Annotated in this window: 104 protein-coding genes and 2 tRNA genes (1 of these 106 running past the window's edge); 47 read left to right on the forward strand and 59 right to left on the reverse strand. The window is 71.4% G+C overall.

All coding sequences use genetic code 11. From position 1 onward, the window contains the following. Positions 1-550, reverse strand: the 5' portion of a protein-coding gene (locus HHX35_RS02645; RefSeq protein ID WP_182897398.1) for a sensor histidine kinase. 632 nt of this gene lie to the left of the window's left edge; only the first 550 of its 1,182 coding nucleotides appear in the window; its start codon is at positions 548-550; its stop codon lies beyond the left edge, outside the window. A 194-nt stretch (positions 551-744) separates the two neighbouring features. Here HHX35_RS02645 and HHX35_RS02650 point away from each other — a divergent pair, with 194 nt between their 5' ends. Together HHX35_RS02650 and HHX35_RS42460 are read left to right on the forward strand one after the other, a co-directional pair. Further along, the gene (locus HHX35_RS02650) at positions 745-2,373 is read left to right on the forward strand and encodes a zinc ribbon domain-containing protein (RefSeq protein WP_182897399.1); all 1,629 of its coding nucleotides are present in this window, start codon (positions 745-747) and stop codon (positions 2,371-2,373) included. Positions 2,374-2,401: 28 nt separating this feature from the next. Beyond that, entirely contained in the window at positions 2,402-4,246 is a 1,845-nt protein-coding gene (locus tag HHX35_RS42460) for a serine/threonine-protein kinase (RefSeq protein WP_220504902.1), read from the forward strand. Here HHX35_RS42460 and HHX35_RS02660 read toward each other — a convergent pair. From HHX35_RS02660 to HHX35_RS02680, 5 genes are all read right to left on the reverse strand, one after another. After that, positions 4,236-5,057 (reverse strand): adenosylcobinamide amidohydrolase, encoded by an 822-nt coding sequence (locus HHX35_RS02660; RefSeq protein ID WP_182897400.1) that lies wholly within the window; start codon positions 5,055-5,057, stop codon positions 4,236-4,238. The two genes, HHX35_RS42460 and HHX35_RS02660, sit on opposite strands and share 11 nt — an antisense overlap. Next, entirely contained in the window at positions 5,054-5,869 is an 816-nt protein-coding gene (locus tag HHX35_RS02665; protein ID WP_182897401.1) for an ABC transporter ATP-binding protein, read from the reverse strand. Before HHX35_RS02665 ends, HHX35_RS02660 begins: the two co-directional genes overlap by 4 nt. Further along, positions 5,866-6,894, reverse strand: a complete 1,029-nt coding sequence (locus HHX35_RS02670) for an iron ABC transporter permease (protein ID WP_139578104.1) — start codon at positions 6,892-6,894, stop codon at positions 5,866-5,868. The genes HHX35_RS02665 and HHX35_RS02670 overlap by 4 nt, the downstream gene beginning before the upstream one ends. Positions 6,895-6,962: 68 nt before the next feature. Then, positions 6,963-7,913, reverse strand: coding sequence for an ABC transporter substrate-binding protein (locus tag HHX35_RS02675; RefSeq protein WP_182897402.1), 951 nt, complete (start codon positions 7,911-7,913; stop codon positions 6,963-6,965). A gap of 245 nt (positions 7,914-8,158) precedes the next feature. Further along, the gene (locus tag HHX35_RS02680; protein WP_182897403.1) at positions 8,159-8,494 is read right to left on the reverse strand and encodes a helix-turn-helix domain-containing protein; all 336 of its coding nucleotides are present in this window, start codon (positions 8,492-8,494) and stop codon (positions 8,159-8,161) included. A 69-nt stretch (positions 8,495-8,563) separates the two neighbouring features. Between HHX35_RS02680 and HHX35_RS02685 the strand changes: the two genes are divergently transcribed. Together HHX35_RS02685 and HHX35_RS02690 are read left to right on the forward strand one after the other, a co-directional pair. After that, entirely contained in the window at positions 8,564-9,172 is a 609-nt protein-coding gene (locus HHX35_RS02685) for an NAD(P)-dependent oxidoreductase (RefSeq protein ID WP_182897404.1), read from the forward strand. Positions 9,173-9,480: 308 nt separating this feature from the next. Beyond that, on the forward strand, positions 9,481-10,755 hold the full coding sequence (locus HHX35_RS02690; RefSeq protein ID WP_310738859.1) for an acyltransferase: 1,275 nt from the start codon (positions 9,481-9,483) through the stop codon (positions 10,753-10,755). On the opposite strand, the gene HHX35_RS02695 is transcribed toward HHX35_RS02690, so the two are convergent. Next, positions 10,718-11,590, reverse strand: a complete 873-nt coding sequence (locus HHX35_RS02695) for a Gfo/Idh/MocA family protein (RefSeq protein WP_182897405.1) — start codon at positions 11,588-11,590, stop codon at positions 10,718-10,720. The two genes, HHX35_RS02690 and HHX35_RS02695, sit on opposite strands and share 38 nt — an antisense overlap. Before the next feature lie 99 nt (positions 11,591-11,689). On the opposite strand from HHX35_RS02695, the gene HHX35_RS02700 reads away from it, so the two are divergent. Beyond that, on the forward strand, positions 11,690-12,268 hold the full coding sequence (locus tag HHX35_RS02700) for a histidine phosphatase family protein (RefSeq protein WP_182897406.1): 579 nt from the start codon (positions 11,690-11,692) through the stop codon (positions 12,266-12,268). Between the two features lie 78 nt (positions 12,269-12,346). On the opposite strand, the gene HHX35_RS02705 is transcribed toward HHX35_RS02700, so the two are convergent. From HHX35_RS02705 to HHX35_RS02715, 3 genes are all read right to left on the reverse strand, one after another. Next, a complete protein-coding gene (locus HHX35_RS02705; RefSeq protein WP_182897407.1) occupies positions 12,347-12,622 on the reverse strand; it encodes a hypothetical protein in 276 nt (91 codons plus the stop codon). Positions 12,623-12,738: 116 nt separating this feature from the next. Then, positions 12,739-12,972 carry a DUF397 domain-containing protein gene (locus HHX35_RS02710; protein ID WP_079314287.1) on the reverse strand — a complete coding sequence of 78 codons (234 nt, stop codon included), beginning with the start codon at positions 12,970-12,972 and terminating at the stop codon, positions 12,739-12,741. After that, positions 12,973-13,794, reverse strand: a complete 822-nt coding sequence (locus tag HHX35_RS02715) for a helix-turn-helix transcriptional regulator (RefSeq protein ID WP_182897769.1) — start codon at positions 13,792-13,794, stop codon at positions 12,973-12,975. A gap of 199 nt (positions 13,795-13,993) precedes the next feature. On the opposite strand from HHX35_RS02715, the gene HHX35_RS02720 reads away from it, so the two are divergent. Together HHX35_RS02720 and HHX35_RS02725 are read left to right on the forward strand one after the other, a co-directional pair. After that, positions 13,994-14,503 carry an ATP-binding protein gene (locus HHX35_RS02720; RefSeq protein ID WP_310738860.1) on the forward strand — a complete coding sequence of 170 codons (510 nt, stop codon included), beginning with the start codon at positions 13,994-13,996 and terminating at the stop codon, positions 14,501-14,503. A gap of 421 nt (positions 14,504-14,924) precedes the next feature. Beyond that, positions 14,925-17,312 (forward strand): helicase-associated domain-containing protein, encoded by a 2,388-nt coding sequence (locus HHX35_RS02725; RefSeq protein WP_182897409.1) that lies wholly within the window; start codon positions 14,925-14,927, stop codon positions 17,310-17,312. A gap of 17 nt (positions 17,313-17,329) precedes the next feature. On the opposite strand, the gene HHX35_RS02730 is transcribed toward HHX35_RS02725, so the two are convergent. Next, positions 17,330-18,580, reverse strand: a complete 1,251-nt coding sequence (locus HHX35_RS02730) for an ArgE/DapE family deacylase (RefSeq protein WP_182897410.1) — start codon at positions 18,578-18,580, stop codon at positions 17,330-17,332. A gap of 95 nt (positions 18,581-18,675) precedes the next feature. Between HHX35_RS02730 and HHX35_RS02735 the strand changes: the two genes are divergently transcribed. Beyond that, on the forward strand, positions 18,676-19,731 hold the full coding sequence (locus HHX35_RS02735; protein ID WP_182897411.1) for an endonuclease/exonuclease/phosphatase family protein: 1,056 nt from the start codon (positions 18,676-18,678) through the stop codon (positions 19,729-19,731). 25 nt (positions 19,732-19,756) lie between these two features. Here HHX35_RS02735 and HHX35_RS02740 read toward each other — a convergent pair whose 3' ends face one another. Continuing rightward, positions 19,757-20,119, reverse strand: coding sequence for a hypothetical protein (locus tag HHX35_RS02740; RefSeq protein WP_182897412.1), 363 nt, complete (start codon positions 20,117-20,119; stop codon positions 19,757-19,759). Between the two features lie 109 nt (positions 20,120-20,228). Here HHX35_RS02740 and sigJ point away from each other — a divergent pair, with 109 nt between their 5' ends. Beyond that, complete coding sequence (gene sigJ / locus HHX35_RS02745; RefSeq protein WP_259404688.1) at positions 20,229-21,143, forward strand: RNA polymerase sigma factor SigJ; 915 nt, start codon at positions 20,229-20,231, stop codon at positions 21,141-21,143. Positions 21,144-21,160: 17 nt separating this feature from the next. Here the strand turns inward: sigJ and HHX35_RS02750 are convergent, their stop codons facing one another. After that, entirely contained in the window at positions 21,161-21,799 is a 639-nt protein-coding gene (locus tag HHX35_RS02750; protein WP_182897414.1) for an NADPH-dependent F420 reductase, read from the reverse strand. Between the two features lie 99 nt (positions 21,800-21,898). On the opposite strand from HHX35_RS02750, the gene HHX35_RS02755 reads away from it, so the two are divergent. Further along, the gene (locus HHX35_RS02755) at positions 21,899-22,294 is read left to right on the forward strand and encodes a helix-turn-helix domain-containing protein (protein ID WP_182897415.1); all 396 of its coding nucleotides are present in this window, start codon (positions 21,899-21,901) and stop codon (positions 22,292-22,294) included. A gap of 3 nt (positions 22,295-22,297) precedes the next feature. Here HHX35_RS02755 and HHX35_RS02760 read toward each other — a convergent pair whose 3' ends face one another. Further along, on the reverse strand, positions 22,298-22,846 hold the full coding sequence (locus HHX35_RS02760; RefSeq protein WP_182897416.1) for a DUF1349 domain-containing protein: 549 nt from the start codon (positions 22,844-22,846) through the stop codon (positions 22,298-22,300). Between the two features lie 356 nt (positions 22,847-23,202). On the opposite strand from HHX35_RS02760, the gene HHX35_RS02765 reads away from it, so the two are divergent. From HHX35_RS02765 to HHX35_RS02775, 3 genes are all read left to right on the forward strand, one after another. Beyond that, positions 23,203-23,802, forward strand: a complete 600-nt coding sequence (locus tag HHX35_RS02765) for a hypothetical protein (RefSeq protein WP_182897417.1) — start codon at positions 23,203-23,205, stop codon at positions 23,800-23,802. A 62-nt stretch (positions 23,803-23,864) separates the two neighbouring features. Next, the gene (locus HHX35_RS02770) at positions 23,865-24,185 is read left to right on the forward strand and encodes a co-chaperone GroES (protein WP_139578087.1); all 321 of its coding nucleotides are present in this window, start codon (positions 23,865-23,867) and stop codon (positions 24,183-24,185) included. Positions 24,186-24,212: 27 nt separating this feature from the next. Next, a complete protein-coding gene (locus HHX35_RS02775) occupies positions 24,213-25,385 on the forward strand; it encodes a M20 family metallopeptidase (protein ID WP_182897418.1) in 1,173 nt (390 codons plus the stop codon). Between the two features lie 3 nt (positions 25,386-25,388). Here the strand turns inward: HHX35_RS02775 and HHX35_RS02780 are convergent, their stop codons facing one another. The 6 genes from HHX35_RS02780 to HHX35_RS02805 form a co-directional block, all read right to left on the reverse strand. Beyond that, complete coding sequence (locus HHX35_RS02780; protein WP_310738861.1) at positions 25,389-25,811, reverse strand: TIGR02611 family protein; 423 nt, start codon at positions 25,809-25,811, stop codon at positions 25,389-25,391. Positions 25,812-25,874: 63 nt separating this feature from the next. Next, positions 25,875-27,053, reverse strand: a complete 1,179-nt coding sequence (locus HHX35_RS02785; RefSeq protein ID WP_182897420.1) for an acetate/propionate family kinase — start codon at positions 27,051-27,053, stop codon at positions 25,875-25,877. Between the two features lie 81 nt (positions 27,054-27,134). After that, positions 27,135-29,192 carry a phosphate acetyltransferase gene (pta, locus tag HHX35_RS02790; RefSeq protein ID WP_182897421.1) on the reverse strand — a complete coding sequence of 686 codons (2,058 nt, stop codon included), beginning with the start codon at positions 29,190-29,192 and terminating at the stop codon, positions 27,135-27,137. A gap of 107 nt (positions 29,193-29,299) precedes the next feature. Next, entirely contained in the window at positions 29,300-29,866 is a 567-nt protein-coding gene (locus HHX35_RS02795; RefSeq protein ID WP_220505013.1) for a phosphotransferase, read from the reverse strand. Between the two features lie 110 nt (positions 29,867-29,976). Next, complete coding sequence (locus tag HHX35_RS02800; RefSeq protein ID WP_259404689.1) at positions 29,977-30,639, reverse strand: hypothetical protein; 663 nt, start codon at positions 30,637-30,639, stop codon at positions 29,977-29,979. Positions 30,640-30,771: 132 nt separating this feature from the next. Continuing rightward, on the reverse strand, positions 30,772-33,528 hold the full coding sequence (locus HHX35_RS02805; RefSeq protein WP_182897423.1) for a cellulose-binding domain-containing protein: 2,757 nt from the start codon (positions 33,526-33,528) through the stop codon (positions 30,772-30,774). 201 nt (positions 33,529-33,729) lie between these two features. Here HHX35_RS02805 and HHX35_RS02810 point away from each other — a divergent pair, with 201 nt between their 5' ends. Continuing rightward, positions 33,730-34,557: a patatin-like phospholipase family protein gene (locus HHX35_RS02810; protein WP_182897424.1), complete on the forward strand. Its 828-nt coding sequence runs from the start codon at positions 33,730-33,732 to the stop codon at positions 34,555-34,557. A 66-nt stretch (positions 34,558-34,623) separates the two neighbouring features. On the opposite strand, the gene HHX35_RS02815 is transcribed toward HHX35_RS02810, so the two are convergent. The 4 genes from HHX35_RS02815 to HHX35_RS02830 form a co-directional block, all read right to left on the reverse strand. Continuing rightward, positions 34,624-35,214 (reverse strand): TetR/AcrR family transcriptional regulator, encoded by a 591-nt coding sequence (locus HHX35_RS02815; RefSeq protein ID WP_182897425.1) that lies wholly within the window; start codon positions 35,212-35,214, stop codon positions 34,624-34,626. Positions 35,215-35,263: 49 nt separating this feature from the next. After that, positions 35,264-37,711 carry a PEP/pyruvate-binding domain-containing protein gene (locus HHX35_RS02820; protein ID WP_182897426.1) on the reverse strand — a complete coding sequence of 816 codons (2,448 nt, stop codon included), beginning with the start codon at positions 37,709-37,711 and terminating at the stop codon, positions 35,264-35,266. Between the two features lie 284 nt (positions 37,712-37,995). Continuing rightward, positions 37,996-38,193, reverse strand: coding sequence for a DUF2795 domain-containing protein (locus tag HHX35_RS02825; protein WP_139578077.1), 198 nt, complete (start codon positions 38,191-38,193; stop codon positions 37,996-37,998). Positions 38,194-38,332: 139 nt separating this feature from the next. Then, on the reverse strand, positions 38,333-39,475 hold the full coding sequence (locus tag HHX35_RS02830; protein WP_182897427.1) for a serine hydrolase: 1,143 nt from the start codon (positions 39,473-39,475) through the stop codon (positions 38,333-38,335). Between the two features lie 396 nt (positions 39,476-39,871). On the opposite strand from HHX35_RS02830, the gene HHX35_RS02835 reads away from it, so the two are divergent. After that, complete coding sequence (locus HHX35_RS02835; RefSeq protein ID WP_182897428.1) at positions 39,872-40,558, forward strand: response regulator transcription factor; 687 nt, start codon at positions 39,872-39,874, stop codon at positions 40,556-40,558. A 19-nt stretch (positions 40,559-40,577) separates the two neighbouring features. Beyond that, positions 40,578-42,014: a HAMP domain-containing sensor histidine kinase gene (locus HHX35_RS02840; RefSeq protein ID WP_182897429.1), complete on the forward strand. Its 1,437-nt coding sequence runs from the start codon at positions 40,578-40,580 to the stop codon at positions 42,012-42,014. A gap of 133 nt (positions 42,015-42,147) precedes the next feature. Here the strand turns inward: HHX35_RS02840 and HHX35_RS02845 are convergent, their stop codons facing one another. Next, positions 42,148-42,927 carry a L,D-transpeptidase gene (locus HHX35_RS02845; RefSeq protein ID WP_310738863.1) on the reverse strand — a complete coding sequence of 260 codons (780 nt, stop codon included), beginning with the start codon at positions 42,925-42,927 and terminating at the stop codon, positions 42,148-42,150. Positions 42,928-43,093: 166 nt separating this feature from the next. On the opposite strand from HHX35_RS02845, the gene HHX35_RS02850 reads away from it, so the two are divergent. The 3 genes from HHX35_RS02850 (at position 43,094) to HHX35_RS02860 (ending at position 45,967) form a co-directional block, all read left to right on the forward strand. Continuing rightward, entirely contained in the window at positions 43,094-43,885 is a 792-nt protein-coding gene (locus tag HHX35_RS02850; protein WP_182897431.1) for a hypothetical protein, read from the forward strand. Between the two features lie 159 nt (positions 43,886-44,044). Then, a complete protein-coding gene (locus HHX35_RS02855; RefSeq protein ID WP_310738864.1) occupies positions 44,045-45,718 on the forward strand; it encodes a sodium:solute symporter family protein in 1,674 nt (557 codons plus the stop codon). Between the two features lie 9 nt (positions 45,719-45,727). Further along, positions 45,728-45,967, forward strand: coding sequence for a hypothetical protein (locus HHX35_RS02860; protein ID WP_139578072.1), 240 nt, complete (start codon positions 45,728-45,730; stop codon positions 45,965-45,967). Positions 45,968-46,101: 134 nt separating this feature from the next. Here the strand turns inward: HHX35_RS02860 and HHX35_RS02865 are convergent, their stop codons facing one another. Continuing rightward, positions 46,102-47,079, reverse strand: a complete 978-nt coding sequence (locus HHX35_RS02865) for a substrate-binding domain-containing protein (protein WP_182897432.1) — start codon at positions 47,077-47,079, stop codon at positions 46,102-46,104. A gap of 279 nt (positions 47,080-47,358) precedes the next feature. Between HHX35_RS02865 and HHX35_RS02870 the strand changes: the two genes are divergently transcribed. Beyond that, a tRNA-Ile gene (locus HHX35_RS02870) sits at positions 47,359-47,435 on the forward strand. 585 nt (positions 47,436-48,020) lie between these two features. Here HHX35_RS02870 and HHX35_RS02875 read toward each other — a convergent pair. The 6 genes from HHX35_RS02875 to HHX35_RS02900 all read right to left on the reverse strand — a co-directional run bounded on the left by HHX35_RS02875 (position 48,021) and on the right by HHX35_RS02900 (position 52,954). Continuing rightward, positions 48,021-48,398, reverse strand: coding sequence for a hypothetical protein (locus HHX35_RS02875; RefSeq protein WP_139578070.1), 378 nt, complete (start codon positions 48,396-48,398; stop codon positions 48,021-48,023). After that, entirely contained in the window at positions 48,395-48,637 is a 243-nt protein-coding gene (locus HHX35_RS02880) for a hypothetical protein (protein ID WP_182897433.1), read from the reverse strand. The genes HHX35_RS02875 and HHX35_RS02880 overlap by 4 nt, the downstream gene beginning before the upstream one ends. 90 nt (positions 48,638-48,727) lie before the next feature. Then, positions 48,728-49,939, reverse strand: coding sequence for a hypothetical protein (locus HHX35_RS02885; protein ID WP_182897434.1), 1,212 nt, complete (start codon positions 49,937-49,939; stop codon positions 48,728-48,730). A gap of 603 nt (positions 49,940-50,542) precedes the next feature. Continuing rightward, complete coding sequence (locus tag HHX35_RS02890) at positions 50,543-51,508, reverse strand: DUF4232 domain-containing protein (RefSeq protein WP_220504904.1); 966 nt, start codon at positions 51,506-51,508, stop codon at positions 50,543-50,545. A 110-nt stretch (positions 51,509-51,618) separates the two neighbouring features. Further along, the gene (locus HHX35_RS02895; protein WP_182897435.1) at positions 51,619-52,077 is read right to left on the reverse strand and encodes a GNAT family N-acetyltransferase; all 459 of its coding nucleotides are present in this window, start codon (positions 52,075-52,077) and stop codon (positions 51,619-51,621) included. Between the two features lie 160 nt (positions 52,078-52,237). Beyond that, positions 52,238-52,954, reverse strand: coding sequence for a TetR/AcrR family transcriptional regulator (locus tag HHX35_RS02900; RefSeq protein ID WP_182897436.1), 717 nt, complete (start codon positions 52,952-52,954; stop codon positions 52,238-52,240). 210 nt (positions 52,955-53,164) lie between these two features. On the opposite strand from HHX35_RS02900, the gene HHX35_RS02905 reads away from it, so the two are divergent. Further along, positions 53,165-54,559: an MFS transporter gene (locus HHX35_RS02905; protein WP_310738866.1), complete on the forward strand. Its 1,395-nt coding sequence runs from the start codon at positions 53,165-53,167 to the stop codon at positions 54,557-54,559. 266 nt (positions 54,560-54,825) lie between these two features. Here HHX35_RS02905 and HHX35_RS02910 read toward each other — a convergent pair whose 3' ends face one another. Together HHX35_RS02910 and HHX35_RS02915 are read right to left on the reverse strand one after the other, a co-directional pair. Next, positions 54,826-55,677, reverse strand: a complete 852-nt coding sequence (locus HHX35_RS02910) for a hypothetical protein (RefSeq protein WP_182897437.1) — start codon at positions 55,675-55,677, stop codon at positions 54,826-54,828. 137 nt (positions 55,678-55,814) lie between these two features. Continuing rightward, positions 55,815-56,588, reverse strand: a complete 774-nt coding sequence (locus HHX35_RS02915; RefSeq protein ID WP_259404690.1) for a bifunctional 2-polyprenyl-6-hydroxyphenol methylase/3-demethylubiquinol 3-O-methyltransferase UbiG — start codon at positions 56,586-56,588, stop codon at positions 55,815-55,817. An 89-nt stretch (positions 56,589-56,677) separates the two neighbouring features. Between HHX35_RS02915 and HHX35_RS02920 the strand changes: the two genes are divergently transcribed. The 3 genes from HHX35_RS02920 to HHX35_RS02930 are packed head-to-tail and all read left to right on the forward strand — an operon-like array spanning position 56,678 to position 58,094. Then, positions 56,678-57,028: a helix-turn-helix transcriptional regulator gene (locus HHX35_RS02920; protein ID WP_182897438.1), complete on the forward strand. Its 351-nt coding sequence runs from the start codon at positions 56,678-56,680 to the stop codon at positions 57,026-57,028. Further along, on the forward strand, positions 57,025-57,501 hold the full coding sequence (locus HHX35_RS02925) for an SRPBCC domain-containing protein (RefSeq protein WP_182897439.1): 477 nt from the start codon (positions 57,025-57,027) through the stop codon (positions 57,499-57,501). The genes HHX35_RS02920 and HHX35_RS02925 overlap by 4 nt, the downstream gene beginning before the upstream one ends. Further along, positions 57,498-58,094 carry a TIGR03086 family metal-binding protein gene (locus HHX35_RS02930; protein WP_182897440.1) on the forward strand — a complete coding sequence of 199 codons (597 nt, stop codon included), beginning with the start codon at positions 57,498-57,500 and terminating at the stop codon, positions 58,092-58,094. Before HHX35_RS02925 ends, HHX35_RS02930 begins: the two co-directional genes overlap by 4 nt. Positions 58,095-58,131: 37 nt before the next feature. On the opposite strand, the gene HHX35_RS02935 is transcribed toward HHX35_RS02930, so the two are convergent. Next, positions 58,132-59,367 (reverse strand): MFS transporter, encoded by a 1,236-nt coding sequence (locus HHX35_RS02935; RefSeq protein ID WP_220504905.1) that lies wholly within the window; start codon positions 59,365-59,367, stop codon positions 58,132-58,134. Between the two features lie 372 nt (positions 59,368-59,739). On the opposite strand from HHX35_RS02935, the gene HHX35_RS02940 reads away from it, so the two are divergent. Both HHX35_RS02940 and HHX35_RS02945 read left to right on the forward strand, forming a co-directional pair. Further along, positions 59,740-60,987, forward strand: coding sequence for a discoidin domain-containing protein (locus tag HHX35_RS02940; RefSeq protein WP_182897442.1), 1,248 nt, complete (start codon positions 59,740-59,742; stop codon positions 60,985-60,987). Between the two features lie 311 nt (positions 60,988-61,298). Further along, positions 61,299-63,254, forward strand: a complete 1,956-nt coding sequence (locus HHX35_RS02945) for a Xaa-Pro dipeptidyl-peptidase (protein ID WP_182897443.1) — start codon at positions 61,299-61,301, stop codon at positions 63,252-63,254. 65 nt (positions 63,255-63,319) lie between these two features. On the opposite strand, the gene HHX35_RS02950 is transcribed toward HHX35_RS02945, so the two are convergent. Beyond that, the gene (locus HHX35_RS02950; RefSeq protein ID WP_182897444.1) at positions 63,320-64,396 is read right to left on the reverse strand and encodes a transcriptional regulator; all 1,077 of its coding nucleotides are present in this window, start codon (positions 64,394-64,396) and stop codon (positions 63,320-63,322) included. Between the two features lie 44 nt (positions 64,397-64,440). After that, positions 64,441-66,036, reverse strand: coding sequence for an FAD-dependent monooxygenase (locus HHX35_RS02955; RefSeq protein ID WP_259404691.1), 1,596 nt, complete (start codon positions 66,034-66,036; stop codon positions 64,441-64,443). 89 nt (positions 66,037-66,125) lie between these two features. Between HHX35_RS02955 and HHX35_RS02960 the strand changes: the two genes are divergently transcribed. The 10 genes from HHX35_RS02960 to HHX35_RS03005 all read left to right on the forward strand — a co-directional run bounded on the left by HHX35_RS02960 (position 66,126) and on the right by HHX35_RS03005 (position 73,861). Continuing rightward, positions 66,126-66,596, forward strand: coding sequence for a MarR family winged helix-turn-helix transcriptional regulator (locus HHX35_RS02960; RefSeq protein WP_182897445.1), 471 nt, complete (start codon positions 66,126-66,128; stop codon positions 66,594-66,596). 302 nt (positions 66,597-66,898) lie between these two features. Beyond that, positions 66,899-67,660, forward strand: a complete 762-nt coding sequence (locus tag HHX35_RS02965; protein ID WP_139579556.1) for a DeoR/GlpR family DNA-binding transcription regulator — start codon at positions 66,899-66,901, stop codon at positions 67,658-67,660. Then, positions 67,657-68,622: a 1-phosphofructokinase gene (pfkB, locus tag HHX35_RS02970; protein WP_182897446.1), complete on the forward strand. Its 966-nt coding sequence runs from the start codon at positions 67,657-67,659 to the stop codon at positions 68,620-68,622. The genes HHX35_RS02965 and pfkB overlap by 4 nt, the downstream gene beginning before the upstream one ends. A gap of 114 nt (positions 68,623-68,736) precedes the next feature. Continuing rightward, positions 68,737-69,918, forward strand: a complete 1,182-nt coding sequence (gene mtlA / locus HHX35_RS02975; RefSeq protein WP_182897447.1) for a PTS mannitol transporter subunit IICB — start codon at positions 68,737-68,739, stop codon at positions 69,916-69,918. Positions 69,919-69,922: 4 nt separating this feature from the next. After that, positions 69,923-70,231: a PTS lactose transporter subunit IIB gene (locus HHX35_RS02980; RefSeq protein WP_076431715.1), complete on the forward strand. Its 309-nt coding sequence runs from the start codon at positions 69,923-69,925 to the stop codon at positions 70,229-70,231. Beyond that, on the forward strand, positions 70,224-70,691 hold the full coding sequence (locus HHX35_RS02985; RefSeq protein WP_182897448.1) for a PTS sugar transporter subunit IIA: 468 nt from the start codon (positions 70,224-70,226) through the stop codon (positions 70,689-70,691). The genes HHX35_RS02980 and HHX35_RS02985 overlap by 8 nt, the downstream gene beginning before the upstream one ends. Continuing rightward, positions 70,688-71,728: a zinc-dependent dehydrogenase gene (locus tag HHX35_RS02990; protein ID WP_182897449.1), complete on the forward strand. Its 1,041-nt coding sequence runs from the start codon at positions 70,688-70,690 to the stop codon at positions 71,726-71,728. Before HHX35_RS02985 ends, HHX35_RS02990 begins: the two co-directional genes overlap by 4 nt. Before the next feature lie 10 nt (positions 71,729-71,738). Further along, complete coding sequence (locus HHX35_RS02995; protein ID WP_182897450.1) at positions 71,739-72,050, forward strand: HPr family phosphocarrier protein; 312 nt, start codon at positions 71,739-71,741, stop codon at positions 72,048-72,050. Between the two features lie 360 nt (positions 72,051-72,410). Beyond that, a complete protein-coding gene (locus HHX35_RS03000; RefSeq protein WP_259404773.1) occupies positions 72,411-73,448 on the forward strand; it encodes an AraC family transcriptional regulator in 1,038 nt (345 codons plus the stop codon). Next, on the forward strand, positions 73,445-73,861 hold the full coding sequence (locus HHX35_RS03005) for a VOC family protein (protein WP_182897451.1): 417 nt from the start codon (positions 73,445-73,447) through the stop codon (positions 73,859-73,861). Before HHX35_RS03000 ends, HHX35_RS03005 begins: the two co-directional genes overlap by 4 nt. Before the next feature lie 160 nt (positions 73,862-74,021). Here HHX35_RS03005 and HHX35_RS03010 read toward each other — a convergent pair whose 3' ends face one another. The 4 genes from HHX35_RS03010 to HHX35_RS03025 form a co-directional block, all read right to left on the reverse strand. Next, complete coding sequence (locus HHX35_RS03010; RefSeq protein ID WP_182897452.1) at positions 74,022-75,302, reverse strand: MFS transporter; 1,281 nt, start codon at positions 75,300-75,302, stop codon at positions 74,022-74,024. 489 nt (positions 75,303-75,791) lie between these two features. Further along, the gene (locus HHX35_RS03015) at positions 75,792-76,505 is read right to left on the reverse strand and encodes a hypothetical protein (protein WP_182897453.1); all 714 of its coding nucleotides are present in this window, start codon (positions 76,503-76,505) and stop codon (positions 75,792-75,794) included. Next, entirely contained in the window at positions 76,498-76,836 is a 339-nt protein-coding gene (locus HHX35_RS03020) for a hypothetical protein (protein WP_182897454.1), read from the reverse strand. Before HHX35_RS03020 ends, HHX35_RS03015 begins: the two co-directional genes overlap by 8 nt. A 212-nt stretch (positions 76,837-77,048) precedes the next feature. Continuing rightward, complete coding sequence (locus HHX35_RS03025; protein WP_182897455.1) at positions 77,049-77,699, reverse strand: TetR/AcrR family transcriptional regulator; 651 nt, start codon at positions 77,697-77,699, stop codon at positions 77,049-77,051. A 190-nt stretch (positions 77,700-77,889) separates the two neighbouring features. On the opposite strand from HHX35_RS03025, the gene HHX35_RS03030 reads away from it, so the two are divergent. From HHX35_RS03030 to galK, 3 genes are all read left to right on the forward strand, one after another. Further along, on the forward strand, positions 77,890-79,146 hold the full coding sequence (locus tag HHX35_RS03030; RefSeq protein WP_220504908.1) for a hypothetical protein: 1,257 nt from the start codon (positions 77,890-77,892) through the stop codon (positions 79,144-79,146). A gap of 96 nt (positions 79,147-79,242) precedes the next feature. Beyond that, complete coding sequence (locus tag HHX35_RS03035; RefSeq protein ID WP_182897457.1) at positions 79,243-80,904, forward strand: catalase; 1,662 nt, start codon at positions 79,243-79,245, stop codon at positions 80,902-80,904. Positions 80,905-81,019: 115 nt separating this feature from the next. Next, a complete protein-coding gene (gene galK, locus HHX35_RS03040; protein WP_182897458.1) occupies positions 81,020-82,141 on the forward strand; it encodes a galactokinase in 1,122 nt (373 codons plus the stop codon). Between the two features lie 3 nt (positions 82,142-82,144). On the opposite strand, the gene HHX35_RS03045 is transcribed toward galK, so the two are convergent. From HHX35_RS03045 to HHX35_RS03065, 5 genes are all read right to left on the reverse strand, one after another. Beyond that, positions 82,145-82,915 carry an enoyl-CoA hydratase-related protein gene (locus tag HHX35_RS03045; protein WP_182897459.1) on the reverse strand — a complete coding sequence of 257 codons (771 nt, stop codon included), beginning with the start codon at positions 82,913-82,915 and terminating at the stop codon, positions 82,145-82,147. Between the two features lie 28 nt (positions 82,916-82,943). Continuing rightward, the gene (locus tag HHX35_RS03050; protein ID WP_310738867.1) at positions 82,944-84,098 is read right to left on the reverse strand and encodes a nitric oxide synthase oxygenase; all 1,155 of its coding nucleotides are present in this window, start codon (positions 84,096-84,098) and stop codon (positions 82,944-82,946) included. 166 nt (positions 84,099-84,264) lie between these two features. Further along, positions 84,265-84,480, reverse strand: coding sequence for a hypothetical protein (locus HHX35_RS03055; protein WP_182897460.1), 216 nt, complete (start codon positions 84,478-84,480; stop codon positions 84,265-84,267). Continuing rightward, positions 84,477-84,725 carry a helix-turn-helix transcriptional regulator gene (locus HHX35_RS03060; protein ID WP_182897461.1) on the reverse strand — a complete coding sequence of 83 codons (249 nt, stop codon included), beginning with the start codon at positions 84,723-84,725 and terminating at the stop codon, positions 84,477-84,479. The genes HHX35_RS03055 and HHX35_RS03060 overlap by 4 nt, the downstream gene beginning before the upstream one ends. 589 nt (positions 84,726-85,314) lie before the next feature. Next, positions 85,315-85,387 (reverse strand) — tRNA-Asn (locus HHX35_RS03065). 260 nt (positions 85,388-85,647) lie between these two features. Here HHX35_RS03065 and HHX35_RS43105 point away from each other — a divergent pair. Next, positions 85,648-85,950, forward strand: a complete 303-nt coding sequence (locus HHX35_RS43105) for a YtxH domain-containing protein (RefSeq protein ID WP_139579537.1) — start codon at positions 85,648-85,650, stop codon at positions 85,948-85,950. A gap of 118 nt (positions 85,951-86,068) precedes the next feature. Here HHX35_RS43105 and HHX35_RS03075 read toward each other — a convergent pair whose 3' ends face one another. The 4 genes from HHX35_RS03075 to dnaG all read right to left on the reverse strand — a co-directional run bounded on the left by HHX35_RS03075 (position 86,069) and on the right by dnaG (position 90,829). Further along, positions 86,069-86,572: a hypothetical protein gene (locus HHX35_RS03075; protein WP_259404692.1), complete on the reverse strand. Its 504-nt coding sequence runs from the start codon at positions 86,570-86,572 to the stop codon at positions 86,069-86,071. A gap of 97 nt (positions 86,573-86,669) precedes the next feature. Beyond that, a complete protein-coding gene (locus HHX35_RS03080; protein ID WP_182897462.1) occupies positions 86,670-87,398 on the reverse strand; it encodes a glyoxalase in 729 nt (242 codons plus the stop codon). Between the two features lie 225 nt (positions 87,399-87,623). Then, positions 87,624-88,763 carry an RNA polymerase sigma factor RpoD gene (gene rpoD / locus HHX35_RS03085; protein ID WP_310738896.1) on the reverse strand — a complete coding sequence of 380 codons (1,140 nt, stop codon included), beginning with the start codon at positions 88,761-88,763 and terminating at the stop codon, positions 87,624-87,626. A 146-nt stretch (positions 88,764-88,909) separates the two neighbouring features. Further along, a complete protein-coding gene (gene dnaG, locus HHX35_RS03090) occupies positions 88,910-90,829 on the reverse strand; it encodes a DNA primase (RefSeq protein WP_310738868.1) in 1,920 nt (639 codons plus the stop codon). 147 nt (positions 90,830-90,976) lie between these two features. Here dnaG and HHX35_RS03095 point away from each other — a divergent pair, with 147 nt between their 5' ends. Then, on the forward strand, positions 90,977-91,825 hold the full coding sequence (locus HHX35_RS03095) for a M23 family metallopeptidase (protein ID WP_182897465.1): 849 nt from the start codon (positions 90,977-90,979) through the stop codon (positions 91,823-91,825). Positions 91,826-91,867: 42 nt separating this feature from the next. Here the strand turns inward: HHX35_RS03095 and HHX35_RS03100 are convergent, their stop codons facing one another. Beyond that, complete coding sequence (locus HHX35_RS03100; RefSeq protein ID WP_182897466.1) at positions 91,868-92,629, reverse strand: SDR family oxidoreductase; 762 nt, start codon at positions 92,627-92,629, stop codon at positions 91,868-91,870. Between the two features lie 70 nt (positions 92,630-92,699). Here HHX35_RS03100 and HHX35_RS03105 point away from each other — a divergent pair, with 70 nt between their 5' ends. Beyond that, positions 92,700-93,641, forward strand: a complete 942-nt coding sequence (locus HHX35_RS03105) for a LysR family transcriptional regulator (RefSeq protein WP_182897467.1) — start codon at positions 92,700-92,702, stop codon at positions 93,639-93,641. Here the strand turns inward: HHX35_RS03105 and HHX35_RS03110 are convergent. After that, on the reverse strand, positions 93,628-94,932 hold the full coding sequence (locus HHX35_RS03110) for a deoxyguanosinetriphosphate triphosphohydrolase (RefSeq protein ID WP_182897468.1): 1,305 nt from the start codon (positions 94,930-94,932) through the stop codon (positions 93,628-93,630). The two genes, HHX35_RS03105 and HHX35_RS03110, sit on opposite strands and share 14 nt — an antisense overlap. Positions 94,933-95,105: 173 nt before the next feature. Here HHX35_RS03110 and HHX35_RS03115 point away from each other — a divergent pair, with 173 nt between their 5' ends. After that, on the forward strand, positions 95,106-95,897 hold the full coding sequence (locus HHX35_RS03115; protein ID WP_310738869.1) for a hypothetical protein: 792 nt from the start codon (positions 95,106-95,108) through the stop codon (positions 95,895-95,897). Here HHX35_RS03115 and HHX35_RS03120 read toward each other — a convergent pair. Continuing rightward, the gene (locus HHX35_RS03120; RefSeq protein ID WP_182897469.1) at positions 95,894-96,841 is read right to left on the reverse strand and encodes a LysR family transcriptional regulator; all 948 of its coding nucleotides are present in this window, start codon (positions 96,839-96,841) and stop codon (positions 95,894-95,896) included. The two genes, HHX35_RS03115 and HHX35_RS03120, sit on opposite strands and share 4 nt — an antisense overlap. A 70-nt stretch (positions 96,842-96,911) precedes the next feature. Here HHX35_RS03120 and HHX35_RS03125 point away from each other — a divergent pair, with 70 nt between their 5' ends. After that, positions 96,912-97,928: a YeiH family protein gene (locus HHX35_RS03125; RefSeq protein ID WP_182897470.1), complete on the forward strand. Its 1,017-nt coding sequence runs from the start codon at positions 96,912-96,914 to the stop codon at positions 97,926-97,928. 11 nt (positions 97,929-97,939) lie between these two features. Here the strand turns inward: HHX35_RS03125 and HHX35_RS03130 are convergent, their stop codons facing one another. Both HHX35_RS03130 and ppdK read right to left on the reverse strand, forming a co-directional pair. Further along, positions 97,940-99,877, reverse strand: a complete 1,938-nt coding sequence (locus tag HHX35_RS03130; RefSeq protein ID WP_310738870.1) for a M14 family zinc carboxypeptidase — start codon at positions 99,875-99,877, stop codon at positions 97,940-97,942. Between the two features lie 160 nt (positions 99,878-100,037). Further along, a complete protein-coding gene (gene ppdK, locus HHX35_RS03135) occupies positions 100,038-102,674 on the reverse strand; it encodes a pyruvate, phosphate dikinase (RefSeq protein ID WP_182897471.1) in 2,637 nt (878 codons plus the stop codon). 401 nt (positions 102,675-103,075) lie between these two features. Here ppdK and HHX35_RS03140 point away from each other — a divergent pair, with 401 nt between their 5' ends. Next, complete coding sequence (locus HHX35_RS03140; protein ID WP_310738871.1) at positions 103,076-104,605, forward strand: alpha/beta hydrolase; 1,530 nt, start codon at positions 103,076-103,078, stop codon at positions 104,603-104,605. Positions 104,606-104,792: 187 nt separating this feature from the next. On the opposite strand, the gene HHX35_RS03145 is transcribed toward HHX35_RS03140, so the two are convergent. Next, positions 104,793-105,395, reverse strand: coding sequence for an ATP-dependent Clp protease proteolytic subunit (locus tag HHX35_RS03145; protein ID WP_182897472.1), 603 nt, complete (start codon positions 105,393-105,395; stop codon positions 104,793-104,795). Positions 105,396-105,610: 215 nt separating this feature from the next. Next, positions 105,611-108,415, reverse strand: a complete 2,805-nt coding sequence (locus HHX35_RS03150; protein WP_182897473.1) for a BTAD domain-containing putative transcriptional regulator — start codon at positions 108,413-108,415, stop codon at positions 105,611-105,613. Between the two features lie 714 nt (positions 108,416-109,129). Here HHX35_RS03150 and HHX35_RS03155 point away from each other — a divergent pair. Together HHX35_RS03155 and HHX35_RS03160 are read left to right on the forward strand one after the other, a co-directional pair. Next, positions 109,130-110,233: a hypothetical protein gene (locus HHX35_RS03155; RefSeq protein WP_182897474.1), complete on the forward strand. Its 1,104-nt coding sequence runs from the start codon at positions 109,130-109,132 to the stop codon at positions 110,231-110,233. A 98-nt stretch (positions 110,234-110,331) separates the two neighbouring features. Then, on the forward strand, positions 110,332-110,829 hold the full coding sequence (locus tag HHX35_RS03160; protein ID WP_182897475.1) for a hypothetical protein: 498 nt from the start codon (positions 110,332-110,334) through the stop codon (positions 110,827-110,829). 443 nt (positions 110,830-111,272) lie between these two features. Here the strand turns inward: HHX35_RS03160 and HHX35_RS03165 are convergent, their stop codons facing one another. Together HHX35_RS03165 and HHX35_RS03170 are read right to left on the reverse strand one after the other, a co-directional pair. Continuing rightward, entirely contained in the window at positions 111,273-112,658 is a 1,386-nt protein-coding gene (locus HHX35_RS03165; protein WP_139579523.1) for a glycine--tRNA ligase, read from the reverse strand. Between the two features lie 161 nt (positions 112,659-112,819). Next, a complete protein-coding gene (locus tag HHX35_RS03170; RefSeq protein ID WP_139579522.1) occupies positions 112,820-113,137 on the reverse strand; it encodes an antibiotic biosynthesis monooxygenase in 318 nt (105 codons plus the stop codon). Positions 113,138-113,140: the final 3 nt, after the last annotated feature.

A 113,140-nucleotide genomic window follows, 5' to 3' on the forward strand; every position in this document is an offset into this window, starting at 1 on the left:
GCTCCGCGGCGACGGCCTCGGCGGCCCGGCGTTCCCGCTCCACCTCCAGCCGCGCCGCCCGCTCGCTCATCCGGTGCGCGCGCAGGAGGTAGCCGCGCAGGGCCAGCCCCGTGGCGTACGCCGAGCCGAACATGACGGTGAGGTAGATGACCTCGTCGAACGGCAGGAACCGGTGGTCGACGGCACCCGAATCGAAGATCAGGATGCCCGCGAGCGCCCAGGCTCCGCCGTGCCTGACCGGCAGATGGGCGCCGATCGTGTGGAAGACGATGAGCAGCGCGGCGAGCTGCCAGACGGGGCAGCCCGGGTGGCCCTGCCGGTGCCAGACGTACTGGGCGAGGATCATGAGGATGAACACCGCCACGGGAGCCCTGCGGCGATACCAGACCAGGACGCCGGTGACCAGCGCCTGCCCGACCCACCACAGCTCGGGCCGCGGCTCGCCGTACGCCGGAGCCACGGTGAACGCCTCAAGGGTGCCCAGCGCGATGATCGCGAGGCCGATCAGGAGGTCGACGCGGGGGACGGAGCGGAGGGGGGACAAGCGCATGCGCGCAGAGTAATCCCTGCCCGGCATAGCGCGCATCAGGCAACAGACGTCCCGCAATCGGCCTGCAAGTCAACGTCAAGCGACGGCACGATCATCGCCCTGTATCAAGTGGGTGTCGGTCACGATACCCACCTTGTCGAGCACTGTCCGCGCTGAGACGCTTGAAGCGTTCCGAACAGGCCTAGGAGAAGCAGATGCCCCGCCTGCACTCCCTTATCGCGGGGCTGGGCGCGCTCTCGGCGCTCGCGGCGCCCATGCTCCACCCGCACCCCAGCGGTTCCACCGACCGGGTCACCCCCGGCGCCGTACGCGTGGAGTCCTCCTCGCACGTCCGCATCACGCTGCTCGACGACCGCGGCGTGATCAAGCAGCTGGCCCGGGACTACGACGTCGACCTGGCGAAGGGCAGCGGCTTCACGGTCACGCCCGACGGCGTGGTCGTCACGGCGACCCAGGTCGTGCAGACCGCGGACGACCCCCGGGTGTACGCCGCCAACCGGGTGTTCGCCGAATACTTCAAGGTGAAGATCCCGGCCGACTTCAAGCGGCACTCGCTGGACGACGCCGACCTCGACCGGCGACTCCAGGCGTGCTACCCGCCGCAGCAGACCGACTCGACCTGCATCGCCGACGTCACGACGAACGTCAGCGTGTACCCCAACCTCGACCCGCCGCCGCCCGGGGGCCTGCCCGCGCAGATCCTGACCAGCGGGACGTCCCCCGCGGCCCCGGCCGTGCTGAAGGTCACCAAGGGCGGCGAGAAGCAGTCGCTGCCCACGGTCCCGCTGGGCACGGTGATCGGCGGCGCGGTCGAGTCGCTCGACGTGATGACCCTCACCGGCAGGCCGTCGGCGAAGCTGCCGCCCAAGCTCGACACCGCGCACCTCGACCCGCCGGGCAGCCGGACCTTCAAGGAGCGCGACAAGGTCGCCAAGCTGCTGGACGACGGCGCGCCCGGCGCGGCCCTCATCGACGACGGCAAGAGCGAGGTGGTCGGGTTCGTCTCCGGGGGCGGCGGCGAGCCGGTGACCATCACCCCCGCCGACGACATCCGCAGCGCGCTGGTCGCCGCCGGGGTCACCCCCCGCCGCGGCCCGGTCGACGTCGTGTACGAGAACGCGCTCGCCTCCTACCACAACAAGCTCTACAGCGGGGCGATACCGGCGCTGCAGCAGGTGCTCAACCTGCGGCCCGACCACGCGGTCGCGGCCGACCATCTGCGGGTCGCCCAGTCCAAGGCGGGCACGGCGGAGGACGCCGGCGCCAAACCGGCGGCGCGCCCGGCCGCTCCCAAGCAGCCGAAGTCGTCGGTGCCGCCGTACGTGTGGGCGGCCGGCGGCGTCGTGGTCCTCGCCCTGCTGGCCGTGGGGGTCGTGCTGCTGCGCCGCAGGAGCGCCGCCCGACCCGACACCGGCGGCCAGCCGGACCCGGGGATCGACGGGCACGGTTTCGCCGCACAGGGGGACTTCGCGGGCGACGCCGGGTCCTACCCGCCCGGGGAGAACTCCTGGCCGCCGTACGCCGTGACGAGGGTGTTCGGGGCCGAGGCCGCCCGGTCGCCCGAGGTCATGGGGCCGGCTCCGGTGACTCCTGTGCCCGCGGATCCGTCCCCGCCCGGCGGGCAGGCGCACCCCGCGGACCTGTCGCCGCCGCACGGGCACGCGCTTCCGGCCGACCCCTCGCCGCCGCGTGGGCATTCGTACCCGCCGAACCCGTCGCCGCCGCGTGGACAGGCACAGCTGAAGTTCTGCACGCAGTGCGGCATGCGGCTGGGCCAGGGACACCGCTTCTGCGGCTTCTGCGGGAACCCGGCCGATTCGTGATCAACAGAACGTTCAAGGGGGAGACCGCATGACCGAGGGGCCCGTGATGCCGCCGCTTGTCGGGCGGCGGCTCGGCGACTACACGGTCGAGGCGGTCGTCGGGCGGGGCGGCATGGCGACGGTCTACCGGGCCCGCGACCAGCGGCTCGGGCGGGCCGTCGCGCTGAAGGTGCTCGCGCCCCAGCTCGCGCACGACGACCGCTTCCGCGACCGGTTCGTGCGCGAGTCCCGCATGGTGGCGAGCATCGACCACCCCAACATCATCCCGGTGTACGAGGCCGGCGAGCGCGACGACCTGCTGTTCATCGCCATGCGCTACGTCGAGGGCAACGACATGCGCAAGCTCGTGCAGTCGGAGGGCGCGCTGCCGGTCGGGCGGGCCAACCCGCTGTTCGCGCAGATCGCCTCCGCGCTGGACGCCGCGCACGCCCACGGCCTGGTGCACCGCGACGTGAAACCGGCCAACATCCTGGTCACGCGGTCCGACCACGTCTACCTGACCGACTTCGGGCTGACCAAGAGCTCCGCGGCCGAGGCCGGGCTGACCAGCCACGGTCACTTCATGGGCACCCCGCGCTACGTCGCCCCCGAGCAGATCCGGGGCCTGCCGGTCGACGGCCGGAGCGACCTGTACGCGTTCGCCTGCGTCGTGTACGAGGCGCTCTCCGGGCAGCCGCCGTTCCAGCGGGACACCGAACTCGCGCTGCTCTACGCCCACGTGTCCCACGACCCGCCGCCGCTCACTCCGTACCGGCCGGATCTGCCGCACGCGGTGAACGCCGTGATCACGCGGGCGCTGGCGAAGTCGCCGGGCGAGCGGTTCGAGACATGCCAGGCGTTCGTGTCCGCGCTGCGCGACGCGATCAGCGGCGGCGCGGGCGACCCGGCGCCGGTCTCCCCGTCCTATCCCCCGGTCTCCCCGTCCTATCCCCCGGTCTCTCCCTCGTATCCCCCGGATCCCCCGGTCTCCGCGGGATCCCCGGGATCCGCCGGGTCCCGTCCGCAGGGGTCCTACCCGCCGGTCACGCCCTCCTCGTTCCCTCCCGGCACCAGGCCGCCCGTCTCTCATCCCTCCGGCTCGGTGCCCGCGGCGTCCCGCCCGCCCGTGAGCCACCCGTCCTCGGGCCCGGTGCAGGGCCGAGTGCAGGGTGCGGTGCAGGGTGCGGTGCAGGGGCACGGGTCGTACCCTCCCGCGTCGCCGCACTCGCAGGCGACGGTCGCGTCGGCGGCCTCGCGGGACCACCGGCGGAGGCTGCCGCTCGGGCCGCTGATCGGCGGCCTGGCGGTCCTGGTGTCCATCGCCGTCGCCGCCGCGCTCCTGCTCACCAAGGGAGGGGACACCGCCGCGACGTGGAACACCTACCCGGGCAGTACGGCGGCGCCGTTCACCATGTCCTACCCCTCGGCCTGGGGCGAGGCCAAGACCAACGCCGACCAGTGGATGATCGCCTCCCCGGCCGTGGACGAGTTCAACGCGCTGTTCGCGGTGCCGGGCAACACCGACTGGTCGAAGGTGAACCCCATCATCACGGGCCATCCGGACCGGGCCACGGGCGTGTTCGCCCAGGTCAGCAACACCCTGAGCACGTCCGACTCGCCCATGGAGCTACAGGAGAGCCTGGGCCCCGCGCTCCCGGGCGCGACCACCTACTACGGCGTGCCGACACCGACGACGGTCGGAGCCAGGCCGGCGTTCCGGATCGAGGGCGTGCTCAGCGACCCCCAGCAGGCCGGACGGCTCGACTTCTTCGCCTACGTCGTCCGTCAGGGCGACGCCGGCACGACCGTCCTGGTCACGTTCTTCTGCCCGGCCGGCCGGTGTGACCGGTCGATGATCGACCACATGGTGAACACGATCACGTTCACGTCCTAGCCCGCCAGGTCCGCCAGTCCCGCGCGCCGTCGAGGACGGCCCGGTGGACCGCGCGGGCGATCCGCGCGCCCCAGACGGAGCGCGGGCCGCCGAACGCCTCCGCCGGGCCGTCCTCCCGTACGGCGACGCAGACGGCGTCCGACGCGGTCCCGGTGCAGGGGAATCCCGCCTCCAGCAGCGCCTGCGTCTTCGCCTCGGTGACCGTCATGACGGCGTTGACCAGCGCCGGATCGGAGAACGCGACCGGCACGGCCACCAGGATGTTGATCGTCCCCGGGCGCGGCGCGCGCTCGCCGGCGTCGCACACCGCGGCATCGCGCACACCGGCATCGCGCACACGGGCATCGCACACCCTGACGTCGCCCGCGCCGGCGGCCTCCCGCGCCGTCCCGGAAGCGGCCGGGCCGGCGGCCTCCCGCCCGGGCTCCTTCCCGGTCTCCGGGGCGGCCGGCAGGCCGGGGTCGGGCACGCCGTCGGGCGCGGCCGCCCAGGTCGGCACGCCCAGGCCGACCGTGGCGACGGCCTCCGCTCCCCCGTCGGCCGCCGCGGCGTACCGCTCCACCAGTGCCGCCGTCATCATGCCGACCCCGGCACCGCCGGGACCGAGCGCGTCCATGTGCTCGACCGGGTCCATGCGCGAGTAACCGGCGGCCACCTGCACGTTCAGCACCCACTCCCGGTGGCCGATGCCGCCGCCGAGCATCGCCGAGGAGATCATCCGCCAGCCGGGCCCGAACCGCCACAGCAGCGCGCCCAGCCGCAGGCCGTCCTCCACCCGGTGCGTCAGGGACGGCCGCGGGACGCCCGTCATGCCTCCTCCACCATCGAGGCGATCGACGGGCGGACCAGGTGGACGACCGGGCGCCCCTCGGGTCCTGGCTCCACCCGCACGCGGGCGCCGAAGTGCTCGGTCAGCAGCGGCTCGGCCAGCACCCGGGCGGGCGGCCCGGCCGCGACCGCGCGCCCGGCGGCCAGCAGCACGAGCGCGTCGGCGTACTGCGCGGCGAGGCTGAGGTCGTGCAGCGTCGTCACGACGGTGAGGTCGTCGGCCAGGCGCAGCCGGTCGACGAGTTCGAGCACCTGCTGCTGGTGGCCCAGGTCGAGCGCCGTGGTCGGCTCGTCCAGCAGCAGCACCGGCGCCTGCTGCACCAGCGCCCTGGCGAGCACGACCCGCTGCCGCTCGCCGCCGGACAGGTGCCCGAGCGGCCGGGACGCGAAGCCGTCCAGGTCGAGCCGTTCCAGCACCGACCGCGTCACCTCGCGGTCTCGCGCGCTCTCGCCGCCGAGATAGGGGATGTACGGCGTACGGCCCAGCAACGCGTAGTCGTAGACCGTCATGTCGGGCGGCAGCGCCGGGCTCTGCGGGGCGTAGGCGATCAGCCGGGCCCGCCGGCGCGGGCGCAGGTCGTCCACGGCCGTCCCCTCGACGATCACCTCGCCCTCCCTCGGCACCAGCCCGGCGACGGCCCGCAGCAGCGTGGACTTGCCCGCGCCGTTCGGCCCGATGACCGCCAGCCACTGGCCGGGCGCGGCCGACAGCGTGACGTCCGTGAGCACCCGCCGCCCGCCCAGCGTGACGCCCACGCCGCGCGCCTCGACGGCCGGTACGGCGCGCCCGCTCACGTCTCCACCCGCCGGGTCACGCGCAGGACGGTGACGAAGAACGGCGCCCCGACGAACGCCGTGACCACCCCGATCGGCAGTTCGGCCGGCGCGAGCACCGTACGCGCGATCGTGTCGGCCAGCACGAGGAACGCCGCGCCGCCGAGGAACGACAGCGGCAGCACGATCCGGTAGGACCAGCCGGCGAGCCGCCGGACCACGTGCGGCACCACGATCCCGACGAACGCGATCAGCCCGCTCACCGCCACCGCCGACGCGGTGGCCAGCGAGGCGGCCAGCAGCACGACGAAGCGCACGCGCGCCGCGCGCAGACCGAGGCTGACCGCCTCCTCGTCGCCCACCGACAGCACGTCGAGCAGCCGCCCGTGCAGCAGCATGACGACGGTCGAGACCACGGCGTACGGCGCGATCATGCGGAGCTGGTCCCAGCCGCCGCCCACGTCGCCGAGGATCCAGGAGTAGATCCGCTGCAGTTCGTCCACCTTGAGCTGCTGCACGAAGGTCTGGATGGCGGTGAGGAACGAGGTGACCGCGACCCCGGCGAGCACGAGCGTCGCGGTGCCGCCGCCCCGGCCCGCCGTGTGGCCCAGCGCGTACGCGAGGAACACCCCGCCGACGGCCCCGGCGAAGGCGGCGATCGGCACCGCGGTCACCCCGGCGTCTCCGCCCAGGAAGACCACGACGAGCGTCACCGTGAGGCCGGCCCCGGCCGCCGCCCCGAGCAGGTAAGGATCGGCCAGCGGGTTGCGGAACACGCCCTGGTAGCCGGCCCCGGCCGTGGCGAGCAGCCCGCCCACGACGGCGGCGAGCAGCACCCGCGGCACCCGGAGCTGGAACAGCAGCCCCTCCTCGACCGGTGCGAGGCCCGAGTGCACGGACACCAGCGGCAGCCGGTCGAGCAGTGCCAGCGCGATGGCGCGGGGCGAGATGCCCGCCGCGCCCGCCATCAGGCCGAGGGCGAGACTGGCCACCAGCACGGCGGATGCGACCAACAGCGCCCGGCCGCGCGGCCGCGCCGGCGTCATCACGCCACCACCGGCCGCACCGCGTCGCCGTTCACCGCACCACCAGGGGCGTCCGCGTCACCACCGGCTCAGCTCGCCGCCTTCTGCACGGCGTCGCTGACGGCCTGGGCGAGGTCGGCGACCCGGGGCCCCCAGCGGGAGGCGACGTCGTCGTCCAGCTCCACCACGCGGTCCTTCTTCACGGCGGACAGGCCGGACCAGCCCGGCCGCTTGGCCAGCGCGGCGGCGTTCTGGCCGCAGCACCTGGTGTCGCCGAGGAAGATCAGGTCGGGGTCGGCCTTGGCGATGAACTCCGCCGACAGCTTGGGATAGCCGCCCGCCGCGTCGGGCGCCTCGTCGGCGATGTTCTTCAGCCCGAAGAGGCTGTAGACCTGCCCGATGAACGTGCTCGACGTCGCCGCGTAGGGCGTGGTGTCCAGCTCGTGGTAGTACGTCAGCTCCTTGCCCTTCGGCGCCGCCGCCGCGAGGGTGTCGATCTTCTGCTTGACGCCGCTCGCCACCTCGTCGGCCTTGGCCGCGTTGCCGGTGGCCGCGCCGAGGTCCCTGATCTGGTCGTAGGTGTCGTCCAGCTTGGTGGCGGCGGGTTCGAGCAGCACCGGCACGCCGACCTTGCCGAGCCCGGCGACCACGCCCTCCAGGTCGTTGGCGAGCACCACGAGGTCGGGCTTGGCGGCGACGATCGCCTCGACGTTGGGCTTGAACCCCGACAGCGACGTCTTGGGCGCCTCGGGCGGGTAGTTCGACTGGTCGTCCACCGCCGCCACCTGCGCGCCCGCGCCGATCGCGAAAAGGATCTCGGTGGCCGTCGGGGACAGCGACACGATGTGCTCGGGCCTCTTGGCGATGGTCACCGCGCCGTTGCCCGCCTGGATCGTGGCGGGGAAGGCGCCCTGTCCGGCGCTGTCCGAGGCGGCGGGGGTGGGGGTCGCGGACGTGGCGGCGCCGTCGGTCTGGCCGCAGCCGGCCAGAGCGAGCACGCCCAGCACCACACCCGCGACGGCCGTGCGTACGGGCCTCACGAGGTCCTCCATCAGGGGGAATGCCGGGAATCGAGGGACCCGCTGGAAGCGACGGATCACCCTTTTCCACGAGGGTCGATGGCGTCGGCGCACGGCGCAGGCGACCTGGCTCGTCCCCGGGGGCGGGGAACCACAGTTGCGGGACAGCGCCGGGTTCTCACCGGACTTCGCTGCGCGGTGCGCGTCGGACGCAACGGTATCAACCCCTCACGCGGCGTCCACCCCCGCCCCGTCCGTGCCGGGGATCAACGCGGGGCCTCATCCGACCGTTCGAGGTCGAGCGCGACCGCGCGGACCGCGTCCACGATGGGCAGCAGCCTCCGCCCGAACGGCGTGAGGGCGTAGACCGTCGACTGCTTGCCCCTCGACTCGACGGTCCGGCTGACGACGCCGGCGTCTTCGAGCTTGCGCAGACGGCTGGTGAGAGTGACGGCGTTGGCCCGCGGGATCGCCCGCTGCAACTCGTTGAAGCGCATCTCCGACGCCTGAAGCGTCATCAGGATCGCCAGCGTCCACAGGTCGCCGATGACCGACAGGACCTGCATGCAGCGCGCCAACCTGGGGTCGCCGACCTCTTCCATGACCCGCCCAGTCTAGCTACTGCTAAACTTCTTTAAGTGGTAAACATTCTTTAGCAGAAGGGGAGGCCGATGCGAATCACGATCTTCGGCGCGACCGGCCGGATGGGGCGCCTGCTGGTCCGGCAGGCGCTCGACGCGGGCCACGACGTCACCGCCTACGCCCGCGACCCGGGGAGGATGCGGACGGCGCATCCCCGGCTCTCGGTCGTCGCCGGCGAGCTCGACGACGACCACGCGATCGTCCAAGCGGTGCGGGACGCCGACGCGGTCGTCGAGGGCGTCGGCTCCGTCAGCGATGGCACCCGCAGGATCATCGGCGCGATGGAGCACGCGGGCGTCGACCGGTTCGTCGTGGTGTCGACCTGCAGCGTGCCCGATCCGCGCGACCTTCCCGACGCGGAGTTCGCGAGCCTGGTGGCCTTCGTGAAGACCGTCGCGCCGGGTCCGTACGCGGAGGTCCGCCGCGCCGCGGACCTGGTGCGCGCGTCCGGCCTCGGCTGGACCCTGGTGCGCGTCGCCAGGCTCGACGACGGGCCGGCCACGGGACGCGTCAAGGTCGGCCACTACGGGCACGGCGTCGTGGGGCCGTCGATCACGCGTGCCGACATGGCCGCCTTTCTCCTGGGCCAGGTCTCCGACGGGACCTACCTGCGCCAGGCCCCCGCGATCAGCAACTGATCACGCCGCCTGCCTGGGCGTACGCGGGGATGGTAGGGCTGGCCCTACCCCGGGCGGTAGGGGGCCGCCCATGATCGGAAGTAGGGACCGCGTCGCTGTGCCGGACGGGGCCGCGGCGGGACGCTTGACGTGCTCGACGGGACCGGAACTCCGAGGCGTCAGAGCCTCGCAGACCTCGACCCCGGAAGACACCGAACCCCGAAGACCCCGAGCTCCACAGACCCGCACACCGGGGAACCCCAGGCCCCCGGCCCCGCCGCCCGCGGGCGTCCCCCCGCGGCGGCCCGACACAGCGAAGGCGGCCCCCCGTGTCCCTGACCATGCTTCCCCCCGCACCCGAGAGGGCCCCGGCCGCGCCCGCGCCGCGGGACCGCTTCATCGACGTCCTGCGCGTCTTCGGGATGGTCCTGGTGGTCGTCCAGCATTGGACGATGCCGGTCCTGTCGTACGCCCAGGGACGGCTCACCACGGGCAACGCCCTGGCGGCGGTTCCGTACGTCACCTGGATCTCACAGGTCATGCCGCTGGTCTTCTTCGCCGGGGGCGCGGCCAACGCGATCAGCTTCAGGTCCGCCGCCCGCCGGGGCGGGACGGCCCGGGAGTGGACGGCGCGGCGAGTGCGCCGCCTGGCCTGGCCGGTGGTGCCTCTGGCGGTCGTGTGGTTGCCGCTCCCCCACCTCCTGGTGGCCCTCGGAGTGCCCGCGCAACCGGTGGAAACGGCCGCGCGGACGGTCGGCCAGCTGCTGTGGTTCCTGGCGGTCTACCTGCTGGCAGTGGTGGCCACGCCCCACCTGCTGCGGCTGCGGACCGGGGTGGCCCTGCCGGTGCTGGCGGGCGGCGCGGTGCTGATGGACGTGGTCCGGTTCTCCGGTCTGGAGGCCGCCGGCTACCTCAACGTCGCGTTCGTCTGGCTGGCGGTCCATCAGGTCGGGTTCCGGTACGCCGAGGGCGGCCTGGAGTGGCTGACGGGGCGGCGGGCCGCCGGGCTCGCGGTGGCCGGGTTCGCGATGGTGGCGGCCCTGGTGGCGACCGGGCCCTACCCCGCCAGCATGATCGGGATGCCCGGGATGATCTCGAACATGGCCCCGCCGAGCGCCTGCCTGCTCGCGCTGTTCGCCGGTCAGCTCGGCCTGGCGATGCTGCTGCGCCCCGCCCTGAACGCGCTGGCCGCCCGGCCGAGGGCCGAGGCGGTGCTCACCGCGCTCGCACCGCGCATGATGACCGTCTACCTGTGGCACATGACCGCGCTCGTCGCCGTCGCCGGTGTGGCGACCGTCGGGTTGGGGCTGGCGACCCCGCACGCCGGCTCGGCGGCCTGGTGGAGCGCCGTCCCGCTGTGGCTGGCCGCCCTGGCGCTGGTCCTGGTCGCGCTCACCGCGCTGCTCGGCCGCTTCGAGGACCCCGTGGGCGCCGCCGCCCACCGGCTCGTGCCGGCGGCCGTCCCGCTCGTCGGCGGCGCGCTGCTCACCCTCACGATCACCGGCTTCGCGCCCGGCCCGGCGCCGGTGATCGCGTCCCTGGCTCTGGTCGCGGGCCTGGCCCTGGTCAGCCGGCCCGCAGCTGCCGCTCCACGTCGTCGATGATCTCCTGCAGGCGCAGGCCGTGGCGGGCGTCGAGCGGATGCCCGCCGCCGTCGCGTACCGTGCCCGCGAACTGCCGGACCACCTCGGGGAAGACGTCGCCGAGTTCTGAGCCGAGCAGCGAGGCGCTGCCGAGCCGTCCGTACACGTCGATCCGGCTGGGCGGGGTCTCGCCCTCGGCCGCCATGCTCAGCGACGCCTCGCTGACCGCGCCGCCCTCGTGCTCGAGCAGCAGGCCGACCCAGCCGAGCGGGTCGCCGTGGGCCTCGACCGCGACCACCCGGCCGAGCGCGGCGTCGAGCAGGTCGATCATGTGCGGGCCCACGTCGAGCACCGCCCCGCGCTCCAGCCGCCAGGGGGTGGCGAAGGGGCCGCCGCGCAGGCTTCCGGAGACGTTGGCGGCGTGCCCGCCGAAGGGATCGATCCGCCGGACCCGGTCGAGGAAGTCGACCGTCGCCGCCGAGTAGCGGAACGTGAAGAGCATCTGGGAGGCGACCCCCGCCTCCTCGATCGCCCCGGCCAGGCGCCGGGCGCCGTCGAGGTCGGCCGCGAGCGGCTTCTCCAGCAGCAGCGCCCTGCCCGCCCGGGCCGCGAGCACGCCCAGCTCGGCCTGCACTGCGGGCGGCACGCAGAAGGCGACCGCCTCCGACGCCGCGAACAGGTCCTCCAGCCGCTCGAAGGAGGGCGCGCCGTGGGCGTCCGCCAGCGCTCGCGCCGCCTCGGGCCTGCGCGCCCACACGCCGGCCAGCGTCGTGTGCGGCCCGGCAGCGAGGGCGGGCGCGTGCACCATCTCCGCCCACGGTCCCGCACCGACCAGTCCCACCCGCACCGGCTCCACGGCGCCCCCTTTCCGCGGGGACCCTACTGCAGGCCACGGGCGGGCGGTCAAGGGGGCCGTCGCGCGTGAAATCGGCCGTACGGGCAAGATGGACCCTCTATGAACGTCATCCTGCTGAGGCACGGCGAGACCGAGTGGAGCAAGGCCGGGCGGCACACGGGCCGCACCGACCTGCCGCTGACACCCCACGGCGAGGAGGAGGCGCGCGCCCTGTCCCGCCTGGTTGCGGGCCGGTCGTTCGCACTGGTCCTCGTCAGTCCCGCGCAGCGGGCCCGCCGCACGGCCGAACTGGCCGGCGCCGGGCCGTACGAGGTGGACCCGAACCTGTGGGAGTGGGACTACGGCGGCTACGAGGGCGTCTCCACTCCCGACATCCGCGAATCACGGCCCGGCTGGTACGTCTGGCGCGACGGCGTCGTCCCGGGTGACGAGGCGCACCCGGGTGAGACCGTCGAGCACGTCGGGGAGCGGGCGGACAAGGTCCTCGCCCGTATCCGCTCGACGGACGGCGACGTCCTGGTCGTCGCGCACGCGCACATCCTGCGTGTGCTGGCGGCGCGCTGGCTGTCGCTGCCCGCCGGCCACGGCAGATACCTGCGCCTCGACACCGGGACGTACTCCGTCCTCGGTCACGAGCACGACGAGCCCGTCCTGCTCCGCTGGAACGTGCCGACCTGAACGTGCCGGCCTGAAACGTGCCGGCCTGAATCACGCCTGTCCGATCAGACGCGCGCCTGGAACGCGTGTCACACCGTGTCACACCTGGGCGACCGGCTGGGGTTGCGGACCTCGGCCGGTCAGCCATTCCAGGACCTTGCGGTGGCCGTGCCGGGCGTCCTCGAAGTGCCCCCACCGCCAGTACCTGGGCTGCTCCCGCACCCCGGTGACCCATGTCCGGTACGCCACCAACCTGGGCCGCCCGTCCGCCGGGTCGGCCGGTGCCGCGACTCCGTAGGTGCGGATCACCACGCGGCCTCCGGGTGCGAACAACTCGTCGTCGGCCACCGGGTAAAGAGTCATCTGGTCCAGCACGGGGTCCCCCTTGTGAGCTTTCCTGGGACTCACTGTGCCGGATCCGTGTTACGCCTCCCGCGTCGCGCTGTTACGCCCGTGAGAAGCGGGTGAACACGGGGTTACCCCAGAACCGGTCAGACCAGGAGGCCGTCGAACTCGCCGTCCTTGACCCCGAGCACCAGGGCCCGTATCTCGTCGCGGGTGTAGATGAGCGCCGGTCCATCGGGATAGCGGGAGTTCCGGACGGCCACGCCGCCGTCGGGAAGCTCGGCCAGCTCCACGCAGTTGCCGGTCGAGTTGCTGTGGGCGCTTTTCCGCCAGGTGACCCCGGCGATGTCAGTTGCGGGCATCCCGTTATATGTCTGCATTCATGTCTCTCTGAGAAGTTCGCCGAGGATCTCGGCAGTGCCGCCGGGCGTGGTGCTCTCCACGCACAGCTGCTCCATGGCCGTGAGGTAGGGATCGATGTCCTCACGTTTGTCCAGGTAGAGCGCACCCCAGAGCTGCTCGACGTAGACCACGTCCGAAAGGTCGGACTCCGGGAAGCGGAGGATGGTGAACGCGCCTCCCTCGGCCGCGTGCATCCCGTAGCGAAGGGGCATCACCTGAAGGGTGATGTTGGGCAGCGTGGACACCTCCAGCAGGTGCTGGAGCTGTTCCCGCATCGTCGCACTCCCTCCGATGGGCCGCTTGAGCGCGGCCTCGTCGATGACGGCCCACAGCCGGGGGCCGTCCTTGCGCGTGAGCCTCTCCTGCCGCTGCATCCGCAGATGGACGCGCTGTTCGAGCTCGGCCTCCGAGGCGTCCGGATAACCGAGCATGATCACCGAGCGGGCGTACGCCGCCGTCTGCAGCAGGCCGGGCACGAACTGCACCTCGTAGGTGCGGATCACGCTGGCGGCCTCCTCCAGGCCGATGTACGTGACGAACCAGTTCGGCAGCACCTCGCCGAACTTGTGCCACCACCCGGGCGTGTTCGCCTCGCGGACCATCTCCAGCAGGCCACGCCGCTCGGCGTCGTCGTCGACGCCGTACAGCGTGAGGAGGTCTTCGACGTCACGTGTCTTGAACCCGACCCGGCCGAGCTCCATCCGGCTGATCTTCGACTCCGAGGCACGGATGTGGAATCCGGCGACCTCGCGGGTCAGGCCCCGCTGCTCACGCAGGCGGCGAAGGCTCGCGCCGAGCATGATGCGTCGAACGGTGGAACCGGATCCGGGCGGATCTATGGACACGTGCTATTCCTCCGCTTTGTGGACTGGTTCACAGTCTGTCAAAGATCGCCCCCTTCGTCCCAGTGGTGTCGGGGGTAACCGTAGCGCTTGCACAACGCGCTTGCACGTGCATTCGCTCTTGCACATGCACGGGAGTGTCCCTCATCATGATCTCGTGCAGTCCACGAACCTGACTCGTGGCCAGAACCAGTGGTCGGCGCTCGACTGGTGGCCGCCTATCGGCTGGTGGCCGGAGCCCGCACGCGATCTCCTCGAACCCGGGTCGGCCACCGCCAGCGCCACCTTCGTCCTGCCGCCCCGCGCGGAATCGGTCCACTCGGCGCGCAGCTTCGCCGCCGGGACCCTCTCGGGCTGGCAGCTGGCGGACCTGCTCGACGGGATGGAACTGGTCGTCTCGGAACTGGTCACCAACGCCCTGCGGCACGGCATGACGCTCGCCGACAGCCGCGCACGGGAGGCCATGCGGCTGTCGCTGATCCGGCGGGGCGCGCACGTGACCTGTGCGATCACCGACCCAGGAACGTCCGCGCCGGTGCTGCGGGATCCGGCGCCCTTCGAGCCGGGCGGCCTCGGGCTGCACATCGTGGAGTCGCTGAGCGTGTGCTGGGGATGGTGCCCGCTCGTCCCGCAGGGCAAGGCGGTGTGGGCCGTACTGGCGGCCTGAACACCGGCCGGCGGCCGGACGGCGGGGCCACGCGCTTCGCCGTCGGTTTCGGCCGCCCCGCGCGGGGAGCGACCGTTCTCCGGCCGGGGGCGCCGGAAAACCTAACCAGATCGCCAGATCTATATGTCGCCGGTCATGGTCCGCCGGCCGAAGAGCGCTCCCGTGCAGCCCGGAATGCATGGGAGCGCCCTCCGGCCGGCGGCCCGGATTCCCCGGAACCGCCCCTGAGGCCGGTCGGGGCACGCGATGATGGGCTGAGAGCGGGCCGTGGCGGCCCGGCGGCGTGTTCGTTCCCCATCGATCGGCGGAGAAATATCGTGATCTCGGGATCCGTGACTTTGCGCTCTTTGTTCGCCCACGGACCCCGCCGAGACTGTGATCTGCACTACGGTGGCTTCCTGGGACTCCCGAGAGATCAACTATGGACGATCACCTAATCGGCTGGCTGACCGGTCTTGACGAAGACAGGCTCGCCCGCGTGCTGGCCAACCGGCCGGACGCGATCGCCGCGCCGTGGCCCCGGCGCCTGGACGCCCTCGCGCAGCGTCTGACCGACACCTTCGCCGTCATGGAGGTCATGCGCGGCCTCCCCCTTCCCCCGCTCGAACTCCTGCAGGCGTGCCTGGTCATCGGCGGCCGTCCGACGGAGGACGAACTGGCCCGTTTCCTCGGGGTGAGCACCTCCGCGGTGATCCCCTGGCTCGACCGTCTGTACGACCACGCCGTCGCCTGGCCCGGTCGTGACGGCAGGATCAGCGTGTCCGAGGCAGTCGCCCGCTGGTGGACCGCGCCCTGCGGCCTGGGCGAGCCGCTCGGCGCGTACCTCGACTCATGGAAGCTCAGCACCGACGCGCTGCGCCGCATGTGCCGCGTGCTCGACCTGCCCCCGCACGGCGGCAGGCGCCAGGTGATCGCCCGGATCACCGCGCTGATCGGCGACTGCGAGCGCCTGGGATCGCTTCTCGACGACGCCCCCGACGGCACGCTCGGCATGCTCGACGACTTCGCGTGGGACGGCCCGGTCCGCAGCGTGCACGGCAACCGGTTCATCACCCCGGGCACGCCGGAGAAGTGGGCGCTCGACCGCGGCCTGCTCTTCCGCACCCAGTGGGACCTGGCGGAGATGCCCCGCGAGGTCGCGCTGGCGCTGCGCGGCCCCGACTACCGCGGGCCGTTCACGCCGTACCCGCCCGACCTGGCCACGGCCGAGGCGGACGCCGACGCCGTCGAGCACGCGATGTGCCTGGCCGCGCCGCACGTGCTCGACCGGGCCACGGCGCTGCTGGAGAACGTCGACAAGTCGCCGCTGCCGCTGCTCAAGAACGGCGGGGTCGGCGTGCGGGAGATCAAGCGCCTGGCCAGGGAGACCGGCTGCGCCGAGGACGAGATCCGGCTGCTGCTGGAGGTCTGCGCGGTCGCCCGGCTGATCGCGATCGACGAGGAGGCGGGCGGGCTGACGCCGGCCGGCCGGTACGACGCGTGGCGGCTGGAGGAGGCACCCATGCGGCTGCGCGTCCTGCTGGCCGCCTGGTGGCGGATGGAGCGCTCGTCGCTGCGCCGGGTGGACGGCCGCCACCCCGCCGCGCTCGGTGACGACCCGGCCGGCGAGACGATCGCCAGGATCCGGTGGGCCCTGTTCGCTGCGCTCGCCGAGATCCCCGAGGGCAGGGCCTTCGCGACGCTGCCGGAGCTCGTGCAGCGGGTGCACTGGCGCGCCCCGCTGCTCGACCGGGACCTGCTGGACGGCTGCGCGGCGGCCGTGCTCGAGGAGGCCCGCCTGCTGGGGCTCGTGGCCTGCGACGCGCTCACCGGTCTCGGCCGGGCCCTCGCCCCGCTCGCGGCCGTGGCCGGGGACGAGAGCCGCGAATGCGTGCCCGAGGTCGAGCACGACCCGGCGCTGGCGAAGGCCGCCACGCACGCCATGGCGAGCGCGCGGCGCACGGCCCTGTTCGGCGCCGACCTCACCGCCGTGGTGACCGGCCCGCCCTCGGTCGAACTCGCCGCGCTGCTCGACCGCGCCGCGGACCGCGAGTCGCAGGGCTCTGCGTCGGTGTGGCGGTTCAGCCCCGCGAGCGTACGGCGGGCCCTGGACGGCGGGGACACGGCCGACACGCTCATCGCCGACCTGTCGGAGGCCGGGACGCTCCCCCAGCCGCTGACCTACCTGATCAGGGACGTGGCGCGGCGGCACGGCGAGGTCACGGTGTCGTCGGTCGGCTGCATCGTCCAGGGTTCCGACCCCACGCTGCTCGCCGAGATCGCCGCGCACCGGAAACTGGCCAAGCTGGGCCTGCGGCTGCTGGCGCCGACCGTGCTCGCCGGCGCGGCGCCCGCCGCGGCCACGCTGGCCGCCCTCAGGGAGGCGGGCTACGCCCCCGTTCCGGTGGACGACACCGGAGAGATCACCATCCGGCGCGAGCCGCAGGGCGGGCGGCTGATCCTCCTGCCCGGCGGGCGGGTCGCCGAGCTCGAACCTCCCGGCCCCCTGCTGGAGCCCCCGCCGGACCCGCGCGAGCATGCCAGGCGGCTGCTGGTCAGCGGCGGCCCGGTGGCGGCCGCGGCGCAGCCCCGCCAGACGTGGGCCGTCATCGGGCGCATGGCGACCCGGCTCCCGGCGGCGCAGCAGTCGCTGCTGGGCTTCGTCGTGGACCGCGACGTCCGGGCGATGATCACGCTGGCCGACGGCGTCACCGCCACGATCAGCCACGGAGAACTGCGCAGCGGCGTGCTCGACGCGTGGTGCGAGGAGGCCGGCGACTACCTGGAGTTCCCGCTCAACGAGATCGCCTCGGTCACCGCCGACAGCTGACAGCCGTCACAGCGGTCTCAGCGGACGCCGCAGCGGCGCAGGACGAGCAGGGCCAGGGCACGGGTGACGTCGCGGACCTCCCGCAGGTCGACCTGCTCGCGCGGGGCGTGCGCGAAGCGGACGTCGCCCGGCCCGTAGTGCAGGGTCGGCACGCCCGCACCCGCGTACAGGCGCAGGTCGCTCCCGTACGGCGCGGCGGTGCGGCCCGGACGCGCCCCGGTCACGTCGGCCACCGCGCGGGCCGCCTCCTCCGCCAGCGGGTGCCCCTCGGGCAGCCGGCCGCTGGCGAACTGCCCGCCCGGCCAGGTGACGCGTACGGGGTTGTCCCGCAGCCAGGGGTCGTCCAGATCGGCGAGCGCCGTCTCCAGGGCGGCGCGGGCGGCGGCCGGGTCCTCGTCGAGCCGGACGCCCAGCCGTCCCTCGGCCACGAGCAGGTCGGGAACCGTGCTCGCCCAGTCGCCCGCGCGCACGGTGCCGATCTCGATCGGATACGGCAGCGGGTTGCCCGCGAAGAGGGAGCCGGGATCGGCGTTGCGCTCGCGTTCGAGCCGCCTGACGGCCTGGAGCACCGGCATGAACGCCTCGACGGCGTTGACGCCCTCGTAGCGGGTGGCGCCGTGCGCGGCCCGGCCGGCGACCTCGAGGCGGAAGGTCAGCGCGCCGGCGTTGGCGGTGATCAGCTTCCCGCTCGTCGGCTCGGTGATCACGGCCGCCTCCCCGGTGTGGCCCCTGGCCAGGGTGGCGAACGCGCCGAGCCCGCCGTCCTCCTCGCTGACCACACAGTGGACGGCCAGGGGACGCGCGAGCCGTACGCCGGTCGCGCGCAGCGCGCGCACCACGGCGAGGTTGGCGGCGAGGCCGGCCTTCATGTCGCAGGCGCCCCGCCCATGCAGGGTGGTCGCACCGAGGCGGGCGCCGAACGGGTCCTGCCCCTCCCACTTGCCCGGGTCGCCGATCGGCACGACGTCGGCGTGCCCCTGCAGGATGAGCGCGGGCGTGCCCTCGCCCTCGGTGACGCCGACGACGCCGTACCCCTCGGCGCGCTCCGCCTCCATGCCGGGGAACCCCTCGCGGGAACGGAGATCGTCGAGGTCGAGCTTCCACATGTCGACGTCGAGGCCCCATTCGGTGAGCATGCGGGCGCATCCGTCCTGGAGGTCCGACTCGGCGTCGGTGCCGGTGACGCTCGGCACCCTGACCAGGTCGGCCAGCAGGCGCACCGTCTCCGCCTCGTCGATGGCGTCCAGGACTCTCGCTTCCACATCCATGCCGGAGACTGTACGGCCTGCCCCCGACCGGCGTGGAGCCCCTCGACGCACGTGCGGACCGTCGTACGGTGGATCTTTCGGGAAGGAGTCCGGGGATGGCGAGACTGACAGCCGGCTGGGTGGGCCGCCCGGGGGTCTGGCGCGGCCTGCTCGCGTGGCCGGCGGTCGCGCCGTTCGCGCTCTGGGCCCTGCTGCGGCTGGTGCCCGGCGACGTCCATTTCCGGTGGGTGCAACTGGTGGCGTTCACGCCGTACGTCGCACTCGCCTCGGTCGTCGCGCCGCTGGTCGCGCTGCTCGTGCGGCGCCCGGCGGCGCTGGCCGCCGGGCTGGCGGTCACCGCGACGCTGGCGGCCTGTGTGCTGCCCCGCGCGCTGTCGGACCCGTCCCCGCGCGCCTCGACAGGCGCGGGCGTGCGGGCGGCCGGCGCCCTGGGCGCATCGGGGACACAGACCCCGGCCCTGCGGGTCCTGTCGGCCAACCTGCTCTACGGCTCCGTCCCGCCCGCCGCGCTGGTGGACCTCGTGCGGCGGCTGCGTCCCGACGTCCTGACGCTGCAGGAGCTGACCCCGCAGGCCTCGGCGGGCCTGCGGGCGGCGGGCCTGACCGCGCTCCTGCCGTACGCGGACGACCGGGCCCAGGAGGGCTCGGGCGGCTCCGGGCTCTTCACGCGGTTCCCCCTGCGGCCGGAGGAGCTCACGGCCTTCAACGGCCGCCGGCAGGCGGCGGGCGTCATCGAGGTCCCCGGCGCCGGACCCGTCGCCGTCGTGTCCGTGCACCCGTGCGCACCGCGCTACGTGTACCGGTTCAGGTGCTGGTCGAAGTCGCTCGCCTCGCTGCCCGATCCGGGCGGGCGCGTACAGATCCTGTCCGGGGACTTCAACGCCACGCTCGACCACGCCCGGGTCCGGCGCCTGCTCGACGCGGGCTACCGGGACGCGGCCGACGCGACCGGCAACGGCCTGGCCGGCACCTGGCCATACCGGAGGTCGTCGGACTTCGGCGGCCTGCCGGTGCCGCCCGTCACCCTCGACCACATCCTGGTGGATCCGCGCGTCGCGGTCCGGGCGTTCGGCGTCCACCGGCTGCCGGTGACCGACCACCGGGCGATCTTCGCCGAACTGGTCCTGCCCTCCGCCGCGCCTTCCAGCTGATCCCGGTGTGCCCCCGTGTCGGACTTCAGCGCCGCGCCAGCGCCAGCACGCTCAGCCCGAACATCAGGACGCCCAGGGGGAGGTGGACCGACGGTACGTGCGCGATTCCGAGCGCGACCTGGACGGAGGCGAGGACAAGGAAGCCGGACGCGTGCCAGACGGGCCGGGGCGAGCCGCCGCCCGGCTTCCACGCCAGCACCGCGGCGAGCACGTACAGCATCGACGCCCCGTACATCACGCGGGCTCCGGCACTGTGCAGCGTCTCTCCGTAGGACGAGGTCAGCAGCAGTCCCGCGGAGGCCGCCTGAAGGAAGATGGTCAGGGTCTGCAGGGTGATCGCGATCTGCAGAAACGAGAAGCTGCGACGTGCCGTCGCCTGGGTGGCCATGTCACGGTCCCCTGTTCCGCCCCCGGGGGCAGTCGGTCGATAAGGTCTCACCAGCCCGACGACGCGGGCCTGCGAAAGGTAAGGTGCGGAGGCGGCCGGGAGCATGGGGATGGCGGGGACGAGCACCGATGAGGTAGCCGGTGAGCGGCGCCAACTGATCAATGTCGCCTATCGGTTGCTCGGTTCGCTGGCCGAGGCCGAGGACGCCGTGCAGGAGGCCTACGCGCGCTGGTACGCGCTGCCACGAAGCCGGCAGGAGGAGATCGTGTCCCCTGGCGCCTGGCTGACGACGGTGACCGGCCGCGTCTGCCTGGACGTGCTCGGCTCGGCGCGGGCCCGGCGTGAACGCTATGTGGGCGCGTGGCTGCCCGAGCCGCTGCCCGAGTCGCTGCCCGGGCGCGCCGAGTGGGACCACGGCCATGGCACCGACCCCGCCGACCAGATGGTCCTGGACGAATCGGTGTCCATGGCCTTCCTCGTCGTCCTCGAGTCGATGACGCCCGCCGAGCGGGTGGCGTTCGTCCTGCACGACGTCTTCCGCTACCCCTTCGCCGAGATCGCCGGCGTCCTCGGCCGGACCCCCGCGGCCTGCAAGCAGCTGGCGGCCTCCGCCCGGCGGCGGGTGGGCGTCGCGCGCGCTCCCGTGACGGCGGCGGGGCAGGCCGACGCGGTGCGGCACGTCAAGGAGGCATGGGAGGCGATGGACATCGCGGCCCTCGTCGACCTCCTCGACCCGGCCGCCGTGATGACCGCCGACGGCGGCGGTATGGCCGGCACCGCCCTGTGCCCGATCGAAGGCGGCGCGCGCGTCGCCCAGTACATGGTCGCCATCGCCGGCAAGGCTCCGGGGCTCGCGCTCCTGGAGCGGTCGGTCAACGGGGTGCCGGGCCTGGTGGCCGAGCGTGCCGGCGTCGTCGTGACCGTGGCCTCGTTCGACGTCGCCGACGGCCGCGTCACCCGGATCTGGGTGGTCCGCAATCCGGAGAAGCTGCGGCTGTGGCGCGGGACGGCTGATACTCCGTGATCCGCCGGACCAGGACCTCAGGCCCGTTCCGACGTCGGGAAGGCGAACCGCGGCTCCGCGCCCGACCACCACACGCCGATCGCGAACGCCGCGGTCGCCTCGATGTGGACCGCGCGGGACAGCCCTCCGCAGGGCATCGGCGTGCACCCCATCGATGTGATCAGCGCGGCGATCCGGTCGAGGGAGTTCGGGTCGTCGCCGCAGAACGGCACGGCCAGCGGGGCGCCTTCGAACGCCGGCCGCGGCAGCGTCCAGATGCTGTCGTGACACAGGTTGAACGCCTTGACCACATGGGCGTCCGGCGCGGCGTCCGCCATCAGCCGGGCGACCGATGTCGTGCCTCCCGTCGTCAGCGTCAGCCCGTCCTCACCCGGCTCGACGGGATTCGAGCAGTCGACGACGGTCCGCCCGGCGAGGACGGCGGCGAGCCCGTTCACCAGCTGCGGCGCCACACCGGCGGGAACCGCCGCGAGGACGAGTTCGCCGTATGCGGCCGCGTCCGCGAGCGTTCCGTCCTTCGCGGCGCCGGTGCGGGCCGCGGTCGCGGCGGCCGCGGCCCGGTCGCGTCCGCCGACGAGCACGTGGTGCCCCGCGCGGACCCAGGCGCCGCCCAGCGCCGTGGCCATCGCGCCCGTGCCGAGGATGCCGATGCGCATGGTGCCTCTCCCTTTCGTACGAACCAGGTGGACGGCTCACGACGTTAGGGCGGCCGACGCACACCACACGGTGTCCTTCGGACCGGGCAGGATGAGGTCATGGACGAGTTCCACGACGAGCGTTCGTACACCTCCGACTGCCGGGCGCGCCTCGCGTTCGAGGTGCTCGCGAACCGCTGGGACGGCGTCGTGGTCTACACGCTCGGCGAGGCCGGTCCGATGCGGCCACGGCAGTTGCGCGCCCGGATCGGCGGCATCTCTCCGAAGGTCCTCAACGAGGCGCTGCGGCGCCTGGAGTACAACGGCCTGGTCGAGCGCCGGACGTACGCCGAGGCGCCGCCCCGCGTCGACTACGCGCTGACGGAGGCGGGCACGGCGCTGCTCGCCCCCATGCGCGCGATGGGCATGTGGGCCGTGCGCCACGGGGACGCCGTGCTGGACGCCCAGGACCGGTTCACGGCGCGGGGACGGGAGCGGCGCCGTATCGGCGCGTGAGGGCTACGCGAGTGATACACGGCTGAAGCGGGTCTCGAAGCCCTTGCCCACCGGGGCGGCGCACATGACCCCGGCGAGGGCCGGCGCCTGCGGCGGGAAGTAGGCCAGACGCAGCAGGTGCTCCGGCTCCGCGCCGTTCACGCCGTACCGGACCGTCACGGCGTCGCCGGCCCGTTCGAGGTCGAACGTCGCGGAGACGAGGCCGCCGGGCGCGGGGGTGACGGACCAGTCGGAAAAGCCCCTGGTGACGACGACGCTGAGCTGGTGGCCGCCGTCGACGAACTCCACCCCCGCCTTGATCCAGTTCTCCTCGTCGATCCGCAGCACGGCCCCGGCCTGGTCGTACTGCTCGGAGTAGTCGGCCTCGAACGTCACGGTGAGCCGCGCGTCCCCGGCGACCTGCCGGCCGAACATGTGGGCGGTGTCGTACGAGTAGCCGTAGTGCGTCTTCTGCCACAGGTCGCTCTGGGCGCCGGCGACGGCCCGCAGGCCCTCCCCGGTCCGCGACCACTCGGCGGGCTCGTTGATCCACATGAAGTCGTCGAACGCCATGCCGGCCCCTTGCCGTCGCTTTGACTGATCTCGCCATGAGAGCGCTTTCCGAGTGCCTGCGTCAAGGACGATCTACCTGCAATTTAGATCGATTTGTCCTCTTTACTCCCTCTTTCCCTATACTCGTGCCTCACATCACCTTTTGCCCCTGTAAATCCCGTACATCGCATCACCGTCGTATCCCCTTCCCCAGGGAACGCGCGACCCGCTTCCGGAGCCTTCCGTCCCTCCTCTCCGAGGGCCGCTCCGCCACGCCCGGGCGCGCGTGCGGAGCCCGCCCGCCAGCCGGGACTCCTCGACGACGCGAGGCCCTGTTCCCCCGAGGGCCGCCCCGCGATCGAGACGAAAGGAACCTCATGCGCAAGCGAGCCCGTCAGGCGATCATCATGGCGATGGCCGGAACCACACTCGTCGCCGGCGCGGCCACCGCCGCGGACGCCTCGGTGATCCCTCAGGCTCCCTCCTCCGCGCCGCTCACTCGGACGGCGCCCGTCGCCTCCCCGGACACCGCCCGCCCGGCCCCCACAGACCTGGTCACCCTGGGCGCGACCTTCAACGCGGCCCTCCGCACGGCGTACGACGAGATGAAGAAGGCCGCCTCCCTGCCCTCCGGCGTCTCCACCGCCACGTCCTTCTGGGACGCCGAGACCGCGTCCGGCAAGCCGATGCGGTACCGGACCGTCGCCAGCCCCTACTGGCCCCTCGGCACCAAGGTGCGGATCACCTACAAGGGGAAGAGCGCGATCGGCGTCGTCGAGGACTTCGGCCCGGCCGAGTGGGCCGTGGCCCAGCACGACATCCCGGCGATCGTCGACCTGTCCGAGAAGATGATGGCCGACCTGACCGGTGTCGCCTCCAACACCGTCCACGTACGGTTCCAGGTGCTGAAGTGGGGCAAGGGCGGCGTCTACCGCCACTCGGGAACGGGCTACGACCTGGCCATGGGCCGCGGGTGAGCCCCCGCCGCCGGTGAACCTCCGATGACGGTGCCCGGGGCCGCTGCGCGTACACTTCCAGCGTGGCTGACCCGAAGTTCGAGATCCAGATGCTGCACGACCGCGTGATGGTCAAGGTTGAGCGGGAGCTTGAGGAACGGCGCAGCAGCGCGGGCATCGTCATCCCGGCCACGGTCAAGATGGCCAACCGGCTCGTCTGGGGCGAGGTGTCCGGCGCCGGCGCCAGCGTCAGGTCGGTCAAGACCGGCGACAAGGTCCTGTTCAACCCCGAGGACCAGTACGAGGTGGAGGTCCAGGGCCAGCTCTACCTGGTGCTGCGCGAGCGCGACCTGCACGCCGTGGCGACGCAGCAGACCGACCACGGCACCGGCCTCTACCTCTGACCTCCCGACCTCGCGCCAAGGTGGACCATGACCCTCCAGGATGATCTCGTCGAGCTTCGCCGCGCGCTGCACCGGGAGCCGGAGATCGGCCTCGACCTGCCCCGCACGCAGGAGAAGGTGCTCGCGGCGCTCGACGGCCTGCCCCTGGAGATCACCACAGGCGAGCGCCTGTCGTCGGTGACCGCCGTCCTGCGCGGCGGCCGCCCGGGCCCCGCCGTGCTGCTGCGCGCCGACATGGACGCGCTGCCGGTGCACGAGAAGACCGACGTGCCCTACCGGTCGCGTTTCGACGGCCGCATGCACGCCTGCGGCCACGACCTGCACACGGCCATGCTGGTGGGAGCCGCCCGCCTGCTCAGCGAGCGCCGCGCCGACCTCGCCGGTGACGTCGTGCTGATGTTCCAGCCCGGCGAGGAGGGCCAGGAGGGCGCCCGGCTGATGATCGAGGAGGGCGTGCTCGACGCGGCCGGGGCGAGGCCCGTCGCGGCGTACGGCATGCACGTCTTCTCCACGACGATCCCGCGCGGGCTGTTCCTGACCAAGGGCGGGCCCGTGCTGGCCGCGGCCGACACGCTGACCGTGACCGTGCGCGGCAGGGGCGGCCACGGCTCCTCCCCGCACCGCGCCCTCGACCCGATCCCCGCGGCCTGCGAGATCGTGACGGCCCTGCAGACCCACGTCACCCGCGGCTACGACGTGTTCGACCCGGTCGTGGTGACCGTCGGCAGCTTCCACGCCGGCACCACCGACAACGTGATCCCGGACGAGGCCGTCTTCGAGACCACCGTGCGCACGTTCTCGACCGGCTCGCGCGACCGCGTCAGGGAGGGCCTGGTCCGGCTCGCCCGCGGCATCGGGGAGGCGCACGGCCTCACCGTCGACTGCGCGTTCGGCCTCGGCTATCCCGTGACGGTGAACGACGACGCCGAGGCGGAGTTCGCCGCCCGGACGGTGCGGGAGGCCCTCGGCGAGGACCGCTACTTCCCGCTGCCCACCCCGGCGACCGGCTCGGAGGACTTCTCGTACGTGCTGGAGCAGGTGCCGGGGGCGTTCCTCGTGGTCGGCGCCTGCCCGCCCGGCCGGGATCTCGCCACGGCCCCGTCCAACCACTCGGCGGAGGCGGAGTTCGACGACGCCATCCTGTCCGACGGCGCGACGCTGCTCGGCGAACTGGCGGTCCGCAGGCTGGCCCGCGCCTGACGGTCAGCTCAGAAGCTCGCGGGCCTTCTGGATCAGGTCGACGCCGAGGGTCAGCCGGACCGACACCCAGACGATGGCCCCGGCGCAGAGCAGGGTGAGCGCGCCCGCGACGATGCGGACGAACCAGTTCTGCCGCTTCAGCCAGTCGGTCGCCGCCCTGACCCTCTCCTTGGCGAACTGCAGCAGCCGGGACGCCCAGGGGAACTCCGTGGCCAGGACGGCGAGCCCGGCGAAGACCACCAGCCAGCCCGGGCCCGGAAAGGGCACCATGATCAGGCCGGTGACCACGAGCGCGGTGCCGATCACCCCGATGACGATCCGCAGCGTCAACCGGCCCGCCGGAGTCGCCCGGACCCGGTCGAGCCAGCCCGGCGAATCGGCAGTGCCCTCTTTCCCACCCGTACGACTGTCCTCAGCCGTCGCCACACGGCTCACCCCCATTCGCTGCCCACGATAGCCAGCGGACGACCGCGGCGGCGATCGGCCGGTTCACACGTCACCGAGGCAGGCGGCGGTCTGCTCGGCGATCTCCAGTTCCTCGTTGGTGGGCACCACCAGCACCGTCACCTCGGCGCCCTCCGGCGAGATCACCCTGGCCTCCGCCGACTCGGCGGCGTTGCGATCGGGATCGATCTCGATGCCGAGCCTGGTGAGCCCGGTCGCCGCGAGCGCGCGGACACGGGGGCTGTTCTCCCCCACCCCGCCGGTGAAGACGAGGGCGTCCACGTGGCCGAGCGCGGCGTAGTAGGCGCCGATATAGGCCCGCACGCGGTAGCCGTAGACGTCGAGCGCGAGCCGGGCGTCCTCGTCGCCGGAGTCGGCCAGCCGCCAGACCTCCCGCATGTCGTTGGCCCCGCACATGCCCAGCAGGCCGCTCTCCTTGTTGAGCGCCGTGTCGACGCCGGCGAGGTCCATGCCGGCGACCCGGCCGAGGTAGGCGCCCAGAGCCGGGTCGACGTCCCCGGAGCGGGTGCCCATCACCAGCCCGGCGAGCGGGGTGATGCCCATCGAGGTGTCCACGCTGCGCCCGCTCCGCACCGCCGTCGCGCTCGCGCCGTTGCCGAGGTGCAGCACGATCGAGTTCACCTCGTCGTACGGCCGGCCGAGCAGCGCGGCCGCCCGGCGGGAGACGTACGCCGTGGAGGTGCCGTGGAAGCCGTAGCGGCGCACCCCGAGCTTGCGGGTCCACTCGCGGGGGACGGCGTAGGTGTGCGCGTGGGGCGGGATCGTGCCGTGGAAGGCGGTGTCGAAGACGGCGACGTGCGGCAGGCCGGGAAAGGCCCGCCGGGCGACCCGGATGCCCTCCAGGTTGGCCGGGTTGTGCAGCGGCGCCAGCGGCGCGATCTCCTCGATGGCCCGCTCGACCTCGTCGTCGATCAGCACCGGCGTGACGAACCGGCTGCCGCCGTGGACGACCCGGTGGCCCACGGCGGTCACGCCGTCGAGCGGCGGCCCGTGCTCGGCGAAGGCCGCGAGCACCGCCTTCAGCCCCTCCTCGTGGTCGGCCACCCGGCGCTCGGTCCGTACGCCGTCGTGGGTGAGCACGCTCTCGTCCTCGCCGATGCGCTCGATCAGCCCGCCGGCCACGGCCCGCCGCGTCCCCATGTCGATGAGGCGGTACTTGATGGACGACGACCCCGTGTTCAGGACGAGGACCTGCCCGCTCACTCTGTCTCCTCCCGCGCCTGCGCGCTCACTGTGTGCCCTGCCGCGCCTGCGCGCTCACTGTGTCTCCCATCGCGCCCGCGCTCACTGTGCCTCCCCGTGCGCCTGCGCCTGGATGGCCGTGATCGCGACGGTGTTGACGATGTCGCCCACGGTCGCGCCGCGGGACAGGTCGTTGACCGGCTTGCGCAGGCCCTGCAGGACCGGCCCGATCGCGACCGCGCCGGCGCTGCGCTGCACGGCCTTGTAGAGGTTGTTGCCCGTGTTGAGGTCGGGTACCACGAACACCGTCGCCCGCCCGGCGACCGGGCTGCCGGGCATCTTGGTGCGCGCCACGCTCGGCTCGGCCGCGGCGTCGTACTGGATCGGGCCCTCGACCGGCAGATCCGGCCGCAGCTCGCGGACCCGCGCGGTGGCCTCGCGCACCTTGTCCACCTCGGGCCCCGCGCCGGACTCGCCGGTCGAGTACGACAGCATGGCCACGCGCGGCTCGACCCCGAACCTGGCGGCCGTGGCGGCCGACGAGATCGCGATGTCGGCGAGCTGGGCGGCCGTGGGGTCGGGGACGACGGCACAGTCGCCGTACACGAGGACGCGGTCGGCCAGGCACATGAAGAAGACGCTGGACACGACGCCGACGCCCGGCGAGGTCTTGATGATCTCGAACGAGGGCCTGATCGTGTGGGCGGTGGTGTGGGCGGCGCCGGAGACCATCCCGTCGGCCAGCCCGAGGTGGACCATCATCGTGCCGAAGTAGGAGACGTCGGTGACGATGTCGCGGGCCTGCCCGACCGTCGCGCCCTTGTGCGCGCGCAGCCGGGCGTACTCCTCGGCGAACAGCTCGCGCAGCTCCGGGTCGAACGGGCTGACCACGCGGGCGCCGTCGACGGCCAGGCCCATCGTGGCCGCCGCCAGCCGGATCTCCCGCTCGTCGCCCAGCAGGGTGAGCTCGGCCACGCCCCGGCGCAGCAGGCTGTCGGCGGCGCGCAGGATCCGCGGCTCGGCGCCCTCCGGCAGCACGATGTGCCTGCGGTCGGCGCGGGCGCGGTCCAGCAGGTTGTACTCGAACATGAGCGGGGTGATCGCCGCGGCCTTGGTGACCTGCAGGTTGCGCAGCAGCGCCCCGGCGTCGACGTGCTCGGCGAAGACCCCGAGCGCCGTGTCGATCTTGCCCTTGGCGTCCGGGCTGAACCGGCCCTCGGCCTTCGACAGCCTGGTCGCGGTCTCGAACGTGCCGCCGCCGGTCGTGATGATCGGCAGCCGGATGTCCATGCCCTTCAGCAGGCGGACGACCGCGTCGGGCAACTCGAGCCCGCCGTTGAGGATGATCGCGGACAGGGCGGGGAACGTGGGGGCCTTGTGCGCGGCCAGCAGCCCCGGCACCAGCGCGGCGGCCCGGTCGGCGGGGACGACGACCGCCAGGCCCTCGGTGAGGCGCTCCAGGATGTTCGGCAGCGACATCGCGCCGATCATCAGCCCGCCCGTCTCCCGGCCGAGCTGGTCGGCGTCGCCCATGAACAGGTCGCCGTCGCAGGCGGCCATCAGGTCGCTGACCGTCGGCGCGGACAGCCGCCGCACCTCCGGCAGGACGTACGCGGGGACGCGGGCGGCGACCTCGTCCACCAGGCCGGGGGCGACCCGCGTGACGACCGTGGCCAGCTCGGTGGCGTGGCGCTCGGCCAGTTCCTTGCGCGACATCTCGACCGCCGCGGCGATCTCGTCGGGAGTGCGGTCGAGCCCGGTCACCACGTTCATCACCGGTGTGCCCAGGTTGGCGGCGAGCTCGGCGTTGAACACGAACTCGGTGGGCGCGCCCACGTCGGTGTAGTCGGTGCCGATCACCACGACCGCGTCGCACCGCCCGGCGAGCGCCCGGTAGCGGGCCAGGATCTCCCCCGCCGCACGCTCCTCGTCGGCGTGCACCTCCTCGTAGGTGACGCCCGTGCACATGGCGTAGGGCAGGCCGATCCCGAAGCGGCTGCGCGCGGTGTTGACCAGGCTGTCCTGGCGGCCTGACCGGACGACCGGCCGGAACACGCCGACCGTGCCCACCTGGCGGGTCAGCAGTTCGATCATGCCGAGGGCGATCGTGCCCTTGTTGCTCCTCGCGTCGCCGGCCGCGACGTAAACTCCGATCGCCATCGCGCAGTCACCCCTGTCCCGGCGCGGCCCGACGGCCCGCCCAGGCAAGGCTATGCGAAGGGCCCCACGGAGATACCAGTCGAAGGTCACATCCGTAGGGTCTTTCCTCAGCAGTCGCGCCGTCTCACAGGCGCGGAAGTGCCCGCGGTCCGCAGTGACAACCAACGTCCCGCGGCCTGCTCAGGCCGGGAGGCGGGCGAGGATGCCTTCCAGACCGCTACGCACCGTGTCCGGGTCGCCGGTGTCGAGACGGCGGCGTCGTACTCTGCCGCAACAGCCCGGGCGAACGCCGGCGGGGCGGCGTGGAGCGCCCATGCCAGATCGAGCGCCGGGTCACCGACGTGCGCGTCGCTGAAGTCGATGACGCCGCTCACCGCGCCGTCCCGCATCAGCACATGCTCGGGTCCTAGATCGCCATGGACCAGAGCATGGGTGGGCAACGCGGCCACGGCGTCCAGCAACGTCGAAGCGGCGTCTCGCCGGTCGTCCGGCAGGAGCGGTATGACGCGTGTGCCGAAATCCTTCACCGTCGCCGCCCGCTCCCCCAGCACTTCCCGCGGCGGCGGCGCACCGTGACGTACGGCTTCCGCGGGATCTGCCGTGTGCAGGACATGAGGGATCGGGACGGGCAACGGCAGCCGCTGCGCGAGCCACGGCATCAGGCGGGTCTCCATGAGCAGCCGCGCGGCCACCTCCGGCCGCCTGGGACGGCGCTCCACCCATCGCCCGAGGCATGCTTCCAGATGCCGCCCCCCTGCGAGGAGGAGAGGAAGTGAGCCCGGGCTTACCGCCGGAATCGGCGGGAACCCGGGCTTCGCGTTCTCCGGATCATTCGCAGGTCCGGCGCGAGACTGTCGAGCTCGGCTGCTCGCCGGAGGTCCTTGGGGCGGCCTATGGCCCGCCGCATCCGGATGAGGTCCTCCCGGGACACGTAGTGAACTTCCAGGGCGCCCGGGCCGTATGCCGTGACCGCCCTGTCGAGGATCTCCCGGACTCGCAGGTCGCCCCAGGGGAGCGCGGGGGTGCAGCAGTCGCCGCTCGCTCCGGGCGCGGTGAACTGCACTTTGGGGCGGAGCAGAGCATCCGGATGAGTCGCCATGAGGGCGCCCGTTTCGTCGGAGAGCCGGGCGTCGACGGACATGAAGGCGGCCGCCAGGGCCGGGGCGTGGACCGGTTCGCCGTCCCAGAGCAGATCCAGATCGCCGGTCAGTTCGGTGGATCCGTGCATGATGCCGGCGACCTGCCCGATCACCGCGGCTCGGACGCCATGGCGGTGGAGGGCTTCGAGTAGGGGAAACGGGTCGAATCCGAGGGCGCCGTCCGTGCCGATCGTGCCGACGTCGTCGTCGGCGTCCTCGTGGCCCAGGCCGGTGCCCGCCCGCTTGAGGGCGAGTTCACGCGTGCGCCGGGCGGCGGCGCGCAGTCGTTCCAGCGGTTCGTCGATCATCGGATTCATGCAACACCCGGCCGCCCTCAGGGCGCACGCGAATTTCCCCGAGTACGGCCGGGTCGCTGACGGACGGGCCGTACGGATGCGCCACCTCGGCGGCCCATCCGTACGGCCCGTTGTCGTGCTATCTCACGAGGCGGTGCAGGTGACCGGCGACGGGACGGCGTTGGTGCCGTTCCAGCTCGCCTGGAACCCGAACGTGGTGGACGCCCCGGAGCCGACCGAGCCGTTGTAGCTCACGTTGGCGACCGTGACGTTCGCCCCGGACTGGCTCACCGTGCCGTTCCAGAGCTGGCTGATCGTCTGGCCGTTCGCGAAGGCCCACTTGACGCTCCAGCCGCTGATCGAGGCGCTGCCGGTGTTCTTCACCGTGACCTCGCCCTGGAAGCCGCCCGGCCACTGGTTGACCACCTTGTACGTCGCCGAGCACCCCTTGCCGCCCGACGGGCTCGCCGAGGGCGACGGGCTCGGGGACGGGCTGGGCGAGGGCGACGGGCTGGCCGACGGACTCGGGGACGGCGACTTCGACGGAGAGGCCGAGGGCGACGCGGACGGGGACGCCGACGGGGACGCCGACGGCGAAGCGGACGGCGACGGCGACGGGGAGGACCCGCCGTTACGGTCGCCGTAGATGATGCCCCGGCCGTTGGTGCCGAGATAGACCCGGCCGTAGATCCGCGGGTCGCCGGTCAGGGCCTCGCCCATGTTGCCGTACTGGTGCTGGTCGTCGTTGATGCGCACCCAGCTCGCGCCGGTGTCGTCGGACCGGAACAGGCCCTGCACACCGTCCACGGTGCCGGCGAGGTAGAGGGCCTGGTACGTCTTGCCGGGCGCCGCCTTACCGAAGCCGATGTTGATCGAGCTGCTGACGTTCGACAGCTTGGTGAACGAGGCGCCCGAGTCGGTGGAGTGCCACAGGCCGCCCTCGCCGGCCAGCCAGACGTCGCCCTCCTTGCCCGGCAGCGCCTTGAAGTGCACGCCGGTCGTGGGCAGCCCGGTCGCCGCGGTGGCGCTGAAGCTCGCGCCGCCGTTGGTGCTGACGTAGAACTTGCCGCCGGAGTAGGCGTAGAACTTCTGCGCGTTCACCCGGTCGGACTCGACGATCGCGTTGGCCGGGACGCCGGTGGAGGTGCTCCAGGTGTTGCCGAAGCCGACGGAGTAGACCACCTGCAGGCCGGAGTCGCCCGGTGCCCAGACGAAGCGGCTGCCGTCGGCGGCCGCGGCGACCGTGCCGCCGTTGTTGACGCCGCCCGGCTCGGTGCCCTGGAACCAGTTGGCCCCGCCGTCGGTGGAGAAGGCCACGTGGCTGTCGTTCGGCCGGTCGGAGTCGGTGAAGTTGCCGGCCCGCACCATCACGCTCGGGTTGGTCTCGGCGTAGTCGAGCGAGGTCGTGGAGGTGAAGACGGGCTGGGTGAACATCATGGACGGCACGGCGTCGAGGTTGGTGTGCCGGAAGCCGCCGATGTCGCCCAGCGCGCTGACCAGCGGGGCGCCGCTCGGCGGGCTGATCAGGTCGAGGACGGCGGTCTCCTCCAGGCCCTTCACCATCGGCTTGATCGTGAACTGGCCGCCCGAGTCCCACTTCGTGAGGTCGGTGGTGCCGTAGATCGTCGCGCCGGTGCCGTACATCATCCGGTCGGAGTTGAACGGGTCGATCTCCACCGACTCGTTCATCCAGCCGAGCTTGGGCGTGACCTCGGGCGGCTGGGGGTTCGTGCCGAAGGTCAGCCACGGAGCAGCGGAGATGTCCATCTTGTAGCGGAAGCTACGGTCCGGGTAGGACGTCCAGTCCCAGATGCGGGTCCAGGTCGCGCCGCTGTCGGTGCTCCTGAAGAAGATCGCGTCGGGCCACCAGGAGACCTGGGTGGCGACCATGATCGTGCCGGGGTGCTGGCGGTCGACGGTCAGGCCGCTGTAGCCGAAGTAGTCGTCGCTGCTGCTGGACGGAATCGGGCTGATCTTGGTCCAGGTGCCGGTGGCGGTGGCGTAGCGCCACACGTCGCCCTTGGCGCCGTCGTACGGGCCGCCCGTGTCGCTGGTGGCGATGTAGAGGTAGCCGTTGGCCGTGTCGAGCACGCCCTTGTGGGCGATGTAGCCGGTGGGCTGACCCGCGACCCGTTCCCAGGAGGTGCCGCCGTTGGTGGTCCGGTAGACGGTGTTGTCCTTGTCGGCCACGCCCACGTAGACGGTCTGGGTGGCGTTGCCCGAGGTGCCGGTCCGCTTGTCGAAGGTCACCCAGACGACGCCCTGGTTGTCACCGTTGTAGGCGTCTCCGGGGCTGGCGACGTAGTTGCCGACGTTCGGGAAGTTGGTCACCTTGGACCAGGTGGCGCCGGAGTCGGTGCTCCGCCACAGGCCGTTGCCGCTGGGCGCGCCGAAGTAGAGGATGCTGTTCTTGTTCGGGTCCACCGCGAGGCGCTCGCCCATGCCGCGGCCGGGCATGTTGCCACCCAGCTTGAACGGCAGGGGGCTCACCTGCCAGGTGTCGCCCTTGTTCGACGAGCGCAGGATCGCGCCGTTGTTGGGGTCCCAGCTGTTGGTGTACATGCCGACGGCGGCGTACACCTTGTTGGCGTCCGCGGGGTCGGGGGCGATGCTGACGACGCCGTTGTAGCCCCAGTTGGACTGCCCGACCCAGTCGAGCAGCGGCGTCCAGGTCTGGGACGACTGGTTCCAGCGGTACGCGCCGCCGATGTCGGTGCGCGCGTAGATCAGGTCCTTCTGAGCGGGGCTGAAGACGATCCCGGGGACGAAGCCGCCGCCGAGGATCTGCACGTTCTTGAACGTGTACGAGTCGGCGGCGACGGCCGACACCGGGGACATTCTGATCACGGCCGTGACCAGCGCCACGGCGGCGACCACGAGCAGGGTTGCGAATCTTCGCATGGACGGTTTCCCTCCGAGCACGGACAACCGGCCATGCACGACCAGGCGGGGACCCTGACCGTCCTTCTCCCACGTGCATGGAAATCTGAAGGGAAGATTCACACACCGGCGGAAGCGCCGTCAATAGTTTGGCGTCCACACTAATTGGAACCGGTTTCACCTCGGTCCGAGCACGCGCCTGCGTGGAACATAATTCTGGTTATGACTACTGCTCTCGTGCTCGGCGGCGGAGGAGTCGCCGGCATCGCCTGGGAGGCGGGGATCGTCACCGGCCTGCGCCGCCTCGGCGTGGACCTGGGGACGGCGGACCGGATCGTCGGCACCTCGGCCGGCTCGGTCGTCGGCACGCTCGTGGCCACCGGCGCCGACCTGGAGGAGGCGATCGCCCACCAGGCCGAGGTGGACACCGGCCCACCCCCGGCCGTCGACCACATGGACGAGGTCCTGCAGGCGTTCGCCGTCATGTTCGATCCGAACCTCGACCGGCGGGAGGCCCGCCGCAGGGTCGGGCAGATGGCTCTGGCGGCCAGGGTCGACCACTACGCCGAGCGGCTCGCGGCGGTCGGCGAACGGCTGCCGGTGAAGGAGTGGCCCGAGCGCGAGCTCCTGATCACCAGCGTGGACGCGGCCACCGGCGAGTTCGTCGTGTGGGACCGGTCCTCGGGCACGCCGCTGGTGCTCGCCGTCGCGTCGAGCTGCGCCGTGCCGATGGTCTTCCCGCCCGTGGAGATCAACGGCCGCAGGTACGTGGACGGCGGGGTCCGCTCGGCGACCAACGCCGACCTCGCGGAGGGCGCCCGTGCGCTCGTGGTGCTCGAACCGCTCGGCAACCTGACCCCCCGGGCCGTCCTCGAGGCCGAGATGGCGCAGGCGGGCGCGGCCACGTCGTACGTCGTCCACCCCGACACGGCGTCGGTCGCGGTGTTCGGCCAGAACGTCCTCGACCCGGCCCTGTGGGGACCGGCCTTCGCGGCGGGGATCGACCAGGCCGCCGCCCTCGTCGAGCCGATCGCCGCCGTCTGGTCCTGACACCGCCGCCGCTCGCGCCGCGCGCCTCCGGCGCGGCCGCTGCACGTCCGCGGCGCGCCGGGCGGCTCAGCGGCGCGTGAGCAGCGGCACCACGACCTCGTCGACGATCTGGACGATCAGCTCGTCCGGGATGGGCGGTCCCGCGAACAGGAAGTGCTGCCTGATCAGCGCCTGGCCGGCGTCCAGCCGGCGGGGAGTGACGGCGCTCGCGTCGATCTCGCCGCGTTCGACCGCCCGGCGGGTGATCTCCTGCATCACCCTGCGGCCCAGACCGTGGGAACGGCGCCGGAACGCGGCGGCCCTCTCCTCGTCGGCCAGCGCCTCGCTGAGCAGCCCGCGCATGGCCTCTCCCGCCGGTCCGGACAGCAAGCGGGCCGCCTCCCGCAGCGCCGCCAGGACGTCGGTACGCAGGGAGCCCGTGTCCGGCACCGACGACGGGACGGGCAGCACGTGATAGACGGCGTCCATCACCAGCTCGATGCGGGTGGGCCAGCGCCGGTACAGCGAGGCTTTGCCGGCCCGCGCGCGCTCGGCCACCCGTTCCATCGTGAGCCCGGCGTAGCCGGCCTCGGCCAGCTCGTCGAGCGTCGCCTGGAAGATCGCCGCGTTGAGCGCTTCTCCCCGGCGACGCGGCAGCTTGCGGTGGTCGGTGACCATGCTGGAATCCTACGGAGGCCGTTCCCCGGCGGGGACGCGCGCTCCGTGCTCAGGCGCGGGCGCCGTGGACGTCCGCCCGGCCCCCCGCGTCGTCCGCCGGCGCCGGGAACACGTGGCCCGTGCCTCCGTCCACGGTCACCACCTGGCCGTCGTCGAGGATCGAGGTGCCCCGGCCGGTGCCCATGACGGCGGGGATGCCGTACTCCCTGGCCACGATCGCGGCGTGCGAGGCGATGCCACCGGTGTCGACCACGACGGCCGCCGCCCGCTGGAAGAGCGGTGTCCACGACGGGTTGGTGTAGGGGCAGACGAGCACGTCACCCCGGCTGAGGCGGCCGAAGTCCGCGGGCCGGCGGATGACCTTCACCGGTCCCGTGGCCCGCCCGCCGCCGGCGGGCGTCCCGGACACGAGGGCGCCTTCCTCCGAGCGGGCAGGGAAGATCGCGGCAGGGTCGATGAGCCGGACACCCGCCAGCTCCTCCCTTTTGGCCGCTCTGCGCAGGACCTCCGCGCGCAGCGCCTCCGTCCGCTCCGGCCCGGCCGTCGTCAGGTCGCCGATCGCCTCCAGTTCCTCCAGGCGCAGGTGGAAGACGTCCTCCTCCTTGTCCAGCACGCCCGCCTCGCGCAGCCGGCGGCCGATCTCCAGCAGGGATGTGCGCAGCACGGGCAGGGGCAGGGTGAAGTAGAAGTGGCTGTCCTCGCGGAACGCGATGCCGGCGCGGGCGGCCCGCACCCGGCGCGCCATTCGGTCCCGGCGGGCGCGATCGCCCCGCAGCCGGGGATGCGCGAGCAGCCGCTCGAGCGCCGCGTCGGACTCGGAGCCGGACGTGGAGGCGAGGCCGGAGCGGGCGCTCGGATCATGCCCCTCGGCCAGCACGCGGATCATGCCGAGCACCGTCTCCGGGGCGTCGGACCAGGTGGGCGTGGTGACCAGCAGCGGGCTCGCGGTCTCGCGGTGGCCGTACTCGGCGAGGAACGCCCGCAGCCTGGCCGCGAACTCCTCGGGCATCGGGTCGGCGTCGAGCGCTCCGGTGCGCCCGGCCTCCTCGGCCAGCTCCGCCAGGGCCCTGTTGGCGTCGCCGGTGCGGGTGCGCGCACCACTGATGAGCTCGCCGAACCGGTCCGCCTCGCCCAGCCACCGCAGCGACAGCAGCAGCCGCAGCAGCGCGAACCCGGTCCCCGGCAGATAGTCGATGCGCAGGCCGGCCACCGGCTGCACGACGTCGAGCGCCTCGCGGGGCACCCGGATCAGCTCGCGCCACGGCAGGGCGGACAGGTCGCGCCCGGACAGTTCCCTCGCAGCGGTCAGGAGCCGGAGGAACCGCGGATCCTCCGTCCACCGCGCGGGGTCGAAACGCCGGGCCCGGACCGCGACCCGGAACGGCGCGGCGAGCAGGCCGGGCGCGGGCCGCGGACGCGGCGGCACCAGCCGGTAGACGACCCCGTCCTCCTCCTGGAGGAAGTCGGCGAACGCGCCGCGGATGCCGAAGCTCTCGGTCACCTTGGCCATGAGCCCGGCGGGGCCGTACGGCAGCCAGGTCGACATGTCGATCGGATAGGGCCGCACCGGCACGTACTCGACGAGGACCGAGGCGATCCTCCGGCGCAGCGGGTTGAGCCGCCCCACCGGGGGTGGCGGCAGCGCGGTCATCGGCCGGGCCTGCAGCAGCCAGAGCCGGCCGTCCGCACGGGCCCACTCGATGTCCTGGGGCCGGCCGAACAGGGCCGCCACCTCACCGCCCAGCTCGGCCAGCTCCCGCAGGGCCGAGGGAGGCAGCCCGGGGCCGGCCGCCGCCTCGCCGCTCTCGCGGGTGACGCCGCCGCCCGCCACGGCGCGGACGACCACCTCGCGGCGGCCCGCCGTATGGGAGACGACCCGGCCGGCGGCGTCGAGCACGTAGTGGTCGGGCGTGACCAGACCGGAGACGACGGCCTCGCCCAGGCCGCTGCTCGCGTCGACCACGACGCGGGAGCGGTCGCCGCTCACCGGGTCGGCGGTGAACATCACGCCCGCCGTGTCGGCCTCGACCATGCTCTGCACCACCACGGCGATGCTCACCCCGTCGTCGGGGACACCCAGCCTGCGGCGGTAGGCCACGGCACGCTCGTTCCACAGCGAGGCCCAGCACCGGCACACGGCGTCGACCAGCGCCTGCTCGCCGACAACATTGAGACAGGTGTCCTGCTGCCCGGCGAACGCGGCGCCCGGCAGGTCCTCGGCGGTGGCGCTGGACCGCACCGCGACGGGCCCGCGGCCGAGCGCCGCGTAGGCGGCGACCACGGCTTCCCGCACCTCGCGCGGCATGTCCGGGATCGCCGATGCCGGTCCGCCTGCCCCGGCGCGCCGGACGGCCATCTCGTGAGCGGCGGTGGTGACGACGAACCCGGCCGGGACGGGGAAACCGCCCCGGACCAGCTCCCCCAGATTGGCTCCCTTCCCTCCGGCCAGGTCGAGGTCGTCTCGTCCGAAGGCCTCCAGGGGGGCGACGAGTGCCATGCCTTCTCCTCGCGAGCCTCATCCACTCTGATTTAGAGAACTCAACGTTCTCTAAATCAGAGTAAAACTCACGTGTTGGAAACGCAACGTTCACTAAAGGTGCGTACACACCTCGGCGGCCGTGGCCGCGATGCTCGCGACGCCAGGGGGATCACCACCCCCGGCACGCGTCGGGCGAGCGGGGCGGAATGTCTCCGCCCACCGCCCGCCCGACGTCATCCGGTGGTCGTCGCCCCGCTCAGCGGCGGAGCGCCGGACATCACCGTCCGGGTTCGCCCGGCGTCTCACCTGGCCTCGGTGACCGCCTTGCTGACCGCGTTGGGGCCGTCGTACTGCCGGTCCGGGATGCGTTCGAGCGCATTGACGATGGTGTCGTCCGCGCCCTGGTCCCGGGCCGTACGGACCAGGTCCGACTTCCCTGCCGGATAGTCCACGCCCTTCAGGTGCTTCTGCAGCTGGATCGGGTTCGGTGCGTCGGCCATGACGTTCCTCCCTTCGTCGGTGTTCTCCTGCTCTCCCTCGCCTACCCGGTTGTTTCTCGGTGAGTCCGCCATTCGAAGCCGCCGGTCGAGCTCCCCGGCCTACGGCAGGAGCAGCGGGAGCGCCTGGAGGCAGGCCGCGTCAGCGTGTTCTCGCCACCTCGGCTGCCACCGCGCGGAAGGCGGACAGCGCCTCTCCCTGGTCCTGCGAGGCGGAAACGGCCGACTTGACGATCACGACCTGGTGTTCGGGCGAGACGTAGATGTACTGGCCCCCGAATCCCGCGGCCATGAAGTCGTCCTGGCCCCCGCCGCCCAGCCACCAGTGCAGGCCGTAATCCGGATTGAAGGAGGCGGAAGGCCTGGTCGACTCCTCCACCCACGCCCGCGGCACCACCTGGCGTCCACCGGCGCGGCCCTTGTCGAGGTACAGCAGGCCGAACCGGGCGAAGTCTCGGTCAGTCGCGTAGTAGCAGCAATATCCCAGGTCGTCGTGGGAGTCGCCGCCGATGCGGGCCGTGGAGGCCATACCGGCCGGCTTCCAGATCTTCTCCTCGACGTAGCGGTGGTAGGGCATGCCCGTCACCTCGCTCACCAGCCGGGCGAGGACGAACGTGTTCATGCTGGTGTACTCGAATCCGGTGCCCGGCTCCCAGCCGCGTACCTGCCGCTGCGCGAGCCGCTTGACCGGGAGACCGCGATGTGCGGCCAGTTGCGTCTTCGGCACGTCGGCCCGCTCGTTCCAGTCGATCCCGGACGACATCCGCAGCAGGTTCCGGATGGAGACGCCGTCGTAGCCGGAGGCGCGCAGTTCGGGCAGGTACCGCGTCACCGGGTCGTCGATGGAGTGGATGCGGCCTTCGTGCAGGGCGATGCCGACCGCCGCCGAGGTGAAGGACTTCGCCATGGACCAGGACTGGAAGCGGGTGTCCGGCCCGGCGGCGCGGTAGCGCTCGTACACGACCTTCCGGCCGTCGAGGACGACGAAGCCGTTCGCCTTCGACCTGGCGAGGTAGTCGTCGAGCGTGTACTTCCTGCCCTGGAACGTGTACGTCACCGACAGGGAGCGCGGGGCACTCCGCAGTTCGACGGGGTGGGCGGACGGGCGCACCACGGCGAACGCCATCGGATCGAGCGGCGACGACGTGGAGGGGAGGAAGGCCGCCACGGCCGGAGAGCCGGCGGGCGGGCCCCCGGTCCGGGCTGTGGCCTGGGCGGGGGTCGTGCCCGCCGCCAGAGCCGCCGCGGCCGTCGCCGCGGCGACCGGGAGGAATCGTGATCGCATCGAATGCTCCGCACTGATCTCGGGGGTGCCAGGGGAACGGCCGCGCGAGCCGCTCGGCAGGGATGATGGCGAACGTTTCTGGCATATCTCTGGCAAGCCGCCACGGCTCTTCGTGGATCACTCCCGCCGCCGGGCTCCGTGGGAAGGCCGTGCGGCCCTTCGAGGACCGCCGCGCCCCGGCGGACGGTCCCTGACGCGCGACGTCCCGGCCCGCGAGCGGTGCCGTAGATTGGAGATCGACTTCCACCGTCGGCGCCTGGTAGGTTCCCGCTCCTGGTCCACCCCCCGGCCGTACGCCGACGCCGACGCCCCCGCCCACTCCCGACCTCGGAAGAGATCACGAGGGCGGCCGGTCATCCTCCTGCCGGTCGCTCCCGAAGCAGCAGGAGCCCTGCCATGACGAGATTCCGGGTTCTCGTCGTCGACGACGATCCGGCCATCCTGCGCGCGTTACGACGTGGTCTGCGCGTGGAGGGATTCGACGTGGACGTGACCACTTCGGGACGCGAGGCGCTGGAACTCGTCCACCGCGCGGCACCCGATGCGGTCGTCCTCGACGTGTCGATGCCCGGCCTGTCGGGGATCGAGGTGTGCGAGCGCCTGCGGTCGGGCCTGTCGGAGGTTCCGGTGCTGATGCTGTCGGCCATGGACGAGGTGACCGACCGGGTCGCCGGCCTCGCCGCCGGGGCCGACGACTATGTGGTGAAGCCGTTCGAACTGCGGGAGGTGGTCCTGCGGTTGCGCGCCCTGCTGCGCCGGGCGGGCCGTCCTCCGGGCGCCGTCGTGCGGGTGGGCCGCCTGACCGTGGACCCGGCCGGACGGCGGGTCACGATCGACGGCCGGCCGGTCGAGCTGAGCCGGCGGGAGTTCGACCTGCTGGAGGTGCTCGCCCACAACGCCGGGATCGTGCTGTCCCGCGACGTGCTGCTCGAACGGGTCTGGGGATACGACTTCGAGGTGACCGGCAACGCCGTGGACACGTTCGTCGGCTACCTCAGGCGCAAGCTCGAGGCAGGAGGCGAGCCGCGCATGGTGCACACCGTACGCGGAGTGGGATTCGTGCTCAGGGAGGCGGCCCTGTGAGTGCTCCGGAGGCCGCTCCATGAGGCTGTCCACCCGGTTCGCGATCTGCCTCGCCGTCGCCGTGCCGCTCCTCGTTCTGCTCGCCGGGCTGCTCATGCTCAGCCTGGTGTCCCACGACCTGCGCGCGGAAAGGGACACGCAGCTGACCGTACGGCTGCGCGCGCTCGCGCCCATGGCCTCGGCGTACGCCTGGCGGGCGCGGGCGACGCCCCGGATCCCGCCGGACTTCCTCCAGCGGCGGCTGTCGGAGGCCACGGCGGGCGCCGACAGCCCGGGCGGTGTGTACCTCGACGTCGCCGGAGCCGAACCCCTCGTCATCGGAGACGTGCCGCACACCCTGCCGCCGGCCGGGACGCCCGGCCCCGCCGACTTCGCCGAAGGGGGGCGCACGTGGCGGTTCGTGGCCGAAGACCTCGGCATTCGCGAGAACCGCGCCCGCCTGTGGGTCTTCGATCCCGAGGCGCGTCTCGCCGCGCAACTCGACCTGCTGCGCCGGCGGGTCGGGCTCACCGCGCTCGTCTCGGTGGTGGTCGGCGCCCTGGCGGGTCTCGCCCTCGGCCGGTTCGCCGTACGGCCGCTCGAGGTCCTCCATCGGCAGGCCAGGGTGATCGACGTGCCCTCCCGGCCCGGCGCACGGCTGGCCACCGCGTCGGGGGTCAGCGAGATCGACGAACTCGCCGGCATGTTCAACGCGTCGCTCGACCGGCGGGACGCGTCGGTGGCCCGCACCGGCGAGGCGCTGGAGACGGCCCGCGCCTTCGCCGCGACCGCCGCGCACGAGCTGCGCACCCCTCTCACCAGCATGGGCGCCAACCTCGGGCTGCTCGACCATCCGGACGTGGACGCCCGGGAACGGGCCGAGATCGTCGCCGATCTGCGGGCCGAGCAGGGCCGGATGCAGCGGCTCATCACGGCCCTGCGGCACCTCTCGCGGGGTGAACTCCTCGAGCCGGCGGCCTTCGCCGAGATCGACCTGGTGGAGATTGTCGGCGCCGCCGTCGATGACGCCAGGAGGCGCCACCCCCACGCCGCGATCACCGTCTCGGTCGCAGGTCGCCTGGTGCTGACAGGGTGGGCCGAGGGAATACGGGGGATCCTCGACAACCTGCTCGACAACGCCGCCGTCCACGGCGCGGACGGCAGGGGCGCCTGCGAGATCTCGGTCGGCGTGTGCGAGGACGGCGCCGCCGCGCTCCTCGCCGTGCGGGACTCCGGGCCCGGCATCCCACCCGCCGACCGCGAAGCCGTCTTCGTCCGCTTCCACCGGCGTAGGGGCAGCCCCGGCTCCGGACTCGGCCTCACCGTCGTCCGCCAGCACGTGCTCCTCCACGGCGGCTCCATCCGTGTCACCGACGCCCGTGCGGGGACCGGCACCTGCGTCGAGGTCCGGTTGCCCCTTGACGCCGTACCGGCCGCGCCGCGGGCGGGCTCGTCCTGGCGAGAGGACAGGTCGTAGCCGTCGCGACCGCTGTTTCCCGGCGGCGGCACCGGCAGAGCGCCCCGGTGGGCGACACCGCGCCCGCGAGTGGGGTTGACGCCGGCGAGCGCGTTCTCGCCGGCGGCCGCCCTCATCCTCAGGGAGCGATTCCTCAGGGAGCGATCAGAACCGGAGTCCCCAGGGGCAGCCCTGCCAGCACCTTGAGCGCGCGGGCAGGCACCCTGACGCAGCCGTGGGTGACCGCCTTGCCGAACACCTTCCGGTCCGGCCATCCGTGGAACGCGACCGTGCCGGGACCGCCGCCGAAGGTGTCGAGCGTCGCCGAGTGCGTGCCGAGCGGCAGGATCAGCGGGCTGTAGGTCTTCTTCTTCGGCGACATCAGGGCCAGCAGGAAGGTCCTGCCCACCGGGGTGGGCGTCTCGGGGCCGCCGATGGCCACCGTCCAGGTGCCGAGCTTCTTGCTCGCGTTCATCACGGTCAGACGCCTGGTGCCCAGCGTCACGATGGCGCGGTAGCGGCTGCGCGCCTTCTTCAGGCCCTTGTCCTTGATCCAGCCGGTCACGTGGTTGGGCTTGCTGGGCAGGAGCACGCGATACCAGCCCTTGCGTGCCTCCACCACCGGCACCCAGGTCTGGCTGCCGAGCTGTTTCGCCGGGAGGGTGGCCGCGGGCTTTCCGCCGGGCTGGGCGTAGACGGCGACGGTGCGGGCGGGGTGGACCACGATGCCGCTCAGCTTGCCGTACAGGTCGGTGTCCTGCGGGAGGCCGCTCAACTCGGTGAACGTGGTGGCCGCGGGGAGTGCCGTCGCCGCGGCCGACGCGCCGGCGGCGAGGGTGACGGGCGACGCGGCGACGCCGGCGGGGGCCGCGGCGACGAGGCTCATGGCGACGAGCGTGGCGCCGATGAGTCGGCGGGGGGCATCGAGCGGCACGATCGGCTCCTGAGATATATGGCCAATACGACACGAACGTGTAACCGCGTGGCCTCGATGGATAACGGTTTGGACCGTTTGAAGAGTCCTGGCCAGCGGGTGTGACATTTTTACATAGATGAGCCCAAAGAGGCTCAAGCTCTCTCATACATCCCGAGGTGCGGTCGTGACAGCCCCCAGACTCTCTTCAGCCCGTCGCTGGCTCACAGCGGCGCTCATGCTCGCGGTGGCGGCGCTCGGGGCGCTCGCCATCTCCACCACCGCCTCGGCGGGAGCGTTCCAGAGGACGGCGCCCGGCGACAACGGCGACGTCAAGATCCACAAGTGGACGACGCCGGAGGACGACCAGCGCGACGAGCCGCACGTCTGCGTGTTCTACCTGGTCGGGTTCAACTTCGACGCGGCCGAGCAGGTCAGCTGGGAGATCAAGTCCTGGCCCCCCACCGGCGACAAGACCACGGTGAAGAGCGGGACCCTCGTGCTCGACCACAGCGGGCATGGCCGCACCGTCGACATGACCCTGCCGAACGGGCACTACAAGCTGTTCTGGACCTTCGCCGGGAAGAAGGGCGCGCCCAAACAGAAGGTGTTCTGGGTCGAGTGCGAGTCCACGCCCAGCCCCACGCCCACCCCGACGGTGACGCCCTCGCAGACGCCTACGCCGACGGTGACGCCCTCGCAGACGCCCACGCCCTCCCGGACGCCCACGACGTCCCAGACGCCGACGGTCAGTCCGACTCCGACGTCGACCGCCACCACGTCGCCCACCCCCTCGCGGACGCCCACCCCCACCCGGACGCCCACTCCCTCGCGGACACCCACCTCGACGCCGACGCCGGGCAGCCCGCCGATCGACGTGTGGATCGAGTGGGACGAGAACGTCACGCCGACGCAGGGCAAGCCCAAGCCGGCGCCCACTCCGACGCCGGTGAAGACCAACATCCCGGTCACCGGCTGACCCCGGCACCGAACGGCGGAGGGCCCGGATCGACTCGATCCGGGCCATCCGTCGTCTGCGCGGGAGCATTTGCGACGCCTTAACCTGCGCTTTTGTCACGATTGGGTATACCGGGGTCGGGTCTGTGACAGGACGAGACGTACGGGTAGCTGGCGTTGCGTGCCTGATGCCCAATTGCTGGCCGCACAGGATCTGCGGCTCGACGTCAACGTTCTGGACTACGCGATCCTCGCCCTGTACTTCCTCGTGGTCCTGGGAATCGGCTTCGCCGCGAAACGGGCCGTACGGACGAGTCTGGACTTCTTCCTCTCGGGCCGCGCACTTCCCGCCTGGATCACCGGCCTGGCCTTCATGTCCGCCAACCTCGGCGCCACCGAGGTCCTCGGCATGGCGGCGAACGGCGCGCAGTACGGCGCGATGACCCTGCACTACTACTGGATCGGCGCGGTCCCCGCCATGGTGTTCCTCGGCGTCGTGATGATGCCGTTCTACTACCGGTCCAAGGTGCACAGCGTCCCGGACTTCATGCGCCGCCGCTTCAACGGGGCGACCCAGCTGCTCAACGCCGGGACCTTCGCCGTCGCGCAGATCCTCATCGCCGGGATCAACCTGTACGCGCTGGCGCTGATCATGGACGCCATGCTCGGCTGGCCGCTGTGGCTGTCCATTCTCGTGTCGGCCGCGATCGTGCTGGCGTACATCACGCTCGGCGGCCTGTCATCGGCGATCTACAACGAGGTCATGCAGTTCTTCGTGATCGTCGCCGGGCTCGTGCCGGTAGTGATCATCGGCCTGACCAGGGTCGGCGGCTTCTCCGGCCTCGGCGAGAAGGTCAAGCAGAGCGTGCTCGGCGAGGGCGGGCTGCACACCTGGGCGCACACCGCCGGCACCGGCAACCCGCTCAACGCCAACTGGATCGGCCTGGTCTTCGGCCTCGGCTTCGTGCTGTCCTTCGGCTACTGGACCACGAACTTCGCCGAGGTGCAGCGCGCGCTGTCGGCACGCAACACCAACGCCGCCCGGCTGACCCCGATCGTCGCGGCCTACCCGAAGCTCGTGATCCCGATCGTCACCGTGATCCCCGGTCTCGTCGCGGTCGTGCTGTTCGGCAACCTCGGCAAGGACGGCGGGCCGACGTACAACGAGGCGATCCCGCTGCTCATGAACGAGTTCCTGCCCAACGGCGTGCTCGGCGTCGCGGTGACCGGCCTGCTCGCGTCGTTCATGGCCGGCATGGCCGCCAACATCAGCGGCTTCAACACGGTCTTCACGCAGGACATCTGGAAGGCGCACATCAACGGCGACCACCCCGACGAGTGGTACGTGCGGCTCGGCCGCATCGCCACCGTGGTCGGCGTCGTCGCCGGAATCGGCACGGCGTTCATCGCCGCCGGGTTCGGCAACATCATGAACTACCTGCAGTCGCTGTTCTCGTTCTTCAACGCCCCGCTGTTCGCGACGTTCATCATCGGCCTGTTCTGGCGCCGGATGACCGCCTGGGCGGGCTTCTGGGGCCTGCTGAGCGGCACCGTGTGCGCCTTCGCCTCGTACATCCTCTACAAGGCGGGCGTGTTCGACTTCGGCACCGAGCTGAACGCGAGCTTCTGGGGCGCCGGCATCGCGTTCGTGGTCGACGCGATCGTCTCCGTCGTGGTCACGCTCGCCACCACCCCCAAGCCGGAGAGCGAGCTGCGCGGGCTCGTCTACGGCCTGAGCGACGCGTCCGTCTCCGACGACGCGCTGGCGGGAGACGCCGCCTGGTATCGCTCCCCCGTGATCCTCGGCGCCGGGGCGGTGGTCCTCGCCGCGGCGTTCTACCTGCCCTTCCTGTAGGAGGTTCGCATGGCCGCCCCGCAACGACTCTTCGACATCCGCCGCGTGATCGGTGGTCTGTTCCTGGTGTACGGACTGATCCTCATGGTCACCGGGCTGTTCGACAGCGCCCAGGAGATCCAGAAGGCGGAGGGCATCCGCATCAACCTGTGGACGGGCATCGCGATGCTCGTCGTCGGCGGCGCGTTCCTGCTGTGGGAGCGCCTGCGCCCGTCCGACGCCCCCTCCCCCTCCGACGAAGAGGAGTGAACCGGCTGTTTCCGGCCGCGGTCGCGCTCTCCGCGCTACCGCGGCCTTTTCATGCCGGCGATTCGGTGGAGGCCGCGCGGCGGCGCCGGGTGATTCCTGCTTCCGTCCGACCGGCCCACGCCGCGTTGGATGTGTCAGTGCGGTCGTGCGTTCTGTCCGCGGGCGGTCCCGGGGGCGGGGGCCTCATGAGCCGTCGCCTTCTTGATCACGGCGGGCGGGAGCAGCACCGCCGGGATCGAAGCCGTCGTCCCGTTGGACACGACGGCCGTGCCGTACACGGTCCTGCCGGCCGCGACCTCGACCGCAAGCCTGGCGGCGGCCGACGCCTGGGCCACGACGTCGGCGCGGACCGTGGCGGTCTGCGTACCGTCCCTGACACGCCCCAGCGCCGCGGGCCGCCCGCCATGCCCGATCAGCGGCACCCCGGCCATTCCCGCCCGCGCCATCTCGGCCGCGACGGCCTCCGCCACCGCGTCGCTCGCGCAGCACACGCCCCCCACCTTCATGGCCCCGCCGAGCGCGGCGACGGCCGCCGCCACCTCGCGCACGGCCTCGTCGGGCCGCGTGAGGTCCCGTTCCCAGCCGATCGTCACCCGGCCGTCGAGCACGGCGTGCAGAGCTCGCTTCACCGTCGCGGCGTACGGATCCGTGGCGGGGCCGTTGAGGAGCAGCACCGGCCCCGCGACCTTCATGGCTCCGAGCAGGGCCAGCGCCTGCTCCCGCCCGACGCGCGCCGGGTCCGTCGCCACATAGGCGTCCACCGGCCCGTTCGCCAGCCGGTCGTACGCGACGACCTTCGCCCCGGACAGCTTGGCCCTGGCCACCCAGGGGGCGACGGTCCCGGGATCCACCGCGCCGAGGACCAGCACCCGCACGCCGTCGGCCAGCATCCGGCCGATCTGCCGCCCCTGCCTGGCCCGGTCGCCCGCGGCGTTCGCGTACTGGACATGACAGCGCGGGCAGAGGGACGCCAGGGCCCGGGTGAACAGAGGCCGGTCGGGTCCCTCGCCAGGGAGCAGCAGGCCGACGGTGAAGCCCTCCCGCACGTCGCCGACCGCTCCGAGTTCCGCTCCTGGCTGCCGCCCGCCCTGCCCGCAGGAGGGAAGGGACATCAGGAGAAGCACACAGACGCCCGCCAGTCGTCTCCCCACGGGGTACCCCCGATTCGTTCCGGAGCCACGTTTCGCAGAGCCGCCTTCTGGAGCGATGTCGCCTCAACAGTCACATACCCGGACATACGCCCCACAACTCTCGCCACGGCAGCCGTACCCCAGCACGGACGATCACGGCAGGGTGATCGAGCCGGGGATTACGCCCACGGCCGAAGGCCGCCGCTCACCTCCGCGCACAGATCCCCACACCCGCTAAGTTGTGAGAGACTCCACCATTGCGGGGCGGTAGCTCAGCCGGTCAGAGCATCGGACTCATAATCCGTGGGTCGTGGGTTCAAGTCCCACCCGCCCTACCACGTACGACCAGCCATCCGCGGTCTCACCTGCGGTTTCGCGGTTGATCAAGCCTGTTCGGACATGCAGCCGACAGCCGCCGGAAGCAGCCGCATGCCACTGGTCGGAACATACGCGGAATGCTCGCGGCGCCGTTTCCCCAGGTGAGCCACGCGATTCCGGCACCTCGCGGAACGATTCCGCGGACACAGCCGCATGATGCAGGTCGTACGGTCGGGCCGCCAGGGGCGAGGCGACCACCTCCGGAGGGAAGGCGTAGCCGCGCGCCTCCCAGACCTTGGAGACGGTCGAGCCTGAGAACGCCTTGCCGCTCGCGGTCCGGAACAGCCGGCCGTTCTCGGCCACGCCGTGTGTCTTGATGTGATCGCGCAGGATCGCCACCAGTTCCGGCGGAATGGAACCGGCCGCGTCTCCTTCTTCTCCCGGCGCTTCAGGCCGCGCTCGTCGTGCGTCTACCCCGAGTCGGTGTGTGAAATTCACTCGAACTCTTCAATCGACGCCAACGCACACGCTACCCTCAGCGCGACTAATGCGATGTCCGGCTCAGCAAATAGCCCACCCATGGTGATACACGCCCCCGACAACCGTCAGGCGCTCACCTTCAATTGGTGGACACGCTGCTTGGACAAACCCATGACACGAGCCGTGTCCGGCTCCGACCAGTGGCTCGTCAGTACTCTCGCGGCCTTGACCGCGAGTTCCGCGGCGCGCTTGGCATGCGTTTCGGCTAGTTCCTTCTCGCGGCTGTATTCCGCCACCACCCCCGCCACCTCCTCGGGAAGATCGAAGACGAACTCCACCGCGGGAGTCTCCTCGGGCCATGCCCAGGCGTGAATCTCCGCCAAGTCGCGCTCTAGTTGGGACAAGGAGCTTGCCACACCGACTCCGTCAACCTCACCGGTAGGGCAGCGCGACACCCACCGTCGGTTCTCGTAGGTGACGACATACGTAATCGTCTTGCTCATCGGCTCATCCTTTCTACGACCGCCTCCAGCCGCTTCACGGCTTCACGAAAGAGCTCAGGATCGCGATCCGGGTCGGCAGGAATCATGACGGGAACCGAGATGACGCCATCCCTGATCACACGCAGCGCACACATGTCGCCCTTGAGGTGGTACAGCCAATCAGCTGTGGCACCTGCGGCCGCAACGATCGTTGCCACCTCGGCGAGCTTCCGCATGTGCGGGGGAAGGATCTCGGTCACAACGAGGATCCTACTACGCTAGGAAGCTTCTTCCTAGCGTAGTAGGAGGCACCCTCCTAGCATGGAAATCTTCCCTGGTCGCAATGTAAATCAGTCGCCGTGCAGACCGTCCGGGTCGCAGTAGTCGATTTTGTCCGTCGGAGTGAAGGTGGAGACGATGATTTCGCGCTTGAACGGCCCGCCCTTCGGCACGTCCTCGGCCGACACCTCGAACGTGAACTGCTGCATCGCGCGCAGCCTCCGGCCCGCGATGACCACCGGCCGCCGGACAAGGTAGATCGCGGCGAACGGGCAGCAGTAGAAACTTCCGTACGGCTCACCGCTCGAATCGGTCGCGAAGGTGACCGCGCCCTGCTGGAGGGCGGCGTCGATCTCGGCCTGGATCCGCAAGGTCTCGGCCGGGTCCGGGTCGTAGTCCCACATCTCCTTGATGGCCTGGCGCGCTCGCGGGTCGGCCTGCCAGTTGCTGCGCCTCTGCGGGTCGGTCAAGCACCACGGGTCGAAGTCGCGCACGTCGACCACGGCCAGGTTGGCGGGCGGTACGGCCTGCCGTACGTCCGGGCCCCGGTAGCCGGCGATCAGCTGCGGCATCGCGATCAGCTGGCCCAGATGGTAGTAGATGTCCAGCGCGCGCTGCAGACGCTGCTCGATCGCCTCGTGCATACGCGGGGCCGGGTCGGTGTCCAGCAGGCCCTCCGCGTAGTCGGCGGCCGTGGCCGCTTCCGCGGCGAGCTGGCGCAGCCGCTCCAGGTCGGCTCTGTGCTGGTCGGCGTCGGCCACAGTCTGCTCGAACGCCCCCAGAGCGACTTCGGCGTGCTGGCGGATCGCACGCGAGGCGGCGAGCATGCCGTGCAGGTGCGGCAGCGGGCAGGGGCTCGCCTCGGCCCACTCGGGCAGGTCGGCCGGGAGCAGTATCTCCTTCTCCACCAGGTAGCGGGAGTTGCCTGCGGCCTGGCGTGCCCGCGACACCCAACCCTCGACCTGTGCGAAGCAGGCGCCGACCTGAAGGCTCGTGACCTGCGGAACGTATCCGACGGTGCGCGGATCCGCCGCGTAGTCGGCGTCCAGCAGGTGCTCCCCGATCGCCTGCAGGACGAACGCGTTCCACGTGCACAGCAGCTGGCCGGCCGCCGCCTGCGGGCCGTGCCACAGGTTGACTCCCTCGGCGGCCAACTTGCTACGCAGGGCCTCCGTCTGCTGCAACTCGGTGTAGACGAACCCGCCCGCGCGCCGGTATGCCTCGAGTTCCTCGGCCGAGACCTCCCCCTTGAAGGCCGCGGCCATCCGCGTCATTAACGACATCTACGCCTCTCCCCGTCTGGTCAGCTGATCAAAAGCGTACGTTCCGGACGCGCACCCTGTGAACAAAACAGCCGACCCCGCCAGCGCACCGCGTCCCATTGCCGGGTGGATGCTCGGTGATTTCGGATGTACGTAGACAGGGGGGTGAAATGAACCGCCACAGCTTTGCATGTGAGTAGGGACAATGAGGTACGCATCGGTAGAAACCGTCACTGCGCGGCACAGAGCGGCATTCATCCAGGAAACTCATAATCCGTGGGACGTGGGAGAGCGCATTTGTCGCCGGGTTCGAAGAGCAGGAAGTCCGCGTCCTTGGCGATCGGAACCGTGCTCTCGGCGATGCCTTGCGCGACCTCCCATGGCGTGCGCTGGAGATCAATGGGTGGGAAACGCTCTCGACCGGCACCTCACGGACGAGCGGCTCGACTGCGGTCATGGAGCCGATGGACAATGCGTAGCCCGGGAGTTCCCAGACGGCAGGACATTCGAGGCCGGCCTCGATGAGCTCGCAAGCCGGCCAACCGGCCTCCAATGCGGTCCCGCAGAGCCGACCCCAGAGAAAATCACCTCGCAGCTCAGCCAACCGATTCACGAGCTCAGGGTCTATGGAGCCTCGTCCTTTTTCCACGGGCTGACGCCGAGTTTCCCGGTGGTGCCGAGATCGAGCTCCGGCGTCACCATCACAGGGCGAGCACCGGCCTTGGCATTCACCCTGACGTACGGCAGGTTCACGGGAGTGCCGACAGTGACGGTGTCGCGCCACATCAGGCCGGCGGACGCGCTCTGGCCCGGCTTCAGGGTCACCGGCTGGGGCGGGTCGTCGAAGCCGGTCACGGTGGATATGCCGCCGCCGCCGTGCAGGACCTCGACACCGGTGACGGGCTTTCTGTCCCCGTCGAGGAGCTGGAGCTGCGGGTAGCCGTCGATGTGGTAGACGCGGCTTGAGCAGTTCTCCAGATGGAGTCCCACGACGCGGAGCCCCATGGCGGCGTCACCGTTGCCCAATGTGACGCGGATTCCGGAGGGCGGGCAGGGACCCGCCGGGGCGGGGGCCTCGTCCGCCGGGACGCTTCTGACCTTGGCGATTCGCACACCCACCGGGGAGGACGTCTGCGGCGGAAGCTCGCCCAAGGCGACCGTGCGCTTCACCGTCTGACCGGGCTTGACCGCTGGAACCGTCTGTTCCGTGCCTGCCAGCACCTCTCCGGAATGGGACACGAACGCGAAGGTGATGGTGTACGTGAACGGTTCGGTTTCGTGGTTGGTGACCTGGAACTCGGCGGAGAACGGCGAGAGGTCGCAGTTGCGGGACCGTCCGCCCAGGCCGGTTATCTTGACGCCGTCCTTCTCCAGATCCTCGGGGCCGCCAGGAAATATCGAAGTGCCGGACGTGGGTGGCGTACCGGTGGACGGGGCACCGCATGAGGGGTCACCGCGCCGGTATGCCGAGTCGGGTCCCTGGGTCTGCTGCGAGCCGTCGCCCCATGCGGCGACCCGCTCCGATCCGCAGGCCGAGAGGAGCAGGACGACGGCGACAACGGCGGAAAGGCTGAGGGGAGTGGTACGCATCCGAGCGTGACGCATAGCAAACCCTAATCCGCCGATCGGCCGTTTCGCATTGCCCGGGCGGCGACCGGACGCCCACGGTGGTGACGGCGTGGCTTCGGGCACCCGCGTGATCAATGAGCAGGCGCGGCCGGGGCCGGATCACGTACCATGAACACGTCCACCTCGTCCTCGGTCTCGACCGTGAACCCGTGCCGCTCGTACAGCCGCCGGGCGGGACTGCCCTGCAGTACGTTCAGCCGGATCAGGGCGCCTTCTCGGTCACACCGCTCCAGCAGCCTGCCCAGCACGGCGGAGCCGATGCCGCCGCCCTGCAGGTCCGGGGCCAGGTAGAAGTGCTCCAACCAATAGGCGCCGTCGGCCGGCCGCAGCGCCACGGAGCCGGCCAGGACACCGCTCACCTCGATCGTCCAGGTGTGCGCCGGTGTGAATCCGGCCCGGAGCCGCTGCCGTACGCGCTGCTCGTCGTACCGGCCGAGCCGCTCGAGATCCGCCTTGAGCACCACGGCCCGCAACTCGGCCACCGCCTCGACGTCCGCCATCGAGGCCGGCCGAAGACTCCAGTCCAGCATGATCCCGATGTTATCGAGCCGGGCTCCGCCGACCTGGGAAGTCTTCTCGCAGGCGCCGGCCCCGGGGCTTCGGGCGTCGGCGTACGGGTGGCCGGCGGCCAGGCCGGCCAAGGCGCCTCGGACCTGCCTGAGACCAGCGCACGGCGCCGAATTCGCCGAGCTATTCACCCCGCTCCGCGGACGCCACCTGGCGCGGCCTTCCCGACGTGGCCTGTGCGAGCAGCCCGTCGACGAGGGCCCGTAGTCCCTGGGGGTAGGTGTCCTGCGCCGACAGCGTTCGCCATCGATCGCCGATGGCGACCAGGCGTGGCATCCGCGACTTGTCGAGGCCGCTGAAGAGAGGGTCGCGGTCGGTGGGTCCTCCGGCGTCCGCCGGTTGGTGAGCGGAGTGGGCGCGGACGAGGATCTCGCCGACCGTGTAGTACCAGATGTGGCGGAAGACGTGCACGGCCTGGTCGGGTGTGCACCCGTGGTCGATGGCTCCGGCCACGATGGTTTCGACCATCCACACTGATTCGCCGAGCCGGCCGATGAACCCGTCGGCCGTGAGGACCTCCGCGGCCCACGGCCAGGCCGCGAGGGCGTCGTGGATCAGGGTGGCGGTCGCGATGATGCGGTCCCGCGGTTCGCCGGGCAGGTCGGGTTGCGGGACCTGGTCCGCGTATTCGGTGATCAGCAGAAGCAGCAGGTCCTCTTTGTCCCGTACATGGTGATACAGGGTCATCGTCCCGATGCCGAGCTCCGCGGCCAGCCGACGAATGCTCAGCTTCTCCCAGCCGTCCCGACCGATGAGCCGCCGAGCCGCGTCCAGGATCTGCGCCCGGGAGGTCACCGGGGGACGGCCGGTGCGGCCGTGCGGGGCATTGCGTCGGGGCACCGTCCCATCATTCCGTCCGGCCACTCCCTTCCGCCAACCGGGGCTTCGGCCGTCGACACCGGACTGGTTCCGATGTACTTTCAGTACGTGTACGAAAAGAACCCCCACGAGAACCGGCCATAGGGCGGAGGAACGGTGACAGACACGAGATCAGCAAGCGGACAACCGGTCGTTCGTACGGCCGCCCGGCCGGGGCTCACCCTTGCCGCGGTGGCCGTGGTGCAGTTCATGGTGTCGGTGGACCTGTCGGTCGTGAACCTCGGACTCCCGCGGATCGCTGCCGGCCTCGGCTTCAGCACAGTGGGCCTGACCTGGGTGATCCATGCCTACGCCCTCACCTTCGGCGGGCTGCTCCTGCTGGGCGGCAAGATCGCCGACCGCTACGGCCACAAGCGGGTCCTGTTGCTCGGGCTCGCCGTCTTCGGCCTCGCCTCTCTCGCCGGCGGCTTCGCGCAGGAGCCCGGCCATCTGGTAGCCGGCCGCGCCCTGCAGGGCATCGGGGCCGCCGCGCTGTCTCCGGCCGCGCTGGCACTGCTGACCGTCACGTTCCCCTCCGGCAGGGCCCGTGTCCGGGCCTATGGCATATGGAGCGCGGTGAACGCCGCCGGCGGCGCCCTCGGCGTCCTGATCGGCGGTGTGCTCACTCAGTACGCGGGCTGGCGCTGGGTGATGTTCGTCAGCGTCCCGATGGCCGCCATCGCGCTGGCCCTGGCCTGGCGGGGCGTCACCGGCGCTCCGCCCAGGGCTCCCGGCGGCCGCCCGGACGTGCTGGGCGGCATCCTGGCCACGGCGGGGATGTCCCTGCTCGTGTTCGGCGTCGTCCGCACCGACCGGTACGCGTGGACCTCGCCGGTCACCCTGACGACCCTGGTGATCGCCGTCGCACTGCTGGCCGCGTTCGTCTACGTCGAGCGGACCACCACCCGCGATCCGCTGATCCGGCTCGGCCTGCTGACCAACCGCTCGGTCGCCGGCGCCAACTCCTACAACCTCCTCCTCGGCGCCGCCATGGCGTCATCCTTCTACTTCGCGTCCCTCTACCTCCAGCAAGTGCTCAAGGCCAGTCCGACCATGGCCGGGATCCAGTTGCTGCCCTTCGCGATCGGTGTGGTCGCCGGCGCCGCGGTCGCCATCAAGCTCGGCTACCGTCTCCCGCTCCGCACCCTGCTGATCATCGGCGGGCTGATGACCGCGACCGGGTTCGCCTGGTTCGGCCTGATCAGTGCCGACGGCTCTTTCCTCACCGACGTCCTGGGCCCGTCGCTCGTCACCAGCGTCGGTTTCGGGCTCTGCCTCGGACCGGTCGTCTCCGCGGCCACCGTGGGTGTCGCACCGAGCGAGACGGGCACCGCCTCCGGTCTGCTCTCCAGTTCACGCCAGATCGGCGCATCACTCGGACTGGCCGCTCTGGGCACGGCCGCCCACGCGCGCACCGGCCAGAGCACCACGATCGAGGGCCTCACCGAGGGATACGCGCTCGGCATGACACTCGGCGCCGTACTCCTGGTCGGTGCAGCCCTCATCGCCTTCGCCGTCCTGCCGCGTACGAACACAGCGACACCGGCGGAGCGCGGCAGCCACGACTTGGTCCCCGAACCGGAATAAGCGGCCATGCCACGCGATCTCGCGGGTGCCGCGCCGCGGTCCAGACGTGTTCTTGTGAATCGGGCCGGGCGGCAGAAGTGTGCGACCCCGTTCGACCGCCGCAGGCAGCGGCGCCAGAACGGAACGTGCGCCGGGCCCGCTTCCTCGACGGCGGTCACGACAACCTCGAGAACCCGCGCGGTTTCGGTCAGCGACTCACCGTAACAACCTGGAAGGGGCCGGAGACGGGACTCCGGCCGAGTATGTGCGATCACAACCAATGCGCCTCAATGATGTGGAAGGAATCCAGCCACCCGCGTAAAGGAATTGTCGGCGCGGAGAAACGGACCGACAACACCTCCGATTACATTTGTTTTCTGTTGCGAAAAGCGGTTGTTTGCGCACTGCTGGGTGACGGGGCCTTTTGTTACCTCTAGCGTGAGAATCAGGGTCTGGATCCAAGGTTCGATGGATCGATTCGCGCTTCGTGCGTCCGGGTGTTCCCCGGCGACGGTCACGGAGTCGACGGAGTGATACTCATGCTCAAGGAAGCACTGGCTGCTGGCGCGATCACGGCGTCGGCCCTCATCGTCCCGGTGACGATGCAGACGCAACCGGTCAATGCGGCCGGCAGCACCGCGCAGGTCATGCAGAACCCGACACAGCCCTGTCCTGGAGGCAGGTGCCGTGGCCGTGAGCGCCAACGGACGTACGGCCACTACGGTCGCGAACGTGGCCGCGAACGGGGCCGATTCGAGGAACGTGGCCGTGAACGAGGACGCGAGCGCGGGCGCATGGAGGAACGCGGGCGCATGGAAGAACGCGGACGCGAACGCGGCCGATTCGAGGAACGCGGACGTGAACGCGGGCGCATGGAAGAACGCGGACGCGAACGCGGCCGATTCGAGGAACGTGGCCGTGAACGAGGACGCGAGCGCGGACGCATGGAAGAACGCGGACGCGAACGCGGCCGATTCGAGGAACGCGGACGCGAGCGCGGACGCATGGAAGAACGCGGACGCGAACGCGGACGGTTCGAGGAACGCGCACCGCGGTAGCGGCATCAGCAGCAGGGAGAGCGAGGCAGCAGCAAGGACCGGATAACCGCACATCGAACCTGCGGGACCCTCCTGCCCCACGAGGCGGTCGCCTCGCGGGGCTCTCCCTTTACAGCCGATTGCGGCACGGCCCGCTCGCCCGCATTTCGGCCGTCGCCGCGAAATCGAATTCCCCGGCCCCCGCGAATGCGCGATTCAGGCCGGCGACAGCGTCGGCCTTATTGCGACGCGGTTCGGCCGGGCGGGATGCGGTAGACGGACACGTGCGAACGCGACTCGGCGGTGAACTCGGTTCCGATCCAGTCGGCGTGCCGGGCTTCCAGCTCGAACCCGGCCAGCTGGGCCATGAGGTCGAGCTCGGCCGGCCAGATGTATCGGTGGGGGCTGCGGAACAGCTGAGCCTGTCCGCTCTCGTCGAACCTGAAATGATGCGACACGAGGTGTTGCCGCAGGAAATCGTAGGTGTCCAGGCCGATGTAGCCGGGCTCGCAATGCCACACCACGGCCTCCTGGCCCGGTGGGAGCTTGCGCAGCTCGGGCACCCAAAGCTCGATCACGAAGCGGCCGCCGGGCATCAGGTGGCGCGCCGCGTTGCGGAAGCACGCGACCTGCTCGGCCTGGGTGAGCAAATTGGAGATCGTGTTGTAGACGAGGTAGACGAGCGAGTACTCCCCCGGAGCCGCAGCGGTCGCCATGTCGCCGGCGACGACCGGGATCTTCGTTTCGTCCACCTTCGTACGTAGCTGGTCGATCATCGGACGGGACAGTTCGATGCCGGTGACGGGCACCCCGCGCTCAGCGAGCGGAACGGCCACACGGCCGGTTCCGATGGCGAACTCGAGCGCCCGCCCGTCCCCCGCGAGATCGGCGAGGCGATCGACGGCCGGCCCGAGGACCTCGGGCGCGAACATCCCGGTGCCCGGCGTGTCGTAGTGCTGGGCGGTGTCGGCGCCCCAGATCTCCTCCTGCCCCATGCTCCCCACGATCACCATCGACGTACGGCGCTGTCCAACGATTTTCCATTCAAGAAATTCAACCATCTGGTTGTGCGTCTGCATCGCCTGCGGCTATTGTCAACCATGTGGTTGAGGATCGATCGGTGCTGGACGAGGTGTTCCACGCCCTGGCTCACGACGCGCGGCGCACCATGCTGCGCCGGCTCGCGGCGGGTGAACTGACCGTCGGAGAGCTCGCCGAGCCGCTGCGGATGTCGCTGGCGGCGGCGTCCAAGCACGTGAAGGTGCTCGAGAACGCCGGACTGGTGCAGCGCACGGTCGTGGGACGCCGGCACGTGTGCCGTCTGCGGTCCGGCCCTCTCGCGAGCGCCGTCGAATGGCTGCGCTTCTACGAGCGGTTCTGGGACGACCGCCTGGACGCGCTGCAACAGGTCCTCGACCCCCCACCCGCGCACACATCCGAGGAGCCGTCATGATCGCTGATTCCGCGACCCACCCCGCCATACGGCGGGAGCGGACGCTGGCCGCACCCCCGCACACCGTCTACCGCGCCTGGCTCGATCCGGACGTCCTGCGGCTGTGGCTCGCGCCCGGCGACCTGGAGTGTGTGCGGGCCGAGGTGGACGAGCGGGTGGGCGGCCGCTACCGCATCTGGCAGGCCTCCTCGGACCGCCCGATCGGCGGCTTCGACGCGCAGCTGCTGGAGCTCGTCCCGGACCGCCGTATCGTCTGGCGCTGGGGATTCGTCGGTCCCGACCGTGAGGCGGGACCGATGTTCGACTCCCTGCTCACGGTCGAGCTGAGCGAGACCGCGGGCGGCGGCACGCACATGACCCTCCTGCACGAGCGGCTCGACGCGCTGGCCGCCGCGCTGCCGCACATCGCCGAGCAGATCGGCGGCGGGTGGGACGGCGTGCTCGACCGGCTCACTGTGGCGGTGAAGCGGTGACGGCGGACCTGAAGCCCGCGGCGGACATGCTCGCCGCGATCATCCGGGACGTCCCCGACGACCGGCTCACCGGGCCGACGCCGTGCGAGGGCACCACGGTCGGCGAGCTGCTCGATCACATCGACAGCCTCTGCGTCGCGTTCGCCGCGGCGGCGCGCAAGATTCCGCTGGAGGGAGGCGGCAGAGCGCCGGTTCCGGACGCGTCCAGGCTGGGCGCGGACTGGCGCGACCGCATACCTGCCCGCCTCGCGGAACTGGCCGAGGCATGGCGGGAGCCGTCCGCCTGGACCGGCACGGCCGAGATCGGCGGCGGTGTGCTGCCGGCCGAGGTCGCCGGGACGTCCGCGCTCGACGAGATCGTCGTGCACGGCTGGGACCTCGCCGTCTCCACCGGCGCGGCCTACCCCGCCGACGATCCCGCTCTCGCCGAGGCCGTGCACCGGGCCTGCTGGTGGGTCGGCGCCGTCGTGGCCGAGCACCCCCAGGGCAGTCCCGGCCTGTTCGGACCGCCGGTGCCCGTGCCTGACGACGCCCCGCCGCTGGACCGGCTGCTCGGCCTCACCGGCCGCGACCCGGCGTGGCGGCCTCGGTGAGACGCGTACGCCGAAGCGCGACGGGAGCGCCTGGAGATCAGATCTGCCGGTCGCGGCCCGCGAAGTATCCGGCCGCGATCTGCGGCACCATGAGGCACACCACGAAGGCCAGCGGCCCCTGCCAGCCGCCGGTGTGCTGGTAGAGCGCTCCGACCAGGATGGGACCGGGGACCGACAGCAGGTAGCCGACGCTCTGCGCGAAGGCGGACAACCGGATCACCGTCGCGCCGTCCCGGCCGCGCATGGCGATCATGGTGAGCGCCAGCGGGAAGGAGCAGTTGGCCACGCCGAGGAGCACCGCCCACAACCAGGGCGCGGCGGCGGGAGCCGCCCACAGTCCTGCGTACCCGGCGAGCCCGAACGCTCCGAGCAGTACGGCGATGCCGCTCTGGTTCCGCAGCCGTCCGGCGACGGCGGCCAGCACGAACGACAGCGGCACCCCGAGCACCGAGGTGACGGCGAACAGCAGGCCGGCGGCCCCGGCGGACAGCCCGGCGTCACGGAAGACCTGGGGCAGCCAGCCCATGATGACGTACGCGGAGGTGGCCTGCAGACCGAAGAAGACCGCGAGCGCCCAGGCCGTGGGACTGCGGGCCACCCGTACGTGCGCCCCGGCCCCCGCGGCGGCGTTCTCACCCGCCGCCCGCCCGGCCTGCTGCTCACTCTGCTGCCCGGTTGGCCGCCGGCCGTCGCGGGCGAGGGCGACCCAGGGCGGCACGGCGACGGCGGCGAGGACGGCCCAGGCGCTGAGACCGGCGCGCCAGTCACCGCCGAACACCCCGGCGAGCGGGACGGTGACGGCGGCGGCGGCCGAGGCGCCGAGGTTGAGGGCCATGGAGTACAGACCGGTCATCATGCCGACCCTGTCCGGGAAGCGTTGCTTGACCACGACCGGCAACAGCACGTTGGCGACCGCGATCCCGGCCAGTGCGAGGCCGCTCAGCGTGAGGAAGACCGGGGTGCTGCCGACGAACGGACGCAGGGCGAGGCCGAGCGCGACCGCCGCAATCCCGGCGAGGACGACGCCCTCCGGTCCGTGCCGGCGGGCCAGGCGGGGTGCGGCCGAGCCGACCAGCGCGAAGCACACCGCCGGCACGGACGTGAGCAGCCCGGCGACGGTGGCGCTCATCCCGAGAGCGGCACGGGCCTCTTCGAGCACGGGCCCGAGACTGGTGACGACGGGCCTGAGGTTGAGCGCGGCCAGCACCAGTGCGGCGACCGCCAGGCGGCGCGTCCAGGTGGCGGACCGGGCACGGCCCTGCCGCTGCTTCACAGGGCTCCGCCGCGCTACATCGCCCTCCGGCACCGCCTTGTCCCGAACCACCGGCTCATCCCGGATCACCCCGTCATGGGGGGTAAGCGAGTCCCCAACCGCCCTGTCATCCACGCGCTGTCATCCCGGAAACCACCTCGTCACCCTTAAACGACCAGGTCATCCTAAAATCAGCGACTTCTTCCGGAATTCACCGGGTCGTTCTGGAGCCGCTCCGACCCTGCCGGCTCGTGATCCCGTCCGTCACATTGTTCCGGTTGGGGGCTTGACACCCCTTTTGTGGCGGAAAAAACTCGGAGCACTCCCGCTCCACAGCACCCCCCAACGGCGGCCCGGTGAGCGCTGGCTCACCGTGCCGCGAAGGAGACAGGCATGAGGCGATTGTTCGCCGTTCTCGCGCTGGTCGCAGGCTTCCTGCTGGCGCCCACGCGTGCCGACGCCGCCGTCGTGGACGTAGCCCCGTCGGCCACCGCCTCCGCCTCCTACACCTCTCCCTGGGAAAGCGTGGCCGCCGTCAACGACGGCATCGACCCGGCTCGCTCCGATGACACGCGGAACCGCCGCTGGGGCACCTGGCCCGAGGCCGGCGAGCAGTGGGCCCAGCTGACCTGGCCGTCCGCCCAGACGATCTCCTCGGTGCAGGTCTACTTCTTCGACGACGGAGGCGGCGTCCGGCTGCCGGCCTCGTGGAAGCTCCAGAGCTGGGACGGCGGAGCGTACGTGGACGTCGCCGCCTCCTACCCCACCGCGGCCGACACCTACAACACCGTCACGTTCCCCGCCGTCACCACCACCCGGCTGCGCGTCGTCCTGCGTAGTGGCCAGGCGTCGGTCGGCCTGCTGGAGATCAGGGCGCTCGCCGACGCCGCCGCCCGGCAGAGCGGCTGGAGCCCGCCCGCCGGCCTGGTCGCGCCGCTCGACGAGGTCTGGCGGCACGTCGAGTCCACCAACACCGACCTGTACGCCTACCGCAACTACGCCTGGGACCAGATCATGGCCAACGGCGGAAGCGTCAACTACTGCGTCCGCTGGGACTCCAGCGCCCCGGTCTCGGCGGAGCTGCGCGACAAGATCCACGCCGCGCTGGCCAGGTCGTTCAAGAAGTGGATGGACGTGATGGCGGGCCACAACGGCTGGCCGTACGCGGACGTGCCGGTGAAGGTGGTCGGCTGGGCCGTACGCGACCGTGCCACGCTGCAGTGGAGCGACGACTCCGTGGACGTGTACGTCGGCGACATGCGCGAGAACGCGCCGCAGTGCGCCGAGCCGTGCGGACGCCTGTTCGACCAGTCGGGCGCCTACCCGGACTGCCCGGGCGGCGCCTCCCACCACTACGACATGTCGCTGTGGCTCACCGAGGGCATGAACGGCGGCATGGGAGGCGCCTGGGGACAGCGCGTCGGCAGCGAGTATCTGGTGGACAACCTCGGCACCGACGACATCCACATTCTCCTCCACGAGATCGGGCACAGCTTCGGCCTCAACGACTTCTACGACTGGACCCCGGCCGGGCAGTGCTGCTTCCTCATGAAGGCGGGCTCCGCCACGTCGATCACCGAGTTCGACGCGTGGATGCTGCGCGACGTATGGCGGCATCTGAAGAACCGCTACGGCTACTGACGCCCTTCCGGCCCCGTCAGGGCGACGCGCGGACGACCAGCGGCAGATAGTGGCGACGGCGGGCCGCGCGGGCGGTCTCGCCGAGGGGGCCCGCGCCTGCCCGGGTCACCGTCACGGGTACGTCGTCCACGGCGATCATCATCCGGCCCTGTGGTGTCGTGTTGAGGCAGGTTTCGACATCTGTCGAAAACAGTCGTGATCAAGACAGAACGGTCGTCCGAAGACATTCGGCACTTGCGTCCCTAGCATCGCCCTCTGCGGGCCGAATCCCCCGGCTCGGATCCCCCCGATGGTTCGTGGAAGGTTTGCCGATGTCCTCATCGCGCCGATTGACGCCTGGTCCCCTCCCGCCGGCCGCATCACGCCGTACGGGAGCCGCACGCCGGGGCGCGGCGGCGCTTGGCCTCGCCGTCGCCACGACCGTCACGGGGCTCGCCGCGAACTCGGCCCCCGCGGGCGCGGCCGTCCCCGTCGGGCCGGTGTTCCAGGACGGCATGGCCCAGCCGGTGTTCTCGTCCAACAGGAACGACTGGATCCGCGAGGAGGTATGGGTCGAGACCCCGGTCGACAGCGACGGCGACGGCCGGGGCGACCGGGTGCACGCCGAGGTCACCCGGCTCAAGGAGACCGAGACGGCCGGCCTGAAGTCGCCCGTCGTGTACGAGGTCAGCCCCTACTACGCCGGCGGCAACCCCATCACCAACCACGACGTCGACCACGAGCTCAACCAGGCGCTCCGCCCGGGCAAGGGCTGGCTGAACCGCGGCGGCACGCTGCTCGACCCGGCGGCCGACGAGCGGCTGGCCGCGGCGACCGCGGACGATGCCGGGGCCGGCGGCGCGGACGCGTCCCTCGCGGCGAGCGGCCCGCAGCCGGTCATCAGCACCAGCCACGAGTCCAACTGGCTGCCCCGCGGTTTCGCGGTGGTCCACGCCGAGTCGCTGGGCAGCGGCAAGTCCGACGGCTGCCCGACCACCGGCGGGCGCAACGAGACCGTCGGCGCCAGGTCCGTCGTCGACTGGCTGAACGGCCGCGCGAAGGCGTACGACGCCTCCGGGCGGGAGGTCAGTGCGACATGGACGACCGGCAAGGTCGGCATGATCGGCACCTCGTACAACGGCACCCTGCCCAACGCGGTCGCGAGCACCGGCGTCGAGGGGCTGGAGGCCATCGTGCCGATCTCGGCGATCTCCAGCTGGTACGACTACTACCGGGCGAACGGCGCCGTCGTGGCCCCCGGCGGCTACCAGGGCGAGGACACCGACGTGCTCGCGGAGTACGTCTACACGCGCGCGGACAAGCAGGTCTGCCGGAGTGTCATCGAGGAGCTCGCGAAGGCGCAGGACCGCGTCACCGGCGACTACAACGCCTTCTGGGACGAACGCAACTACATGAACGACGTGGACAAGGTCCACGCCGCCGTGCTGGTCGCGCACGGCCTCAACGACTGGAACGTCAAGACCAAGCACGCCGCGCAGTGGTACGAGGCGCTCCGGGCGCGCGGGGTGCCGCACAAGATCTACCTGCACCAGGGCGGGCATGGCGGCTCCCCCGGCGTCGACGTGCTCAACCGCTGGTTCACCCGCTATCTGTGGGGTTACCGGAACGGCGTGGAGAACGACCCCCGCGCCCTGGTGCAGCGCGAGGACCGGACCCTGGTGCAGTACGCCGAGTGGCCCGACCCCGCCGCCGCGGACACCGAACTCAACCTGGCTCCCGGCGCCGGCGGCGCGGCCGGCGTCCTCACCCCCGGCAGGACCCGGGCGGGCAAACCGGTGAGCGAGACGATCGTCGACGACGCCACCATACGGGCGCAGACCCTCGCCGACGCCGCCACCTCGACCAACCGCCTGGCGTACAAGTCGGAGGCGCTGACCGCGGCGGCCAGGCTCAGCGGCACCCCGCGGGTGTCGCTGCGGATGTCCTTCGACCAGCCCGCCGCGAACGTCACGGCGCTGCTCGTCGACTACGACCAGAACGGCAAGGCGAAAATCATCACCCGGGGCTGGATCGACCCGCAGAACCGTAAGTCGATCTCACGGACCGAGCCGGTCAAGCCGGGCACGCCCTACCGCCTCGACTTCGACCTTCAGCCGCACGACTACGTCTTCCCGGCGGGGCACCGGATCGGGGTCGTGCTGCTGTCGAGCGACTACGAGTACACCATCCGGCCCGCCCCCGGCGCGCGGCTGCACCTCGACACGACGAAGAGCACGGTGACGCTGCCGATCGTGGGCGGCGCCGGCGCGCTCACCCCCGAGAGCTGACCGTCCTCCTCGCGACACGCCGTCCCCCTCGGCCTGATCGGCCGGCGGGGGCGGCGTGCGTGTGGCTACAGCAGAGCCTCGCGGTGCCGCCAGGCGAGGTCCAGCACGGCCGCGCCCGCCGCCTGCATCGGCTCGTCGCGGACGTACCGCCGCACCGTCTCCGCGTCGAACGGGACGCGGCCGACGACCCGGCCCTCGCTGTTGGACGCGGCGACCTCGCCGAAGACGGCGTCGAACGTCTCCGCCTCCAGCACGGTCGCCGTGAGGAAGTCGGTCGCGAAGGTCAGCGGATCGACCCCCACACCCAGCACGAGGGAGCGCGCCCGCCCGTCCTCGCGGGCGTCCGTCAGCAGCCGGTAGAGCGGCCAGCTTTCGTAGTCGAAGCCGTCGCCGTACTCCTCCCCCCGTCCGAGGAACTCCTCGGCGTACTCGCGGACCACGCACTTCCACAGGTCGAGGTCGGCCTTCTCCGCGCCCGCGGACTCGTGCGCGGGCTGGAACACCCCGACCGGCATGACCTGGAAGAGCCCGCCGGCGTGCGCCACCCGGGCCGGGTCGCGCCAGTGCAGGACGAACGACGTCTCCCCCGTACGGCGGTCGTGGCGCAGCGTGAGCATCGAGATCGCGCAGAGCGCGGGCCGCCGGCGCAGGTCGGTGGGGTCGCCCACGAGGGCGCGGAACGGCGGCTGCTGTCCGCCGCCATACCCGGCGGACTCGTGCGCGGCGAACTCGTGCGCGGCCGCCTCTCCCACGCTCACGCCGTCGAAGTAGCGCGCGCGGGTGAAGGCCAGTTCCGGCCAGGCGACCTCCAGCAGCCGGTAGCAGGTGCGGTCCTCGAAGAGCCGTGGGCGGGCGAGCGTCCCCAGCGCGTCCGGGTAGGCGCCGGCGCCCTCCGGAAGCAGGGCCGCCGCCTCCGGTTCGCGACCCGTGACGGCGGGGGCGGGAGCGTCCTCCACCCATCGGAGCCGCACCTCGCGCAGGTCGAGCGGCGTGGCCGGAATCCAGCCGTCGCTGGTGAGCAGACGGGTCGATCCAGCCCTGGGCGGCCCGGGATAGAGCCGATCCGCCGCCACGGCCAGCTCGTGCCGATGCCCGTCCAGGCGTCGCCGCACCTCGGCCCACTCCGGTCCCGACGGTCGCATCCGCGCCTCCCCGCTCGATCTCACGAGTCCAGCACCCTAGCCGCTCACGCGAGGACCGTACGCAGCGCGCCTTCCAGCTCCGCGAGGCCGGCCTCGCCGAGCGACCGCCAGGCGATGACGCCGTCCGGCCGCACGAGGACGGCTCCGGTCGAGGTGATCCCGTACGCGGCGGGGAACCGGCCGTCAGGGTCGCCGAGCTCCGGCGCGCCGCCGACGACGTACGTCTCGATGGGAACGCGGAGACTCCGCGCGGCCTCGGCCGCCGCCTTCTCCCAGATCCCGCCCTCGGCGCCGGCGAGCACCGTGAACCCGGTGCCGAACAGGTCGCGGGCCGACATCGGCACGCCCTCGCGGCTGAGCCGCACGTGGGGCGCCCGGGTTCCCGGACGTCCCGAGGGCGCGGCCGGATCCTCGAAGAGCGGGCGCTCCTCGCCCGGTTCGCGGACGAACGCGCCGGACGGCGAGACGTACCCGAACAACACGACCGCGGGATCCATGATCTCCGCGACCGTGTCGTCGCGCAGGTGCGGCGCCCGGCGCTGGACCATGTTCGCGTACTGCTGCTCGGCGAGGGCGTCGGCGTACGGGCGGCGCTCGGCGTCGTAGGAGGCGATCAGACCGGGACCCGCCACACCGGCCAGCGCGTACGCGAGCCTCCAGGCGAGGTGATACCCGTCCATGACGGCGGTGTTGCCGCCCTGCCCGCCGGTCGGCGGCATGAGGTGGGCGGCGTCGCCGGCGAGGAGGACCCGCCCGGAGTGGAAGGTGTCGGCGACACGGGTGACATGCTCACCGGAGGACGACCACGCCGCGTTCACGATCGTCACGTCCAGGTCCGGCACGCCGCAGGCGGTGCGGATCATCTCGGTGAGCGCGTCCCGATCGGGTTCCTCATCCGGGCCGAACCCACAGCTCACGACGTACCGGCCCGGGTGGTCGGTGGTGACCACGGTGACCGATCCGCCGGGCAGGGCGGGGTTGCGGAGGTAGAACAGGCCGAAGGCGGCCCCTCGGAGCGTGACGTCGAGATCGGCCTCGAACTGCAGGAACATCGTCCGGGCGGGCCGGGCCGAGGTCCGTCCGTGCGCCGCGATGCCGGCGGCGTCCCTGATCGTGCCCTTGTGGCCGTCCGCGCCGACCAGGTAGCGGGAGGTCACCGTCCGCCGACGCCCGGTGGCGGTGTCGAGGAGCGTGGCGACGACCCTGTCGTCCTCCTGTCTGAAGGTCTCCAGGATGGTGGAGAACCTGATCTCGGCTCCCAGCTGGACGGCCCTGTCGGCGAGGATGCGCTCGGCGCGTTCCTGACTGGTCGCGGCCATCGGAGCAGCGGATAAGCCGGATAAGTCCGGCGCGGTCTGCACGAAGTCGTGCAGGACCCTGCCGGTGACGCTCTCCGCGATCACGATGATGCTCTCGGTCCCCCCGGGCGGCGCGGCCTCCAGGAACCGTCCGGCCACGCCGGCCGTGGCGAGCGCCTCCATCGTCGGAGGCATCTGCCCCCGCGCCTTGGGCTGGGTCGACAGGCCCGCATGGCGTTCCACGACGAGCGCGGGCACCTCGTGCAGACCGAGGAACATCGCGGTGGACAGTCCGGCCAGACCGGCTCCGGCCACGAGGACGGGTGCGGACTCGGTGGTCATGATCAGCCTCCTGAAGGTAAAATTCGTCCGACGCTTGGGAAATCTCGATCGATCGAGATATCTACACTTATGAACGATGTGGAGTATTCGTGTCAACCCACCGATCCGAGGCGCTGCGAGCTCTGATGGAGGCGATGCGCGAGAACGCCGGCCGCGGAGTCGTGCTGCACCAGGCGATCGCGGACCGATTCGGGCTCGGTCCGACCGATCTGAAGTGTCTCGATCTGGCCCGTCACGAGCCGGAGCTCACGGCGGGACGGCTGGCCGAGCTCACCGGCCTCAGCACGTCGGCCGTCACGTCGGTCGTCGACCGGCTCGAACGCGGCGGCTTCGTCGAGCGGCATCGGGACGACCTCGACCGCCGCAAGGTGCTGATCCGTTCGACCGGACGGCACGAGGCGGCGTTGGAGGAGGTCTTCGCCACGGTGGAGTCGGAGTTCCTGGCGGTCGTCTCCGACTACGACGACGAGCAATTGGAGAAGTTCGTCGATTTCGTCCGCCGTCTCAACGCGCGGGCGCACCAGGTGACGGCGGCGCTCATCGCGCGCCCCCGCGCGTGATCACGCCGCCGTACGACACGCAGCGCGTCACACCCGAGCACGCGGGAGCGGACACCGGCGTGCCCCGGTCCGGTACGCCACCACGTACCCGACGGACTCGAAGCCGCCCGCGGATGGCCCGGCACGAACCCGCCGGCCCTGTAGGCACCACAGGACGATCACGAGAAGGCGCGGATCGACGTCCCACGATCTCCCTCACACCGCCGGGTGCCCGTTTCGTTACATTCACCGCCCTTGACCCTCCAACACAGGCGGGTATAAACACATACGAAACAACATCGAAACGGCGGTGAACCAACACGATGTACGCCGAGGAGCGGCAGCAGGAGATCCTGCGGGCGGCCCGCGACGCCGGCCGGGTCGACGTGGTGACGCTGGCCGAGCGGTTCGGCGTCACGACGGAGACGATCCGCCGCGACCTGACCGCACTGGAGCGCGCGGGCGTCCTGCGGCGCGTGCACGGCGGCGCGATCCCGGTCGAGCGCCTGGGGTTCGAGCCCGCCCTGGCCGCCAGGGACGAGGTGATGACGGCCGAGAAGGAGCGCATCGCCAAGGCCGCCCTGGCCGAGCTCCCCGAGGACGGCTCCGTGGTCATCGACGCGGGCTCCACGACGAGCCGGCTCGTGCAGGCACTGCCTCCGGACCGCGAGCTCACCGTCGTCGTGAACTCGCCTCCGCTGGCCACGGTGCTGGCGGCCCGCCCCAACCTGACCGTGCTCATGCTGGGCGGCCGGGTGCGCGGCCGGACGCTGGCGACCGTGGAGGACTGGGCCATCCAGCAGTTGTCGCAGCTCAACGTCGACGTGGCCTTCATGGCCACCAACGGCTGCTCGGTGGCCAAGGGCCTGACCACCCCCGACCCGGCCGAGGCGGCGATCAAGCGGGCGATGATCGCCTGCGCCGATCGCGCCGTCCTGCTGGCCGACCACACGAAGTTCTCCGGCACCTACCTCGCGCGCTTCGCGACGCTCGGCGAGATCGACGTCGTCATCACCGACACCGGGATCGACCCCGACCAGGCCGCCGCGCTGGCCGCCGCCGGACCCGAGGTGGTCCGCGCATGATCCTCACCCTGACCCTGAACCCCAGCCTCGACCGCACGATCGAGGTCGGCGCGCTCACCCGCGGGGCCGTCATCCGGGCGGCCGCCACCCACCTCGACCCCGGCGGCAAGGGCGTCAACGTGTCACGGGCCCTGCTGGCCAACGACGTCCGGTCGTGCGCGGTCATCCCATACGGCGGCAGCGAGGGGCGCCGGCTCCTCGACCTGCTGTCGGCGGAGGGCATCGACATGATCCCCGTGCCGGTGGAGGGCCCCACCAGGTCCAACGTCGCGATCGCCGAGCCGGACGGCACCGTCACCAAGGTGAACGAGCCGGGCACCGCGCTGACCCCCGCCGAGCTGGACACGCTGGCGGGCGCCGTGCTCGACGCCGCACGGTCGGCCGACTGGGTGGTCGCCTCGGGCAGCCTCCCGCCCGGCGTGCCGGTGGACGTCTACGCCGGGCTGTGCCGCCGGTTCGCCGACGCCGGCATCAACCTGGCGGTCGACACGAGCGGCCCCGCCCTCGTGTCCGCCGTGAACGCCGGCCCCGCGCTGGTCAAGCCGAACCGCGACGAGCTCGCCGAGGCCACCGGCACGTCGATCGCCAGAGTCGGCGACGTGCTCGACGCGGTCGGCAAGCTGCGCGCCATGGGCGCGCGGTCGGTCCTGACCAGCCTCGGGGCGGACGGCGCGCTGCTGGTCGAGCACGACGAACAGGTCTGGTACGGCGAATGCGCGGTCGAGGAGCCGCGCAGCAGCGTGGGCGCGGGCGACGCCCTGCTGGCGGGCTTCCTCGCCGCGGGGGCCCGCGGCGCGACGGCCCTCGCCGAGGGCCTCGCCTGGGCCGGCGCGGCCGTGGGACTGCCCGGCAGCCGGATGCCCCGCCCGGCCGACATCGATCGCACACACGTCCGGATCGGTCCCCCCGACCTGTCCCGGCCGCTCACACCACCCCCTCCCTCGGAGCTCGGCGGCGCCTGAGCGCGACGCACCGTCCCTACCGATTCACTCGCTTCGCTCGCTCATACCCGGGGGATGAGCGCCACCCCCCACCAACCGGCCAGCCAGGCCGGTCGCCCCGGAAGGAGCACGTCAATGGCCACGCCCTATACCCCCACCGTCCACGGCACCGGTGTGCGGGCCACGATCCAGCGCTTCGGCGGCCATCTCGCCGGGATGATCATGCCCAACATCGGCGCCTTCATCGCCTGGGGCCTCATCACGGCCCTGTTCATCCCGACCGGGTGGCTGCCGAACAAGACACTCGCCGAGCTCGTCGGCCCGATAATCAGCACCCTCCTCCCGGTGCTCATCGGTTACACCGGCGGCCGGATGGTCCACGCCCAGCGCGGCGCGGTCGTCGGCGCCGTCGCCACGATGGGCGTGGTCGTCGGGGCGGACGTCCCGATGTTCCTCGGCGCGATGATCATCGGCCCGCTGGCCGCGCTGATCCTCAAGTACGTCGACAGGTTCACCGCCGAGCGGACCAAGGCCGGCTTCGAGATGCTGGTCGACAACTTCACCGCCGGCATCGTCGGCGCGGTCATGGCGATCGCCGGCGTCCTCGCCATCGGCCCGGTCGTGGAGAAGGTCACCGAGGTGGCGGGCAGCGGCGTCGAGTGGCTCATCACCCACTCTCTCCTGCCGATCGCCTCGGTCATCATCGAGCCGGCCAAGGTGCTGTTCCTCAACAACGCGATCAACCACGGCGTGCTCGGGCCGCTGGGCGTCGCCGAGTCGGTCAAGCACGGCAAGTCGATCCTGTTCATGCTGGAGTCCAACCCCGGCCCCGGCCTCGGCCTGCTGATCGCCTACCTGCTGTTCGGCCCGAGGTCGCTGCGTCCCAGCACCCCCGCCGCCATGATCATTCACTTCTTCGGCGGCATTCACGAGATCTACTTCCCGTACGTGCTGATGAAGCCGCGCCTGATCCTCGCGGTGATCGCCGGCGGCGCCTCGGGCGTGCTCACCTTCCTGGTCACCGGGGCGGGCCTGGTCGCGACGCCGTCGCCGGGCAGCATCTTCGCCTACATGGCGGTGACCCCGAAGGGCGGCTGGTTCGGCGTGATCGCCGGGATCGTGGTCGCGACGGCCGTCTCCTTCGCCGTCGCCGCCGCGCTGCTGGGCTTCGGCCGCGCCAACGGCGACAAGGCGGACGACCCGGCGCAGGACGCCATCCCGGTCGGCACCGACACCCCCACCACCACGAGCGACGAGAACCGCGACACAACCGGCGAGACGGCGGCCGAGAGCGTGCCCGCCACCAAGGAGGCATAGAACCGTGTCCAGCATCGAGGGCAAGGACGTCCGCAAGCTCATCGTGGCCTGCGACGCGGGCATGGGCAGCAGCGTCATGCTGGCGAGCACCCTGCGCAAGCAGCTCAAGGGCACCCCGGTCAGCGTGGAGCACACCCCGGTCAACTCGATCCCCGGGGACGCCGACGTGATCGTGTGCCACACCGGGCTGGCCGACCGGGCCAGGGCGAGCGCCCCCGGCGTCGTGCTCGTGCCGTTCCAGGTCTTCATCGGCGACCCGGCCGTGGCGCGGGTCGTCACCGCCATCAAGAACGGGGGCACGATCGATGGCTGACCGGGCCGGCACGGCCCCGCTCCCCCTCGATCCCCGCGCCGTACGGACGGCCGCGACCGCAGCGGACATCGAGGACGCCATCCGGCAGTGCGGAGCGGTCCTCCAGGAGGTCGGCGCGGTGGACGGGAGCTACACCGAGGCCATGCTCGAACGCGAGCGGTCGATCTCCACGTACGTCGGCGAGGGCGTCGCCATCCCCCACGGCACGCTGACCTCGAAGGAGGCGGTCCGCCACGACGCCGTCTGCGTGCTGCGCTTCCCCGAGGGCGTCGACTGGCACGGCGAGCGGGTGACGGTGTGCGTCGGCATCGCGGCCCGCGGAGACGGCCACCTGCGGCTGCTGTCGCAGCTCGCCCAGATCCTGCTCGACCCGGACCGCGCCGCGTCGCTGCGCGCGGCCACCGAGGTCGACGAGGTCATCCACCTGCTGCAACCGGACGGAGAGGAAGACTCCGAGTGAAAGTCGCCCGTTTCCACGCTCCCGGGGACATCCGCCTGGAGGAGGTACCCGAGCCCGTCGCCCGCCCCGGCGAGGTCAAGATCCGCGTGCGCAACTGCTCGACGTGCGGCACGGACGTGAAGATCTACCGGTTCGGGCACCACCACATCAGGCCGCCCCGCGTGATGGGCCACGAGATCGCCGGGGAGATCGTGGAGCTCGGCGAGGGCGTCACCGGCTGGAGCCCCGGCGACCGGGTGCAGGTGATCGCCGCGATCCCGTGCGGCCAGTGTGAGGAGTGCCGCCGGGGCCACCTCACGGTCTGCCCCAACCAGGAGTCGATGGGCTACCACTACGACGGCGGCTTCGCGCAGTACATGGTCGTGCCGGCCAAGGTGCTCGCCGTGGACGGGCTCAACCGCATCCCCGACGGGGTGGGGTTCGCCGAGGCGTCCCTCGCCGAGCCGCTCGCCTGCGTGCTCAACGGGCAGGAACTGGCCCGCGTCGGCGAGGGCGACGACGTGGTCGTGGTCGGCTCGGGCCCGATCGGCTGCCTGCACGTGCGGCTGGCCCGCTCGCGCGGCGCGGCCCGGGTGTTCCTCGCCGACCTGAACGCCGAACGCCTCACGATGGCCGCCGACCTCGTACGGCCGGACGCGGCGATCTGCTCGGGCGAGACCGACCTCGTGGACGAGGTGCTCAAGCTCACCGGAGGCCGGGGCGCCGACGTGGTGATCACGGCGGCGGCCTCCGGCGCGGCCCAGCAGCAGGCGTTGCAGATGGCCGCGCGGCAGGGCCGGATCAGCTTCTTCGGCGGGTTGCCGAAGGACGACCCGATCATCGCCTGCGACTCCAACCTGGTGCACTACCGGGAGCTGACCATCGTCGGCGCCAACGGGTCGAGCCCGGCGCACAACGCCCGCGCCCTGCGGCTCATCGCCGACGGAGCGGTGCCGGTCGCCGACCTGATCACCCATCGCCTCGGCCTGGACGAGGTCATGGACGCCATCGACGTCGTCGCCCGCGGCGCCGCCATCAAGGTCACCATCGAGCCCTGAGAGGAACGCGATGCCGGAAAGGACAGTGGCCGTCGCCTCGCGCTCCGGCCTGCACGCCCGCCCCGCCAAGATCTTCGTCGAAGCGGCGGCGCGGCAGGCCGTGCCCGTGCGCATCCGCGTGGGCGACGGGAAGGCCGTCCCCGCCAACAGCATGCTGGGCGTGCTCACCCTCGGGGCCGGGCACGGCACTGAGGTCACCCTGGAGGCCGACGGCCCGGGGGCGGAGGAGGCCCTCGCCGCCCTCGCGGACCTCCTGTCCCGCGACCTCGACGCCGAAGGAGCCGAAGGGGCCCCGGATGCCGGAGCCGCCGGAGCCGCCTGACCGGTGCCGAGGGCGCCCGGCCGGGCGCGTCCCCCGCGCCACCGCGCCGCCGCGCTCCTGCGCCAAAATGAACGCCCGAACTGGACACGAAGGCATCCCTGGCTCGCGCCCCCAAGCGTTCGGCAAACGACCGTTCGATGAACACCGACTCATGAACCGCGGCCGCTCCACAGGCCTGGCTGAGACAGGAGCCCACTGCCACCCGAGGGCGTCACGGGTATGGGCACTGGACGCCGGCTGGTCCATCGCGAAGCGTTTCACGGCAGGCGGCTGATCCGAAAGGTCCACGTCGGCGACGTGCTCGCCCGCCCTCCTTGCTGCGGTCTCACCGCAGCAAGGAGGGAGGCGTCGCCCGTGACGATGGCCGCCGCGCCCCCCTTTCCGGGAGACTGGGAGAGCGGGAAGGAGGACCAGCCGATGGCGGCGCGGACACGACAGACGACGGACGCGGACGAGCGCAAGGAGCGCGAGGAGCCCGTGGAGCGCGAGGAGCCCGTGGAGCGCGACGAGTCACGCTTCCTGCACCGGCGGCCCGCTCCAGCGCTGCGTCCGCTGGTCGCGTGGTACAGCGGCTATCGCGAGGCCGGAGTCCCGCCCGCCACGCACCGCGGACTTCCGTCGCCCTACCTGACGGTGATCCTCACGCTCGACGACCCGCTCGTCGTCGCGGCGCACCCCGATCCGCGCACCCCGCCCGGGTCGTACGACACGCTGGTCGGCGGGCTGCACACCGGCCCCGCGCTGATCAAGCACGACGGGCGGCAGTCGGGCGTGCAGCTTGCGCTGACGCCGCTCGGCGCGCGGGCCCTGCTCGGGTTGCCCGCCGGCGAGCTGTCGGGGCTCGACCTGGACGGCGCAGAGGTGCTCGGCCGGCGGGCGGGCGAGCTGCGCGAGCGCCTGCTGGAGGCGCCCGGCTGGGACGAGCGCTTCGCGGTCCTCGACACGGTCCTGTCCCGGCACGCCCGCCCCACGCGGGCGCATCCGGCCGAGGTGGCGCGGGCGTGGCGGCGGATGCTGGCCGCCGGCGGGCAGGTCACCGTGTCCGGTCTCGCCCGCGAGGCGGGCTGGAGCACCAGGCACCTGAACGGCCGGTTCCGTGAGGAGATCGGCCTGTCCCCCAAGGAGGCGGCGCGGGTCGTGCGGTTCGACCGGGTCCGCCGTCTGCTCAGTGTCCACTACCAGCCCCGGGGCGCGGTGGCGTCCGGACGGCGGCTCACGCTGGCCGACGCGGCGGCCGAATGCGGGTTCTACGACCAGGCGCACCTCGCCCGCGAGTTCTGCGCCCTCGCCGGGTGCTCCCCCAGCCGGTGGCTGGCCGAGGAGGGCGGCCATGGCAGCGAGCTGTTCCGAAACGTCCAAGCCGTGCCGGGGGACGGCTCGCCAGACTCGGTGGCATGAACGACACCACACCGGCACCTCAGGTATGGCCCACGCTGCGGGCCAGGAACGCACGCGCCCTTATCGCCTTCCTCGTCGAGGCGTTCGGCTTCGAGGAGACCGCCGTGTACGGCGAGGGCGACCGCGTCGACCACGCCCAGCTCTCCTGGCCGCACGGCGGCGGGATCATGCTGGGCAGCGTCCGGGACACGCCGGACGACAAGTGGACCCTCACCCCCGGCTCGTTCGGCGCGTACGCCGTGACCGACGACCCGGACGCGTTGTTCGCGCGGGCGACCGCCGCGGGGGCGCGGGTCGTCCGGGAGCCGTGCGACACCGACTACGGCTCCCGCGAGTTCGTCGTCCGCGACCCGGAGGACAACCTCTGGTCGTTCGGCACCTACCGCGGCGAGCCGCGGAAGGCGGCCCTTTAGACGTCGTCTCATTCGGTGAGCCGGCGGTAGCGAACAGGGGCGGCGGCGATGGCGCCGACGTTCGCAGCGGCGGTGGAGACGGCGGCGGCCCGGACGCTGTACCGCGTTCGCTGCGGGAGTTTCTCGGTCGGACGCGCGGAGCGGCGGCGGGGTCTCGTGTCTACGTTTCCGCGTCCGTGGCCGGCGCCGTCGTCCGCGTCGCGCGCACCGATCGCAGGACGACGAACATACAGGCCGTCCCGACCGCACCGGCTCCGCAGATCACCGCGTACGGAGGAATGAACGCGGCGACGGCGCCGCCGGCGGTCACGCCGAGCCCCTGGAGGGTCATGAGCCCGGCGCCCAGCAGGGACATGGCGCTGCCCCGCACCGTCGCAGGCACCGCTTGCACGAACCACTGGTCCATGCCGAGTGTGTAGGCGGCGCACAGCCCTGTGAGCAACAGGAGCGCGACCGCGAGCGGCAACGGCGGATGGACGGCGAACGCGGCCATCGGCAGCATCGACCCCGCCGCCAGCGGCAGTGCGATCCGCTCGCGGGCGGCCGCCCCGAGCAGGGTGCCGGCCAGCACCTCGCCCACCGCGGTCCCCGCGGGCATCGCGGCCATGATGAGCCCGAACCCCGCCGAGCCCGCACCCGCGGCGTCCGCGAAAGGCGCGGCGGTTCCTTCGGCGACGATGAAGAACGTCGGCGGGATCCACCACATCAGCAGCAGCGCGCGGATCCGGGGGGCGCCGAGCAACCACCGGGTGGAGGCGACCGAAGCGCGCATCATCGCCTCGCCCCCCGATGCCCGGGCCGGGCGGCCGCGGGTGCCGAGACGCAGGAGCAACGCGGAACCGAGAAAGGTACCGACGGTCACGAGAAGCGCGGTGCGGGGCGACAGCCATACCAGGGCCAATCCGCCGAGTCCGTAGCCGATGATCTGGGACCCCTGCGAGACCATCCGCACCAGCGAGCGGCCCAGGACGTACAAGTCATCCGGCAGGATGTCGGCCAGGCTCGCCGCCCGGGTGCCGGTGAACAACGGCGACATCATCGAGACGGCGAAGCGGAGGACGAACAACACCGCGAGCGGAGTCACCGGAACGGCCATCAACGTCACGCAGCCGGCCGAGAGCAGGTCGCAGGCCACCAGCACCCGGCGGGCGGGGTATCGGTCGGCGACGCCGGAGAGCAGGATCCCGCTGAGAGCGTAGGGCAGGAAGCCGAGGGCGAGGACGAGCGCGGTCAGCGGCGCCGAACCGGTCCGCCGGAATACCAGCACGGCCAGCGAGGCGTCGGCGAAGACGCTTCCCAGCATGGAAAGGACATGCGCCGTGAAAATCGCCTGGAATTCTTTGACCGCGAACACGGCGCCGTATCCGGCTTTGACGCGTGCTCGGCTTCGTGAGGCCGCTGAGGCGTCCTGCGATTCGGTCGTGGAGGAGGGCTCTGCCATGCGGAGATTCGCTTTTCCCTGTCATGACGGTCACAGCAGGTACCCGCGGGCGCCGAAGCCGGGTTCGAGGGGCGGCACGACTGCCACGGCATTCTGCCCCTCGAACCCGACACGACGATCTCGTGACCGAATCGGACTGAGATCAACTTCTTGGGTCATGCCTGGTTAGGCGGGAAACCAGCCCTTGGGGAACGACGTCATGGCAATTCACCTCCCTATAGGCAGGAAGTCTCATGTGGCGGGGATGGTCGCGGGGGAATGCGTCGACCGCGATCGCGGACGCGACACGCCCCCGATTAACCTGAACAACTATGTTCGAGTTTTACTCTAGCACTTAAGTCGTACATCAGTGTTCGGATTGAGGCGTGACGAGGGTCACAGCGCGCTGCCTCTGCGATGAGGAGAGGTGAGGGGTGAGGTGCCGATGAGCCGGCGTCAGGTCGTCCGCGAACGGTCGAGTCCTGACGGGGAACCGGCGCGACCAGGGCGTCAGGTGGAGAGTTGCCGGGCCTGTCCGAAGGTGCGGCCGAGCAGCACGTAGCCCAACGCGTACGGGGCGGCGCCGACGATCTCGATGACGGATGTGATCACCGAGTGCGGTCCGAAGCCGAACAGGGACGCGGTTCCGCCGATCGCGTAGACCACGCCGCCGAATCCCAGGAGCAGGCCGGTCCACCGTTGTCCGTACCGGTTGAGCAGCAGGGCGAGCAGCACGTATCCCAGAGGGAAAACGATGTTCGCGGCCAGCACGATGATGCCGCCCTCGATGTCGATGTCCTTGGAGGTGTGCACGAGGTCGGGCGCATACCTGGCCGTCACCGGGTTGTGGCCGCCGTCGAAGACGATCAGTCCGAACCAGAGCATGGTCCCGGCCAGGGCGATGTACAGCGTGGTGAGTCCGCGCGGACCGAACCTGTTCATGACCAGAGCCAGGACACCGGCCAGGCAGATCGCCTGGACCAGCAGGCTGATGGCCTCCATGGAATGGGTGAAGGCGTACCACTGGGCGCCCGCCGCGATGTCGTGCCCGTCGCGGGCCGGGTGCAGGATGACGGTGAGCAGGAAGAACGGGCCCCCGATCATCGCGGTGAGCCTCACCATCACCCGTACGTACCGGGTGTCGTCCTCGCCTCCGTGGTGGCGGAGGGGCCGGGGCGGTGTCGTCGTGCCGGCGTCGTGGTGCGCCGAGCGGTGGCTACTCATCGTCGTTCTCCTGGATCTCGTTGCGTTGCGGATGCGCGTCTGGTGCGGGGCTCGGCGACGCGTGTGGCGCCGCACCGGCGGGTGCGGCCCCCGCGGGCACGACGAACGCGCTCAGCACGGCGGCGGCCGACGTGACGACGGCGCCGACCGTGAAGGCCGGGGTGACGCCGGTCGTGCCGTCGGTCGTGCCGTCGGTCGTGCCGTCGGTCGTGCCGTCGGTCGTGCCGTCGGTCGTGCCGTCGGCGGCGACGGTGGACAGGACGGCGACCCCGAGTGCGCCGCCGAGCCGGTGGAAGGTGTTCACGATGCGGGTCTTAACCCGAACAAGCATGTTCGGGTTTCAGGCTAGCACCTAAGTCGTACATTGATGTTCGATTTAGAATGGCGCAGTCTCCAGGTCGCCGTCACCGGGAAGAGGCGCGCGGTCGCGGCACGGTGGTGAGGAGGTCTGGCGCCTTGAGATGTCACCCGGCGGAGACCCTGCCGAGCCGCGTGGCCGCGGCGTGGGCGTGCGCGGCCAGGGCCGACCGGTGGCGTCGGCGGTTACGGGGCCGGCGTGGGCACGGCCGTGCCCGGCGGAGTGAGGGCGGCGAGCAGCGTCGCCGAGATGACCCGCGCGGCGTCGTCGGCGTCCAGCCTGCCGGCGGCGGTGTCCTCCGCCGCGGCGTGCATCAGGCTGAACACGGTCGTGACGAGCCACCTCGCGGGCAGGTCGTCGCGGAAGGCGCCGGCGCGTCGCCCGCGATCGATGATCGCCTGGACCCTTTGCAGGGTCCGGTCGTGGACGGCCAGGATCCGCTCCGGGGGCAGTTCGCGTTGGGCGGCCTGAAGCACGGAGTGAAACTGGTGGACGATCTGCCATGAGGCGCCGACGAGCCGGGTCAGCGCCTGGCAGGGGTCACCGGAGGTGTCGGTCGCGTCGAGCGCGGCGTCGGACTGCTCCATCGTGCGCGTCAGGACGGCGTCGACGAGATCTGCCCGCGTTTTGAAGTGCCCGTAGAGCGTGACCCGGCCGACCCCCGCCGCCTTGGCGATGTCGGCGACGCTGGCGTCGGCGTCGCGGGCCAGGCAAAGCTGGGCCGCGTCCAGGATGGATCTGATGTTGCGCCGGGCGTCGGCTCGCCGCTCGGCCTGCGCCGCGGGGCGCTGCGCGGACCGCGACCCGTCACCGGCGCCGCGCGGTGTGGCTGCCATTTCCGCTCCTGTGCTCCCTGAGCCGACGTTCCGAGCAACTCGAACAGCTTAGTTCACGTTGCCAGGACGCGAGCGAGCCGTCACAAGGTCAAGCGTGGCGCACCAAGGAGTGAGGTAGGGGATTCCCCACCATGGTTTCGGCGGTGCGCGGGATGGGCCGTGATCACCGCCGGAACCTACCGTCATGGCCATGACAAACCCCCTCTCCAAGCGACTCCTCGCCGCCGCGACCTGCGCAGCCCTGGCGGTCACCGTGCTCTCCGTTCCCGCCACCGCCGCCACCGCGATCACCCGGCCCGCCGCCACCGCCGCCACCGCGGTCACCGCCGAGGCCCCGCGGGGCGCGATCGTGTCGGCGACCCGCCTCGACCGGCTGTCGCCCGCCCAGGTCTCCGCCACCCTGCGCACCGCCGGATTCCCCGCGCCGGAGCACCTGCTCGGCGTCGACGTCTACCGGGTCGTCTACCGGACCATCGGCACCGACGGGGCGCCCACGACCGCCAGCGGCGTGGTGACCCTGCCCCGCTCACGGGACGGGCGCCTGCCGTTCGCGGTCTACGAGCACGGGACGCTCCCCACCAAGCGCTACGCGCCCTCCGTCTCGGCGGACGGCGACGGCCGGCTGGTGCCCGTCATGTTCGCCGCCGCCGGCTTCGCGGGGCTGGCGCCCGACTACCTCGGTCTCGGCCTCGGGCCGGGCCGGCACCCGTACATGGACGCGGCGTCGGAGGTGACGGCCTCGGCCGACCTGCTGCGCGCCGCGCGCGATCTCGCCGCCCGGCACGGCCGGACCCTCGACGGCCGGGTGATGGTCACCGGCTTCTCCCAGGGCGGGCAGGCCGCGATGGCGCTGGGCCGCGCGCTCCAGCAGGGCGCCGTGCCCGGCTTCCGCCTCGCCGCGCTCGCCCCGATCAGCGGGCCGTACGCCGTGGAGCGGGCCGAGCTGCCCGCCGTCCTGTCCGGGGACATCGAGCCGCACACCGCGACGTTCTACCTCGCGTACTGGATCACCTCGATGAACCGCCTCCACCACCTGTACGACACACCCGCCCAGGCGTTCCGCGCGCCGTACGACACGACGGTGGAGGGGCTCTTCGACGGGCTGCACACCGAGGAGCAGATCGCCGCCGCGCTCCCGGCGAGCCCGGCTGAGCTGCTGACCGACGCGTTCATGGCCCAGACAAGGCAGCCCACCGGGGCTTTCCTCGAAGCGCTGCGCGCCGGCGACACGACCTGCACCGGCTGGCGGCCCCGGGTCCCGGTCACGCTGTACGCCTCCCGGGGCGACCGCGACGTGGCGATCGCCAACTCCCGGCTGTGCCGCGACGACCTGGCGGCGGGCGGGGCCGAGGTGCGCCTGGTGGACGTCGGGGCCGTGGACCACATGCACGGCGCCCTGCGGTCCCTCCCCCGCGTGCTCCGGACGTTCCAGGATCTCCTCTCCTGAGGACGCCGGGACGAATACCCCGACAAAAAGCGGAAAGGGGGGTCTTGAAGAGGACAAACAACTCAAATGAGATCAAATAGCGAGAGGAGCCGTCCCATGACGGACGTGTCGAGCAAGGGACCGGAGCCTGGGGACGAGCGTCCGGTGCTGACCAACCGTCAAGGGCACCCGGTCTACGACAACCAGAACCAGCGGACGGTCGGCGCGCGCGGCCCGGCCACTCTCGAGAACTACCAGTTCCTGGAGAAGATCAGTCACTTCGACCGGGAGCGCATCCCGGAACGGGTGGTGCACGCGCGCGGCACGACGTCGTACGGCTTCTTCGAGGCGTACGGCATGTGGGGCGACGAGCCGATCGCCCGGTTCACGAGGGCGAAGCTGTTCCAGGAGACCGGGAAGCGCACCGACCTGGCGGTGCGGTTCTCGACCGTGATCGGCGGGCGGGACTCGTCCGAGTGCGCCCGCGACCCGCGTGGCTTCGCCGTGAAGTTCTACACCGAGGACGGCAACTGGGACCTCGTCGGGAACAACCTCGCGGTGTTCTTCATCCGCGACGCCATCAAGTTCCCCGACGTGATCCACGCGCTCAAGCCGGACCCGGTCACGTTCCGGCAGGAGCCGAACCGGATCTTCGACTTCATGTCGCAGAGCCCGGAGAGCATGCACATGCTGGTCAACCTGTTCAGCCCGCGCGGCATCCCGGCGGACTACCGGCACATGCAGGGCTTCGGGGTCAACACCTACAAGTGGGTGAACGACCGGGGCGAGACCGTGCTCGTGAAGTACCACTGGATGCCCAAGCAGGGGGTCAGGAGCATGACGGCCGAGGACGCCGCCCGCATCCAGGCCCACGAACTGGGCCACGCCACGAAGGACCTGCACGACGCCATCGAGCGCGGCGACTATCCGGAGTGGGAGCTGCTCGTCCAGATGATGAGCGACGACGAGCACCCCGAGCTGGACTTCGACCCGCTCGACGACACCAAGGTCTGGCCGGAGGAGATCTTCCCGGCCAAGCCGGTCGGGCGGATGGTCCTGAACCGGACGTTGGACAACGTCTTCGCCGAGAACGAGCAGATCTCCTTCGGCACCGGCGTCCTCGTCGACGGGCTGGACTTCTCCGACGACAAGATGCTGGTGGGCCGCACGTTCTCCTACAGCGACACCCAGCGCTACCGCGTCGGGCCGAACTACCTGCAGCTGCCGGTCAACCAGGCCAAGAACGCCGACGTGCGGACCAACCAGCGCGACGGCTTCATGACCTACCACCAGGATCGGGGAGGCGAGAACCCGCACGTCAACTACGAGCCGTCCATCACCGGCGGGCCGCGCGAGGGACAGTTCCCGGCGCACGACGAGCAGGGCCCGGAGATCGTCGGCAGGCTCACCCGCAAGCGCATCCCGCGGACCAACGACTACAAGCAGGCGGGCCAGCGCTACCTGCTCATGGAGCAGTGGGAGCGCGACGACCTGGTGGAGAACCTGACCACCATGCTGTCGCAGTGCGACCGGCCGATCCAGGAGCGCATGGTCTGGCACTTCCTGCTGGTCGAGGACGACCTCGGGCTGCGCGTCGGCGAGGGGCTCGGCATCACGCCGGACGACGTCATGCATCTGGAGCCGCTGGCGAGCCAGGACCTGACCGACGAGGACAGGGAGCGCCTGGCCAACCTCGGCAAGAACGGCCCGCGCGACGTCTCGGGGCTGAAGATGACGCACTGCGTCCCCGACGAGCGGGCCACCGTACCCGCGATGTGAGAGTCGCCGTGCGGATCAGGGCCCGGCCCGGACTTCCGAGCCGGGCCCTGGCACGTCCGCACCCGCGTGGGCCGCTACCCTACGGGAAGGCTGCGATGTTGAGGAGTGTGCGACTATGCGCGTTATTGATGCTTTCCGGCAGGCGTACGGCGGCGAGCCCGCCGGAGTCTGGCACGCGCCCGGCAGGGTCAACCTGATCGGGGAGCACACCGACTACAACGACGGCTTCGTGCTGCCGTTCGCGGTGCCGTGGGGCGTCACCGCGGCCGTCAGCCCCCGCGAGGACCTCACCGTCCGGATCTCCTCGCTGCAGGCCCCCGGCGAGGAGCAGGTGCTGGAGGACGTCGAGCGGGCCGAGGGCTGGGCCCGCTACCCCGCCGGAGTCGTCTCGATCCTGCGCGGCGCCGGGCTGCCGGTGCGGGGCGCCGACATCGTGATCGACGGTGACGTGCCCAAGGGCGCGGGGCTGTCCTCCAGCGCGGCGCTGGAGGTGTCCGTCGGACTCGCCCTGAGCGACCTGTACGGCCTCGGCCTGGAGCCGATGGAGCTGGCCAGGCTGTGCCAGAAGGCCGAGAACGAGTTCGTCGGCATGCCGTGCGGGATCATGGACCAGGCGGCCTCGGCCCTGAGCAAGGAGGGGCACGCGCTGTTCCTCGACTGCCGCTCGCTGGCCAGCCGCGCCGTTCCGTTCGACCTGTCGGCGTACGGCCTGCAGATCCTCATCATCAACACCGGCGTGCACCACGAACTGGCCGACGGGCAGTACGCCAAGCGGCGCCAGGACTGCGAGAACGCCGCCAAGCACCTCGGCGTCCCGTCGCTGCGGGACGTCACCGACCTCGCCGCGGCCCTGTCGAGGCTCAGCGGCGACGAGCGGGCCCGCACCCAGCACGTCGTCACCGAGAACCACCGGGTGGAGGCCGTCATCGGGCTGCTGCGGGCGGGAGCCGTACAGGAGATCGGCGCCCTGCTGAACGCCTCACACCTGTCTCTCCGCGACCAGTACCAGGTCTCCTGCCCGGAACTGGACGTGGCGGTCGAGGCCGCGGTGCGGGGCGGCGCGCGCGGGGCGCGGATGACCGGCGGCGGCTTCGGCGGCTCGGCCATCGCGCTGGTCGCCGACGACCGGGTGGACCGGGTCCGCGCCACCGTGGAGCAGGCCTACGCCGAGCGCGGCTGGGCCGCGCCGACGTTCCTGCCCGCCACCCCGGCGGCCGGCGCCCACCGCCTCCGCTGAGTCCTATCCCAGGGGCGGGAAGTCCGGCGGCCGGCGTTCGAGGAAGCTCGCCACTCCCTCGGCGAAGTCCGGCCGCCGGAACGACTCCGTCATCAGCCGTACGGCCTCGTCCCTGGCCTCGTCGAGCCCCTCCTGCCAGCCGCCCCAGATCTGCCGCTTGATGATCGCCATCGAGGCGGGCGAGCACTGGGTGGCCAGCTCCTTCGCGTACGCGACGGCCTCGGCGAGCAGCCGCTCCCCCGGCACGGCCCGCACGGCGAGGCCCATGGCGCACGCGTCGGCTCCGGTGAAGACGCGCCCGGACAGCAGCAGGTCCATGGCGCGGGCCTGCCCGGCGAGCCGGGGCAGGATCCAGCCGAGGCCCCACTCCGCGATGAGCCCGCGCCGGGAGAACGCGGTCGTCCACTTGGCGTCGTCGGCGGTGACGACCACGTCGCACACGAGCGCGTGGACCATACCCAGACCGGCGCAGGCGCCGTTGACCGCGGCGACGACCGGCGTCCGCAGGGTGGTGGGGAAGGTGGTCGGCCTTCTGTCCTGCTCATCGGCGTACGTGCCCGCCTGCAGGGCCGTCAGGTCCGCGAAGTCGGCCCCGGCGCAGAAGCCCTTTCCCGCGCCGGTCACCACGATCGCCCGTACGGACGGGTCGCGGTCGGCCTCCTCCAGCAGGTCGAAGTAGCGCCGTCCCATCTCGGCGGTCCAGGCGTTCAGCCGTTCCGGCCGGTTCAACGTCAGGATCCGCACACCGCCGTCGTCCTCGGACAGCACCACCATGTTCACCCTCCCTAACCCGAACTATGTTCTACACCACGGGAGGGCGGTGGACGTAGGCCGGCGTGAGCCGTACGTCGTCGTAGTAGCGGTGGAAGACCGGCGTCGCGGCGCCGGACAGGGGAGGCACGATCCAGGACCAGTCCGCGGGGCAGACACGACCGCTGCGCTCCTCCCGCTCCAGATGGGTCAGGAACCGCCGCGCCTCGGTGTGGTGGTCGGTGATCGTGACGCCGTCCTCCGCGAAGGAGTGCAGCACGGCGACGTTGAGCTCCACCAGCGCCTGGTCGCGCCAGAGCGTCCGCTCGTGGGAGGTGTCGAGGCCGAGCCGCTCGGCGACCACCGGAAGCTGGTCGTAGCGGTCCCGGTCGGCGAGGTTGCGCGCGCCGATCTCGGTTCCCATGTACCAGCCGTTGAACGGCGCGCACGGATAGGCGACCCCGCCGATCTCCAGCGACATGTTCGAGATCGCCGGCACGGCGTGCCACTTGAGCCCCAGGTCGGCGAACCACGGGAAGGCCGGGTGCCGCAGGGGCACCTCCAGGACCACCTCGTGCGGCACCTCCCGCAGGACCAGGGCGCCCTTGGCCTCCACGACCAGCGGCAGGACGTCGAACCTCGTGCCCTCCCCCCGCCAGCCCATCCGCAGGGCCCGCTTGGTGATCTCCGCGTTCGCCGGGTCGCCGAGGACGGAGCCGTCCTCGCGGGTGTACCCCGCATAGCGGATGAGCTGGTCGTTGAGGATTCGCGGCGCCCGCTCCCCCGGCCGGTCGGGGGCGAGCACCGTGATGGTGGGGCGGATCCTGCCCCGTCCGGTGGCCGCCCTGAGGTGCTCGACGCACTCCTCGGCCACGCCGTCGGCGGTGTCCACGTGCCGCCGGTCACGGACCTGCAGCGACCGCCAGTAAAGGCGCCCGATGCACCGGTTGCTGTTGCGCCACGCCACCCGCGCGCCGAAGGTCAGCTCGCCCGTGGTGTGCGTGTACGTCCCCGTCTGGTCGATCTCCGCGAGGACCTCCCGGAGCCGAGGCTCCACCGGGCCCGCCACCGGGTTCTCCGTGTGGTGGAGCCGGATGAAGTTCTCCGCCTCCCGCCAGTCGATCTCCTCCCCGCGCTCCCGTACGGGCGCGGGGGTCTTTTTCGATTTCCGCCAAGTCAGCACGACCGCCACACACTTCGCGCTCACGGGCGCCCCGCGCCGGTTCCGGGCCGGCGGCGACACCCTTCCCGCAGTGGCCCTCACCCCACTGCGCCGTCCGTGGTCCGCGGCAGCCGCGACCGGTACGGCCACGGCGATCACATTTTTCCGCGATGTCCCCGGATTTGTCCGCCAAATCCCCACACCGGCGCGGTCAGTCTCCGGTGACGACGACGCCGGCCTTCTCGATCATCAGTACGGCGCTGCGGACGGGGACGACGGGCCGGTGCGACATCCCGGCCGGGACGGTGAACGCCTGCCGGTCGATCAGCCGATACCGCGCCCCGGCGGCATCCAGGTCCCCGATGAGACTCTCATAGAGCCCCAGGCCGCCGGGCACCGCGACGGCGCCGTCCAGCTCACCACTCACCCGCTCAGCAACTCCTTCGCCTGCGCGATGCGGTCCTCGCCGCGCTGGTAGAACACCCACTGCTTGATCTTCTTGCCGCGCACCAGCCCCGCCTGGGAGAGCACTCGCAGATGATCGCCGCAAGTCGGTTGGCTCACCCTCAATTTCTGGGCGATGAACAAGGAACAGACCCCGTCTCTGACCAGATCGCCGTCGCGCTGCGGTGGGAGGTGCCGCTCGGGATCACGCAACCACTCCAGAATCACGCACGCTCACCCCGAGCGGTGGGACGAGGCTGTGGTTTCAGCTTCGAACGGTCAGGTGGTCACCGTGACGGGAAACGGGAAGCGCCTGGCCGCAGTCGTTCCAGCGGATCAGCCTGACCTGATCGCCCGCCTGCGCGAGACCAGCGAAGTGTTGTCCGACAACGACGCCCTTCAAGCCGTCATCGAGTCCCGTGCCTCCATCACCCGCGGAGAAGGTCTCCGTGGCAGGGAAGCCATCCGGGGGCTACTCGACGGTCGGCAGTGATGTCATTCCCCCGCGAGCCGTTCGAGCCTGTTCTCGGCGCGGCCGCCTGACGTGCGATCTCCGACAAGCAGATGCGTACCACCGCCGCTGACCGCTGTACGACGCCCATGCGGCACTTCGCGGCGAGCACGAAGTCGACCGCGCCCGGGCGAGAGCGACGAGACATGCCTCTCCCGGGTGGTCTCGGCTTCAGAAGCCCCTCGCGTCGGGCCGCTTCCTCGCTGAGGGCCAGATCGTCGGGTGTCCGTCCTCTCCATTGGCATGTGCCGACACATGCAAAAGCCCCGGGGCGGTGGTCTGTGACCACCGCCCCGGGGTGAAATGCTCCCGCGATAGGACTCGAACCTATAACCTGCCGGTTAACAGCCGGCTGCTCTGCCGATTGAGCTACACGGGATCGTGCTCTTACTGCTGCTACTGCCTGCTCCGCTCGTTCCGGCCTTTCGGCTTTCCTTGCGGCGCGGAACTAGATTAGCGCACTCCGGGGGGTGTCTGTCACATCGATTCCGTCCGCGAGTCGTCGGGTCTTGATCGGCGTACGGCAAAGAGCGCCCGGACGGCCCGGGAGCCCGCCCGGGCGGGGCCGGAACGGCTGCTGTTGGATAGAGACAGGCCCTCGGGGTAGGGGGGCGGGGAACACGAGCGCGGAGGTGGAAGATGCGATACAAGGCGATGTTCGCCACCGGGCTGGCCGTCGGCTACGTCCTCGGCACGCGGGCCGGGCGTGAGCGCTACGAGCAGATCAAGCGTTTCGCGCAGCGGTTCGCGGACAGCCCCACGGTGCAGGAGGCGGCGGGGCTGGTCGGCGCCCAGGCCTCGAAGGTGGCGGGCAAGGCCAAGGACTTCGCGGGCGACAAGGTGCCGTTCCTGAAGAAGACGGAGACCTGGGAGCAGGCCGACAGAACCGACCGGGTCGGCACGGCCACCGGCTGGCCGGCCGGCGCCGACCAGATCCCCTGAACCGCCCCCGAGACCGGACAGGTCCCGGTTCGGCTCCGTCTCCCCATGGAGGACCGGCCCGGACGGTGCGTGCCGCGCCATCGGCGGGCCCCCGGCATCACGCCGGGGGCCCGCCGCGTCAGACGCCGAGGCTGCGGCGTACCTCTTCGAGGGCCTGCTCGGCGTGGGCGCGCAGGCCCGGGTCGTTGGCGTCGAGCCCGGGGTCGAAGATGAACTCCCAGCGCGGGGTGTCGTAGCCGGGAACCCGGCGGGCGACAAGGCGCACTCCCCCACGGCCGTTGATGGTCACATGGCGACTCGCGACGATCGTCGAGGTCACCCGCTCGCGGATCGTCTCCGGCAGTCTGCCCGGCTCGGACAGGAGGGCCCGGTGGACGGCCCCGTCCGTCATCGTGACCGTCACGCCCTCCTCGTCCCACACGGCCTTGTCCATCAGGTGCCACGCCAGGCGCGGCCCGTCCGGCAGGTGCAGCGCCCGGGTGGTGGCGACGATGTGGCCGCCCTCCGGCGTCAGCGCGTGGCTGATCGGACGCTCGCCGCTCTCCAGGGCGAGAGCCGTACGGACCTCACGGGGCAGCCGGGAGCCGAGCAGACGGGACAGCGAGGGCTTCTGAGAGGTCAAGGGAGCACCGCCAGCGTACGTCGACCGTTAACACCCCCGAGGCTATCCGGCGCCCCGGTGTCGACTTCGCTCCCCCCGGAAGGAGCCGCTTCACGTCTCAGGGAAGCCACTCCTGAAGTCCGGCGAGATGCCCGAGTTCCGACTCGACGCGCCGCCTGTCGTCAACGGTGAGCACCAGAGCACGCAGATCGGCGAGCCAGGGATCGATGGGCTCACCGAGGACCGTGGCCACGTCGACAAGGTGACACAGGGCGATGGCCCGCTCGGCCGGCGAGGCGTCCGCGCCGTGCCTGCGCACCGCGGACTTGAGCGCACGGAAGGCCTGCAGGTCATCGTTCTTGAACTCGCGCAGGATCCGCGCGTTGTCGAGCGCCTTGGCCAGGCCCGTCAGCTTTTTCGAGCCGCCATACTCCAACTCGGCCGGCTCGTCGCGCTGGATGAATATGATCGAGTTTCCGGACGGATCGATCAGCGTGAACCGGGACGCGCCGGGCCGGTAGCGGGTGATCCGCGGAAGGCCGGAACCCAGCACCTTCCCGTAGACCCGGCGCATCGCCGCGGCGAACGCCGCATGGTAGGGCGCCACGGCGTCGACCATGACCAGGCAGCCTCCGGACTCCTCCCGGGCCGGATCCAGGCCCTTGGGCGCCGGGCCGAAGTGCAGCTGGAATCCGCTCCACCGCAGCGCCAGATAGACGTAGGGCTTGCTCTGTTTGTAGGTCGCCTCGAATCCCAGCGCCTCATAGAACGCCAGGGTCTCCTCCACCGACGCGCACGGCAGCAACGGCACCGTCGCCTCGTTCGGCCGAACCGCGGGCTCACTCACGTCATCCACCTCCAGATCGCCCGACGATGGTCACACTCCTCGGCACAGCTCGCATATGGATCGCTCCAGAGACCCGGCCTCGCGCCACCAGACGTCAACGTTCACCTGGGCGCGCCGGGCGACACCGACCAGGTCATCGCCAACCTGACAACCCCGGCCGCCGGCCACCGCGAAACGCGACGAGCGCCTCCCAGGGGGCGGGAGGCGCTCGTCGCGGTCGAGGCGTCAGTCCAGGTAGTCCCGGAGCATCTGGGCCCGGGTGGGGTGGCGCAGCTTGGCCAGCGTCTTGGACTCGATCTGGCGAATGCGCTCACGCGTCACGCCGAACTCCCGGCCGACCTCCTCCAGCGTGCGGGGGTGGCCGTCGGAGAGGCCGAACCGCAGCTGGATGATCCGCTGCTCGCGATCCGAGAGCGTGGCCAGGATGTCGTCGAGCTGGTCCTGCAGCATGATGAAGGCCGCGGCCTCCATCGGCACCACGGCGTCGGCGTCCTCGATGAAGTCGCCGAGGTCGGAGTCCTCCTCGCCGATGGGCGCCTGGAGCGAGACCGGCTCCTGCGCGATGCGCTGGATCTCCACCACGCGGTCGATCGGCAGGTCCATCTCGGCGGCGATCTCCTCGGGGGCGGGCTCCCGGCCGAGATCCTGGTGAAGCTGCCGCTGCACGCGGACCAATTTGTTGATCGTTTCGACCATGTGCACGGGAATCCGGATCGTTCTCGCCTGGTCGGCGATCGCCCGGGTGATCGCCTGGCGAATCCACCAGGTCGCATAGGTCGAGAACTTGTATCCCTTGGTGTAGTCGAATTTCTCGACCGCACGGATGAGACCGAGATTGCCTTCCTGAATGAGATCCAGGAACAGCATTCCGCGCCCCACATAGCGCTTGGCGATGGAGACCACGAGCCTGAGGTTGGCCTCGATGAGCCGCTGCTTGGCGCGGACGCCCTCCCAGACCAGGTCTTCCAGCTCCGGCCGGGCGAACCTGGCGGCGGGGCTCTCGCAGAGCTTGTCCTCCGCGAACAGACCGGCCTCGATGGCCTTGGCCAGTTCCACCTCCTCCTCGGCGGTGAGCAGCGGAACCCTGCCGATCTCCCTGAGGTAGATCCTGACCAGGTCGCTGGTCGGAGCGCGTTTGCCGATATCCTCCTCGTCCGGCTTGCTGGGCTCCTCGTCGCCTTGCGGCTCGAGGACCTCAACCCCGTTCTCGGCGAGCATCCGCACGACGCGCTCCAGCGCGTCGGCGGGCAACTCGGATCGGTCGAGCGCGGCGGCCACGTCGTCAACCGTGACGCTCCCGCGTTCCCTTCCCTTAGCGACGAGGTCCGCCACCTGGTCTACCGATGGCGGCCTGCTTGGCAGCACCGATGCACCCACGCAACACAGTGTGCAGGAAAGGCACCACTAAATGGCAGGCCTATTTTTGTCACCCAAGGTAAGGCGGAAGTCAATACCGAATCGAGATCAAAACATATGTTTGGCGGCTGTGAGATCTGGAAAGGGACGTTTATTCAGGCCCCGCTGGCGCGTTCTCGCAACACGCGTCGCTGCTGTTCCAGCGCCACGAGTTCGCCGAACAGCCGGTTGTACTCCTGCTGCTCCTCGACCGGGTTGAGCCGCTGCAGGCGCGACTTCACCTGGGCGACGGCCCGGCCGACCGCGACCTCCTGGATCTTGGCCAGGACGGCCGCGCCGTACCGCTCCTCGACGTTGACGTCGGCGCGCACGGCCTCGACCGCGAACCGGGTGACGAGCGACCTCAGGTCGACGCCGGTCCCGTCGGGCGTCCCGGCGTCGGCCTGCTCCAGCAGCCGGTCGACCCACTCGCGCCCGCCGGGCCCTCCGGCGGCGGTCCCCCCCGCCGCCACGATGACCTCGTAGAGCGCGACGTGCTCGGGCAGGGTGAACGTCGCCGCGCCGAGCGCGTCGAACTCCGGCCCGAGCAGCGCGGGCCGCTGGACGGCGAGCTTGAGCGCCTCCGCCTCCAGGCGGACGGCGGGATCCAGGGGCTCCTGACGCGCCGGGGCGGACCGCGCGGGCGCGGCTCCGCGCGCCGGCTGCCGGCGCCCGGGAGCGTGGACGCCCTCCTGCGCCCGCCCCACGACCTGCTGCACGCGCTGGATGACGAAGCCCTCGTCCATGAAGCCGATCCAGCGGTCGAGGTCCACCACGTAGGTCTTGCGCAGTCCCGGGTCCTTGATCGAGGCCACGACGGGCGCGGCGGCGTCGAGCGCGGCCAGGCGTCCCTCGTTGGTGTTGAGGTCGTAGCGCGACAGGATGCTGCGGATCGCGAAGGCGAACAGCGGCTCCCGGCTGGCGACCAGGTCGCGCACGGCGGCATCGCCCTGCTTGACCCGCAGGTCGCAGGGGTCGAGGCCGTCGGGCTGGACGGCGACGAAGGTCTGCGTGACGAACTTCTGCTCGTCCTGGAACGCGCGCAGGGCGGCCTTCTGCCCCGCCGAGTCGCCGTCGAAGGTGAAGATCACCTCACCCCTGAACTCGGCCTGGTCGAGCAGCAGCCGGCGCAGGACCTTGATGTGGTCCTCCCCGAAGGAGGTGCCGCAGGTGGCCACCGCGGTCGGCACGCCGGCCAGATGGCAGGCCATGACGTCGGTGTAGCCCTCCACGATGACGGCCTGGGACCGCTTGGCGATCTCCCGCTTGGCGAGGTCCACGCCGTACAGCACCGAGCTCTTGTGGTAGATCGGGCTCTCGGGGGTGTTCAGGTATTTGGGGCCGTCGTCGGAGTCGAGCAGCTTGCGCGCGCCGAAGCCGATGACGTCGCCGGTGATGTCGCGGATCGGCCAGACCAGCCGGCCGCGGAACCGGTCGACGGGCCCGCGCCTGCCCTCGCGGGCCAGGCCTCCCTTGATCAGCTCCTGGGAGGTGAACCCGCGGGCCATCAGGTGCCGCGACAGCGCCTCCCACTCGTTGGGGGCGTAGCCGACGCCGAAGTGCTCGGCGTCGGCCCGCTCGAAGCCGCGCTCGGACAGGAAGCGCCGCCCCGGGGCCGCCTCCGGGCCGGACAGCCGCTCGGCGTAGAACTCGGCGGCGGCGCGGTGCGCCTCGATCAGCCGCAGCCGCTCGCCCTGCTCACGACCGGGCACATAGCCGCCCTGCTCGTAGCGGAGCTGGATGCCGGCCCGCTGGGCGAGCCGCTCGACGGCCTCGGTGAACGTCAGGTTCTCGATCTTGCGGACGAACGTGATGACGTCGCCGCCCTCGGCGCAGCCGAAGCAGTAGTAGTAGCCACGGGCCGGGGTGACGTTGAACGAGGGCGACTTCTCGTCGTGGAACGGGCACAGCCCCTTCAGGTTGCCCCCGCCCGCGTTGCGGAGCTGGATGTGCTCGCCGACGACGTCGGCGATCGGCGAGCGCTCCCGCACGAGCGCGATGTCCTCGTCACTGATCCGACCGCTTCGCCCTGCCACGCTGGCGAGTCTAGAGCCTGCCCCCGACAGCCCGGACGCCCCACCGCGGATGGTCGAGGACATGTCACGACTTTCCGGAACCGGTCGTGATGTGCGGCTTGGTCCGTTACAAAGGAAAGGTTCGGTAACGTCGACCAGGTGGAGATCATGCGATCGGGGAGACTGGCCGCCCTCGCCGGCGCCGCGTTCGTCGCGGCGTCCTGCGGCGCGCCCGCCGGGGTCGCGGGAGTGAGCACGCTGCCGCCCACGCCGCCGCCGGGAGGCGGCGTCACGGCCGCCATGGACGACTCCCAGCCCGGCCACGTCGTGCCTCCGCCCGGGGACGAGCCGGTGCGGGTCCCCCCGCCGAAGGTGTCCTCCTACACGTACGCCTTCCCCATCAAGGGCTGCAAGGTGTCGTACTCCCGCAAGCTGCTCGTGCTTCCCAAGACCATCGTCTGGGCGGCCAAGGGATGCGCGTTCGTGTCGCCGGTCGACGGGGTGGTCCAGGAGGTCAACGTCAAGAACCTCTGGACGCCCTCGACCGACCGCGGCGCCGACCGGGAGGGCCGGTTCGTCACGGTCAAGGGCGAGGACGGCGTGCTGTACCTCGGCGGGCACCTCGACTCCGTGGAGCAGGACATCACGCCGGGCACCAAGGTCAAGGCCGGGCAGCTGCTCGGCCGGGTGGGCAACACGGGCAACGCGCGCGACACCGCGAGCAACCTCTACTTCGCCATCTCGTGGCCGGCCGCGCCCCAGTACTGGTGGGTGCGGCGGGGCGTGGTGCCGGCGTGGCCCTACCTGGACGCCTGGGACGACGGCAACCGCACCGTCTCCCCACGCAAGGCCATGCTCACGCTGCGCAAGAAGATGGGCGCGACCCCGGCCTGCACACAACTGTGCGCGTCCAACTCGTCCAAGCAGCCCACGCCCACCCCGGACGAGACCAAGCCGCCCACGAAGAAAAAGAAGAACGGGGGCGGCGACGACGACGTGGTGGTCATCCCGCTCTGAGCGGGACGGTCACCGCGGCACCGGTCCCGCGGAGAAGCACGGTCACCAGGGCACCGGTCCGTCCTCGTCGAAGAATCCGCCCGACGGGCCGTCCGCACCGAGCGTCGCGAGCGTGACCGCGACCGCCGCGCCCTGCGCCGCCGTACGCGGCAGGGACCTGCCGAGATCCCTGGCGAAGTCGGTGTCGCACGGCCCGGGGGCGATGGCGTTGACCAGGATGCCGAGCGGGCGCAACTGCTTGGCGTACTGCACGGTGAGCATGTTGAGCGCGGCCTTCGACGACGGATAGGCCGCGAAGCCCGGCCTGCCGGTGAAGTAGTGACCGGGGTCGGTCATGTGCGTCATCGACCCCGTGCCGCTCGACACGTTGACGATCCGGCCGGCCGCCGACCGCCGCAGCAGCGGCAGCATCGCGTCGGTCACCCGGATGACGCCGAAGAGGTTGATCTCGAACACCTCGCGCACGACGCCGAGGTCGACCGAGCCGGGCGTCTGCCGCGTCCCGCCCGAGATGCCGGCGTTGTTGACGAGCACGTCGAGGCGGCCGAACCGCTCCCCCACTTGCTCCGCAGCCGCCCGCACGCTCTCCTCTCCGGTGACGTCGATCGTCAGCGGGTGGACCTCCAGGCCCTCCGCCCGCAGCTTCGCGGTCGCCTCGTCCCGGCGTCCCGGGTCGCGCGCCCCGAGCAGCACGGTCATGCCGAGCTCGCCGAGCTGCCTCGCGACCTCATAGCCGATGCCCTTGTTCGCGCCCGTGACGAGGGCCACGGTGTCAGTGCTGTCACTGCTGTCAGTGCTGTTCATGGGGCAAGCCCATCACCGCGTCCCCCGCGGCGCCCAACACCGTCTCGGTCACGGGCGATACCCTCGCGGTATGACCGCCGGTGACGACACCGTGGAGACACGGGAGCTGGCCTATTTCGTGGCGGTGGCCGAGGAGCTGCACTTCGGGCGGGCGGCCCGGCGGCTCGGCATCGCGCAGCCGCCGCTGTCACGGGCGATCCAGCAGCTCGAACGCCGCCTCGGCGTGCGGCTGCTGGAGCGCGACCACCGCACGGTGGCGCTGACGGAGGCGGGTGAGACGCTGCTGCGGGAGGGCAACGCCGCGCTCGCCGCGGTGTCGGCTGCCGTGCGCAGGACCCGGCGGGCCGGCCGGAGCGAGCCCTCGCTCGTGCTCGCCGCCAAACCGGGCGGGGACGCGGACCTGCTGCCCGAGATCCTCGCGGCGTACGCGGCCACGCCGGGCGCGCTGCCCGTCGACATCGTCTTCAGCGCACGGGAGCGGGGCGCGATGGTGCGGGACGGCCGGGCCGACGCCGCCCTGCTGCACGCCCCGCGTGAGGACCTGACCGGCCTGGCGGTCGAGGAGCTCCTGGTCGAGAGCCAAATGGCGGTGCTGCCCCGGGGGCACCGGCTCGCCGGGCGCGCGAAGCTGTCGATGGCGGACCTCGACGGCGAGCCGCTGCCGCGGTGGCCCGGTGCCGTCCCCGAGGGCTTCTCCCGGATCGCCGAGAGCGGCCAGCTCATGCATCTCGTCGCGCTCGGCCGGGCCGTGGCGGTCGTCCCCGAGTCGATCCGGGCGAACCTGCGTCACGACCTCGTCGGCGTGCCCGTGGCCGACGCGCCGCCGACGACGCTGGTCCTGGCCTGGCCGCGGGACGCGCGGTCGCGGGCGCTGGCCGCCTTCGTGCGCGCGGCGGCGGAGGTGGCGCGGCGGGTCTCAGCCGGCTCTGAGGCGGCCGGCGGGTCAGCCGGCTCTGAGGCGGCCGGCGGGTCAGCCGGTTCTGAGGCGGCCCGGCGGGTCAGCCGGCCTTGAGGCGGTGCGTGGCCGCCGACAGGCGGCGGTGCCAGCCCATGGCGGAGGCGTCGGTCAGTGAGGCGATCTGATCGACCACCGCGCGCAGCCGCCCCGCGTCGTCGGCGGCCTGCTCGAACTGCGGCCGCAGGGCGGGCTCCAGCGTCGCCGGGGCGCCGCGCAGGATGAGGTCGCCCAGCTCGGCGATGATCTCGCGCTGCCGGGCCTGGACGGCGTGGTGGGCCTCCCTGGACATCACGTAGCGAGCCGTCACCCCCTTGAGCAGCGCGCACTCCAGGCGGGTCGTCCTCGGCACCACCAGGTCCGCGTCGTACCGGTTGTGGCCGCCCCTGTCTCCCGGCGTGGGGCGGCAACCGTACGTCTCGCGCGTGGCGTCCTGGGCGGCGCGGCACAGCCGGCCGATGAGCGCGCTGGTGAGCCGCTTGAGCGCGGCGAGGTCGGCGAGCCCGGCGTCGAAGGCGGCCGGCCACAGCGGCTCGGCGAGCAGCCGGGCGAAGGTCTCCGACAGTTCCTCCACGCCCGCGTCGGGCGCGTACCACTCCATCGTCAGACGGCACACCTCCAGCCGCTCCTCCGGGTCGCGCAGGGCCGCCATCGTGACGTGGCCGCACGTCAGCCCGTCCTCAAGGTCGTGCACCGAGTAGGCCACGTCGTCCGCCCAGTCCATGACCTGCGCCTCGAAGCCGACCGCGTAGTCGGGCGCCCCCTCCCGCACCCAGCGGAAGACCGCCAGGTCGTCGGGGTAGACGCAGTACGGCCGGCCCTCGGCGGCGAGCGGGACGCCCGGGACCCGGCAGGAGGACCCGGCCCAGGGATACTTGCAGACCGAGTCGAGCGCGGCCCGGGTGAGGTTGAGCCCGGCGCTGCGGCCGTCCTCGGTGATGACCTTGGCCTCCAGCCGGGTCAGCAGGCGCAGGTTCTGCGCGTTGCCCTGGAACCCGCCGCACGGCGCGGCCAGTTCGTCGAGGGCGGCCTCCCCGTTGTGGCCGAACGGAGGATGGCCGAGGTCGTGGGCGAGACAGGCGGTCTCCACCAGGTCGGGGTCGCAGCCGAGGACCTTGCCCATCTCCCGGCCGATCTGCGCGCACTCCAGCGAGTGGGTCAACCGTGTGCGGGGGCTGTGCAGGCCGGTGCAGTCGGCGGGGGCGACCACCTGCGTCTTGGCGGCGAGCCTGCGCAGCGAGGCGCTGTGGAGCACGCGTGCCCGGTCCCGCTCGAACGCGCTCCGCTCGGGGTTACCCGGCGGCTCCGGCACCCACCGTGCCTGGTCGTGCTCGTCGTAGCGGGCCATCCATCCTCCTTCCCTGTGGCAAGCCCCGTGGCGGCGGGGAATGGAGCGTACCCGCGAAGGTCCGGTTTCACGACAGATCCGGTAGTCCGATGGGAGATTGCCCCCTTGCCCGGTAAGCGACCGCGAGTGATACTCGGTTTTTCCCGCCCTGGCGCTTCCGAGGAGGAGCCCTGGTGGTGGACAACGAGCTCGCGGAGGTCCTCCGATCCGGGCCCTTCGAGCGCGCCCTGCGGGCGGCCATCCGCGCCCGGGGACTGAGCCTCGACCGCCTGCACTCACGGCTGCGCGAGCGGGGCGTCCACGTCAGCCTGTCCAGCCTCAGCTACTGGCAGCGCGGCCGGTCGCGGCCCGAACGCGCCGCCTCGCTGGCGGCGGTCCGGGAGCTCGAAGGCATCCTGTCCCTGCCGGAGTACGCGCTGATCGGCCTGCTCGGGCCGCCCCGCCCGCGGGGCCGGCGGCCGGAGACGCTCACCGTGCTCAGCCACCACGAGCAGGTGGTGGTGGGCGCCGGGCGGCGGCACCGGGTGAGCGCCCGGGCCGTGCTGCGGGCCGCGGCGCCGCGCGTGGACCGGTACGTGGTCGCCCATCCGCCGGGCACCCGGCTGCTGCGCACCGAGGGCTGCCGGCCCGGCCGCGGGGACGACGACGGGACCGGCCCCCTGACCGAGCTGATCTTCCCGCACCCGCTCGCCCCCGGCGAGACCCAGGTCGTGGAGTACGTCGCCGCCGTCGCCGCCGCCGACCGGTACGACCGGCGCCTGCTTGACCCGGTCGAGCAGCATCTGGTGCAGGTGCGGTTCACGGGCGGGCGGCTGCCGGTGCGGTGCTTCCACACCTGGTCCCCCGACGCGTCGGCACCTCCCGGTGACTCCGGTGAGCTGCGCGTCGACGCGTTCGGGGCCGCCCACCTGGTGGACACCGGCGCCCGGCCCGGCGTGCGCGGCATCCGCTGGGAGTGGGACTAGCCGCGAGCGGCGGTCCGGGCGAGGCGGACGAGCTCGGCGGCCGGGCCGGTCAGCCGGGTCCTGGCCCGCCACACCGCGAGCAGCGGCCGGCGCAGGTCGAGATCGGCGACGGGCACCTCGATCAGGCGTCCGTCGCGTAGTTCGGCGGCCACGGCGAGACGGCTGAGGACCGCCGGGGCGACCCCGGTCTCCACCGCCACCTTCACCGCGGCGTTGGAGGACAGCTCCAGGATCGGCGGGGCGACGTCCGGCCCGGTCAGGAGACGGTCGAGGGCGTGGCGGGTGCCCGAGCCGGGCTCGCGCACCACCAGCGGCGTCGCGGCCAGGTCGGCGCGACTCAATGGTTCCCCGCGCGAAGGCTCCCCGCGCAGAGGTTTTCCGCGCAGGGGTTCCCCGCGCCGGGCCCACGCGTGGCCCGGGGCCACCACGACGACGAGCCGGTCTTCCGCTACCGGCCAGGAGGTCAGCTCCCGTGGCACGACGGGCGACTCGATGAAGCCCGCGTCGATCTCACCGTCCGTCGCCATCCGGCAGACCTCACCGGAGTTGACCACGCGCAGCCCCACCTCGACGTCGGGCAGCACGCGGCGCAGCGCCACCAGCCAGCCGGGCATCAGATATTCGGCGACGGTCATGCTCGCGGCCACCCGTACACGGGCGTCGCGCCGGCCGCGAAGGGCCTGCACCCCCGTGATCAGGTCGTTCGCCGCCGTCAAAGTGGCGCGGGCCCAGTCGGCGACGACCTGGCCCTGCGGGGTGAGGCGCGAGCCCGTGGTCGAGCGGTGCAGCAGCGGCACCCCCAGCTCCCGCTCCAGCGTGTCGAGCCTGCGGCTGGCGGACGCCTGCGTGATGCCGTGCAGCTTCGCCGCCTTACCGAGGCTGCCCTGCTCCGCCACCAGGAGCAGCAGTTCGAGGCTGGCCAGATCCGGCCACCGTGGGGTCATACGGCAACCGTATGAGGTCTTGCGAAATCGGTGGCTACCGGTGCATATGGGACTTCGCGACGATCTCCGCATGCCTCCGTCTCTCACGCGGGCCACCGCTGCCCGTTCCACGCTTGATTCAAGGCTGCTTCCGGGACTGCTGGTGACGACCGCCGGGGTCGCCCTGGCCATCGCCGTCAACGCGCTCGTCCCCGCCGTCAGCCCGCTGATGGCGGCGCTCGTCCTCGGCGCCGTCACGACCAACCTTGGCCTGTCCTCACCCGCCCTGCGTCCCGGGCTCGAGTTCGCCGCGAGAGGGCCGCTGCGGCTCGGGATCGTCCTCCTCGGCGCGCAGCTCGCCCTTCCCGACGTCCTCGCCCTGGGACTTCCGGTGCTGCTGCCGGTCGTGGTGACGGTCACCGCGACCTTCTTCGGCACACAGTGGCTCGGCCGCAGGCTCGGACTGGGGCGCGAGCTGTCCCTGCTCGTCGCGACCGGTTTCTCCATCTGCGGGGCGGCGGCCGTCGCGGCCATGGACGGGGTGACGGACAGCGACGAGGAGGACGTCATGACCGCCGTCGCCCTGGTGACGCTGTACGGCTCGCTCGCGATCGCCGTCCTGCCGCAGGCCGAGGGCCTCCTGCACCTGTCTCCGGAGGCGTTCGGCGTCTGGGCCGGCGCGAGCGTGCACGAGGTGGCCCAGGTCGTGGCCACCGCGCAGGCTGTAGGCGGGGCGGCGCTCACCACCGCGGTGGTCGTCAAGCTGACCCGGGTGGTCCTGCTCGCCCCTCTCATCGCCGGGGTCACGCTCTGGCGCCGCCGTACGGCCGCTCCCACCGAGGGCAGGAGGCCGCCCGTCGTGCCCCTCTTCGTGGCCGGCTTCCTCGCCATGGCGGCCCTGCGCAGCCTCGGCGTCCTGCCGCCCGCGTCGCTGTCGGCGCTGAAGACCGCGGAGACCCTGCTGTTCACCGCCGCGCTGTTCGGCATGGGAGCGGCGGTCCGCCTGCGGGCGCTCCTGCGCACCGGCCGCCGCGCCGTCGCGCTGGGCGCCCTCTCCACGACCCTTGTCACGCTGGTCGCCCTCGCCGGCGTCACGGCGCTGGCGTGATCCCCGCAGGGTCAGGACTTCGTGATCGTCACGTCGTCGGCCCCGGCCTCCAGAAGACTGGCGGAGGCCAGGTCGGCCGCCTCGAACTGGATCCGCACGGTCTGGCCGGCCAGCCCGGTCAGCGACGCGGTGGCGACGCTCCACGCGCCGTCCCTGTCGGCGGCCGCGCCGAGCTGCTCGAAGACCGTGCTGGTCGTGCCGCCGATCACCTTCACGCGGAAGTAGTCGGCCGTGGAGGAGTTCGATCCGTGGGCGAGATACCAGGAGAACGACAGCGTGAGCGTCCCCGACGCCGGCAGCGTGATCGGCGGCGACGTGATCGTGGTCACTCCCCCGTCGACGTCGCCGTCCCCGGCGCTCGTCCCTGCCGAGGCGCCGGTGACCAGGTCGTAGCTCCCGCTGACCGTCGTGCCGAGCTGCTTGGCCCCGCTGGACGAGGTCGCCGCGGGGTCGGCGCGCTCCCACGCGCCCGAGGTGGCCGTGTCGGCGCCGGCGGCGTTCGCGGTCCAGCCGGTCGCGGTCTCGAAGGTGTCGGAGTAGACGGTCGCGGGGGGTGTGCCGGTGCCGCAGTACGCGGACTCCTTGCCGATGACCCGGTAGACGCAGTCGGCGTTCTGGACGAGCAGCAGCGCGGCCGCCCGGTTGCGGGAGGTCTCCCGGTCGATCACCTCGTCGGGCGGATAGAAGCCGGGGCTGCTCCCCTTGGGGTACATCTCGAACGTGTACGTGAAGATCTTGTACGTGCCCCACATCCAGTCGTCGATCGAGCCGTCGGTGATGTAGAGGTCGCTCGACTGCTCGGCGGTGTACCCGTTGGTGGCCGCCATGCTCCGGCCGAGGGCGGCATGCGCGTCCCGGTCGTCCTGCGTCATGCCCGGGCCGGTGTCGGCCGTCGTGTACCCGTACGGCCAGAGGACGAGCTCGCTGTAGGTGTGCCAGTCGATGGCCGCCTTGATCTGCTGGACGCCGCCGACCACGCGGCTGCGGACGAAGTCGGCCGCCGCCCTGACCTCCGGGGCCGACTCGGCGGCCGAGCCGCGGTAGGTCTCGCTGGACGGGGTGCCGGAGGAGCCGCCGCAGCAGCCCCACCTGTAGGCCCAGTTGCGGTTGAGATCGGTGCCGACGCTGGAGGTGCCGGAGTTGGGCTGGCGGTTCTTCCGCCACGACCGGTAGGAGCCTGTGGCGATGTCGTACTCGCCGCCGTCGGGGTTGAGGTCGGGCAGGATCCAGATCTCCCGCGTGTTCACCAGGTCGGTGATCTGGGCGTCGGCGCCGTAGTCCTCGGTGAACAGGCGCAGCAGGTAGATCGCCATCTCGACGGTGAGGTGCTCGCGCGCGTGCTGGTGGGCGGTGAACAGCACCTCCGGCTCGCTCTCGTCGGTGGCCACGTTGTCACTGATCTTGACGCCCATCAGGTCGCGGCCCTCGTACGAACGGCCGTAGCTGAACCTACGGGCGATCCCGGGATGGGCGGCGACGAGCTGGTCGACCAGCGTGCTGAGCTCGGCGTAGTTGTGGTAGCCGGAATCCCCCGAGGGGAAGTCGAAGGTCTGCGGCCCGCGGGCCTCGGCGGGAGGTGCCAGCTCGGTCACCGTGAACCCGAGCCGGCGGATGGCGTCGGCCTCCTGGAGCGTCGCGGTGACCACCATGCTCCGGCCGTGCACCTCGTCGACGGCGGCCCCCGTGCGGGCCACCGCGTTGCGCTGCGCGACGGTGGCCGGGCCGTCCACCTGGTATTGCCTCGACGGCGACGGCTCCTGGCCCGCTCCGCCCGCCACGGAGGCCGCCACCGAGGCCGTCACCGAGGCCGTCGCCGAGGCCGTCAGCGAGACGGCCGACGAGGCGGGGGCGGCACCGAGCAGTGTCACGAGGGCACAAAGCAACGCGAAGACAGCAGGGCGCAGGGCCGCCGCGATCCCCGGCCCCGGCAGGCGGCGACGTCTTCTCACTCCACGCCCTCCCTTGCGGTAGGTACGTAGAGTGATCAATCAGGCGTGCGGCTTCAACGGTCACCGGGCCGTGTCGCGCGGCCCGGCGAACCGCCGTGAACCGCCCCCACTCCGACCTGGTCATTCCACAACCAGTCCGGGTGTTTTGTGGAATTTCAACTCATCGCGTGTCGGACTGCGCGCAGGTCAGCGCGGCACGGCCCGCCTCCAGCCGGGCCACCGGGATGCGGAACGGCGAGCAGGAGACGTAGTCGAGGCCGATCTCGTGGCAGAAGTGCACCGAGTCGGGGTCCCCGCCGTGCTCGCCGCAGATGCCGAGCTTGAGGTCCGGCCGGGTCCGCCTGCCCTCCTCGACCGCGATCCGCATCAGCCGGCCGACGCCCTCGCGGTCGATGGACTCGAACGGCGAGACCCCGAAGACGCCCAGGTCGAGGTACGTGCCGAAGAAGGCGCTCTCCACGTCGTCGCGGGAGAAGCCCCAGGCCATCTGGGTGAGGTCGTTGGTGCCGAACGAGAAGAACTCGGCGGCCTCGGCGATCTGCCCGGCCGTCAGCGCCGCCCTCGGCACCTCGATCATCGTGCCGATCGCCGCCTCCACGCCCGCTTCGGCGAGGATACGCTCCGCCTCCTCCTTGACGATCTCCAGCTCCTGCACCGCGCCGACCAGCGGAATCATGATCTCCGCCCGCGCGCCCCCGACCCGCCGGGCCGCCGTGGCGATGGCCCGCACCTGCATGGCGAACAGGCCGGGAATCGTCAGGCCGAGCCGTACGCCGCGCAGGCCGAGCATCGGGTTCTGCTCGTGCAGCCGCTTGACCGCATCGAGGAGCCTGCGGTCCCGGTCGTCCGCCCTGTCCCCCGCCAGGGCCACCTTCACGGCCAGGTCGACGAGGTCGGGCAGGAACTCGTGCAGCGGCGGGTCGATCAGCCGGATCGTCACCGGCAGCCCGTGCATGGCCGTGAAGATGCCGGTGAAGTCGCCGGTCTGCAGCGGTTCGAGCGCGTCGAGCGCGGCCTGCCGCGCCTCGGGCGTCGTGGCCAGGATCAGGTCCTCGACGAGCCGCCGCCGCTCGCCCAGGAACATGTGCTCCGTACGGCACAGCCCGATGCCCTGGGCTCCGTAGCGGCGGGCGCGGGCGGCGTCCTCGGGGGTGTCGGCGTTGGCCCGTACGGCGAGGCGGCGTGCTGAGTCGGCGTGGGTCATGATCCGGTCGACGGCCCGCACCAGCTCGTCCTCTGCCGGCTCGCCTTCGAAGTACTTCGCGACCGGCGAGGCGGTGACGGGGACCTCACCGAGGTACACGGCTCCGCTGCCGCCGTCGATCGAGATCACGTCGCCCTCGTCGACGACGACCCCTCCTGGTGCGGTGAACCGGCGGGCGTGCGGGTCGACCTCCAGCTCCTCGGCCCCGCACACGCAGGTCTTGCCCATGCCGCGCGCCACCACGGCGGCGTGGGAGGTCTTGCCGCCCCTGGAGGTGAGCACGCCGTGAGCCGCGATCATCCCGGCGAGGTCGTCGGGGTTGGTCTCCCGCCGCACGAGGATGACCGCCTCGCCCCGTCCTGCCAGCTCGACGGCCCGCTCGGAGCTGAAGACGGCCCTGCCCGCGGCGGCGCCGGGCGAGGCGTTCATGCCGGTGGTCAGCCTGCGGTCGCCGGCCGTCGCGGCGAAGCGGGGGAACATGAGCTGGGCGAGCTGCTCACCGGTGACCCGGGTGACCGCCTCGTCCATGTCGATCAGGCCCTCGTCCACGAGCTGGGTGGCGATGCAGAAGGCGGCGGCGGCCGTGCGCTTGCCGACTCGGGTCTGCAGCATCCACAGCTTGCCGCGCTCGATCGTGAACTCGATGTCGCACAGGTCGCGGTAGTGCCGCTCCAGCGTCGCCATGATGTCGAGGAGCTCGCGGTAGGCCCCCGGATTGATGGTCTCCAGCTCCTGCAGGGGGACGGTGTTGCGGATGCCGGCGACGACGTCCTCGCCCTGGGCGTTGCGCAGGTAGTCGCCGTAGACGCCCTGGCGTCCCGAGCCGGGGTCACGGGTGAAGGCGACTCCGGTGCCGGAGTCCGGGCCCATGTTGCCGAACACCATGGCGACGACGTTGACGGCGGTGCCGAGGTCGGCGGGGATGCGCTCCTGGCGGCGGTAGAGAATCGCGCGCGGTGCGTTCCAGGAGTCGAAGACCGCCCTGACGGCGAGGTCCATCTGCTCCCGGGGGTCGGCGGGGAAGTCGCGGCCCGTCCGCTCCCTGACGATGCCCTTGAAGGTCTCGACCAGCCGCTGGAGGTCGGCGGCGTCGAGGTCGGTGTCGTCCCGCTCGCCCTTGAGCTCGTCCATCGCGTCCTCGAACAGCTCGCCGTCGATGCCCAGGACGGTCTTGCCGAACATCTGGATGAGCCGGCGATAGGAGTCCCACGCGAAACGGTCGTTGCCCGACTGCTTGGCCAGCCCGAGGACGGAGTCGTCGTTGAGGCCGATGTTGAGGACCGTCTCCATCATGCCGGGCATCGAGAACTTGGCCCCCGACCTCACGCTGACCAGCAGCGGGTCGTCCGCCTGACCGAGGCGCTTGCCCATCCGGGCCTCGAGGGCGGCGAGGTGCTCGGCGATCTCCCCCTCCAGCCCGTCGGGCATGCCGCCGTGCCCCAGGTAGTGGCGGCAGGCCTCGGCGGTGATCGTGAAGCCGGGAGGCACGGGGAGGCCGATGTTCGTCATTTCCGCCAGATTGGCACCCTTGCCACCGAGTAGGTCTTTGAGGTCCTTGTTGCCCTCGGTGAAGTCGTAAACATACTTGGGCATGCGACGCTCCTTCGCCGACTTCAATAAAACCGCGGACGCGGCCCGCAACCGGACTGTACCTAGGAAAAGCAGCACCAAACCTCACCCTTCACCACATATGACGTCTAAGCAGGTAGAGGGCATCGGAGAGGTCTAATCCAATCCAAGAACGGCCATTTTTTCGACGATGGCGCACTGGTATAAACCAATTCGCCGCCAAGGACGACATGAAGGCTCCGCATGACGAGAGGGGAAATGGTTTAGACCATTGTCCGGTAAGGCGGAGTTCCGGTGAGTCGGCGGTGCGGCCGCGACGGCATGCGATATAAACGAGACACCCTCCGAATACAGTCGAACACGGAGGGTTGTCAGTGTCGCGAGCGTTGTCGCGAGGGGTTCCGGAGCGAGGGATATCGGCGCGAGTGACGGCGCGGGGAATGGCGGCGCGGATGCGGGCGGCGCGGGGAGTGGCGGCGCGAAGGGTCTGGCCGGTGATGGCGGCGGCGGTCGCCGGGCTCGGCGCGATGACGGCGACCGCCGGCTGCGGGGGCGCACGGGTCACCCCGGAGGACTACGCGTCGGGCACGCCCTCCCTGTCCTGGAAGCCGTGCGAGGAGACGGCCTCCTCCTCCGGCTTCGAGTGCGCCACGCTCCAGGTGCCCCTCGACTACGCCAAGCCGGAGGGCAAGAAGATCGGCATCGCCCTGGTCCGGCTGCGGGCCACCGACCAGAGCCGGCGGATCGGCTCCCTGGTCTTCAACTTCGGCGGTCCCGGCGGCTCCGGCGTCACGACGCTCATCAACGCGGCCCACGCGTTCTCCACCCTGAACAGCCGCTACGACCTCGTCGGCTTCGACCCGCGCGGTGTGGAGCGCAGCAGCGGCATCCGCTGTCTCAGCGCTGCCCAGATGGACCAGTACATGAGCAGGGAGCCCAGCGAGAACGCCGCGACCGAGACCACGCTCGTCAAGGGATTCGCCCAGGCGTGCGAGCGCAACGCGGGCTGGATCCTGCCCTACGTCGGCACCGTCAACGCGTCACGCGACATGGAGTCGCTGCGCGCGGCCCTCGGCGACCCGCACCTCAACTATTTGGGCTTCTCCTACGGCACCCACCTCGGGGCGGTGTACGCCACGCAGTACCCGAAGAAGGTGGGTCGGATGGTGCTCGACTCGGCCGTCGACCCCTCGGTCACCATGCTCGACATGGCCAAGACGCAGGCCCTCGGCTTCCAGAAGGCGTACGAGGACTACCTGGCCGACTGCACCAAGACGCGGACGAGTTGCCCGCTCGGCGCCGACGCCGCCGCCGCGAACGCCACCGTGCTGAAGATCCTCGACACCGTGGCCCGCACGCCGGGGAAGGTCGGCTCGCGCACGGTCACCGAGGACATCGCCAGGGCGGGCATCACCCAGGCCCTCTACAGCAAGTACACCTGGCCGCTGCTCACCGAGGCGCTCGACGAAGGCAGGAAGGGCAAGTTCGACGGCCTGCTCGCGCTGGCCGACCAGTACGCCGGGCGGCAGCCGAACGGCACCTACTCGACCCTGCAGTTCTCGCTGCCGGCGGTGCTGTGCGTCGACAGCACCGACCGCCCCTCGGTCGCCCAGGCCGAGGAGCTGGCCCGGCGGCTGGAGAAGAAGAGCCCGATCTTCGCCTCGACCGCGATCAGCGCGGGATCGTGCAGCGTCTGGCCGGTGCGCGGGGACGACGCCGCCAGGCACGTCGACGCCACCGGATCCAATCCCATCCTGGTGGTCGGCGTCACGAACGACCCGGCCACGCCATACCAGTGGGCGCCGCGGCTGGCCGACCAACTGCGCACCGCCGTGCTGCTGACGCTGAACGGCGAGGGCCACGGCGCGTACGGCCAGAACCAGTGCATCGACGACAAGGTCAACGCGTACCTGCTGGAGGGGACGGTCCCGGCCAAGGGGACGCGCTGCGGCTGAGGGGACGCGCTGCGGCTGAGGGGACGCGCCGCGGCTGAGCGCGCTCCCCCGCTCGTTCACGGCGCCATCCACCTCGTCGCCACTGTGCCGCTCACTGTGCCGCTCACTGTGCCGCTCACTGTGCCGCTCACTGTGCCGCTCACTGTGGCGCTTACTGTGCCGCTCACTCTGGCGCTCACTCTGGCGCTTACTGTGCCGTTCGCAGGGCGCCGAGCCCGGCCACCACGTGGTCGACGATGCCGTACTCCCTGGCCTCCGCGGCGGTGAACCACCGGTCCCGGTCGGAGTCCGCCTCGATGCGTTCGAGCGGCTGACCGGTGTGGAAGGCGATGCGCTCGGCCAGGGTCTTCTTCGTGTGCAGCATCTGCTCGGCCTGGATCGCGATGTCGGCCGCCGTGCCGCCGATGCCGCCGAGCGGCTGGTGCATCATGATGCGCGCGTGCGGCAGGGCATAGCGCTTGCCAGGCGCGCCGGCGCACAGCAGGAACTGTCCCATCGAGGCGGCCAGGCCCATGCCCACGGTGACGACGTCGTTCGGCACGTATTGCATGACGTCGTAAATCGCCAGGCCGGCCGACACGGAACCACCGGGGGAATTGATGTAAAGGCTGATGTCCCGCGTGGAGTCCTCCGCGGTCAGCAGCAGCAGTTGCGAGCAGATCCGGTTGGCGATGTCGTCGTCCACCTCCTGGCCGAGCACGACGATGCGCCGTTCCAGCAGCTTACGGCCAAGATCGCCAAAGGCGAACCGGTCGGCGGCAGGATCGCCGGAGCGCGCGTGGTGGTCCATCTGGTCTCCCTGTTCCGGTAATCGGGTTGTGCGGCGACATTAGTCCCGGAACCGGGAAAAGGGCCTGCCTATTTCACCCTGAGCACATTTCGCTGTCAGCAAATTACGCTACGAGCATATTCCGCCGTCAGCGCGGTTCCGGATGCTCCGGCTACCCCGAACAGCCCGGCAGAGCCGGGGCCGCCGCCTGGCTCGCCGAGCTCGCCGACATATCGTCAGGCGGGGCCGTCCGACCGCCCCAGTCTCGACCGGAGGTCATCGGCGCTGGGGTGGCCCAGATCGGTCAGGATGTTCAGCGCCAGACGCCATGTGCCGCGGGCGTCCGCTTCCCGGCCCGCCGCCTCGTGGTTGTCGCCCATATGGGTGAGGACCAGAGACTCGTTGTAGCGGTCGCCGTCCTGCCGGTGCATCGCGAGCGCGCGCCGGTAGCAGGTCTCGGCTTGGTCGTAGTCCCCGAGCTGATGGTGGACGTGGCCCAGGCTGTCCCAGGTGGCTGATTCCCCGTCGCGATCCCCGGCCTCCCGGAGCCAGGTCAGAGCCTGCCGGCAGTGCTCGAGCGCTTCCCGATGGTTTCCGACGGCGATGTGATACCAGCCGACCGCGCTGATCGCCCTGGCCTCCCAGTGCCGCTGGCCGGCGGCCCGGTAGAGCCGGAGTGCGTGTTCGGCGCTGTCCAGCGCCTCCACATGGTGGCCCTGCTGCTCGAAGACCCGCGCGAGGTTGCTGTGAATGTGCGCCTGGCCGGTCAGGTCTTCCAGCCGCGCGAAGTGCTCGAGCGCGTGCCCGTACTCCCGGACGGCCGCGTCGGCGTCACCCAGCCGGGTGTGGGCCAGGGCGATCCCAAGCCGGCTGAGGGCGAGCACCCGGTCGTCCCCTCGGGCCGCCGCGAGAGCGTGACCGTGTACCGCGATCATGTCCCGCCAGGCCCCTGTACGGTCCAGGAAACTGCTCATGGACCACGCCAGCTGCCAGGTGTGCGTGTCGAACCCGTACGCGGCGGCGAGCTCGGCGCACGCGAGCAGGACGGATCGCTCCGATGTGAACCAGGCGAGGGCTTCGCCGTGGTCGGCGGGGGCGGTCACCGTCACGCCAGGACGCGGATCGGCGATCGCGATGGGGTCGCGCGCCGGATGGAGGAGAAGCGCCGACCGGTAGGCGGTCTGCAGGTAGTGGTCGATGACGCGGCCGGCGACCTCGCGGCGTTCCGCTTCGTTCTCGGCCTCCCGGTGCAGCTCGACGGCGTAGGCGTGCAGCAGATCGTGGAACGCCCACCTGCCCGGCGCGTGCTCGTCCAGCAGGTGGACCGCGGTGAGCTCCGCCAGCAGGCGGCGCGCCTGCTCCGGGGGGAGTGCGGTGGCGCTCGCCGCCACGGCCAAGCCGAAGTCCGGCCGGGGATGGGCGCTCATCCGCCGGAAGATTTCCGCCGCTCCGACGCTGAGTGCCCGGTAGGAGCAGGCGAAGACCGACCGCACATCGGTCGCCGGGTCGTCGTCGTGGAACGCGTCCAGGCTCGCCCCGGCCTGCCGGAGCTCGTCCGCGAGCGCGCGCAACGGGAACGCGGGACGGGTCACGGCCCGGGCCGCGGTGATCACCAGCGCCAGCGGGAGGCGGGCGCAGGAGGCGATGAGGTGGTCCACCGCGCCGGCGTCCGCCGAAACCCGGTCGCGTCCGATCCTCCGGGTCAGCAGCTCCTGCGCCTCTTCAGGGGTGAGCACGTCGACCGCGAGCGGATGGGCACCATGACCGGCGACGAGACCGGAGAGCCGGTTGCGGCTGGTCACCAGGACGAAGGACCCAGGCGATCCAGGCAGCAGTGGACGCACCTGTTCGGCGTTGTGGGCGTTGTCGAGGATCACGAGCATCCGCTTGTCGGCCAAGAGATCGCGATACAGGCCGACCTGGGCGTCCGGGGACACCGGCACCCGATGCACGGGTACCCCGAGGGCGGCGAGGAAGCCGCGCACGACCTGCTCGCTGGTGACGGCCGACCGGCCGGCATCGAAACCGCGCAGGTCGGCGAACAGCTGCCCGTCCGGGAAACGATGACGCGCGCGGTGGGCCCAGTGCACCGCGAGGGCGGTCTTGCCGACCCCGGGCACTCCGGAGAGCACAGCCACGACCACGGCTGTCGCTTCCCGTTCGGACATCACCGCCAGCTCGTCGAGCGTGCTCACGGCCTCTGCCCGCCCGGTGAAGCCCATCACGTCCGCGGGCAGCAGGACCGGTCCGCGCCGAGGCGCCGCGGCCGCCGTGCTCGTGGCCCCAGCCGTGGGGGCCTGCGGAGAGAGGGCGTCCCGGTACGCCTGCCGGAGATCGGGGGACGGATCCGCGCCCAGCTCCTCCGCCAGGCGCCGCCGCGTCTCCGCGTAGACCTGCAGGGCCTCCGCGTTGCGCCCCACCGCGGCCAGGGCCCGGATCAGTGCGGCGCTCAACGGCTCGACCAGGGGATGCTCGTCGAGCATCTCCCGCAGGCGCTCGATCATGACCCCGCCCCGGCCCGCTGCCGTCTCCAGGCGCGCCAGGTCGAGCATCGCGCCGAGGCGCCGCTGGGCCGCCTCCCTGCGCACGGACTCCGCCCACTCCCCGGTCAGGCCGGTGAGCGGAACCCCCCGCCACAGGCCGAGCGCCTCTCGCAGCAGCTCGGCTCTGCGCGCATCGTCCCCTCGTGTGGCCCGCGCGCAGTCGAGCAGCAGCCGGAAACGGTGCAGGTCCACCTGCTCCGGCCGGGCGCCGAGGACGTAACCGGCATGGCGATGCTCCAGCCTCGGCGCGTCGCCGCCGGCGGCGTCGGCCTCGCTCAGCGCCCGGCGCAGCCGGGTGACGTAGCTGTGCACGGCCCCGCGAGCGGTCGTGGGCGGCGCCTCGTCCCAAACCCGGTCGATGATCTTCTCGATGGGGACGAGTACGCCCACGTCGACCAGTAACGCGGCGAGAACCGCCTGTTGTTTGCGCGGGCCCGCATCCACCAGATGCGTGTCCGTTGTGATTTCGACCGGTCCCAGCAGCCGGAACTGCACCATGGCCTGTCTGTTCCCCTTTGGTAGCGCGGACCGGTCCGTGCGAATGCGCGACCACAGCTAATCAGGACAGATCGGCTCCGCTCAAGGATTCGTTAAGCGCGAATGGAGCGGGCGGCGAAACCTTGGTGGCACCGCCGGTTCCGCCCTTCCCGCGGGGGCGGGCGGAGACCGCGGGCGGCGCGTCATTCCCGGAGCCTTATGTGCGATGAACCAGGAGGTCATATGGGCCAAAGCAGGCGTGGATCGGCTCGCCGCCGGTCGTCACGCTCGCCTTCACGAAGGTGCTGATCGTCAGTCCCGAACGACGCACTCACGCCGGCCGAAGTGCGAGGCGATGAAAGAAGGGCGTGCTCAAGCGGTGCGATCCGCCCGTGCCCCACAGTGTCCTGAAGATCGCTCCGAATGATCCGCGCCGTGGGTGGTCGGAGCCCGGCACCCGCCGCCGGTCGGCGAGCGTCTGCTCGTTCAGGGGGTGGCGGGGGCCGGCTCCCCATCGCCTGCCAGGCGTCGTAGCGGCTCTACCAGCGCGTATATCCGGCCTATATCGACGTCTCGGATGCTTTGTCGCCTGCCCTTATTTCCGGGCCGGATTCACCTCCTCGCAGAACCCTCGCTACCCTCCACCCCCCTCCTGCCTTACGGGACGCCATGAGCACTCTTCGCATGCGAAAAATCACGCTTCTGACAGTGCCGCTTCTATTGTTTTGTGCGCTGATGACGGCCTCCGCACGGGACGCTGTCGCGCACGCCGCCACCAGGGCGATCACGGAGAACGGCTGCGATCACATCCGTGATCGCTTCCCTTCACTCGCCCGTCAAGGCAAGAGGAAGGTGTTGTGCGTCGCGCCGGTGACACAACCGCCGGGCAGATCGGTCCTGAGTTCGACGAGCGCCGCCGACGACCCGCCGCCCCTGCCCGCCTGGTGCATCGATCCCCCTGACGATCAGTCGAAGAGCGCGTGGAAGACCAGGCGATTCGCCGCCTGCCTGATCAACTATGCGTCCGTCAGCGTCTACGACACCACCACGAGGGCCCTGCTCGGCCGCACCATGATCAACTACATGCATTTCATCGGCATGTTCAACGACAGCCTGGAACTCACCGATGTCTTCGCGATCGTCCGCTTCTACTCCGAGGGAGAACTGGTCCCGGACGACGCGCTCAGCTTCCGCCTCGCGGTCAGTTGTTCCTACGGCTGTACGGCCGGCGACTTCGGCCCCCCGATCGCACTGCCCGAGAACTCCACCCGCTACCTGACCCCGTCCGTCCCCCATCTCGTGAACGTGCCCATCGACGGGATACGCACCGTCAACACCACGTACGAGCTGCAGCTGACGCATCCGGGCGGGGACACGGAGATCATCAATGTCTTCCCGCCGGAAAAGGGCCCGTACCCTTCGCCGGACATCCGCTGCGACAGGATTCTCAGCGGCGCCGGCTGCGTCATCCCGAGTTTCGTCCCCACGCTCGACGGGCTGTCCGCCTATCCGACGGTCAGGGAGCACATCAAGCGTGCGCAGGCCAGTGGGCTTCCGGGAGCCCCCGGCACCACCCCCCTTCACCGGCTTGCCGACCCGGCGAAGGTCAAGAAGAACCGCGATATGGCCTGCCCCGACTCGACGCCCCGTCCACCTGGACTGACATGCGACGAATACCCCATGGCGCGCACCTGGGAGGGCGCCTGGACGAGCGGCGGCGCCTACAGCACGGACATGGTCCTCGACACGGACAACTCGGGCGCGGGAGGGAAGTTCGGAGCACTCGTCACCCGCGATCGGCTGCTGGACCGCGACGCCTTCTGGGTCGATCCCAACTGATTCCCCCGATGGCCACGTCATTCTCGTCGTCATTCTCATCGCGCCGGGCCCGGTATCGGACCGGTGACCACGTAGATCCGTCAATGGAAAGGACAGCCGTGACTTACAGGAACACGACCTCGAAGCGCTTCATGAAGGTTCTCTTCGCCGTGGCCATCGGAGCGGCGGCCACGACGGCCGGCCCGATCTCCGCCGCGCACGCCACCACAGGCGAGTGCGACAAGACCTGGGTTCCCGACTACTACAAGGAGGTCGGCGGCGCCGACATCTACCTGGGAAACGCACGCTTCGTCAAGCTGATGAACGGCGGCGCCTTCAACTACAGCTACGCCCAGATCTCGCCGAGCGATTCGGGGTACACCGTCTGGGTCGACCGTAGCCTGCAGGGGATGCCCAGCAGCCTGCCCATGTTCCCCACCACGGAGCAGGTGCAGGCGAACGGCGGCTGGAAGCAGTGCGGTCCGTTCTACAGCTCCAGCAGCAGCAACCTCGTCATGAACTGGAACACCGATCAGCAGCGGCACTACGCGGTCCGCGCGTGCGCGCGCAACGCGCTCGGCAGCTACTGCGGCAACTGGTACATCGACCGGAGCTGACCGGCCGCCCTGCACCCGGGCCGGCGGCACCTTGCGTCACCGCTGACGACGACGCCTGCCCACAGCACGATCCTGCCGAGGACCGTGCTGTGGGCAGGCGTTCGGCTTCTTCTGGGCAAGCGCGTTGTAGGAGTTGCAGCACTCGCAGGTGGTGTCGGACAGCTCGCTCGCGATCCGGTCGGGCGCCTTTGGGACGGCAGGCCGCCGAGGTGGTCCTGCGTACCGACCCCGAGGTGGACGCCGTCGTCTGCGGCAGCGACCAGACAGCCGTCTGATCATCCGCGAGTCGACCGTCTGAAGCTGGAGAGCACTCTACTCGTTCTACCTCGGCTTCTCGGCCCTGAAGGGCTGAGTTCGCAGCTCCTCACCTGCATGGAATAGCAGCACGCGATAGCAAAAGGCGCCTGTCCGGAAATTTCCGGACAGGCGCCTCGTCGCGGTGATCAGTCGTTGAGGTGCTGGCGCAGGTACGACTCGACCTGGTCGAGCGCGACCCGCTGCTGGGCCATGGTGTCCCGCTCGCGGATCGTCACGGCCTGGTCCTCCAGGGTGTCGAAGTCGACCGTGATCGCGAACGGCGTGCCGATCTCGTCCTGGCGGCGGTAGCGGCGGCCGATGGCCCCCGCGTCGTCGAAGTCCACGTTCCACCGGCGGCGCAGCCGGGCCGCGAGGTCGCGGGCCTTCGGCGACAGGTCGGCGTTGCGCGACAGCGGCAGCACCGCGACCTTGACCGGGGCAAGGCGGTGGTCGAGGCGCATCACGGTCCGCTCCTCCATCACGCCCTTGGCGTTGGGCGCCTCGTCGACCGTGTAGGCGTCGAGGAGGAAGGTCAGCGTCGCGCGGTCCACACCGGCCGCCGGCTCGATGACGTACGGCACGTAGCGCTCGCCCGACTCCTGCTCGAAGAACGACAGGTCGGTGCCGGACGCCTTGCCGTGCGCGGTGAGGTCGAAGTCGGTGCGGTTGGCGATGCCCTCCAGCTCGCCCCACTCGCCGCCGGCGAAGTTGAAGCGGTACTCGATGTCCACGGTCCGCTTCGAGTAGTGGGACAGCTTCTCCTTCGGGTGCTCGTAGAGCCGGAGGTTGTCCTTGTTGATGCCGAGGTCGACGTACCAGCGCAGGCGCTCGTCGATCCAGTACTGGTGCCACTCCTCGTCCGTGCCGGGCTTGACGAAGAACTCCATCTCCATCTGCTCGAACTCGCGGGTGCGGAAGATGAAGTTGCCCGGGGTGATCTCGTTGCGGAACGACTTTCCGACCTGGCCGATGCCGAACGGGATCTTCTTGCGGGCCGACTGCTGGACGTTGAGGTAGTTGATGAAGATGCCCTGGGCGGTCTCCGGCCGCAGGTACGCCAGGCCCGACTCGTCCTCGACCGGGCCGAGGAACGTCTTCAGCAGGCCGCTGAACTGCTTGGGCTGGGTGAAGGCGCCCTTGTTGCCGCAGTTCGGGCAGGTGATGTCGGCCAGGCCGCCCGCCGGCTCACTGCCGTGCTTGGCCTCGTACGCCTCGACGAGATGGTCGGCGCGGTAGCGCTTGTGGCACGACTGGCACTCGGTGAGCGGGTCGGTGAAGGTCTCGACGTGGCCGCTGGCCTGCCAGACCTCGCGGGCGAGGATGACGCAGGAGTCGAGGCCGACGACGTCGTCGCGGCCCTGCACCATGGCCTTCCACCACTCGCGCTTCACGTTGTTCTTGAGCTCGACACCGAGAGGGCCGTAGTCCCAGGACGCCCGCAGGCCTCCGTAGATCTCGCTCGACGGGAAGACGAGCCCGCGGCGTTTGGCGAGGCTGACGATCGTTTCCAAGACGTCGGTGCGACGTGCCATCAGTGGAACTCCATCCGGCTGGGTGTCGGCGTTGAGATCGGGGTCAGCGGTGCGATGCTCGCTGAAGCGGGCGGGCCGGCCCGGCCGTGTCGCGGCTGCGGGACGTCCGGCCACCTGCCCGGATCCGTGCTCAAGCTTAGGGGAATCCGACGCCCCCGCGCTCAAGCCTTGCCTACGGTCCCCGCGCTCGCCCCCTCGCCCGGCAGCGCGTAGACGCCCTCGAAGGCGCTGGGCTCGTTGATCATAAGGGTCATCAGGGGATACATCACCATCCGGGCCGCCGACAGGGCGCGCCGGTAGTAGCCCGCGCCCTCCCACTCGCTGACCACCGCCCACAGCACCGGCTCGTCCACCGACCTGCCGATCTGCCCGCGCAGGTATCCCGGCTGCGCGGACAGCAGATCGAGGATGGCGCGCGCCTGGGCGGCGAACTCGTCGGCGCGGGCGCCCGGCACCGAGTAACGGATCACGGCGAGCATGCC

This window comes from Microbispora sp. H10830 (assembly GCF_014161375.1).
GTDB classification, from domain to species: Bacteria; Actinomycetota; Actinomycetes; order Streptosporangiales; family Streptosporangiaceae; genus Microbispora; species Microbispora catharanthi.

Coding starts and splice junctions, on each gene's coding strand:
- HHX35_RS02965 (WP_139579556.1), top strand. CDS start 66,899: ATGTACGCCGAGGAGCGGCAGCAGGAGATCCTGCGGGCGGCCCGCGAC.
- HHX35_RS02795 (WP_220505013.1), bottom strand. CDS start 29,866: ATGGAGACCCGCCTGATGCCGTGGCTCGCGCAGCGGCTGCCGTTGCCC.
- HHX35_RS02650 (WP_182897399.1), top strand. CDS start 745: ATGCCCCGCCTGCACTCCCTTATCGCGGGGCTGGGCGCGCTCTCGGCG.
- HHX35_RS03030 (WP_220504908.1), top strand. CDS start 77,890: ATGACAAACCCCCTCTCCAAGCGACTCCTCGCCGCCGCGACCTGCGCA.
- HHX35_RS02950 (WP_182897444.1), bottom strand. CDS start 64,396: ATGCGACCGTCGGGACCGGAGTGGGCCGAGGTGCGGCGACGCCTGGAC.
- HHX35_RS03150 (WP_182897473.1), bottom strand. CDS start 108,415: ATGGTGCAGTTCCGGCTGCTGGGACCGGTCGAAATCACAACGGACACG.
- HHX35_RS03045 (WP_182897459.1), bottom strand. CDS start 82,915: ATGGTGGTGCTGTCCGAGGACGACGGCGGTGTGCGGATCCTGACGTTG.
- HHX35_RS02985 (WP_182897448.1), top strand. CDS start 70,224: ATGGCTGACCGGGCCGGCACGGCCCCGCTCCCCCTCGATCCCCGCGCC.
- HHX35_RS03110 (WP_182897468.1), bottom strand. CDS start 94,932: ATGGCCCGCTACGACGAGCACGACCAGGCACGGTGGGTGCCGGAGCCG.
- HHX35_RS02800 (WP_259404689.1), bottom strand. CDS start 30,639: ATGATCGACGAACCGCTGGAACGACTGCGCGCCGCCGCCCGGCGCACG.
- HHX35_RS03035 (WP_182897457.1), top strand. CDS start 79,243: ATGACGGACGTGTCGAGCAAGGGACCGGAGCCTGGGGACGAGCGTCCG.
- HHX35_RS02840 (WP_182897429.1), top strand. CDS start 40,578: ATGAGGCTGTCCACCCGGTTCGCGATCTGCCTCGCCGTCGCCGTGCCG.
- HHX35_RS02710 (WP_079314287.1), bottom strand. CDS start 12,972: ATGCAGACATATAACGGGATGCCCGCAACTGACATCGCCGGGGTCACC.
- HHX35_RS02760 (WP_182897416.1), bottom strand. CDS start 22,846: ATGGCGTTCGACGACTTCATGTGGATCAACGAGCCCGCCGAGTGGTCG.
- HHX35_RS03125 (WP_182897470.1), top strand. CDS start 96,912: ATGCCTCCGTCTCTCACGCGGGCCACCGCTGCCCGTTCCACGCTTGAT.
- HHX35_RS03105 (WP_182897467.1), top strand. CDS start 92,700: ATGACCGCCGGTGACGACACCGTGGAGACACGGGAGCTGGCCTATTTC.
- HHX35_RS02660 (WP_182897400.1), bottom strand. CDS start 5,057: ATGACGGGCGTCCCGCGGCCGTCCCTGACGCACCGGGTGGAGGACGGC.
- mtlA (WP_182897447.1), top strand. CDS start 68,737: ATGGCCACGCCCTATACCCCCACCGTCCACGGCACCGGTGTGCGGGCC.
- HHX35_RS03120 (WP_182897469.1), bottom strand. CDS start 96,841: ATGACCCCACGGTGGCCGGATCTGGCCAGCCTCGAACTGCTGCTCCTG.
- HHX35_RS03165 (WP_139579523.1), bottom strand. CDS start 112,658: ATGGCACGTCGCACCGACGTCTTGGAAACGATCGTCAGCCTCGCCAAA.
- ppdK (WP_182897471.1), bottom strand. CDS start 102,674: ATGCCCAAGTATGTTTACGACTTCACCGAGGGCAACAAGGACCTCAAA.
- HHX35_RS02750 (WP_182897414.1), bottom strand. CDS start 21,799: ATGCGCATCGGCATCCTCGGCACGGGCGCGATGGCCACGGCGCTGGGC.
- HHX35_RS02815 (WP_182897425.1), bottom strand. CDS start 35,214: ATGGTCACCGACCACCGCAAGCTGCCGCGTCGCCGGGGAGAAGCGCTC.
- HHX35_RS02715 (WP_182897769.1), bottom strand. CDS start 13,794: ATGCTCGGCGCGAGCCTTCGCCGCCTGCGTGAGCAGCGGGGCCTGACC.
- HHX35_RS02915 (WP_259404690.1), bottom strand. CDS start 56,588: ATGGTGATCGTGGGGAGCATGGGGCAGGAGGAGATCTGGGGCGCCGAC.
- HHX35_RS03020 (WP_182897454.1), bottom strand. CDS start 76,836: ATGCTTGTTCGGGTTAAGACCCGCATCGTGAACACCTTCCACCGGCTC.
- HHX35_RS02955 (WP_259404691.1), bottom strand. CDS start 66,036: ATGACCACCGAGTCCGCACCCGTCCTCGTGGCCGGAGCCGGTCTGGCC.
- HHX35_RS03145 (WP_182897472.1), bottom strand. CDS start 105,395: ATGGACCACCACGCGCGCTCCGGCGATCCTGCCGCCGACCGGTTCGCC.
- HHX35_RS02755 (WP_182897415.1), top strand. CDS start 21,899: ATGGACGAGTTCCACGACGAGCGTTCGTACACCTCCGACTGCCGGGCG.
- HHX35_RS43105 (WP_139579537.1), top strand. CDS start 85,648: ATGCGATACAAGGCGATGTTCGCCACCGGGCTGGCCGTCGGCTACGTC.
- HHX35_RS02730 (WP_182897410.1), bottom strand. CDS start 18,580: ATGGATGTGGAAGCGAGAGTCCTGGACGCCATCGACGAGGCGGAGACG.
- HHX35_RS03010 (WP_182897452.1), bottom strand. CDS start 75,302: ATGGCAGAGCCCTCCTCCACGACCGAATCGCAGGACGCCTCAGCGGCC.
- HHX35_RS03100 (WP_182897466.1), bottom strand. CDS start 92,629: ATGAACAGCACTGACAGCAGTGACAGCACTGACACCGTGGCCCTCGTC.
- HHX35_RS02775 (WP_182897418.1), top strand. CDS start 24,213: ATGACCCTCCAGGATGATCTCGTCGAGCTTCGCCGCGCGCTGCACCGG.
- HHX35_RS02805 (WP_182897423.1), bottom strand. CDS start 33,528: ATGCGAAGATTCGCAACCCTGCTCGTGGTCGCCGCCGTGGCGCTGGTC.
- HHX35_RS02700 (WP_182897406.1), top strand. CDS start 11,690: ATGAACGTCATCCTGCTGAGGCACGGCGAGACCGAGTGGAGCAAGGCC.
- HHX35_RS02830 (WP_182897427.1), bottom strand. CDS start 39,475: ATGCGATCACGATTCCTCCCGGTCGCCGCGGCGACGGCCGCGGCGGCT.
- pta (WP_182897421.1), bottom strand. CDS start 29,192: ATGGCGATCGGAGTTTACGTCGCGGCCGGCGACGCGAGGAGCAACAAG.
- HHX35_RS03025 (WP_182897455.1), bottom strand. CDS start 77,699: ATGGCAGCCACACCGCGCGGCGCCGGTGACGGGTCGCGGTCCGCGCAG.
- sigJ (WP_259404688.1), top strand. CDS start 20,229: ATGGCGGGGACGAGCACCGATGAGGTAGCCGGTGAGCGGCGCCAACTG.
- HHX35_RS02825 (WP_139578077.1), bottom strand. CDS start 38,193: ATGGCCGACGCACCGAACCCGATCCAGCTGCAGAAGCACCTGAAGGGC.
- HHX35_RS03015 (WP_182897453.1), bottom strand. CDS start 76,505: ATGAGTAGCCACCGCTCGGCGCACCACGACGCCGGCACGACGACACCG.
- HHX35_RS03000 (WP_259404773.1), top strand. CDS start 72,411: ATGGCCGCCGCGCCCCCCTTTCCGGGAGACTGGGAGAGCGGGAAGGAG.
- HHX35_RS02820 (WP_182897426.1), bottom strand. CDS start 37,711: ATGGCACTCGTCGCCCCCCTGGAGGCCTTCGGACGAGACGACCTCGAC.
- galK (WP_182897458.1), top strand. CDS start 81,020: ATGCGCGTTATTGATGCTTTCCGGCAGGCGTACGGCGGCGAGCCCGCC.
- HHX35_RS02895 (WP_182897435.1), bottom strand. CDS start 52,077: ATGCTGGACTGGAGTCTTCGGCCGGCCTCGATGGCGGACGTCGAGGCG.
- HHX35_RS02740 (WP_182897412.1), bottom strand. CDS start 20,119: ATGGCCACCCAGGCGACGGCACGTCGCAGCTTCTCGTTTCTGCAGATC.
- HHX35_RS03170 (WP_139579522.1), bottom strand. CDS start 113,137: ATGCTCGCCGTGATCCGTTACTCGGTGCCGGGCGCCCGCGCCGACGAG.
- HHX35_RS02860 (WP_139578072.1), top strand. CDS start 45,728: ATGGCCGCCCCGCAACGACTCTTCGACATCCGCCGCGTGATCGGTGGT.
- HHX35_RS02685 (WP_182897404.1), top strand. CDS start 8,564: ATGCGAATCACGATCTTCGGCGCGACCGGCCGGATGGGGCGCCTGCTG.
- HHX35_RS02835 (WP_182897428.1), top strand. CDS start 39,872: ATGACGAGATTCCGGGTTCTCGTCGTCGACGACGATCCGGCCATCCTG.
- HHX35_RS02875 (WP_139578070.1), bottom strand. CDS start 48,398: ATGAGCAAGACGATTACGTATGTCGTCACCTACGAGAACCGACGGTGG.
- HHX35_RS02890 (WP_220504904.1), bottom strand. CDS start 51,508: ATGCGTACCACTCCCCTCAGCCTTTCCGCCGTTGTCGCCGTCGTCCTG.
- HHX35_RS03005 (WP_182897451.1), top strand. CDS start 73,445: ATGAACGACACCACACCGGCACCTCAGGTATGGCCCACGCTGCGGGCC.
- HHX35_RS02810 (WP_182897424.1), top strand. CDS start 33,730: ATGACTACTGCTCTCGTGCTCGGCGGCGGAGGAGTCGCCGGCATCGCC.
- HHX35_RS02945 (WP_182897443.1), top strand. CDS start 61,299: ATGTCCTCATCGCGCCGATTGACGCCTGGTCCCCTCCCGCCGGCCGCA.
- pfkB (WP_182897446.1), top strand. CDS start 67,657: ATGATCCTCACCCTGACCCTGAACCCCAGCCTCGACCGCACGATCGAG.
- HHX35_RS02995 (WP_182897450.1), top strand. CDS start 71,739: ATGCCGGAAAGGACAGTGGCCGTCGCCTCGCGCTCCGGCCTGCACGCC.
- HHX35_RS02680 (WP_182897403.1), bottom strand. CDS start 8,494: ATGGAAGAGGTCGGCGACCCCAGGTTGGCGCGCTGCATGCAGGTCCTG.
- HHX35_RS02925 (WP_182897439.1), top strand. CDS start 57,025: ATGATCGCTGATTCCGCGACCCACCCCGCCATACGGCGGGAGCGGACG.
- HHX35_RS03095 (WP_182897465.1), top strand. CDS start 90,977: ATGCGATCGGGGAGACTGGCCGCCCTCGCCGGCGCCGCGTTCGTCGCG.
- HHX35_RS42460 (WP_220504902.1), top strand. CDS start 2,402: ATGACCGAGGGGCCCGTGATGCCGCCGCTTGTCGGGCGGCGGCTCGGC.
- HHX35_RS02885 (WP_182897434.1), bottom strand. CDS start 49,939: ATGTCGTTAATGACGCGGATGGCCGCGGCCTTCAAGGGGGAGGTCTCG.
- HHX35_RS02865 (WP_182897432.1), bottom strand. CDS start 47,079: ATGTCCCTTCCCTCCTGCGGGCAGGGCGGGCGGCAGCCAGGAGCGGAA.
- HHX35_RS02725 (WP_182897409.1), top strand. CDS start 14,925: ATGGACGATCACCTAATCGGCTGGCTGACCGGTCTTGACGAAGACAGG.
- HHX35_RS02735 (WP_182897411.1), top strand. CDS start 18,676: ATGGCGAGACTGACAGCCGGCTGGGTGGGCCGCCCGGGGGTCTGGCGC.
- HHX35_RS02940 (WP_182897442.1), top strand. CDS start 59,740: ATGAGGCGATTGTTCGCCGTTCTCGCGCTGGTCGCAGGCTTCCTGCTG.
- HHX35_RS02765 (WP_182897417.1), top strand. CDS start 23,203: ATGCGCAAGCGAGCCCGTCAGGCGATCATCATGGCGATGGCCGGAACC.
- HHX35_RS03155 (WP_182897474.1), top strand. CDS start 109,130: ATGACGGCCTCCGCACGGGACGCTGTCGCGCACGCCGCCACCAGGGCG.
- HHX35_RS02670 (WP_139578104.1), bottom strand. CDS start 6,894: ATGACGCCGGCGCGGCCGCGCGGCCGGGCGCTGTTGGTCGCATCCGCC.